Origin of the sequence: Halopseudomonas aestusnigri, assembly GCF_002197985.1 — a bacterium.
Taxonomy (GTDB): Bacteria; Pseudomonadota; Gammaproteobacteria; order Pseudomonadales; family Pseudomonadaceae; genus Halopseudomonas; species Halopseudomonas aestusnigri.
This window is the reverse complement of sequence record NZ_NBYK01000009.1, coordinates 13,694-126,205: the sequence shown is the minus strand read 5'-3', so window position 1 is coordinate 126,205 and position 112,512 is coordinate 13,694. Positions and strand designations below refer to the sequence as shown.

109 protein-coding genes, 2 tRNA genes, 1 other RNA gene and 6 pseudogenes (1 of these 118 running past the window's edge) are annotated in these 112,512 nt (G+C 59.2%); 46 read left to right on the top strand and 72 right to left on the bottom strand.

The genetic code is table 11. The annotated features are described in order from the left end of the window. Together B7O88_RS13085 and B7O88_RS13080 are read right to left on the bottom strand one after the other, a co-directional pair. Positions 1 to 3,125: the 5' portion of an efflux RND transporter permease subunit gene (locus tag B7O88_RS13085; protein WP_088276434.1), read on the bottom strand. The gene continues 10 nt to the left of window position 1, outside the view; only the first 3,125 of its 3,135 coding nucleotides appear in the window; it begins with the start codon at positions 3,123 to 3,125; its stop codon lies beyond the left edge, outside the window. A gap of 11 nt (positions 3,126 to 3,136) precedes the next feature. Further along, a complete protein-coding gene (locus B7O88_RS13080; RefSeq protein WP_088276433.1) occupies positions 3,137 to 4,288 on the bottom strand; it encodes an efflux RND transporter periplasmic adaptor subunit in 1,152 nt (383 codons plus the stop codon). 192 nt (positions 4,289 to 4,480) lie between these two features. On the opposite strand from B7O88_RS13080, the gene B7O88_RS13075 reads away from it, so the two are divergent. Further along, complete coding sequence (locus B7O88_RS13075; protein ID WP_088276432.1) at positions 4,481 to 5,122, top strand: TetR family transcriptional regulator; 642 nt, start codon at positions 4,481 to 4,483, stop codon at positions 5,120 to 5,122. Here B7O88_RS13075 and B7O88_RS13070 read toward each other — a convergent pair. The 3 genes from B7O88_RS13070 to B7O88_RS13060 are packed head-to-tail and all read right to left on the bottom strand — an operon-like array spanning position 5,119 to position 7,782. After that, positions 5,119 to 5,997 carry a ChaN family lipoprotein gene (locus tag B7O88_RS13070; protein WP_088276430.1) on the bottom strand — a complete coding sequence of 293 codons (879 nt, stop codon included), beginning with the start codon at positions 5,995 to 5,997 and terminating at the stop codon, positions 5,119 to 5,121. The two genes, B7O88_RS13075 and B7O88_RS13070, sit on opposite strands and share 4 nt — an antisense overlap. Before the next feature lie 7 nt (positions 5,998 to 6,004). Next, positions 6,005 to 6,769, bottom strand: a complete 765-nt coding sequence (locus B7O88_RS13065) for a heme ABC transporter ATP-binding protein (RefSeq protein ID WP_088276429.1) — start codon at positions 6,767 to 6,769, stop codon at positions 6,005 to 6,007. Next, complete coding sequence (locus tag B7O88_RS13060; RefSeq protein ID WP_412779075.1) at positions 6,769 to 7,782, bottom strand: FecCD family ABC transporter permease; 1,014 nt, start codon at positions 7,780 to 7,782, stop codon at positions 6,769 to 6,771. Before B7O88_RS13060 ends, B7O88_RS13065 begins: the two co-directional genes overlap by 1 nt. A gap of 161 nt (positions 7,783 to 7,943) precedes the next feature. On the opposite strand from B7O88_RS13060, the gene B7O88_RS13055 reads away from it, so the two are divergent. Further along, positions 7,944 to 8,294 carry a Rieske (2Fe-2S) protein gene (locus B7O88_RS13055; RefSeq protein ID WP_088276427.1) on the top strand — a complete coding sequence of 117 codons (351 nt, stop codon included), beginning with the start codon at positions 7,944 to 7,946 and terminating at the stop codon, positions 8,292 to 8,294. Here the strand turns inward: B7O88_RS13055 and sfsA are convergent. Together sfsA and B7O88_RS13045 are read right to left on the bottom strand one after the other, a co-directional pair. Beyond that, positions 8,289 to 8,996, bottom strand: a complete 708-nt coding sequence (gene sfsA, locus B7O88_RS13050) for a DNA/RNA nuclease SfsA (protein ID WP_088276454.1) — start codon at positions 8,994 to 8,996, stop codon at positions 8,289 to 8,291. The genes B7O88_RS13055 and sfsA overlap by 6 nt on opposite strands. Next, positions 8,996 to 10,177: a pyridoxal phosphate-dependent aminotransferase gene (locus tag B7O88_RS13045; RefSeq protein WP_088276425.1), complete on the bottom strand. Its 1,182-nt coding sequence runs from the start codon at positions 10,175 to 10,177 to the stop codon at positions 8,996 to 8,998. Before B7O88_RS13045 ends, sfsA begins: the two co-directional genes overlap by 1 nt. 218 nt (positions 10,178 to 10,395) lie before the next feature. Between B7O88_RS13045 and dksA the strand changes: the two genes are divergently transcribed. The 13 genes from dksA to B7O88_RS12980 all read left to right on the top strand — a co-directional run bounded on the left by dksA (position 10,396) and on the right by B7O88_RS12980 (position 27,793). Next, positions 10,396 to 10,839, top strand: a complete 444-nt coding sequence (dksA, locus tag B7O88_RS13040; RefSeq protein WP_088276424.1) for an RNA polymerase-binding protein DksA — start codon at positions 10,396 to 10,398, stop codon at positions 10,837 to 10,839. A gap of 53 nt (positions 10,840 to 10,892) precedes the next feature. After that, a complete protein-coding gene (gene gluQRS / locus B7O88_RS13035) occupies positions 10,893 to 11,783 on the top strand; it encodes a tRNA glutamyl-Q(34) synthetase GluQRS (protein WP_088276453.1) in 891 nt (296 codons plus the stop codon). Between the two features lie 90 nt (positions 11,784 to 11,873). Beyond that, positions 11,874 to 12,050 carry a hypothetical protein gene (locus tag B7O88_RS13030; protein WP_088276423.1) on the top strand — a complete coding sequence of 59 codons (177 nt, stop codon included), beginning with the start codon at positions 11,874 to 11,876 and terminating at the stop codon, positions 12,048 to 12,050. Next, positions 12,034 to 14,985: a sensor histidine kinase gene (locus tag B7O88_RS13025; RefSeq protein WP_088276422.1), complete on the top strand. Its 2,952-nt coding sequence runs from the start codon at positions 12,034 to 12,036 to the stop codon at positions 14,983 to 14,985. Before B7O88_RS13030 ends, B7O88_RS13025 begins: the two co-directional genes overlap by 17 nt. A 34-nt stretch (positions 14,986 to 15,019) precedes the next feature. Further along, positions 15,020 to 16,447 carry a sigma-54-dependent transcriptional regulator gene (locus B7O88_RS13020; protein ID WP_088276421.1) on the top strand — a complete coding sequence of 476 codons (1,428 nt, stop codon included), beginning with the start codon at positions 15,020 to 15,022 and terminating at the stop codon, positions 16,445 to 16,447. Positions 16,448 to 17,283: 836 nt separating this feature from the next. Further along, positions 17,284 to 18,654 (top strand): polynucleotide adenylyltransferase PcnB, encoded by a 1,371-nt coding sequence (locus B7O88_RS13015; RefSeq protein ID WP_088276420.1) that lies wholly within the window; start codon positions 17,284 to 17,286, stop codon positions 18,652 to 18,654. Beyond that, positions 18,654 to 19,184: a 2-amino-4-hydroxy-6-hydroxymethyldihydropteridine diphosphokinase gene (gene folK, locus B7O88_RS13010; RefSeq protein ID WP_088276418.1), complete on the top strand. Its 531-nt coding sequence runs from the start codon at positions 18,654 to 18,656 to the stop codon at positions 19,182 to 19,184. Before B7O88_RS13015 ends, folK begins: the two co-directional genes overlap by 1 nt. Before the next feature lie 144 nt (positions 19,185 to 19,328). Further along, entirely contained in the window at positions 19,329 to 20,123 is a 795-nt protein-coding gene (panB, locus tag B7O88_RS13005; RefSeq protein ID WP_088276417.1) for a 3-methyl-2-oxobutanoate hydroxymethyltransferase, read from the top strand. A 4-nt stretch (positions 20,124 to 20,127) separates the two neighbouring features. Beyond that, positions 20,128 to 20,979 carry a pantoate--beta-alanine ligase gene (gene panC, locus B7O88_RS13000; RefSeq protein ID WP_088276416.1) on the top strand — a complete coding sequence of 284 codons (852 nt, stop codon included), beginning with the start codon at positions 20,128 to 20,130 and terminating at the stop codon, positions 20,977 to 20,979. Between the two features lie 233 nt (positions 20,980 to 21,212). Then, positions 21,213 to 23,153, top strand: a complete 1,941-nt coding sequence (gene acs, locus B7O88_RS12995) for an acetate--CoA ligase (RefSeq protein WP_088276415.1) — start codon at positions 21,213 to 21,215, stop codon at positions 23,151 to 23,153. A 122-nt stretch (positions 23,154 to 23,275) separates the two neighbouring features. Further along, positions 23,276 to 24,457, top strand: coding sequence for an acetyl-CoA C-acetyltransferase (locus B7O88_RS12990; RefSeq protein WP_088276414.1), 1,182 nt, complete (start codon positions 23,276 to 23,278; stop codon positions 24,455 to 24,457). A 172-nt stretch (positions 24,458 to 24,629) separates the two neighbouring features. Then, positions 24,630 to 25,691 carry a beta-ketoacyl synthase N-terminal-like domain-containing protein gene (locus B7O88_RS12985; protein WP_088276413.1) on the top strand — a complete coding sequence of 354 codons (1,062 nt, stop codon included), beginning with the start codon at positions 24,630 to 24,632 and terminating at the stop codon, positions 25,689 to 25,691. Next, positions 25,688 to 27,793, top strand: a complete 2,106-nt coding sequence (locus B7O88_RS12980; protein ID WP_088276412.1) for an enoyl-CoA hydratase-related protein — start codon at positions 25,688 to 25,690, stop codon at positions 27,791 to 27,793. The genes B7O88_RS12985 and B7O88_RS12980 overlap by 4 nt, the downstream gene beginning before the upstream one ends. On the opposite strand, the gene B7O88_RS12975 is transcribed toward B7O88_RS12980, so the two are convergent. The 7 genes from B7O88_RS12975 to B7O88_RS12945 form a co-directional block, all read right to left on the bottom strand. Continuing rightward, entirely contained in the window at positions 27,779 to 28,456 is a 678-nt protein-coding gene (locus B7O88_RS12975; RefSeq protein WP_088276410.1) for an MOSC domain-containing protein, read from the bottom strand. The genes B7O88_RS12980 and B7O88_RS12975 overlap by 15 nt on opposite strands. 58 nt (positions 28,457 to 28,514) lie before the next feature. Next, complete coding sequence (locus tag B7O88_RS12970) at positions 28,515 to 28,937, bottom strand: hypothetical protein (RefSeq protein ID WP_088276409.1); 423 nt, start codon at positions 28,935 to 28,937, stop codon at positions 28,515 to 28,517. Beyond that, positions 28,934 to 29,353: an MAPEG family protein gene (locus B7O88_RS12965; protein ID WP_088276408.1), complete on the bottom strand. Its 420-nt coding sequence runs from the start codon at positions 29,351 to 29,353 to the stop codon at positions 28,934 to 28,936. Before B7O88_RS12965 ends, B7O88_RS12970 begins: the two co-directional genes overlap by 4 nt. A 26-nt stretch (positions 29,354 to 29,379) precedes the next feature. Further along, positions 29,380 to 29,940, bottom strand: a complete 561-nt coding sequence (locus B7O88_RS12960) for a CPCC family cysteine-rich protein (protein ID WP_235005789.1) — start codon at positions 29,938 to 29,940, stop codon at positions 29,380 to 29,382. Next, entirely contained in the window at positions 29,867 to 30,421 is a 555-nt protein-coding gene (locus B7O88_RS12955) for a GNAT family N-acetyltransferase (protein WP_088276406.1), read from the bottom strand. Before B7O88_RS12955 ends, B7O88_RS12960 begins: the two co-directional genes overlap by 74 nt. After that, the gene (locus B7O88_RS12950) at positions 30,418 to 30,798 is read right to left on the bottom strand and encodes an MmcQ/YjbR family DNA-binding protein (RefSeq protein ID WP_200818461.1); all 381 of its coding nucleotides are present in this window, start codon (positions 30,796 to 30,798) and stop codon (positions 30,418 to 30,420) included. Before B7O88_RS12950 ends, B7O88_RS12955 begins: the two co-directional genes overlap by 4 nt. A 106-nt stretch (positions 30,799 to 30,904) precedes the next feature. Next, a complete protein-coding gene (locus B7O88_RS12945) occupies positions 30,905 to 31,957 on the bottom strand; it encodes a helix-turn-helix domain-containing protein (RefSeq protein WP_088276403.1) in 1,053 nt (350 codons plus the stop codon). A 103-nt stretch (positions 31,958 to 32,060) separates the two neighbouring features. Between B7O88_RS12945 and B7O88_RS12940 the strand changes: the two genes are divergently transcribed. Beyond that, positions 32,061 to 32,993, top strand: a complete 933-nt coding sequence (locus B7O88_RS12940; protein ID WP_088276402.1) for a sterol desaturase family protein — start codon at positions 32,061 to 32,063, stop codon at positions 32,991 to 32,993. A 25-nt stretch (positions 32,994 to 33,018) separates the two neighbouring features. Then, positions 33,019 to 33,738, top strand: coding sequence for a pseudouridine synthase (locus tag B7O88_RS12935; RefSeq protein ID WP_088276401.1), 720 nt, complete (start codon positions 33,019 to 33,021; stop codon positions 33,736 to 33,738). Here the strand turns inward: B7O88_RS12935 and B7O88_RS12930 are convergent. Together B7O88_RS12930 and thpR are read right to left on the bottom strand one after the other, a co-directional pair. Continuing rightward, entirely contained in the window at positions 33,708 to 34,085 is a 378-nt protein-coding gene (locus tag B7O88_RS12930) for a cupin domain-containing protein (protein ID WP_088276400.1), read from the bottom strand. The two genes, B7O88_RS12935 and B7O88_RS12930, sit on opposite strands and share 31 nt — an antisense overlap. Further along, on the bottom strand, positions 34,085 to 34,618 hold the full coding sequence (gene thpR / locus B7O88_RS12925) for an RNA 2',3'-cyclic phosphodiesterase (RefSeq protein ID WP_088276399.1): 534 nt from the start codon (positions 34,616 to 34,618) through the stop codon (positions 34,085 to 34,087). Before thpR ends, B7O88_RS12930 begins: the two co-directional genes overlap by 1 nt. A gap of 183 nt (positions 34,619 to 34,801) precedes the next feature. Between thpR and B7O88_RS12920 the strand changes: the two genes are divergently transcribed. Together B7O88_RS12920 and B7O88_RS12915 are read left to right on the top strand one after the other, a co-directional pair. Then, on the top strand, positions 34,802 to 35,185 hold the full coding sequence (locus B7O88_RS12920; protein ID WP_160003184.1) for a MarR family winged helix-turn-helix transcriptional regulator: 384 nt from the start codon (positions 34,802 to 34,804) through the stop codon (positions 35,183 to 35,185). Positions 35,186 to 35,199: 14 nt separating this feature from the next. Continuing rightward, positions 35,200 to 35,955: a siderophore-interacting protein gene (locus B7O88_RS12915; RefSeq protein ID WP_088276397.1), complete on the top strand. Its 756-nt coding sequence runs from the start codon at positions 35,200 to 35,202 to the stop codon at positions 35,953 to 35,955. Positions 35,956 to 36,018: 63 nt separating this feature from the next. Here the strand turns inward: B7O88_RS12915 and B7O88_RS12910 are convergent, their stop codons facing one another. Beyond that, a complete protein-coding gene (locus B7O88_RS12910; protein ID WP_088276395.1) occupies positions 36,019 to 36,936 on the bottom strand; it encodes a LysR family transcriptional regulator in 918 nt (305 codons plus the stop codon). Between the two features lie 272 nt (positions 36,937 to 37,208). Between B7O88_RS12910 and B7O88_RS12905 the strand changes: the two genes are divergently transcribed. After that, a complete protein-coding gene (locus B7O88_RS12905) occupies positions 37,209 to 37,403 on the top strand; it encodes a hypothetical protein (RefSeq protein ID WP_088276394.1) in 195 nt (64 codons plus the stop codon). A 53-nt stretch (positions 37,404 to 37,456) separates the two neighbouring features. Here B7O88_RS12905 and B7O88_RS12900 read toward each other — a convergent pair whose 3' ends face one another. The 16 genes from B7O88_RS12900 to rlmE all read right to left on the bottom strand — a co-directional run bounded on the left by B7O88_RS12900 (position 37,457) and on the right by rlmE (position 54,592). Beyond that, positions 37,457 to 39,148 carry an NHL repeat-containing protein gene (locus B7O88_RS12900; protein WP_088276393.1) on the bottom strand — a complete coding sequence of 564 codons (1,692 nt, stop codon included), beginning with the start codon at positions 39,146 to 39,148 and terminating at the stop codon, positions 37,457 to 37,459. A 150-nt stretch (positions 39,149 to 39,298) separates the two neighbouring features. Beyond that, the gene (pnp, locus tag B7O88_RS12895; protein ID WP_088276392.1) at positions 39,299 to 41,407 is read right to left on the bottom strand and encodes a polyribonucleotide nucleotidyltransferase; all 2,109 of its coding nucleotides are present in this window, start codon (positions 41,405 to 41,407) and stop codon (positions 39,299 to 39,301) included. Between the two features lie 87 nt (positions 41,408 to 41,494). After that, positions 41,495 to 41,764: a 30S ribosomal protein S15 gene (gene rpsO / locus B7O88_RS12890; RefSeq protein WP_088276391.1), complete on the bottom strand. Its 270-nt coding sequence runs from the start codon at positions 41,762 to 41,764 to the stop codon at positions 41,495 to 41,497. A 190-nt stretch (positions 41,765 to 41,954) separates the two neighbouring features. Continuing rightward, complete coding sequence (truB, locus tag B7O88_RS12885; RefSeq protein ID WP_088276390.1) at positions 41,955 to 42,875, bottom strand: tRNA pseudouridine(55) synthase TruB; 921 nt, start codon at positions 42,873 to 42,875, stop codon at positions 41,955 to 41,957. Between the two features lie 3 nt (positions 42,876 to 42,878). Continuing rightward, positions 42,879 to 43,265 (bottom strand): 30S ribosome-binding factor RbfA, encoded by a 387-nt coding sequence (gene rbfA, locus B7O88_RS12880; protein WP_088276389.1) that lies wholly within the window; start codon positions 43,263 to 43,265, stop codon positions 42,879 to 42,881. A gap of 94 nt (positions 43,266 to 43,359) precedes the next feature. Next, entirely contained in the window at positions 43,360 to 45,870 is a 2,511-nt protein-coding gene (gene infB / locus B7O88_RS12875; RefSeq protein WP_088276387.1) for a translation initiation factor IF-2, read from the bottom strand. 62 nt (positions 45,871 to 45,932) lie between these two features. Further along, positions 45,933 to 47,414, bottom strand: a complete 1,482-nt coding sequence (nusA, locus tag B7O88_RS12870; protein WP_088276386.1) for a transcription termination factor NusA — start codon at positions 47,412 to 47,414, stop codon at positions 45,933 to 45,935. A 51-nt stretch (positions 47,415 to 47,465) separates the two neighbouring features. Continuing rightward, positions 47,466 to 47,921, bottom strand: a complete 456-nt coding sequence (gene rimP / locus B7O88_RS12865) for a ribosome maturation factor RimP (protein ID WP_088276385.1) — start codon at positions 47,919 to 47,921, stop codon at positions 47,466 to 47,468. A gap of 167 nt (positions 47,922 to 48,088) precedes the next feature. After that, positions 48,089 to 48,165: transfer RNA gene (locus tag B7O88_RS12860), tRNA-Met, on the bottom strand. A gap of 107 nt (positions 48,166 to 48,272) precedes the next feature. Beyond that, positions 48,273 to 48,357, bottom strand: a tRNA-Leu gene (locus tag B7O88_RS12855). A 26-nt stretch (positions 48,358 to 48,383) separates the two neighbouring features. Continuing rightward, positions 48,384 to 48,779 carry a preprotein translocase subunit SecG gene (gene secG / locus B7O88_RS12850; RefSeq protein ID WP_088276384.1) on the bottom strand — a complete coding sequence of 132 codons (396 nt, stop codon included), beginning with the start codon at positions 48,777 to 48,779 and terminating at the stop codon, positions 48,384 to 48,386. After that, on the bottom strand, positions 48,779 to 49,537 hold the full coding sequence (gene tpiA, locus B7O88_RS12845) for a triose-phosphate isomerase (protein ID WP_088276383.1): 759 nt from the start codon (positions 49,535 to 49,537) through the stop codon (positions 48,779 to 48,781). Before tpiA ends, secG begins: the two co-directional genes overlap by 1 nt. Positions 49,538 to 49,604: 67 nt before the next feature. Continuing rightward, positions 49,605 to 50,948 (bottom strand): phosphoglucosamine mutase, encoded by a 1,344-nt coding sequence (glmM, locus tag B7O88_RS12840; protein WP_088276382.1) that lies wholly within the window; start codon positions 50,946 to 50,948, stop codon positions 49,605 to 49,607. 25 nt (positions 50,949 to 50,973) lie between these two features. Further along, positions 50,974 to 51,831 (bottom strand): dihydropteroate synthase, encoded by an 858-nt coding sequence (gene folP, locus B7O88_RS12835; protein WP_088276381.1) that lies wholly within the window; start codon positions 51,829 to 51,831, stop codon positions 50,974 to 50,976. Between the two features lie 7 nt (positions 51,832 to 51,838). Continuing rightward, positions 51,839 to 53,776 (bottom strand): ATP-dependent zinc metalloprotease FtsH, encoded by a 1,938-nt coding sequence (gene ftsH / locus B7O88_RS12830; protein WP_088276379.1) that lies wholly within the window; start codon positions 53,774 to 53,776, stop codon positions 51,839 to 51,841. A gap of 186 nt (positions 53,777 to 53,962) precedes the next feature. Then, a complete protein-coding gene (gene rlmE / locus B7O88_RS12825; RefSeq protein ID WP_088276378.1) occupies positions 53,963 to 54,592 on the bottom strand; it encodes a 23S rRNA (uridine(2552)-2'-O)-methyltransferase RlmE in 630 nt (209 codons plus the stop codon). A gap of 78 nt (positions 54,593 to 54,670) precedes the next feature. Between rlmE and yhbY the strand changes: the two genes are divergently transcribed. Further along, positions 54,671 to 54,985, top strand: coding sequence for a ribosome assembly RNA-binding protein YhbY (yhbY, locus tag B7O88_RS12820; RefSeq protein ID WP_088276377.1), 315 nt, complete (start codon positions 54,671 to 54,673; stop codon positions 54,983 to 54,985). Between the two features lie 32 nt (positions 54,986 to 55,017). Here yhbY and B7O88_RS12815 read toward each other — a convergent pair whose 3' ends face one another. From B7O88_RS12815 to carA, 4 genes are read right to left on the bottom strand one after another with little or no spacing between them, the layout of a single operon-like run. Beyond that, complete coding sequence (locus tag B7O88_RS12815; RefSeq protein WP_088276376.1) at positions 55,018 to 55,401, bottom strand: hypothetical protein; 384 nt, start codon at positions 55,399 to 55,401, stop codon at positions 55,018 to 55,020. Positions 55,402 to 55,442: 41 nt separating this feature from the next. Next, positions 55,443 to 55,916: a transcription elongation factor GreA gene (greA, locus tag B7O88_RS12810; RefSeq protein WP_088276375.1), complete on the bottom strand. Its 474-nt coding sequence runs from the start codon at positions 55,914 to 55,916 to the stop codon at positions 55,443 to 55,445. 3 nt (positions 55,917 to 55,919) lie between these two features. Next, positions 55,920 to 59,135, bottom strand: a complete 3,216-nt coding sequence (gene carB / locus B7O88_RS12805; RefSeq protein ID WP_088276374.1) for a carbamoyl-phosphate synthase large subunit — start codon at positions 59,133 to 59,135, stop codon at positions 55,920 to 55,922. 31 nt (positions 59,136 to 59,166) lie between these two features. Then, on the bottom strand, positions 59,167 to 60,303 hold the full coding sequence (carA, locus tag B7O88_RS12800; RefSeq protein ID WP_088276372.1) for a glutamine-hydrolyzing carbamoyl-phosphate synthase small subunit: 1,137 nt from the start codon (positions 60,301 to 60,303) through the stop codon (positions 59,167 to 59,169). Between the two features lie 360 nt (positions 60,304 to 60,663). Here carA and B7O88_RS12795 point away from each other — a divergent pair, with 360 nt between their 5' ends. Further along, positions 60,664 to 61,440, top strand: a complete 777-nt coding sequence (locus tag B7O88_RS12795; protein WP_088276371.1) for a hypothetical protein — start codon at positions 60,664 to 60,666, stop codon at positions 61,438 to 61,440. 61 nt (positions 61,441 to 61,501) lie between these two features. On the opposite strand, the gene dapB is transcribed toward B7O88_RS12795, so the two are convergent. The 4 genes from dapB to grpE form a co-directional block, all read right to left on the bottom strand. Continuing rightward, on the bottom strand, positions 61,502 to 62,308 hold the full coding sequence (dapB, locus tag B7O88_RS12790) for a 4-hydroxy-tetrahydrodipicolinate reductase (RefSeq protein WP_088276370.1): 807 nt from the start codon (positions 62,306 to 62,308) through the stop codon (positions 61,502 to 61,504). A gap of 14 nt (positions 62,309 to 62,322) precedes the next feature. Next, the gene (gene dnaJ / locus B7O88_RS12785) at positions 62,323 to 63,462 is read right to left on the bottom strand and encodes a molecular chaperone DnaJ (protein ID WP_088276369.1); all 1,140 of its coding nucleotides are present in this window, start codon (positions 63,460 to 63,462) and stop codon (positions 62,323 to 62,325) included. Positions 63,463 to 63,596: 134 nt separating this feature from the next. Beyond that, complete coding sequence (gene dnaK, locus B7O88_RS12780; protein ID WP_088276368.1) at positions 63,597 to 65,519, bottom strand: molecular chaperone DnaK; 1,923 nt, start codon at positions 65,517 to 65,519, stop codon at positions 63,597 to 63,599. 89 nt (positions 65,520 to 65,608) lie between these two features. After that, entirely contained in the window at positions 65,609 to 66,184 is a 576-nt protein-coding gene (gene grpE, locus B7O88_RS12775; protein WP_088276367.1) for a nucleotide exchange factor GrpE, read from the bottom strand. Positions 66,185 to 66,410: 226 nt separating this feature from the next. Between grpE and recN the strand changes: the two genes are divergently transcribed. Further along, positions 66,411 to 68,084, top strand: a complete 1,674-nt coding sequence (gene recN, locus B7O88_RS12770) for a DNA repair protein RecN (protein WP_088276366.1) — start codon at positions 66,411 to 66,413, stop codon at positions 68,082 to 68,084. 69 nt (positions 68,085 to 68,153) lie between these two features. Here recN and fur read toward each other — a convergent pair whose 3' ends face one another. After that, a complete protein-coding gene (fur, locus tag B7O88_RS12765; RefSeq protein WP_088276365.1) occupies positions 68,154 to 68,564 on the bottom strand; it encodes a ferric iron uptake transcriptional regulator in 411 nt (136 codons plus the stop codon). Between the two features lie 124 nt (positions 68,565 to 68,688). Between fur and B7O88_RS12760 the strand changes: the two are divergent. Then, positions 68,689 to 69,048, top strand: a pseudogene (locus tag B7O88_RS12760) (outer membrane protein assembly factor BamE); the annotation flags it as partial. 87 nt (positions 69,049 to 69,135) lie between these two features. Here the strand turns inward: B7O88_RS12760 and B7O88_RS12755 are convergent. Genes B7O88_RS12755 through B7O88_RS12745 form a run of 3 tightly spaced genes read right to left on the bottom strand, consistent with a single transcriptional unit; the run spans position 69,136 to position 71,285 of the window. After that, positions 69,136 to 69,447 (bottom strand): RnfH family protein, encoded by a 312-nt coding sequence (locus tag B7O88_RS12755; protein WP_088276362.1) that lies wholly within the window; start codon positions 69,445 to 69,447, stop codon positions 69,136 to 69,138. After that, on the bottom strand, positions 69,440 to 69,874 hold the full coding sequence (locus tag B7O88_RS12750; RefSeq protein ID WP_088276361.1) for a type II toxin-antitoxin system RatA family toxin: 435 nt from the start codon (positions 69,872 to 69,874) through the stop codon (positions 69,440 to 69,442). The genes B7O88_RS12755 and B7O88_RS12750 overlap by 8 nt, the downstream gene beginning before the upstream one ends. A 7-nt stretch (positions 69,875 to 69,881) precedes the next feature. After that, entirely contained in the window at positions 69,882 to 71,285 is a 1,404-nt protein-coding gene (locus tag B7O88_RS12745; RefSeq protein WP_088276360.1) for a sodium-dependent transporter, read from the bottom strand. 147 nt (positions 71,286 to 71,432) lie between these two features. On the opposite strand from B7O88_RS12745, the gene smpB reads away from it, so the two are divergent. The 5 genes from smpB to B7O88_RS12720 all read left to right on the top strand — a co-directional run bounded on the left by smpB (position 71,433) and on the right by B7O88_RS12720 (position 77,811). Further along, positions 71,433 to 71,915, top strand: coding sequence for an SsrA-binding protein SmpB (gene smpB / locus B7O88_RS12740; protein WP_088276359.1), 483 nt, complete (start codon positions 71,433 to 71,435; stop codon positions 71,913 to 71,915). A gap of 296 nt (positions 71,916 to 72,211) precedes the next feature. Next, positions 72,212 to 72,567, top strand: a transfer-messenger RNA (tmRNA) gene (gene ssrA / locus B7O88_RS12735). Between the two features lie 97 nt (positions 72,568 to 72,664). Further along, positions 72,665 to 74,998, top strand: a complete 2,334-nt coding sequence (locus B7O88_RS12730; protein WP_088276358.1) for a site-specific integrase — start codon at positions 72,665 to 72,667, stop codon at positions 74,996 to 74,998. Between the two features lie 323 nt (positions 74,999 to 75,321). Continuing rightward, complete coding sequence (locus B7O88_RS12725; protein WP_235005787.1) at positions 75,322 to 76,581, top strand: tyrosine-type recombinase/integrase; 1,260 nt, start codon at positions 75,322 to 75,324, stop codon at positions 76,579 to 76,581. 255 nt (positions 76,582 to 76,836) lie between these two features. Beyond that, complete coding sequence (locus B7O88_RS12720; protein WP_140418582.1) at positions 76,837 to 77,811, top strand: site-specific integrase; 975 nt, start codon at positions 76,837 to 76,839, stop codon at positions 77,809 to 77,811. A gap of 567 nt (positions 77,812 to 78,378) precedes the next feature. On the opposite strand, the gene B7O88_RS12715 is transcribed toward B7O88_RS12720, so the two are convergent. The 4 genes from B7O88_RS12715 to B7O88_RS12700 form a co-directional block, all read right to left on the bottom strand. Next, positions 78,379 to 78,936: a 3'-5' exonuclease gene (locus B7O88_RS12715; protein WP_088276355.1), complete on the bottom strand. Its 558-nt coding sequence runs from the start codon at positions 78,934 to 78,936 to the stop codon at positions 78,379 to 78,381. A 151-nt stretch (positions 78,937 to 79,087) separates the two neighbouring features. Then, positions 79,088 to 79,984, bottom strand: coding sequence for an AAA family ATPase (locus B7O88_RS12710; RefSeq protein WP_088276354.1), 897 nt, complete (start codon positions 79,982 to 79,984; stop codon positions 79,088 to 79,090). Then, on the bottom strand, positions 79,981 to 80,472 hold the full coding sequence (locus B7O88_RS12705) for an HORMA-1 domain-containing protein (RefSeq protein WP_088276353.1): 492 nt from the start codon (positions 80,470 to 80,472) through the stop codon (positions 79,981 to 79,983). The genes B7O88_RS12710 and B7O88_RS12705 overlap by 4 nt, the downstream gene beginning before the upstream one ends. Further along, positions 80,469 to 81,413 (bottom strand): CBASS oligonucleotide cyclase, encoded by a 945-nt coding sequence (locus B7O88_RS12700; protein WP_088276352.1) that lies wholly within the window; start codon positions 81,411 to 81,413, stop codon positions 80,469 to 80,471. Before B7O88_RS12700 ends, B7O88_RS12705 begins: the two co-directional genes overlap by 4 nt. Before the next feature lie 259 nt (positions 81,414 to 81,672). Between B7O88_RS12700 and B7O88_RS12695 the strand changes: the two genes are divergently transcribed. After that, complete coding sequence (locus tag B7O88_RS12695) at positions 81,673 to 82,572, top strand: WYL domain-containing protein (protein ID WP_088276351.1); 900 nt, start codon at positions 81,673 to 81,675, stop codon at positions 82,570 to 82,572. 52 nt (positions 82,573 to 82,624) lie between these two features. Then, positions 82,625 to 84,148 (top strand): phosphorylase family protein, encoded by a 1,524-nt coding sequence (locus B7O88_RS12690; protein WP_088276350.1) that lies wholly within the window; start codon positions 82,625 to 82,627, stop codon positions 84,146 to 84,148. A gap of 214 nt (positions 84,149 to 84,362) precedes the next feature. On the opposite strand, the gene B7O88_RS12685 is transcribed toward B7O88_RS12690, so the two are convergent. The 6 genes from B7O88_RS12685 to B7O88_RS12650 form a co-directional block, all read right to left on the bottom strand. Continuing rightward, positions 84,363 to 85,115: an RNA 2'-phosphotransferase gene (locus tag B7O88_RS12685; protein ID WP_328587511.1), complete on the bottom strand. Its 753-nt coding sequence runs from the start codon at positions 85,113 to 85,115 to the stop codon at positions 84,363 to 84,365. After that, a complete protein-coding gene (locus B7O88_RS12680; RefSeq protein WP_088276347.1) occupies positions 85,108 to 85,572 on the bottom strand; it encodes an excisionase family DNA-binding protein in 465 nt (154 codons plus the stop codon). Before B7O88_RS12680 ends, B7O88_RS12685 begins: the two co-directional genes overlap by 8 nt. Before the next feature lie 521 nt (positions 85,573 to 86,093). Next, positions 86,094 to 86,306, bottom strand: a complete 213-nt coding sequence (locus B7O88_RS12670) for a type II toxin-antitoxin system Phd/YefM family antitoxin (RefSeq protein ID WP_088276346.1) — start codon at positions 86,304 to 86,306, stop codon at positions 86,094 to 86,096. A gap of 78 nt (positions 86,307 to 86,384) precedes the next feature. Beyond that, complete coding sequence (locus B7O88_RS12665) at positions 86,385 to 86,873, bottom strand: HAD domain-containing protein (RefSeq protein ID WP_088276345.1); 489 nt, start codon at positions 86,871 to 86,873, stop codon at positions 86,385 to 86,387. 486 nt (positions 86,874 to 87,359) lie between these two features. Further along, positions 87,360 to 87,695 carry a DUF6957 family protein gene (locus B7O88_RS12655; RefSeq protein ID WP_235005786.1) on the bottom strand — a complete coding sequence of 112 codons (336 nt, stop codon included), beginning with the start codon at positions 87,693 to 87,695 and terminating at the stop codon, positions 87,360 to 87,362. 170 nt (positions 87,696 to 87,865) lie between these two features. Further along, complete coding sequence (locus B7O88_RS12650; RefSeq protein WP_088276343.1) at positions 87,866 to 88,330, bottom strand: hypothetical protein; 465 nt, start codon at positions 88,328 to 88,330, stop codon at positions 87,866 to 87,868. Between the two features lie 109 nt (positions 88,331 to 88,439). Here B7O88_RS12650 and B7O88_RS12645 point away from each other — a divergent pair, with 109 nt between their 5' ends. From B7O88_RS12645 to B7O88_RS12635, 3 genes are all read left to right on the top strand, one after another. Beyond that, positions 88,440 to 88,694 carry a helix-turn-helix domain-containing protein gene (locus B7O88_RS12645; RefSeq protein WP_088276342.1) on the top strand — a complete coding sequence of 85 codons (255 nt, stop codon included), beginning with the start codon at positions 88,440 to 88,442 and terminating at the stop codon, positions 88,692 to 88,694. A gap of 102 nt (positions 88,695 to 88,796) precedes the next feature. Continuing rightward, positions 88,797 to 89,201 carry a metallophosphoesterase gene (locus tag B7O88_RS12640; RefSeq protein WP_088276340.1) on the top strand — a complete coding sequence of 135 codons (405 nt, stop codon included), beginning with the start codon at positions 88,797 to 88,799 and terminating at the stop codon, positions 89,199 to 89,201. A 33-nt stretch (positions 89,202 to 89,234) separates the two neighbouring features. Then, positions 89,235 to 90,322, top strand: a protein-coding gene (locus B7O88_RS12635; RefSeq protein ID WP_088276339.1) for an IS3 family transposase whose coding sequence is annotated in 2 segments (ribosomal slippage) — positions 89,235 to 89,487 and positions 89,487 to 90,322 — 1,089 coding nt in all. Because the reading frame shifts where the segments join, the coding sequence is not laid out codon by codon here. A 199-nt stretch (positions 90,323 to 90,521) separates the two neighbouring features. Here B7O88_RS12635 and B7O88_RS12630 read toward each other — a convergent pair. From B7O88_RS12630 to B7O88_RS12610, 5 genes are all read right to left on the bottom strand, one after another. Then, a complete protein-coding gene (locus tag B7O88_RS12630) occupies positions 90,522 to 91,481 on the bottom strand; it encodes a YeiH family protein (protein WP_235005785.1) in 960 nt (319 codons plus the stop codon). A 143-nt stretch (positions 91,482 to 91,624) separates the two neighbouring features. Further along, positions 91,625 to 92,038 (bottom strand): GFA family protein, encoded by a 414-nt coding sequence (locus B7O88_RS12625; protein ID WP_088276338.1) that lies wholly within the window; start codon positions 92,036 to 92,038, stop codon positions 91,625 to 91,627. A 7-nt stretch (positions 92,039 to 92,045) separates the two neighbouring features. After that, positions 92,046 to 93,452 (bottom strand): MFS transporter, encoded by a 1,407-nt coding sequence (locus B7O88_RS12620; protein ID WP_088276337.1) that lies wholly within the window; start codon positions 93,450 to 93,452, stop codon positions 92,046 to 92,048. A gap of 87 nt (positions 93,453 to 93,539) precedes the next feature. Next, positions 93,540 to 94,517, bottom strand: coding sequence for a flavin reductase family protein (locus tag B7O88_RS18195; RefSeq protein WP_235005784.1), 978 nt, complete (start codon positions 94,515 to 94,517; stop codon positions 93,540 to 93,542). Positions 94,518 to 94,583: 66 nt separating this feature from the next. Then, positions 94,584 to 95,657 (bottom strand): LLM class flavin-dependent oxidoreductase, encoded by a 1,074-nt coding sequence (locus B7O88_RS12610; protein ID WP_235005783.1) that lies wholly within the window; start codon positions 95,655 to 95,657, stop codon positions 94,584 to 94,586. A gap of 80 nt (positions 95,658 to 95,737) precedes the next feature. Here B7O88_RS12610 and B7O88_RS12605 point away from each other — a divergent pair, with 80 nt between their 5' ends. Both B7O88_RS12605 and B7O88_RS12600 read left to right on the top strand, forming a co-directional pair. Continuing rightward, a complete protein-coding gene (locus B7O88_RS12605) occupies positions 95,738 to 96,655 on the top strand; it encodes a LysR family transcriptional regulator (protein ID WP_088276336.1) in 918 nt (305 codons plus the stop codon). 359 nt (positions 96,656 to 97,014) lie between these two features. Next, a pseudogene (locus tag B7O88_RS12600) lies at positions 97,015 to 97,950 on the top strand (IS256 family transposase); the annotation flags it as partial. Between the two features lie 26 nt (positions 97,951 to 97,976). On the opposite strand, the pseudogene B7O88_RS12595 reads toward B7O88_RS12600, so the two are convergent. Beyond that, a pseudogene (locus tag B7O88_RS12595) lies at positions 97,977 to 98,168 on the bottom strand (IS3 family transposase); the annotation flags it as partial. Between B7O88_RS12595 and B7O88_RS12590 the strand changes: the two are divergent. Then, positions 98,159 to 98,695 (top strand): annotated as a pseudogene (locus tag B7O88_RS12590) (DDE-type integrase/transposase/recombinase); the annotation flags it as partial. The pseudogenes B7O88_RS12595 and B7O88_RS12590 overlap by 10 nt on opposite strands. A gap of 405 nt (positions 98,696 to 99,100) precedes the next feature. Here B7O88_RS12590 and B7O88_RS12585 read toward each other — a convergent pair. Continuing rightward, positions 99,101 to 99,403 carry a putative quinol monooxygenase gene (locus B7O88_RS12585; protein ID WP_007182542.1) on the bottom strand — a complete coding sequence of 101 codons (303 nt, stop codon included), beginning with the start codon at positions 99,401 to 99,403 and terminating at the stop codon, positions 99,101 to 99,103. A gap of 63 nt (positions 99,404 to 99,466) precedes the next feature. On the opposite strand from B7O88_RS12585, the pseudogene B7O88_RS18320 reads away from it, so the two are divergent. Beyond that, a pseudogene (locus tag B7O88_RS18320) lies at positions 99,467 to 100,051 on the top strand (GlxA family transcriptional regulator); the annotation flags it as partial. A 39-nt stretch (positions 100,052 to 100,090) separates the two neighbouring features. Continuing rightward, the gene (locus tag B7O88_RS18315) at positions 100,091 to 100,480 is read left to right on the top strand and encodes a helix-turn-helix domain-containing protein (RefSeq protein WP_412779074.1); all 390 of its coding nucleotides are present in this window, start codon (positions 100,091 to 100,093) and stop codon (positions 100,478 to 100,480) included. Between the two features lie 121 nt (positions 100,481 to 100,601). Here the strand turns inward: B7O88_RS18315 and arsJ are convergent, their stop codons facing one another. The 8 genes from arsJ to B7O88_RS12540 all read right to left on the bottom strand — a co-directional run bounded on the left by arsJ (position 100,602) and on the right by B7O88_RS12540 (position 105,808). Next, positions 100,602 to 101,819, bottom strand: coding sequence for an organoarsenical effux MFS transporter ArsJ (gene arsJ / locus B7O88_RS12575; protein ID WP_036991819.1), 1,218 nt, complete (start codon positions 101,817 to 101,819; stop codon positions 100,602 to 100,604). 117 nt (positions 101,820 to 101,936) lie between these two features. Then, on the bottom strand, positions 101,937 to 102,941 hold the full coding sequence (locus B7O88_RS12570) for an ArsJ-associated glyceraldehyde-3-phosphate dehydrogenase (RefSeq protein ID WP_088276333.1): 1,005 nt from the start codon (positions 102,939 to 102,941) through the stop codon (positions 101,937 to 101,939). A 24-nt stretch (positions 102,942 to 102,965) separates the two neighbouring features. Beyond that, positions 102,966 to 103,295, bottom strand: coding sequence for a YnfA family protein (locus B7O88_RS12565; RefSeq protein ID WP_088276332.1), 330 nt, complete (start codon positions 103,293 to 103,295; stop codon positions 102,966 to 102,968). Position 103,296: 1 nt separating this feature from the next. Further along, on the bottom strand, positions 103,297 to 103,791 hold the full coding sequence (locus B7O88_RS12560) for a phosphatase domain-containing putative toxin (protein ID WP_088276331.1): 495 nt from the start codon (positions 103,789 to 103,791) through the stop codon (positions 103,297 to 103,299). Positions 103,792 to 103,809: 18 nt separating this feature from the next. Next, positions 103,810 to 104,520: an arsenical resistance protein ArsH gene (gene arsH / locus B7O88_RS12555; RefSeq protein ID WP_088276330.1), complete on the bottom strand. Its 711-nt coding sequence runs from the start codon at positions 104,518 to 104,520 to the stop codon at positions 103,810 to 103,812. Positions 104,521 to 104,534: 14 nt separating this feature from the next. Next, on the bottom strand, positions 104,535 to 105,005 hold the full coding sequence (locus tag B7O88_RS12550) for an arsenate reductase ArsC (RefSeq protein ID WP_036991824.1): 471 nt from the start codon (positions 105,003 to 105,005) through the stop codon (positions 104,535 to 104,537). Positions 105,006 to 105,030: 25 nt separating this feature from the next. Next, a complete protein-coding gene (locus B7O88_RS12545) occupies positions 105,031 to 105,387 on the bottom strand; it encodes a metalloregulator ArsR/SmtB family transcription factor (RefSeq protein ID WP_088276329.1) in 357 nt (118 codons plus the stop codon). A gap of 7 nt (positions 105,388 to 105,394) precedes the next feature. Continuing rightward, positions 105,395 to 105,808, bottom strand: a complete 414-nt coding sequence (locus B7O88_RS12540) for an arsenate reductase ArsC (protein WP_088276328.1) — start codon at positions 105,806 to 105,808, stop codon at positions 105,395 to 105,397. 116 nt (positions 105,809 to 105,924) lie between these two features. Here B7O88_RS12540 and B7O88_RS12535 point away from each other — a divergent pair, with 116 nt between their 5' ends. Genes B7O88_RS12535 through B7O88_RS12520 form a run of 4 tightly spaced genes read left to right on the top strand, consistent with a single transcriptional unit; the run spans position 105,925 to position 109,395 of the window. Continuing rightward, positions 105,925 to 106,998 (top strand): ArsO family NAD(P)H-dependent flavin-containing monooxygenase, encoded by a 1,074-nt coding sequence (locus B7O88_RS12535; RefSeq protein ID WP_088276327.1) that lies wholly within the window; start codon positions 105,925 to 105,927, stop codon positions 106,996 to 106,998. 51 nt (positions 106,999 to 107,049) lie between these two features. Next, positions 107,050 to 108,129 carry an ACR3 family arsenite efflux transporter gene (gene arsB, locus B7O88_RS12530; protein WP_088276325.1) on the top strand — a complete coding sequence of 360 codons (1,080 nt, stop codon included), beginning with the start codon at positions 107,050 to 107,052 and terminating at the stop codon, positions 108,127 to 108,129. A 9-nt stretch (positions 108,130 to 108,138) separates the two neighbouring features. Further along, the gene (locus B7O88_RS12525) at positions 108,139 to 109,143 is read left to right on the top strand and encodes a permease (protein WP_088276324.1); all 1,005 of its coding nucleotides are present in this window, start codon (positions 108,139 to 108,141) and stop codon (positions 109,141 to 109,143) included. Between the two features lie 15 nt (positions 109,144 to 109,158). Further along, on the top strand, positions 109,159 to 109,395 hold the full coding sequence (locus B7O88_RS12520; protein ID WP_088276323.1) for a thioredoxin family protein: 237 nt from the start codon (positions 109,159 to 109,161) through the stop codon (positions 109,393 to 109,395). A gap of 50 nt (positions 109,396 to 109,445) precedes the next feature. On the opposite strand, the gene B7O88_RS12515 is transcribed toward B7O88_RS12520, so the two are convergent. After that, complete coding sequence (locus B7O88_RS12515; RefSeq protein ID WP_088276322.1) at positions 109,446 to 109,802, bottom strand: metalloregulator ArsR/SmtB family transcription factor; 357 nt, start codon at positions 109,800 to 109,802, stop codon at positions 109,446 to 109,448. A gap of 533 nt (positions 109,803 to 110,335) precedes the next feature. Between B7O88_RS12515 and B7O88_RS12510 the strand changes: the two genes are divergently transcribed. Then, positions 110,336 to 110,608 (top strand): hypothetical protein, encoded by a 273-nt coding sequence (locus tag B7O88_RS12510; RefSeq protein ID WP_088276321.1) that lies wholly within the window; start codon positions 110,336 to 110,338, stop codon positions 110,606 to 110,608. A 339-nt stretch (positions 110,609 to 110,947) separates the two neighbouring features. Here B7O88_RS12510 and cadR read toward each other — a convergent pair whose 3' ends face one another. After that, positions 110,948 to 111,355, bottom strand: a complete 408-nt coding sequence (gene cadR, locus B7O88_RS12505) for a Cd(II)/Pb(II)-responsive transcriptional regulator (protein WP_004364961.1) — start codon at positions 111,353 to 111,355, stop codon at positions 110,948 to 110,950. Between the two features lie 95 nt (positions 111,356 to 111,450). Here cadR and B7O88_RS12500 point away from each other — a divergent pair, with 95 nt between their 5' ends. Both B7O88_RS12500 and B7O88_RS12495 read left to right on the top strand, forming a co-directional pair. Then, positions 111,451 to 112,347, top strand: a complete 897-nt coding sequence (locus tag B7O88_RS12500; RefSeq protein WP_004574643.1) for a cation transporter — start codon at positions 111,451 to 111,453, stop codon at positions 112,345 to 112,347. 3 nt (positions 112,348 to 112,350) lie between these two features. After that, positions 112,351 to 112,512: pseudogene (locus tag B7O88_RS12495) on the top strand (signal peptidase II); the annotation flags it as partial.

The following is a 112,512-nucleotide window of genomic DNA, read 5'->3' as shown; positions in this document are numbered from 1 at the left end:
TCCTCCGCTGTGTCAGTCTTGCCCTTGCGTTCGGTGAACCACTGAGTCACCAGGACATAAAACAGTGGCACCCAGAAAATCGCCAGCACAGTAGCGGTGATCATGCCGCCAATCACACCGGTACCGATCGCATGCGAACTACCGGCACCGGCACCGGAGGCCAGCGCCAGCGGCACAACCCCCAAGGTAAAGGCCAGCGAGGTCATGATGATCGGGCGCAGGCGCAGGCGGCAGGCTTCAACCGCTGCTTCGCCGATACTCATGCCCTGCTCATGCAGATCCTTGGCAAATTCGACAATCAGAATCGCGTTCTTGGCCGTCAAACCGATGGTCGTCAACAGGCCGACCTGAAAGAACACGTCGTTCGAAAGGCCGCGGCCAAGTGTTGCCAACAAGGCACCGATAACACCAAGCGGAACGACCAGCATGACTGCCAGCGGGATTGACCAGCTCTCGTAGAGCGCGGCCAGACAGAGGAACACGACAATCAGCGACAGCGCATACAGCGCCGGCGCCTGATCACCGGACAACCGCTCCTCGAACGACAGGCCGGTCCAGGACAGACCGATCCCCTTGGGCAACTGCTGCCCGAGGCGCTCAATTTCAGCCATCGCATCACCGGTACTGTAGCCAGGACCAGGTTCACCCTGTATTTCCATCGCCGGCACGCCGTTGTAGCGCGACAGCTTCGGTGAGCCATAGACCCACTCGCCGGTGGCAAAGGCACTGAACGGCACCATCTCGCCCTTGCTGTTGCGCACAAACCATTTCTGCAGGTCTTGCGGATTCATCCTTGAATCTGCCTGACCTTGCAGAAACACCTTTTTGACTCGGCCACGATCGATAAAGTCGTTCACGTAGCTGGAGCCCCAGGCGATCGACAGCGTCTGGTTAATATCGGCCAGCGACAATCCCAAAGCACTGGCCTTCTCATCGTCGATAATCAACTGGAACTGCGGCTGATCGTCCTGGCCATTGGGCCTTACATTGGCAAGTACCGGGTTCTGCGAGGCCATGCCGAGCAGTTGGTTGCGCGCCTGCATCAACACATCATGCCCCACACCCGCGTTATCCTGCAGGTAGACGTTGAAGCCTGACGCAGTCCCCAGTTCCATCACTGCCGGAGGCGCGAATGCAAAGACCATGGCATCACGGAACCCAGCAAAATACTGCTGTGCTCGCTGCTGCACAGCGAAGACGCTCAGGTCAGGATCATTGCGCTCTTCCCAAGGCTTGAGACCGATGAATGCCAGACCGGCATTCTGTCCGCGGCCGGCAAAATTGAAGCCGGTAACAGTGAACACGGAGCTGACCGAGTCCGATTCCTGCTCAAGCAAATACGTCCGCATCGCGTCGACGGTTTGCTGCGTGCGTTCGGCACTCGCGCCAACAGGAGCCTGAACCTGGGCAAACAGCACCCCCTGATCCTCACCAGGCAGGAAAGAGCTCGGCAAACGGGTAAACAGGAACGCCATCAGTGCAACAATTACCACATAGAGCAGCAAATAGGGCGTCTTGCGCTGCAGAATTGAGGCTACGCTACCCTCGTAACGCTTCACGCCGCGATCAAAGGTCCGATTGAACCAGCCGAAAAAGCCACGCTCTGCCTGGGTATGCCCCTTCTGCAGCGGTTTGAGAATCGTGGCGCACAGTGCCGGAGTAAAAATCAGCGCGACCAGCACCGACAGAATCATCGCCGATGCAATGGTGATCGAGAACTGGCGGTAGATCACACCGGTAGAGCCACCGAAGAATGCCATTGGCAGAAACACCGCAGACAGCACCAGACCAATGCCCACCAGCGCGCCCTGAATCTGCCCCATCGAACGACGCGTTGCCTCCAGCGGCGACAGCCCCTCTTCGGCCATGACTCGCTCGACGTTTTCAACCACCACGATGGCATCATCCACCAGCAGACCAATCGCCAGCACCATGGCAAACATGGTCAGGATGTTGATGGTGAAACCAAATGCCGCCAGCAGACCAAAGGTCCCGAGCAGCACCACCGGCACAGCCAGGGTTGGAATCAGCGTCGCCCGGAAGTTCTGCAGGAACAGATACATCACCAGGAACACGAGCACTACCGCTTCGAACAGGGTTTTGACAACCCCCAGAATCGACTCGGACACTACCGGCGACGTGTCGTAAGGAAACTCGACTTTCATCCCCTCGGGGAAAAAGGGCTCCAGATCGGACAGTGTCTTGCGAATGGCCTTGGCAGTCTCCAGCGCGTTGGCGCCGGTCGCCAGCTTGATCGCCAGGCCGGATGCCGGCATACCGTTGTAGAGCGCCGTAATATCGGCATTCTGTGCACCCAGTTCGACGGAGGCAACATCACCTAGCCGCACCTGTGAGCCGTCACTGTTGACCTTGAGCAGAATGTCGCGGAACTGCTCCGGAGTCTGCAGGCGCGTCTTGCTCAGGATAGTTGCATTCAACTGCTGACCGGGGACCGCAGGCAGGCCACCAAATTGACCCGCCGACACCTGCACGTTCTGGGCCTTGATTGCCGTGCTGACATCACCCGGCATCAGGTTGAAGCTGTTCAGCTTTGCGGGATCAAGCCAGATGCGCATGGCGTAGGGCGCGCCAAACACCTGAAAATCGCCGACGCCCTCGGTGCGCGAGATCGGGTCCTGAATGTTGGAGACGATATAGTCCGCCAAGTCGACACGGTCCATGCTGCCGTCTTCAGATACCACGGCGACGACCATCAGGAAGTTGCGCACCGCCTTGGTCACGCGAATACCCTGCTGCTGAACTTCCTGCGGCAACAGAGGCGTGGCCAGCTGCAGCTTGTTCTGCACTTGCACCTGAGCGATGTCCGGATCAATGCCCTGGTTGAAGGTCACGGTAATCGACATGCTGCCGTCGGAGTTACTCTCCGACGAGATATAACGCAAACCGTCGATGCCGTTAAGCTGCTGTTCGATGACCTGTACGACAGTATCCTGCACGGTCTGCGCAGAGGCCCCCGGGTAGGACACGGAAATACCGACCGCCGGAGGTGCGATGCTCGGATACTGGTTGATCGGCAGCTTGAGGATGGCAAGCCCACCAACCAGCATGATGACCAGTGCGACTACCCAGGCAAAGATCGGGCGGTCGATAAAAAATCTCGACATGATTCGCTTCCTTACTGATCAGCGTCAGGCTGAGCAGCGCTATCCTGTTGCTCGGCGACATTGCCGGCCGGCTTGACTGTTACCGGAGCTCCCGGGCGGATGTATTGCAGGCCTTCGGTAATCAGTTGATCGCCCTCGCCCAGGCCCGATGCGATCAGCCAGCGATTGCCCACTGTGCGATCGGTCACCACCTCGCGCTGCTCGACCTTGCCCTCGGCATTGACCACCATCGCAACGGCAGTGCCGCGCGGTGTGCGCGTAATACCCTGCTGCGGCGCCAGAATCGCATCACTCTTGGCGCCAGCAACCAGGTTCGCGTGCACAAACATGCCAGGCAGCAGCAGCCGATCGGGGTTGGGGAATACCGCGCGCAGGATGACCGAACCGGTACCTTCGTCAACACTGACCTCGGAAAACTCCAGCTTGCCCTCCTGGGCGTAGCGACTGCCGTCTTCAAGTGTCAGCGTCACGGTGGCAGCATTATCGCCTGCGCGCTGCAGACGGCCGGCCTCCAGATCACGACGCAGATCCAGCATCTCGCGCGAAGACTGGGTAATGTCCACATAAATGGGATCAAGCTGCTGGATGGTTGCCAGCGGCTGGGCCTGGCCACTGGTGACCAGCGCCCCCTCGCTGACCGCTGAGCGGCCGATCCGACCGTCAATGGGTGCCAGCACGCGGGTGTACCGCACATTGATACGCGCCTCATCAAGCGCAGCCTGGGCCTGCAGGCTGGCAGCCCGGGCTTCATCGAACGCCTGCTGACTGACCGCATTCTCCTTCACCAGAATGCCGTAGCGCTCGGCCAGAGAACGGGTCGAGATACTGCTTGCCTCGGCACTCTTCAGCGCGGCCTGATAAACATCGTCGTCGATCTGATAAAGCTGCTGGCCGGCCTTGACTTCAGCGCCTTCATCAAACAGACGTTTCTCCAGGATGCCGTTCACCTGAGGACGCACTTCGGCAACTCGGTATGCAGTGGTTCGACCGGGAAGAGTATTGGTCAGCAGGAAGCGTTCGGCCTTGAGCGTGACCACGCCAACCTCTGGCACCTGCTGTTGTTGCTGCTGCCCGCCCTGTTGTTCGGCGTCCTGGCAGGCGCTGATCAGCAACAGGGATGCAAGAAGCGGGAAGAGAGCAGCGCGCGCTGGCTTCATCGGCATGGTGAATCCTCGTGAAAAACCGTTATGTCTGATTAGGCGCATGCCCCTTGGGTCCCGTTAGGGGCATCACTGATTGGCGCACAATATACTTACATTCACACCTGTCTGTAAATTGTTTTGGTCTTACGATAACATTCGCTCACAACTTGGCCACCATGGCCCCCCGCTCCCTGTTTTCCGCTCGAGACTTGCATGGCCAGACGCACAAAAGAAGAAGCCTTTGAAACCCGCGAAAGCATCCTCGACGCCGCCGAGCAGTGCTTCCACAAAAAAGGTGTTTCACGCACCTCCCTGAGTGATATCGCCCAGGCTGCCGGCGTGACCCGGGGAGCGATCTATTGGCATTTCCAGGATAAGGCAGACCTGCTGGAGGCCCTGTTCCAGCGCATTCAGCTGCCACTGGCATCGCTCAACCAGGCAGCCCGCGATGCCAGCGCCCCGAATCCGCTGGAGCGCTTTCGCGAGCTCCTGGTGACCGTGCTCAAGCGCCTGGAGTCAGACCCGTCATCGCGCCGGGTGAACGAGATTCTGTTGCTCAAATGCGACTACATCGACGAGCCCTGCACGCAGAAAAAACACCTGCAGACCATGAACCGGCACCATGATGACAACCTGCGCACATCCTTGATGCTGGCCATTGCCAGCGGCGAGCTACCCGCTGATCTGGATATCGATATGGCCCTGTTCTGTGCTCACTCGTTCATTTACGGCGTACTGCATCAATGGCTGATGCAGCCGCAGCAGCTCAGCCTGGTAGAGCGGGCAGATGACATCGCGGCCACGCTGCTGGACATGCTGCGCAGCAGCCCGCATCTGCGCAGCCGCAGCGTCTAGCTCTCAGCCGCCGCTCGCATCCCCGCACAGTGGTCCTGCTCAGGCAATCCCGGAGCCAGCCAGACGAAGTCCGCCTGCTCCGGGCCGGGCAACGGGCTACCCGCTTCCGATAGCAACACGACCACCGGCGCAGCCCCCCATTGGGCATCCCAATGCAGCGGGATGCCGAGGTCACGGCGCCCGTGATACGCCCCGGCAATCAGCAGCGCCGGCACCGGGGCTGTCGCCAATGCCTGCCCCATGCGCAGATCGCGCGCCTGCTGAATGCGCAGCATGGGAGCAACCTGCGACGCATCAATAAGGTCACAGTGACTGGCAATAATGATGCGCTCCAGCTCGGCGCGGGCGGAGGCAGGGTAGCCAGATACATCGGAGGACGGATCGCGATAGAACACCATCAACTCGTCACGATCCAGATTCGCCGTCAGCAGCCGTTCCGGCACAACCAGCCCCCAACGCACCAGCGGGCCATACAACGCCCAATCCCAACCCGGCTGCCACTGCAGCTGTTCAGCCAGCATCGGGTCAGCCGGCAGCGGCTTACCCTGCAAGGCGTCGACCTGCGGCTGCTGGCTGGATTGCAGCATTTCCATCACCAGTGCACCCTGTGGTCGCTGCGCCTGCAGCTGTTCCAGCAACCAGAGCTGGAGCCGGTGATGATCAGGATGATCATGTCGCTCGCCGAGAATGACCCGCGGCTCATCCAGCAACGCGTCGACCAACTGCTGCGGATCAAGCCAGCGCTGGGCATGGGTGTCCCACACCTGTCCCAGATGCGGATCATCAAGACCATCGGTTGCCTGCCAGGCAGGCAGCGGCGCAGCCAGCGCCAAGGCCGCCCCGAAAAGACCGGCGATCAGAATCAGTACGTTCATTGCCACCTCACAGAATAACCAGCGGGCAGTCGTGCTGCGGATGCCGCTGAACCTGCACCGCAACGCCGAACACCCTTTCAATATGGTCGGCCTGCAACACCTGCCAGGGCGTACCCAATGCATCCAGCCTGCCCTCGTGCAGCAGCAGAACACGATCGGCAAACGCCGCAGCCAGATTCAGATCGTGCAGCACGACCAGCACACTCAAGCCCCGGGAAGCCATCGCACGGGCCTGTTGCATGATCAGTCGCTGATGCGCCAGGTCGAGCGAGGCGGTTGGCTCATCCAGCAGCAGACAGCCACCCTCGCCAACCTCCCAGACCTGCGCCAGCACGCGGGCCAGATGAACCCGCTGACGCTCACCGCCAGATAGCGTCAGATAGCTGCGCTGCGACAGGTGCGTCACATCGGCTGCCGCCATCGCATCGGCACAAATAGCCCGGTCCTGCTGCAACCCAGTGGCGTGCGGCATACGGCCCAGCGCCACGACCTCCTCCACGCGAAACGGAAAGACCAGCTCCGATTGCTGGGGCAATACGGCCAGCCGGCGAGCCCGCTCACCTGCCGTCCACTCATCAAGGTTCCTGCCTGCCAACTGCACTCGCCCGGCATCTACCGCAAGCGCGCCACACAGCGCCGCGAGCAAGGTACTTTTGCCGGCGCCGTTGGTGCCCAGCACCGCGATGACCTCCCCTGCGCACAGATCGAATGTCAGGTGGCGCAGTACCTGTCGCCCACCGCGACTGCAACCCAGCTGTTCGACACTGAGCATCAGAAACCACCCTGGCGACGCACGCGCATCAGCAGTGACAAAAAGAACGGCGCCCCCAGCAGCGCGGTAATGATCCCCAGGGGCAGTTCCGCTGGAGCGAGGAGCAATCGGGCAGTCACATCCGACAGCAGCAGCAATGCCGACCCCAGCAGCATCGAGGCCGGCAGCAGCCAGCGATGATCCGGCCCCAGCACCAGCCTGACCAGATGCGGCACCACCAGCCCGACAAAGCCAATCAGTCCGCAGGCGGCCACACAGGCGCCCACACCCAACGCCGTCAACAGCACCAGTTCACGCTTGACCCGCTCGACTTCAACGCCGAGATGGCGGGCCTCCGACTCACCCAGCAGCAGGGCGTTCAATGCTGGCGCCAGCCGGGGCAGGCGCCACCAGATGGGCAGGCAGCACAGCAACAGCAGCCCGACTCTCGGATAGTCGGCAGCGGCCAAACTGCCCATATTCCAGAACGTCAGCGTACGCAGCATGCCATCATCAGCCAGGTAGCTGAGCAAGCCAACCAGTGCACCACTGATGGCTGTGATGGCGATACCCGCCAGCAACATGCTGGCTACCGAGGTGCCCTGCACCGACTGGCCGAGACGGTACACCAGTGCCGTGCAGGCCAGTCCGCCAACAAACGCCCCGGGCACCGTCAGATAGGGCTGCCAGTCGGCGCCGAGCGGGCCAACCAGCAACGAACCCAGCACGATTACCAGTGCCGCGCCGAGCGCCGCACCACTGGAGATACCAATCAGGCCGGGATCGGCCAGCGGATTGCGAAACAGCCCCTGCATGGCCGCACCGGTGAGCGCCAGGGTGGCGCCGGCAACCACGCCCATCAGCATGCGCGGCAGACGAATCTGTTCGATGATCAGTTGCTGATCGGCCGGCACTGCGGTGCCGGCAAAGCGCCAGAACAGCGCACGCAGCGTGTCGGACGGCGCAATACTGACCGGGCCGAGCGCCAGCGACAGCAGACAGGCAACCAGCAGAAACGCCAGCAACCCCATCATTACCAGTCTTTTGTAGCGCGGCTGCAGCACCATGTCGTATTCCTGTTACCGATCGGTGGCGCGGACGCCAACCTTGAAAGGACTGCCAGCATACCGGGGGACGCTGTCAGCGTCATGACCACGACTGGCTTTGTAACGAGCATCGCAGGATAATCCGCCCCATGTCAGACCACGACTTTCTGCCCAAGCCTCTGTGCCACCTTGATGAACTGCCCCTGCGCGGCAGCAAGGGCGTTCTCTATCAGGGGCAATCACTGTTCCTGGTACGCCAGGGTGAGCACGTCTATCTCTACGAAAACCGCTGCCCGCATCGCGGTATCAGCCTGGAATGGGTACCCGACCAGTTCCTAGACAGCTCAGGAAGACTGATCCAGTGCGCCACTCATGGCGCCCTGTTCCTGCCGGAAAACGGTGAATGCGTTGCCGGCCCCTGCGCTGGACAGTCACTGCGCCAGTTGCGCTGCCACGTCAGCAACGGGCACGTCTGGCTGGACGACGAACAGCCGTCATAACACGACCGGCAACGCGCCACGTACCTGCATTCCATTCGGCTGCGGCCAGACCGACCAGGCCAGCACCTCTACCCCGGCTGCCGCCGCCTCGCGCAACAACCGCCCATACTCCGCATCGATCTCGTCCGCCGGCCGAACCTGTTCGATGCCCGAATGCATCACGCAGAACAGCAGACAGGCACGGCGTCCGCCCTGCACCACCTCGATCAGTTCGCGCAGATGCTTCTGACCCCGGGCACTGACCGCATCCGGAAACGCCCCCACAACCTTCCCCAGAGCCAGGGTTACGCTTTTCACCTCAACCACACACTCCGCCCTGCCGCCGCCGGAGAGCAGAAAGTCAAAGCGGCTGGAGCCCTCGGGCAGCCGCACCTCAGCGCGCACCTCCGGATAGCCGGCCAGGGGCGTGATCAGCCCCTGCTGCAACGCCTGAGCAACCACTCGGTTGGCCCGCGCACTGTGGATGCACGCCACCTGGCCAGAGCCGATCTCGACCAGCTCCCAGGTACCCGGCAGCTTGCGCCCGGGCTTGTAATCCAGACTCACCCAGACCCGGTCGCCGGGCTGACCGCAGTTGCGCATCGAACCGGTATTGGGGCAATGCACCGTGATTTCCTGGCCGTCCGGCAGCCGAATATCGGCCAGAAAGCGCTTGTAACGGCGCAGTAGCGTCGCCTCGCGCAGCGGCGTTTCAAACGGAATCAGCACTCGGGCGACCAACTGTTCAGCGCCCGCGAAAGTCGCTCAACTGCCTGCTCCAGGCGCTCCAGCGAGGTGGTGTAGGCCAGCCTGAGATGCTGCGCGGCACGGTGATGACCGAAATCCAGCCCTGGCGTCAGGGCGACGAACTCGCGCTCGATTACATGCTGGCAGAATCCGGCACTGTCACCCCCCAGCCCCTGCATGTCGGCATATAAATAGAAGGCACCCTGCGGGGTAACCGGTACCTTGAAGCCGAGGTCGCGAATGGCCGGAAGCAGAAAGTCACGGCGCACCTGAAAGGCACGACGGCGAATCTCGCAGATTTCCCGACTTTCCTCGCCAAAGGCCGCAAGGGCCGCCTGCTGCGCCATATGCGGCGCGCAGATGTAGAGATTCTGCGCCAGCTTTTCCAGCTCAGGCACCGCCGCCTCGGGCGCGACCAGCCAGCCAAGGCGCCAGCCGGTCATGCCGAAATACTTGGAGAAGCTGTTGAGCACAAATGCATCATCAGCCACCTCCAGCACCGACGGCGCATCCAGCCCGTAGGTCAGTCCGTGATAAATCTCGTCGACAATAAGCTCTGCCCCAAGGCGCCGACAGGTCGCCGACAGCGCAGCCAGCTCCTGGCGCGACAACAGGGTGCCGGTTGGATTGGCCGGCGACGCCGCCAGCACGGCGACGCAATCGGCATCCCAGTGCTGCTCGACCAGCTCGGGCGTCAGTTGATAGTTGGTTTCCGGCCCGGTCGGCACCAGCACCGCGCGCCCCTCAACCAGGCGCAGAAAATGCCGGTTGCAGGGGTAGGCCGGATCGGCCATCAGCACCTTGCGGCCGGGTTCGACCAGCAATGCGCTGACCAGCAGTAGCGCTGCCGACCCACCGGGGGTAACCACGATCCGAGCGGGGTCCACGTCCAACCCGTGACGCTGAAGGTAGAGGCCCGCAATGGCCTCGCGCAGCGCCGGCAGCCCGAGTGCCGGCGTATATCCGGTACAACCGTCAGCCAGCGCCTGCTGACCGGCACGAACAATGGGTTCAGGGGTAGTGAAATCGGGCTCGCCAATTTCCATATGAATGACATCACGCCCATGGGCCTCAAGCGCACGGGCGCGTGCCAAAACGGCCATGACGTGAAACGGTTGAATTTCCTGAACCCGTCCGGCCCAGCGCTGCTGCGACATAGAAACATCCCGAGATGGCGACAAAAACGCCGATGATACCCTGTCAGAGCCCGACTGGCAGCGGCTTGCAGGCCTGCGTCTGCCTTCTGGCGGCAAACAGTAGCGCAGGCCATCAGCTTCTGGTAGCTTTGCCCGCTTGCAGGCTTTAGGCCGAAGCACGTCAGGTTGAGTGGGTGAGACCTGAAACAGGAAGATAGAGCAACAAGTGAGGGGTCCTCATGCCCAGCAATGCCAAACAGAAAACATCAATGTTGATCCGTGGCTTCGTCCCCTATCAGGAAAAGAAGGGTGAGGAGTACATGAACGAGCAACAGCTCGCGCATTTCGCCAACATTCTCAACACCTGGAAACAGGAACTGATGGAAGAAGTCGATCGTACCGTGCATCACATGCAGGACGAGGCGGCCAACTTCCCCGATCCCGCCGACAGGGCCAGTCAGGAAGAGGAATTCAGCCTGGAACTGCGGACCCGTGATCGCGAGCGCAAGCTGATCAAGAAGATCGACCAGACGCTGCAGCGCATCGAAGAAGATGACTACGGTTTCTGTGACTCCTGTGGTGTCGAAATCGGCATTCGTCGTCTTGAGGCACGCCCCACAGCGACGCTTTGCATCGACTGCAAGACCCTGGCCGAAATCAAGGAAAAGCAGGTCGGCAGCTGAGTCGACCCGCCGCATTGCAGGCTGCCCGGCAGCCTGCAATTGCCTTACCCAGCATGACCTCTCCCTACATCGGGCGCTTCGCCCCCACCCCCAGCGGCCTCTTGCACTTCGGCTCTCTGGTCGCGGCACTGGCCAGCTACCTCGATGCCCGTCACGCAGGCGGTCAATGGCTGATTCGCATCGAAGATCTCGATCAGGCGCGCAGCCAGCCCGACGCCGAAACCCAGATACTGCAGGCACTTGACGACTTTGGCCTGGAGCACGACGGGCAGATAGTGCGTCAGAGCGAGCGGCTGGACCTGTATCGCGCACAGATCAAGCGCTGGCTGGATAAAGGGCTGGCGTACTACTGCGACTGCCCGCGCAAAACATTACTGCAGCACGGCCCAGTCTATCCCGGCACCTGCGCTGGGCGCCGGCTGCAGGCAGCCGCCGATCACGCAGTACGGGTACGGGTCAACGATACCCCGATAACCTGTGTCGATCGCCTTCAGCCACCGCTGACACAGAATCTGGCCAGAGAGCTAGGCGATTTCATTATCCGCCGGCGCGACGGAGTGTACGCCTACCAACTGGCCGTCGTGCTGGACGACATTGATCAGGGTGTAACAGATGTCGTGCGTGGCGCCGACCTGCTGGATTCAACACCGAGACAGATCTGGCTGTATCAGCTGCTCGGTCAGACGCCACCACGCTATCTGCACGTACCACTGATCATGCGCCCCGACGGCGAGAAGCTGAGCAAGCGACTGGGCTCGGCCCCGCTGCAGCGCACGCAAGCGCCAGCATCGCTCTGGCGGGCCCTGCGCGCCCTGGCCCAGCCGGTACCCGAGACACTGCGCGGCGCCCCCGTCGCCGAGCTGCTGCAGTGGGGCATCGCCCACTGGCAACCCGGCCGTCTGCCCGCCACAAAACACATCCTTGAGGCCGGCCTGCCGAGTTGATTGCTTGGCAAGCCGTGGCGCGCTGATTACCATCACCGACTGAACCGCGACGCCCCTCCTTCGGGGAGTTGCCCCAACCGACGGATACCCATGTATATCTACCGACTGGTACTGCTGCTGGTCATCGGCATCTACCTGTTCTCGCCGGCCATCATGGACTGGTGGATAGAACCGCAGGGTGCCTGGTACCGACCCTATGTGCTGTGGCTGATCCTGATCGTCGCCGGCATGCTGCTACAGAGTCCCCGAGATGCCGATGAGCTTTGATCTCAGCCAGTTGCTGTTGATCAGCATTGTCTACCTGATCCTCCTGTTTGGCGTGGCCTGGGCCACCGAAAATGGTCGCGTGCCGCGCGCCGTGCTGCGCCATCCCGCGGTCTACACCCTGTCACTGGGAGTCTACGCCAGCGCCTGGGCGTTCTACGGAACAGTAGGACTGGCCTATCAGTACGGTTACGGCTTTCTAACCTACTACCTCGGTGTCTGCGGCGCCTTTCTGCTGGCACCGGTGCTGCTCAACCCGATCCTGAGGATTACCCGCACCTACCAGCTGTCTTCACTGGCCGACCTGTTTGCCTTCCGCTTTCGCAGCACCTGGGCTGGGACCCTGACCACCATATTCATGCTGGTCGGCGTACTGCCGTTGCTGGCACTGCAAATACAGGCGGTGGCCGACTCGGTGCAGATCCTGACTCAGGAATCTGGCCAGGGGTCGGTTGCACTCGGGTTCTGCGTGCTGATCATCCTGTTCGCCATCCTGTTCGGAGCCCGCCATATCTCGGCACGCGAGAAACACGAAGGGCTGGTCATGGCGATTGCCTTCGAGTCACTGGTCAAACTGGTCGCTATCGGCGCCATCGGTTTGTATGCGCTCTATGTTGTATTCGACGGTCCGCAGGGACTGCAGCTCTGGCTGGATACCAATCAGGAGGCCCTCAGCACGCTGCATACACCGCTGCAGGAAGGTCCCTGGCGTACCCTGCTGCTGGTGTTCTTCTCGGCTGCATTCGTCATGCCGCACATGTATCACATGGCCTTTACCGAAAACCTCAATCCGCGCGCCCTCAGCACAGCCAGCTGGGGTCTGCCGCTGTTCCTGCTGCTGATGAGCCTGGCAGTCCCGCCGATCCTCTGGGCAGGCCTGCATCTGGGTGTACGCACCAATCCGGAATACTACTCACTGGGCCTGGGCGTGGCCGGTGGATCCGAGTGGCTCTCGCTGCTGGCCTTTGTCGGCGGTCTGTCGGCGGCCAGCGGCCTGATCATCGTCATCACCCTGGCACTGTCGGGCATGGTGCTCAATCATCTGGTGCTGCCGCTCTACCAGCCCAGCGCCGACAACAACATCTACCGCTGGCTGCTGTGGACCCGCCGCACGCTGATTGCCGCCATCATCATGGCCGGCTACGGCTTCTACCGCCTGCTCGGCGCCGAACAGGACCTGGCCAACCTCGGTATTGCCTCGTTTGTCGCCACCGTACAGTTTCTGCCGGGGACCCTGTCAGTGCTGTACTGGCCACAAGCCAACCGCCGCGGCTTCATCGGCGGCGTCATTGCCGGCATGCTGGTGTGGGCCGTCACCCTGCTGCTGCCACTGGTTACCGAGCTGCACGGCATCACCCTGTTCGGGCTGACCCTGTCATTCAATGCCGACACCTGGCACCTGGCCGCGATCTCCTCGCTGGCTGTCAACGTCGTGGTGCTGGCGCTCGTCTCGCTATTTACCCAACGCTCGGTTGAGGAGCAGAGTGCTGCCGAGGCCTGCTCGGTCGACAACGTCAGTCGCCCCCAACGGATGCAGCTGATGGCGTCCTCGCCGCAGGAGTTTGCCCAGCAACTGGCCAAGCCGCTCGGCAACAAGACCGCCCAGCACGAGGTCGAGCAGGCGTTGCGAGACCTAAAGCTGCCATTTGACGAGCGCCGCCCCTATGCCCTGCGCCGCCTGCGCGACCGGCTGGAAGCCAACCTGTCGGGCCTGATGGGTCCCTCGGTGGCCCAGGACATCATCGAGACCTTCCTGCCGTTCAAGATGGGCCGCGACGGCTATATGACCGAGGACATCCATTTCATCGAAAACCGGCTGGAGGACTACCACAGCCGCCTGACCGGACTGGCCGCCGAACTCGACGCCCTGCGACGCTATCACCGCCAGACGCTGCAGCACCTGCCGATGGGCGTCTGCTCGCTGGCCCAGGACAATGAAATCCTGATGTGGAACCACGCCATGCAGGCGCTGACCGGCATCGACGCCGACAGCGTCATCGGCTCGCGCCTGAGCAGCCTGCCCGGCCCCTGGCGAGACCTATTCGAGCGATTCGTCGAAGACCAGGCCTCGCACCTGTACAAGCAGAAACTGGCAGTCAATGGCCATACCCAGTGGCTCAGCCTGCACAAGGCTGCGATCGACGAGCCCGGCTATGTTGGCGGTAGCGGCCTGGTACTGCTGGTCGAGGACCAGACCGAAACCCAGATGCTGGAAGAGGAGCTGATGCATTCCGAGCGTCTGGCCTCAATCGGTCGTCTGGCTGCTGGCGTTGCCCACGAAATCGGTAACCCGATCACCGGCATCGCCTGTCTGGCGCAAAACCTGCGCGACGAATCGGAACAATCGGAATCACGCGAAGCCGCCGAACAGATCCTCGACCAGACTCGCCGGGTCTCCCGGATCGTGCAGTCACTGGTCAACTTCGCCCACGTTGGCAGCCGCCACCAGAACCCCAACGAGCCGGTCGATCTGGCGGCCTGCACCAACGAGGCGATTCACCTGCTGTCGCTCAACCGCAGGGGGCCGGAGGTCAAGTATGTTAACCTGTGCCGACCCGAACACATGGTAGCCGGTGACGCCCAGCGCCTGGTTCAGGTCCTTATCAACCTGCTGGGTAACGCACGGGACGCCAGCACTGATGGCGACAGCATCACCATCGCCACCCAGGAAAACGAACACCAGGTACTGCTGCAAGTAGAGGATCAGGGCAGCGGCATCGACAAGGACATCATGGATCGGCTGTTCGAGCCGTTCTTCACCACCAAGGACCCAGGGACAGGTACCGGGCTCGGATTGGCACTGGTCTACTCCATTGTCGAAGAGCATTATGGTCAGATAACCATCGACAGCCCGGTCGACCAGACAACCCGGCGCGGCACTCGCTTCACCATTACCCTGCCGCGCTATAGCATGAGCGGTAACGGCGTCCCTGCCTGATGCTGCAACAGGCGCCGTCACCTGTGAGGTAACTATGTCAGACATTCTGGTTGTTGAAGACGAAGCCATCATCCGTACGGCATTGAAACGGTTGCTGGAGCGCCACCACTACCAGGTAGAGGAGGCCGGCTCGGTCAGCGAGGCCGTCGAGCGACACGATCTCGACCGTTTCAAGCTGATCATCAGCGACCTGCGCCTGCCGGGCGAGCCCGGCACCGAACTCATCCGCCGTGCGCCGAACACGCCCGTGCTGATCATGACCAGCTACGCCAGCCTGCGCTCGGCGGTCGACTCGATGAAGCTCGGCGCTGTCGACTACATCGCCAAGCCGTTCGATCATGACGAAATGGTTGAAACCGTGCAGCGCATTATTGCCGCCGGCGACCAGCGCAAGCAGCAGAGCGGCGCGACTCCGACGCCAGAGCCGGCGCCCAAGGCCACCACGGCCAGCACCGATGGTGGTGGCCAGGATATGGGTATCATCGGCGCCTGTGACGCCATGCAGACTCTTTTCAAGCGCATTCGCAAGGTCGCGCCAACCGACTCGACCGTACTGATTCAGGGTGAGTCCGGTACCGGCAAGGAGCTGGTTGCCCGGGCCATGCATGAACAATCCCAGCGCGCCAAGGCACCGCTGATTTCGGTCAACTGCGCTGCCATTCCGGAAACCCTGATCGAGTCTGAACTGTTCGGCCATGAGAAGGGCTCCTTTACCGGCGCCACCAGCAACCGTACCGGCCTGGTCGAGGCGGCCGACGGCGGCACCCTGTTCCTTGACGAGATCGGCGAGTTGCCACTGGAGGCTCAGGCGCGATTACTGCGGGTGCTGCAGGAAGGAGAGATTCGCAGGGTCGGCTCGGTGCAATCGCACAAGGTTGATGTGCGTCTGGTGGCCGCCACCCACCGCGACCTCAAGACCATGGCGCGACAAGGTCTGTTCCGTGAGGACCTGTATTACCGCCTGAACGTGATCGAGTTGCGCCTGCCGCCACTGCGCGAGCGCGGCCGGGACGTGATGCTGATCGCCGAGGCGCTACTGCAGCGCGCGGCACGCAACATGAATATGGAAGGTCTGCACTTCAGCAGGGACGCAGAGCGCGCAATCCTCGCCTACAGCTGGCCGGGCAACGTGCGCGAGCTGGAGAACGCAATCGAACGTTCGGCCATTCTCTGTGATCACGAGGAAATTACTGCCGACCTGCTGGGCATTGAGCTGGATGCCGAGATCGAGCGTGCTTCCGAGGCCGCCAACGCCCTGCAAACCATGCAGAACGAAGTAACCCCCGGGCAGGAGCCGGCCGAGGACCTGTCGCTGGAGGACTACTTCCAGCACTTTGTACTGGAGCACCAGGACCACATGACCGAAACCCAGCTGGCCCACAAGCTCGGCATCAGCCGCAAGTGTCTGTGGGAGCGCCGGCAGCGCCTGGGTATTCCGCGCAAGAAAACCGCCAGTACCTGATTTGCCCTCCCTGCAAGGCTGCCGGCAACGTGCAGCCTTCCCCTCTGGCTCTATCCATCCCTGCTCAGTACCGTCCTTAGCCCGCCAATGTGTTACCTGTTACCGGGAAAGTTCCCGCAAAACTGTTACCGCACCCCCACACAGAGGTAACACTTTAGTCCAATTGGAGGTAACACCTAGGGGTAACACAGAGTAGGAAAAGACAGAAAAATCGCAAGTCATTGATTTCAAACAACTTTAAAAAGTTGGCACGCGGAATGCTTTATATCTGGCACAACAACAATAAAAACCAAAACACATAACAAAAATAACATTCGACTCCACACACAATAAAAACAAGACGTGAGAGACGCAGCAAACTGATTTTTTTGGAGAATAGCAGTCGATTTGCGAACAGGATGTTCGGTTGGACAGAGAAGAACAAAAGTTGCTCAAGCAACCCACCGTCCAAAGCCAGCAGCAGGCCACTTCGAACCTAAGCTTCCAAAGCAATCCGTTTGTTTTGGACAACCCGAGATGGGTCAGTCGCAAAGCGGTGACTACCGCTTCAAACAAACAAGAAGAACAGCTCTGATAAAAACAATAATAAAAAACCATTAGGGGGAGTTAACCACTCCCCTTGAGCTTTCCCCCCCTCCTGATTCTCCATTGCCCATCCCCCTGATTTCTTACCTTTCCCGACAATTCAGGCTAGAATGCACGTCAATCGCGGCCAACAGGCTGCATGCGCGTCCGGCCCAACCGCCTGTTGCGCGCCCCATTCACCAGCGCTACCGTGCAGGTCAACAGGCAGAGCAACCGCTCACGCTGATCGGCAGCCGGAACAACCAGCCCCTATGATTCGAAAGCTGTTGCAGAAAATACCCTCTCCCTTCGGCCACCCTCAGCGCCGCCGAACTACGCCGAGCATTATCCCCGCCAGCCAGCATTCGCTACGCCGTGAGCGCTTGAGCAGGCACGCGGTCAGCGTGGTTGAACGGCTGCAGCAGGCAGGCTATCAGGCCTTTCTGGTGGGTGGCTGTGTGCGTGACCTGCTGCTCGATATCACCCCGAAGGACTTTGACGTCGCCACCAGCGCCACCCCCGAACAGGTCCGCGCAACGTTCCGCAACGCGCGTCTGATTGGCCGCCGCTTCAAGCTGGTCCACGTGCATTTCGGGCGGGAGATCATTGAAGTCGCGACCTTCCGCGCCAATCACGAAGCAGAGGCCTCGGAGGAGCAGTCCCGCCAGAGCGAATCGGGCCGACTGTTGCGCGACAACGTGTACGGTACCTTTGAACAGGACGCCCAACGCCGCGACTTCACGATCAACGCGCTCTACTTCGACGTAACCAGTGGCCAGATCCACGACTTTGCCAACGGCGTGCATGATATTCGCAACCGCCTGATCCGTCTTATCGGTCAACCGGAACAGCGCTACCAGGAAGACCCGGTGCGCATGCTGCGCGCCGTGCGCTTTGCGGCCAAGCTGAACTTCGACATCGAGCAACATACCGCAGCGCCCATCGAGTCGATGGCACCACTGCTGCACGACATTCCCGCAGCGCGCCTGTTCGATGAAAGTCTAAAGCTGCTGATGAGCGGCCAGGGCCTGGCAACCTTTGACCTGTTGTATCAATACGATCTGGTAGCGCCGCTGTTTCCGGATACCGACGACGCTATCCTTGAACGCCCTGACTACACCCTGCAGCTGGTTCGCCAGGCCCTGCGCAACACCGACGAGCGCATCGCCCAGGACAAACCGGTTACCCCGGCGTTCCTGTTTGCAGCCCTGCTCTGGCCTGCCCTGCCCGGGCGGGTGAAGTATCTGGAGGAGCAGGGTATCCCGGCGATACCCGCCTACCAGCAGGCAGCCCACGAGCTGCTCGCCGAGCAATGCCGCCATACCGCGATTCCGAAGCGCTTCAGCATTCCCATGCGGGAAATCTGGGACATGCAGCCACGACTGGAGCGCCGCAGCGGACGCCGGGCAGACCAGATGCTGGAGCATCCGCGCTTCCGGGCGGCCTACGACTTCCTGCTGCTGCGCGAAGCTGCCGGCGAGGAAACCGACGGCCTTGGTCAATGGTGGACGCAATACCAGGACGCCAACCCCGAACAGCGCCGGCAGATGATTCGCGAGCTGGGTGACGGCAGCAAAAGCAGCGGTAAACGCGCTCGCTCGCGTCCGCGCAGAAACAAGCCGCGCAAGCCGCAGAGCAACTGATGCCGCGCAGCTATATTGCCCTGGGCAGCAACCAGGGCGACCCGGTTCAGCAGGTCCAGACCGCCTGCGACGCGCTGCGCGAGCTGCCCCGCAGCCAGCTTGTAGCCTGCTCATCGCTGTACCGCAGCGCGCCCATGGGGCCACAGGACCAGCCAAGCTACATCAACGCGGTGCTGGCGCTGGATACCGAGCTTGAGCCAGAGGCACTACTCGATAACCTGCAACGCATCGAGCTGGAGCACGGCCGGGTACGCAAGGCCGAGCGCTGGGGGCCGCGTACCCTGGACCTGGATATACTGCTGTTCGGTGACCAGCTCATCCGCACCGAGCGCCTGCAGATTCCGCACTATCACATGCATGCCCGCGCCTTCGTCCTCTACCCCCTGGCCGAGATAGCGCCCGCGCTGAGAATGCCTGACGGCACAGCGCTGGAAACGCTGCTGCAGAACTGCCCCCGCGGTGATCTGCAGGCATTGCCGTTTTTTATACAACAGCCTGGTGCGCAAACGGACTTGACACCCCCGGGCTGACACGTAGGATGCGATTCCGGTGACCAGCCAAGTGTTACCGAAATCCTGCCCGGCCAAGGCTATACTCTCGCCAGGACACCCGGCGCGAGAGCCAACCTCAACGGTGCCGAAGCGCCAAGTAACAGCCACACACTGGAATCAGTCATGCCTGACGTTACTCTGACCACGCTGAACAAACTCAAGCAAAGCGGCGAAAAGATCGTTTGTCTGACAGCCTACGACGCGACCTTCGCCCATGTCGAAAGTGAAGCCGGCGTCGAAGTTATCCTGATCGGCGACTCGCTGGGCATGGTCCTGCAGGGACACGACAGTACCCTGCCGGTCAGCGTCGCCGACATGGCGTACCACACCGCAGCCGTCAAGCGCGGCAACAAGGGCGCGCTGATCATGGCCGACCTGCCCTTCATGGCGTACGCCACCCTCGACCAGGCCCTGGCCAACAGCGCAGCGCTCATGCGCGCAGGCGCACACATGGTCAAGCTGGAGGGAGGTCGCTGGCTGGCAGACAGCATTACAGTACTGAGCCGCAACGGTATTCCGGTCTGCGCACACATGGGCCTGACACCACAGACAGTCAACGTGCTGGGCGGCTTCAAGGTGCAGGGTCGCGACGAAGCGCAGGCCCGCGCCATGGTCGAAGACGCCAAGGCACTGGAAGCGGCCGGTGCAGCCATGCTGCTGCTTGAGTGCGTGCCGCCGGCGCTGGCCAACGCGATTACTGCTGCGGTCAGTGTTCCGGTTATTGGCATCGGTGCCGGCAGTGGCACCGATGGCCAGGTACTGGTGGTCCACGACATGCTCGGACTGTCGCTCAGCGGACGCATGCCGCGCTTCGTGAAAAACTTCATGGCTGGCCAGCCCGACATCCCGTCGGCCATCCGCGCCTACGTCGAAGCGGTCAAAAAGGTCGAATTCCCAGCAGCCGAACACGAGTTCTGAGCCCATGAACACCCTGCATACCATTGCGCAAGTGCGCGCTGCGGTTAGTCGTGCCCGCCAGGAAGGCAAGCGAATCGGAATGGTTCCCACCATGGGTAACCTGCACGCTGGCCACATTGCTCTGGTCGAGAAGGCGCTGCAGCGCACCGACTACGTGGTCGTCAGCATTTTCGTCAACCCGATGCAGTTCGGGCCCGGTGAAGACCTGGACAGCTATCCGCGCACCCTGGCCGAAGATCAGAAAAGACTGCTGGAAGTAGGAGCACATCTGGTATTCGCCCCCAGCGCGAGCGAGATGTACCCCGAGGGCATGGACGGTCACACCCGGGTGAGCGTGCCGGTGGTTTCGGAAGGATTGTGCGGAGCCAGCCGCCCAGGCCACTTCGAGGGTGTGGCGACCGTTGTCAGCAAGCTGCTGAACATCGTCGGCCCCGATGTCGCCGTGTTTGGCCAGAAGGACTACCAGCAGCTCGCGGTCATTCGCAAGATGGCGCAGGACCTCTGTCTGCCGGTGAAGATCATGGGGCATCCGACCATCCGTGCCGAAGACGGCCTGGCGCTGTCCTCGCGCAATGGCTACCTGAACGCAGAGCAGCGCGCCGTTGCGCCGCTGCTGCAGCGGACCCTGCAGCAGATTGCAGCGCAGGTAACCTCGGGTCGTACCGACTATGCGCAGATCATCAACGAGGCCAGTCAGCAGCTGAGTGCCGCCGGCATGCGCCCGGACTATCTGGACCTGCGAGATGCCAGCAACCTGTCACAGGTAAACGATCAGACCCGCGATCTGGTGGTGCTGGCCGCCGCCTACCTCGGCACCACACGCCTGATCGACAACCTCGAATTCAGCCGCTCCTGAGCGGCTTTCCCCTCTCTTTTGCGGGCCGATGGCCCGCCGATTTGACGCCCGCCTCTCATACCAAAGAAGGGTTGTCTTGCCCCCCTCTGATGGCCGACGCTAAATGGCCTAGACTGATCGCACAGCCCCAACGGCTTTGTCGGTCCGGAATCTCTGCTGCAGCACCGGAATGACCCTCTTCAGGGCCGGCTGACAAGAGACTGCCTGAATTCAATAACAAGAGGGGAATACCCATGTACGCAATCGAAAACCACAAGGTGTCCGAGTCCGCTCGCGCGCATACCCACCTGGATGACGCGACCTATCAGCGTATGTACAGGCAGTCGCTTGAGCAGCCCGACCAGTTCTGGGCCGAGCAGGCCGAACGCTTTCTGACCTGGGACAAGCGCTGGAGCAAGGTACACGAAAGCGATCTGAGCAAAGGTCAGGCTGCCTGGTTTATCGACGGCAAGCTCAACGTCAGCGTCAACTGCATTGACCGCCACCTGGCCGAGCATGGCGACGAGATCGCCATCATCTGGGAAGGTGACGACCCGAGCCAGGATGCCCGCATCAGCTACCGCGAACTGCACGACAAGGTCTGCCGCCTGGCCAACGTGCTTAAGGCGCGCGGTGTCAGCAAGGGTGACCGTGTCTGCCTGTACATGCCGATGATCCCCGAAGCGGCTTACGCCATGCTGGCCTGCGCGCGTATCGGTGCGGTTCACTCGGTGGTCTTTGGTGGTTTCTCGCCGGACGCACTGCGTGACCGTATTCTCGATGCCGACTGCCGAGCAGTCATCACCGCCGACGAGGGCGTGCGCGGAGGCAAGACCGTCCCGCTCAAGGTCAACGTCGAAAAAGCGCTGAAAGACTGCCCCGACGTCCACACTGTGATAACCGTCAAGCGCACTGGTGCTGACGTTGCCTGGGATGAAAAGCGTGACGTCTGTTACACCGAAGCGACCAGCGCTGCGAGCAACCAGTGTGCGCCAGAACCGATGGACAGCGAAGACCCGCTGTTTATCCTGTACACCTCCGGCTCCACCGGCAAACCCAAGGGCGTGCTGCACACCACCGGCGGCTATCTGCTGATGGCGGCAATGACCCACTACTACGTGTTCGACTATGTGCCGGGCGAGGTCTACTGGTGTACGGCTGACGTGGGCTGGATCACCGGCCATTCCTATATCGTCTACGGCCCGCTTTGCAACCGCGCGACCACCGTGCTGTTTGAAGGCGTACCGACCTACCCGGATGCATCCCGCTGCTGGCAGGTGATCGACAAGCACCAGATCAACATCTTCTACACCGCGCCAACCGCCCTGCGCGCACTGATGGCCAAGGGCGATGCGCCGGTCAAGTCGTCCTCGCGCGCCAGCCTGCGCCTGCTCGGCAGCGTCGGCGAGCCGATCAACCCGGAAGCCTGGGAATGGTATTACCACGTGGTCGGCGAGCAGCGTTGCCCGATTGTCGATACCTGGTGGCAAACCGAAACCGGCGCTGCCATGATCACTCCGCTGCCGGGCTGTACCCTGCTCAAGCCGGGTTCCGCCACCCGCCCGTTCTTCGGCGTCGAGCCGGCCCTGTACGACCCGGAAGGCAACGAGCTGGAGGGACCAACCAGCGGCAACCTGGTAATCAAGCGTTCCTGGCCGAGCCAGATCCGCACCGTTTACGGTGACCACCAGCGCCTGATCGATACCTACTTCAACACCTACAAGAACGTCTACTTCACCGGTGACGGCGCCCGCCGCGATGAAGACGGCTACTACTGGATCACCGGCCGGGTCGATGACGTGCTCAACGTCTCCGGTCACCGTATCGGCACCGCCGAGGTGGAAAGCGCACTGGTGCTGCACGACGCGGTCGCCGAAGCGGCAGTGGTTGGCTGCCCCCACGACATCAAGGGCCAGTGCATCTACGTCTATGTCACCCCGATGAACGGCGTTACCCCAAGCGAGGAGCTGGTCAAGGAACTGAAGGCCTTCGTGGCCGATCAGGTTGGCGCCTTTGCCCGCCCCGAGTTCATGCAGTGGGCACCAGGTCTGCCGAAGACCCGTTCGGGCAAGATCATGCGCCGCATTCTGCGCAAGATTGCCTGCAACGAACTCGACAGCCTTGGCGACACCTCGACCCTGGCCGATCCGGCGGTTGTACAGGATCTCATCGCCAACCGCATCGAGCACGCCTGACGCGATTCGACGCCCTGGCACAGCACTACTGCTGTACCAGGGCCGAGACAACTTGTCTGGAGTAGGGCGCCCCTCTATGCTTGTGCACTCGAAAAACAGTGCCTGCATAGAGGAGCCCGTTCATGCAAGAGGTCGTGATTGTTGCCGCCACCCGTACCGCCATCGGCAGTTTCGGGGGCCAGTTTGCCAAGGTACCCGCCCATGAGCTGGGTGCTACCGTTATCCGCCGCTTGCTCGACGAAACCGAAATCGATCCGGCTTCGGTTGACGAGGTCATCTTCGGCCAGGTTCTGACCGCAGGTTGCGGCCAGAATCCCGCTCGCCAGGCTGCTATCCACGCCGGTCTGCCGCACAGCGTTCCCGCCCTGACCCTGAACAAGGTCTGTGGCTCCGGCCTCAAGGCACTGCATCTGGCCGCTCAGGCCATCCGCTGCGGCGATGCCGAGATCATGATCGCAGGTGGCCAGGAGTCCATGAGCCTGTCGCCGCACATCATCCCGACCTCCCGCACCGGTCAGCGGATGGGTCACGGCCAGATGATCGACACCATGATTCAGGACGGCCTGTGGGATGCGTTCAACAACTACCACATGGGCATTACCGCCGAAAACCTGGTCGAAAAGTACGGCATCACCCGCGAGGAGCAGGACGCCTTCGCCGCCGCCTCCCAGCAGAAAGCGGTTACCGCACGCGAGACTGGCGTATTTGATCAGGAAATCACTCCGGTGAGCATTCCCCAGCGCAAGGGCGACGCACTGCTGATCACCCAGGATGAACAACCCCGCGCCGGTACCACTGCCGAGAGCCTCGCTGCGCTCAAGCCTGCATTCAAGAAAGACGGCAGCGTTACCGCCGGCAACGCCTCCAGCCTGAACGATGGCGCCGCTGCCGTGCTGATGATGAGCGCCAGCAAGGCCGCCGAGCTGGGCCTGCCGGTGCTGGCCCGCATCGCCTCCTACGCCAACGCCGGCGTTGATCCGGCGATCATGGGCATTGGCCCGGTTTCAGCCACCCAGCGCTGCCTGGCCAAGGCCGGCTGGCAGGTTGCCGATCTGGATCTGATCGAAGCCAACGAGGCATTCGCGGCTCAAGCCCTGGCTGTCGGCAAGGAACTGCAGTGGGACACAAGCAAGGTCAACGTCAATGGCGGTGCCATCGCTCTGGGTCACCCGATCGGCGCCTCCGGCTGCCGTGTACTGGTGACCCTGCTGCACGAAATGCTGCGCCGCGACGCCAAGAAAGGCCTGGCGACGCTGTGCATCGGCGGCGGTCAGGGCGTTGCTCTGGCGCTCGCCCGCGACTGATCCCCCTTCCGGCGGCGCCTTTCAGGGCGCCGCACGTTTGCTCATCGCTTATCTACACTGAACTGATCCGGGTCGGTCCGGTCATAGCCTGCGCGGCCTTCCTGTCACGGAAAGTCGCACGGGCCTGCGCCGCGCATCCGCCTGATTTGACGTTCAACCACACGAGCCCTGCATGGACAGCCAGACCAATCACTCTGCCTCCGCGCCAGCCGATGTTTTTCTCATTGATGGCCTGCGCACGCCCTGGGTCAACGCCGCAACGCTGCAGACCAGCGGCTTTGGTCTGCTCGACCTGGCGCTGCAGTGCGGCGCACCGCTGCTGCTGCGCTGTGCGGTTCCTGCGCACCGGCTGGACAGCCTGATTCTCGCGGCGGACGGCGAATCTCAGGTACATCCCCTGCGCAAACGCCTGCGGCTGGACAGCACGACCGAACTTTATCAATGCAGCCATGGCCTCTCTGCGGTTGCGCTGGCTTGCCAGCAAATTCGCAGTGGCGACGCCGATCTGGTGCTGGTCATCAGTGCCGATCTGCAAGCCACACCCCAAGAGCCACTGCTGACCTCCGCCAGACGCACAGCGCGCATGTTCGATATACAGGATGAAGACGCCAGTGCCTTCGCCGAAGCCAGTCGCCTGCGCGCTGGCGATGCCGAACAGGGCGGACTCACTGCCCGTCACCGTATAACCCTGTTCGATAGCCAGGGGCGCACGCACAACGAAGACCAAGCGGACGCAGTGGCGGGTGCCTGCGCCCTGCTGCTGGCCTCAACAGCGGGGCTGCAACAGCTGAAACGCACACCGCTCGCCCAGCTCGGAGCCGGCACGCATGCCCAGGCACCGCCTGAATACCCGACGCTGGCCCCCTTGCTGGCGTCCACACGCCTGCTGCGCCAGCGGCGGTTGTCGCTCGACGATATAGATCAGTGGGAGCTGCCGGAGTCGCCTGCACTGGCACTGCTGAGCCATCTGGCTGCCTGGCAGGATGCCGATTTCTGCCACCGCCAGCTTGAGCTGGAGCAGCCCGTCGGCCGTCTGGACCCGTGCAGCCTCAACATTCACGGCGGCAGTCTCGCCCTCGGCACACTGAGCGCGGGTGACGGCTGCCGCCAGTTGCTGCAGCTGGCAGACAGCCTGCAACGTCATGCGCTTTCCCGCGGCATCGTTTGCGATCAGCACGCCGACGGCCACGCGCGGGCACTGCTGATAAGCCACCCACAGGAGACCAGCGCATGACCGAGGCGAGCAACCCGCTCACGCTGCGCGAACGCGAGCTGGGGCCGTTCACTTATCTGGAACTGCAGCACCCTGCCCAGTCCACCTGGCGCCACTGGCGCCTGCGCCGGGACGAACGCAACGTGGCCTGGTTGCTGTTCGACCATGCCGACAGCAACGCCAACCTGCTCTGCGTGGCGGCGATGACCGAGCTGGGCGACGTGCTGGCCAGCCTGCGCCGCGACATGCCGGCGGCGCTGGTCATACGTTCGGCCAAGCCGTCCGGGTTCTGCATGGGCGCTGATCTGAAAGACTTCCGCCAGCTCGACAACGAAGCCGATGCGGTACGGCAACTGGTCGACGCCCACCTGCTGGCCCAGCAACTGATCGACCTGCCCTGCCCGACCCTGGCTGTGCTGCATGGTGAGACCCTGGGCGGCGGACTGGAACTGGCGCTGTGCTGCGACATGCGTCTGGCGACGCCGGACACCCGCACCGGCCTGCCGGAAATTCGGGTTGGACTGCATCCCGGGCTGGGCGCTACCGCACGCTTGCCCGACCTGATCGACCCGATGCTGGCGATGCGCATGATGCTGACCGGCACGGCGCTTGGCGCCGAGCAAGCCCACAAGGCAGGGCTGCTTGACCAGGTCGCTGCCGAGCACAAGCTCAGGCCGCTGATCGAAGATGCCCTCAACGGCCGGCTGGCCCTGCGTCGCCGTAACCTGAAAGCGCGCCCGTTCCGGCTTGACTGGGTGCGCCGACTGGCCGCACTGGCCATGCGCCGTCAGGCCGGCGCCAAGGCCGACCCGCGCCACTACCCGGCGGCTGAGGCCCTGATCGAGCTCTGGCAGCGCCACGGCGGCCAGCCCGACCTGCTGCTGCACCGGGAGATCTATTCGTTCGCGCGCTTGATCAATAGCCCGACCAGCCGCCACCTGATTCAGTTGTTCTTCCAGCGCCAGCGCCTCAAGGAGCTGGCCGCCGGCAAGGAAAGCCGTCGCCTGTCCCAGCTGCATCTGATCGGCGACAGCGGCGACGGTATTCAACTTGCGGCACTGGCGGCGCTGGCCGGCCTGCGCGTCAGCGTTGGCGGCTCGGCAGCCAGCATGAGCGCCTGCATCGGGCAGATCCGCCGGCTGGCCCGCGACGAGGCACAGCGCCAGCAGGCGCTGGACGCGCTGGTTTTTGATCCGCAGCACCACGGAGTGGCGCTGGCCGATGCTCTGATCGACGGCCAGCAGGCGGATATGGAGCAGCGCCGCGCGCAACTGCAAACACTGGAAACCAGCCTGCGCCCGCAGGCCCTGGTGCTCAGCTTCGCCGATCCGGTAGAGCCGCTGCGCGCCGCACTCGGCGATGCCGGCCGCCTGCTGGGCCTGCGCTTCGCTTCGCCAGAGCGCGGCGCCCTGGTCGAGATTGCCGCGCATAGCACCAGCCGAACTATCAGTCAGCAACACGCCCGTCAGCTGGTCGGCCAGCTAGGCTGTCTGCCGCTGCCGGTCAGCAGCCAGCCGGGTCTGTTGTTGCGCCGGGTGCTGGCACCCTGGCTGCTTGAAGCCATGTTGCTGCTGGAGGAAGGAGCCAGCGCCGACGCCATCGAACAGGCCGCCCTAGCGTTCGGCTGCCCCCAAGGCCCGCTGGCAATTGCTGAGGGATGGGGCCTGAGCCACTGCCTGGCCCTGTTCGAGCGCCTGCACGGCGAACGCGACACCCCCTTGGCGGAGCCCCCTGCCATCCTGCGCAACAGCGTCGAGCAGGGGCGCACATCGTTGCTTGACCCCAAACGGCGCCGTTGGAAAACCGGCAAAGCCCGGTCAGCCAAACTGAGCGCTGACCAGAGCGACCGGTTGCTGCTCAGCCTGCTCAATAGTGCGGTACGCGCCTGCCGTCAGGGAATTGTCAGCGACGCGGACATGCTGGATGCGGCTCTGGTGCTGGCAGGCTATTTCCCGCCGTTTCGCGGCGGGCCGCTTTGCCACGCACGCGAAACCGGGCATGCGGCAATCGTGCAGCGCCTGCGTGAGCTGAGTAACGATCTCGGCCCCCGCTTTGCGCCGGACCCGGGCTGGCAACCGGTGGTCGAAGACGCGGCCCCTGGGGAGCCTTTACAGGCCGGGTAGCGGCTGGGTCTGCTGCTCGGCCCTCAGGAGCTTCTGCTGCATCTCGGCGCGCATCTTCTCGGCCAGCGGTGCGTCCAGCAAGCGGCGCAGAAAGGTCGGATTCAGGCCCTTGCTGTGGCAGTAACGGAACACCTCGTTGATGCTGGGGAAGGCCGTATCACCCGGGGTTACGGCTACCGGCTGTCCGACGCAGACGACACCTTCGTTGAGCACCCGTGCGTAGGCCCCGCAGCGTTCGGCTTGCACGAACGCCTTGGCAAAACGGCTGTCGCCCACCCGTGCCGCCAGCGTTGAACAGGGAATCCGCGGTGCGGTGATTTCCAGCAACAGCTCGCCGATGCGCACACGGTCGCCGATTCGCAGCTCCGGCCACCAGTGCGAGAGGGTCAGGTTCTCGCCAAAAAAGCCGGGCTCAAGCGGACGCTGCAGCTGTTCGCTCCACCAGTCGATGTCTACCTGACTGTAGAGGTAGACCGCCTGATCGGGGCCACCGTGGTGCTTCAGATCAGCAATAAAATCCCCGGCAATGCCGCCGGCACCGATCAACACTTCGCCGCTGCGGGCCTGTTTGAAATGCCCGGTACGGGTTAAACGCGCACCAATGCGCAGTGCCTGCGGCTCGGCGGCATTGATCGACAGCAGGGTAACGGCGGTTTCAGTCATGATGGGCGCTCATCCGGCGTGGGAAAGCCCCCAGTCGAGCGGATTTGCCTCGGTGCTGTCAACCACGACGCGCCAGATAGCCCCGCGCCAGAAACAGAAAATGCGCGCTGCCGATCAACGGCAGGACTACCAGCATCAGATTGGCAGCCGGCGATAACGTCCAGTGGCTGTAGAAGGTCAGCAGGCTGGCCACCCCCAGTAACAGCATGATCACGATGGCCCGTGGCGAGGCCACCTCGCGCATCGGCATGACCACCTTGGACACCAGCTGGATCAGCGCCCAGAGGCCGCACAGTCCACCAAGCAGTAGCAGCGTAAGCAGCCAGGCGAAGGGTTTGTCCGCCTCGTTGGCAAAGGCCATCGGCAGCATCAGCACGCCCAGCCCAATCAGCACCACCAGACTGCCGAAGCACACCACCGCTTCGAGCAGGTAACCCCTGCCACTGGAACGCAGCAGCCGACGAACAGCCCCCTCTCTCATGCGCCAAATACCCCCGCCAGCGCGAGCAACATCATTGCCATCAGCGCCAGCACGCCGATGGTGAAGGCGCGGCGGCGGGCGGGCACATAGTTGCTGCCGGTATGAACCCAGGCGTGAACCAGCCGGCTGAAGACAAATAGCCAGGCCAGTCCCTGCGCCAGCAGACCCGCGGCACCAAGACTCCAGAGCACCATTACCAGCGCGTAGAACAGCACCGGCAGCTCGAACTGGTTACGAATACAGTTATTGATCTGCTGCACCGGCTCGGGCCAGGCATCGTCGTGCAGCGCCCGCCGCGCCTCATCGAGCTGTCCGGCCGCCTGCGCACGCGCCTTGGCCCGGGTCAGGGCGATGTAGAGCCAGAACACCAGCGCCATGTGCATCAGTACAGGGAGGAAAATCAGTTTCTCGGTCATGGTCGGTGCTCTGCTTGTTGTTGTAGTCAGCTTTGCGGAGCACGGTAGCGCTGTCGCGCCTGCCTGTCGACCCGTTCAACCGTCGCCAGGTCGCAGGCCCCCAGCGTCAGCACATTCTGTCGCCCGGCGGCGAGGGTCTGATGATTTGGGCCGCTGACCTGTTCAGGGTCACGCTCGCCATCATCCTCCCAGAAACACACCGCGCAGATCTCATAGCCGCCTTCACTGCCGAGACTGTAGTAACCGCAGCAAGGGCATGCGTACGTGGGCTCGGGGGCACCGTCGATCTGCTCGACAATCAGCCCACGCTCAGTCAGCGCCTGTTGCAAAAAGGCGTTGGTCACACCGTAGAGGTCCTCGATCAGGCTGGAGTGCACCAGCGGATCAAGCAGACTGTCGCCGGGGTCAGCCGGCTCGACTCCGCGGCACACCAGGGTGCGCAGTGCATCCGGCAGCACAGCGACCTGCGGGTCTGCCTCGGAAAAACCGCAGAAAAACCAGAACGCGACAATTTCAGCGCGCTCGGACGCCTCCATCTCCGCCATCATCAATCTGGCCAGCTGCGCTTTCGCCTCGTCCCGCCGCATCCGCTGTCTCCCTGCGAATCTGCTTGTGCATCTCACAGCGTAGCAGCCGTATGGCGCCACGCTGTACCCATTGCTGCGCCGTTACCCGGTAACCGTGGCGCAGAAAGAACGGCCGGGCAACCAGACTCGCCTCGGTCCGAAATTGCTCCGCACCTGCAGCCCGCATGCGGCTTTCGGCGTGCGCCAGCAATTGCGAGGCAACCCCATCGCGTGCTGCCTCCGGCGCACAGTAGAGCAGGTCGATGTGACCATCCGTGCTGAAGCCGATAAAACCCAGCAATACGCCCGCCTCTTCGAGCAACCACAACTGCACGCTATCCAGCCGTTGCCGCCAAGCCGGCAGGTCCGGCTCCAGCGGCGCCCAGGCCAGGCGCTGGGCAGTATCGTAATCACTGGCCGCCAGCGTATGCACCGAGCGGGTGAACAGGCTGACACAGCGCTCGTAATCAGCGGGCTGGGCGCAGCGCAGCACGCGGCTCACAACGCCCCACGGTAGATCTGGTCGCGGCCGTGCCGCGCCTCCAGCCCGAGTCTTTTGGCTCGTGGCAGGCCCCGCACTACCAATGCATAGGAGTGATCAATCATCCGTTGCAGCTCACCCGGCGGGATACTGTCGTCGTTGCGTACGGTGTTCCAGTGCCGCTTATTCATGTGATACCCGGGACTGACCGCAGCAAACAGGTCACGCAGGCCCGGAGCCTGGTGCGGGTCACACTTTAGGTTAACGCACTCGCAGCCCGACCGCTGGAACACCAGCGCGAACAGCTTGCCTTGAACCTTGAAGACCTGGGCATCCGGGCCGAACGGATAGCCGTCCTCAGCCTCGGGTTTGCTTCTCAGGTAACCTTGCAAGTCCATCTGCATCTCCTGTCGGTCAATACAAGTCTACCGCCAACGCGGGTAGCGCCGGATGATGCGAGTGTCGCTGGACGAAGTCACCCATGCAACACAAGCACGTTGGCAGTTACCGGAATGCCTCCGCTACCGCCCCATCGCCGCCAGCCGACGGAGGCACGGCAGTAGCCCGCAGACCTCGCCGCCAGCGTGCGGGAGTCGTCTCTGTCCAGCGACGAAAAGCCCTGTTCAGGGCACTCTGCTCGGAAAACCCAAGCAAAAGCGCAACCTCACCGAGTTGCAGCGTCGAGTCTGCCAGATAGGCTTCAGCAAGCCGCTGCCGGGTGCGATCGAGCAAACTCCGCCAAGTCAGGCCGCGCTGCTGCAGACGACGTTGCAGGGTTCGCGCAGACAGGCACAGCTCCTCGGCAACGAGCTCTAACCCAACCTCACCCTCCGGTAACCGACGCACCAGCGCCCGCTGCAGTGCGCAATCAAAGGCATCCGCTCCAGGCAGCGCCAGCAACAGAGCCCTGGCCTGCTGATCCAGCTGCTCGCGCACGTCCGGATCACTGTGCGGCAGTCGGCAGGCCAGCCAACTGACTGGCAATGCGACCTCGGTAGCAGCAGCGTCAAATACGACCTCACAGCCAAAAAAGGCGTCATAGGCCGCGCGCGAACGATCATCAGGCGTGGGAAAAACAAATCCGACCCGCGCCACAGCCGAAACCTCCGGCAGCAGCCGTCGCAGAAAACTGACCAGCGCTGCGATGGCAACGGTATCGGCCGATGCCCCAGTACTGGCATCAGCGTCCCAGCAGAGCACAACCAGGTCATGCTGCACGCGTACACGAACCAGTTGCTGACCGTAGAACAGCTGCTCATAGCGCCGGTAGACCTGCAATGCCTCGCCCAGCGTATGGCTTGCAAGGCTCAGGTAGCCAAGTACGCCGACATGCCGCGGCCGAACTTGCGCGCCTATCTCCAGCGCCGGCACAACCGCCGTTGCAGGCAGCATACTGGCGCGCTCCAGCAGTTGCTGCCAGATTGCCAGTGGCACCGCCTCGTCCTGACGCCGACTATCAAGCAGCAGGCGCAAATCCGGGGCGGGGAACTGGTAAAGATCAAGCCAGTCAGTCAGCAGCTGTATCCAGCCGCCGGTGACCCGCATGGGCATGGCCATGGTGATTCCTGTTGGCGTATTGGGTCAAAAATGCAGCATATCCGGTCAATATTCAAGCGGCGCCATGGCGCATCATCACATTCGATACCACCTGGAGGGGATGATGGAACGCCTTTATGACAGCTTTGCCCAGGTGCTCGCAGACAGCGGCCTGACGACCCTGCTGAACGCTCTGCCCGCCTGGCTGGCATTCGATGAGCGCCAGCTGATATTCGTCCTGGCTACACCGGTGTTCATCGGCGTATTCGTCTGGGAGTACCTTAAAATCCGCCACGACCACAGGCTGGTCGACACCCGGGAGTCCGTGCGCAACTTCATGCTCGGAGCCGGATACCAGACGACAGAGTTACTGTTCGCCGGCCTGATTGCCTTCCCGGTTCACGCACTGGCCTACCAGCATCGCCTGTTCGATATTCCGCTGACCTTCACTACGGCAGTTCTGCTCTGGGTGCTGACCGACCTGTGCTTCTACTGGATGCATCGCAGCTCCCACCGAGTACGCTGGTTCTGGGCCGCACACGTGACCCACCATTCCAGCGAGCGGATGAACTTCTCCACCGCCATGCGCCAGAACGCGACCAATATCTTCAACGGCGGCTGGCTGTTCTATGTGCCGCTATCACTGCTGGGCTTCAACCCCGTATGGATCGGCATCTGCTATGCCCTGTCACTGGTGTATCAGTTTTTCATCCATACCACCCTGATCGGCAAGCTGCACCCGGCTATCGAGTATGTGTTCAACACGCCGAACCACCATCGGGTTCATCACGCCCGCAACCCCGGGTACATCGATAAAAACTACGGTGGTGTCTTCATTCTCTTTGACCGGCTGTTTGGTACATTTGCCAGCGAGCGCGACGATCAGCCGATCGAGTACGGCATTACCCGACCTGTCTGCAGCAACAGCCTGTTGGTCAACTGGCTGCACGAATACCGCGACATCGCCCGCGACATGCGCAAACCGGGCACGCTTTGGCAGCGCCTGCAACATCTCTGGCGCCCGCCGGAGTGGGAGCGCACCCATCGCGAGGAGTAATGGCAGACGCGTATACTCCGCGACCATGAAACTCGACCGATTTATCAGCAATAACACGCCCCATAGTCGGCAGACCGCGCGTCTGCTGATTGCCAGCGGCCGGGTAACCGTTGCCGGCAAGCAGGTCTTTGACCCGCGTTTTGAGGTCGACCAGTTCGTGGCTATCTGCCTGGAAGAACAGCTGCTGCAATACCGTCCTGCATTGTTCTTCATGTTGCATAAACCGGTCGGCTACCTGAGCGCCACCCGCGACCCGCAGCACCCAACCGTGCTGGAGCTGTTTCCTGCAGAGCTGCGCGCGGAGCTGCATATCGGTGGCCGCCTGGATCGCGGCTCCAGCGGGCTGCTGATTCTGACCAACGACGGCAGCTGGTCGAGGCGGCTGACAGAGCCCAGGGTAAAGCTGCCCAAGACCTATCGCGTCACGACACTGCGGCCCATCACCAGCGACACCGCCGAGCGTTTTGCTTCGGGGATCTACATGACCACCGAGCAGCTGACCACCTCACCGGCGCAACTGGAGCAGGTCGGTGCACGAGAATGCCGGCTAACCATCTACGAAGGCCGCTATCACCAGATCAAGCGAATGTTTCATGCCGTTGGCAATCAGGTGGCTACCCTGCACCGCGAAAGCATGGGCGCGATCCAACTCGACCCTGCGCTGCGGGCAGGGCAGTACAGGGCCCTCACCGCTGCGGAAGTCGCCTCGGTCGATCAACCGGCCACTGGCTCCAGATCCTCGTAGCAGCCCGGCACAAAGCGCGGCGTGCATAGTGCCAAAAACACCAGCACCTGCTCGCCGACGCAGCGGATACGCTGCGGGCAGCCCGCCGGGATGACCACCACATCACCGGCGCCCACCAGCCGGGCCGGCTGATCTGCCAGTTCGACCAGCCCCTCACCTGCCTCGATCAGATAACGTTCGGTCACCCCGTGCAACCGATGCCAGCGAGTCTGACCGCCAAGCGGCAGGCGCGCGCGAGCCACCGACAACAGCGGATCATCCGCCGCATTGGACAGTTCATGGATATAACAGCCTTCGTCAAAGTAATACTCGGCTGTAGGGTCGTAACGACGAATCAATGGCTGCATCAGCCCTCCAATGGATAACGCGCCAGTACCGAGTAGCGCGAGCCACCGGAGCCAGGATCACTGTTGAACAGGCAAAGCTCTTTCACCTGCCAGGGCACCGACAGCAATCCCCGCCGACGCTGCAGGAAACCTTGCAGAGGCGCGCTGCCCGGGCCGCAGCGCGCCAGCGTGACATGCGGTACAAAGCGCTGTGGCTCGGCGGCGCACCAAGGGGCGATCAGCTCGTCGACCTGCTCACGCAGCGCCTGCAGCGGCGCTGGCGCAACCACGCCAGCCCAGAGAATACTTGGCCGTTGCGGCGAGCCGAAATAGCCGACTCCGCCGAGCTGGAGTGAAAACGCCGGCGCATCAAGCGCAGCCAGTGCCGATGTCAACTCGTCCACCTGCAGCTCTTGCACAGCACCGATGAAACGCACAGTCAAATGCAGCTGCGCAGCCGTCTGCCAGCGCAAGGAAACAATCGGCTCCTGCAGAGCCAGTAACTGCTGGCACTGATGTTCAGGCAACTCCAGACCAAGAAACAGGCGCGGCATCAATTTCCTCCACTAGCCCTTTCCTTCTCAATGTAGCCGCTCGTCGGCACAGCCGGCAATTGATTGACACAGTCAACCAAAATGAACATGGTTGACAAAGTCAACCTAATCACAGCCAAATCGATGCAACGCCCATCACTCAGCCACGCTCTGCAGCAAGTCGCTCACGCCTATCGAGGCCATATGGTGCAAACCATCCGTGACGCCAATCTGCCGTTGCCCGGCACCCATGTCCGCATTCTCAAGGCAGTGTGCTATGTGCAGGCTTGTACCGCCCGGCGCATCGCCCAGCGCATGCGCCGTGACAAGGCACAGATCACCCGCGTACTCAACGATCTGCTTGAAGCCGGACTGATCAGCAAGGCCTGCAACCCGGCAGACAAACGCAGCCATTTGCTGCACCCAACCCCGGCAGGCGAGGCAATGATGCAGCGTATTCAGGAACTTGAGCAGCAAACGCTTACACGCATGACCTGTGACCTGACCCAAGCAGAGGTCGAGCACTTTATCCGTATCGCCTGGCATATGACCCAAAACCTGGAAGGCGACCTGCCACCAGACAGCTGATTGGAGAATTATCCATGGCCAAACCCGCACCACGGACCCTGCAGGTCCTCCGCAAGCAGCCAGTGACTCGAAACATGCTACGAGTCACCCTCGGTGGAGAAGGCATGCAAGCCTTCCCGGATGCCCAGGCCGGCGCTTATATCAAACTGATTTTCCCGGCTACCACCACCCAGCCCCAACGGATGCGTACCTATACCGTGCGCACACAGCGCTCGGGCGAGATTGATGTCGACTTTGTTCGTCATGCCGACGGCGGTCCGGCCTCAAGCTGGGCCGAGCAATGCAGCCCTGGCGATACCATCCTGATTGGCGGGCCTGGGCCACGCAAGCCGCTGCTGCAGGACGCCGACGGATTTGTTGTAGTCGGTGACATGACTGCCCTGCCGGCTATCAGTGTCAATCTGGAGTCCCTGCCGGTCAGCGCCTGCGGAGTCGCAGTACTGGAAGTGATCGATCCGGCGGATATTCAGCCATTGAACGCGCCAACCGGTATCGCGCTGAACTGGCTGGTCAATCCCGAGCCCGGCAGCAACCCTGCGGCACTGGTGGAGCGTCTGCGCCAGATAGACTGGCCGGCAGGTCGCGTGAATGTATGGGCCGCGTGCGAATTCGCCAGCATGCGTGCATTGCGCCAATTCCTGCGAGAGGAACGCCAAATCGCCCGCAGCGACCTGTACATCTCCAGCTACTGGAAGCATGGCGCCAGCGAAGACCAGCACAAGCAGGAAAAGCGGGGCGATGCCGAACAGGACACCCGATACTCCGCGTGAAGCTGCAGCCGGTGCAGCAGCGCCAGCTCGATTTCCGGCGCGACCGGTTGCAGGCGGCGCCCATCAACGCGCTGCCCGGTCGCCACGCTGCGCCAGGGTTTCCACACAGTGATCGATAAAAGCACGCACCGGCGGCAGCATGCCGCGGGGCGTGGTGAAGACCATGTGAATCTGGCCTTCCAGTGCATGCCATTGGGGCAGGATGTGAACCAGCCGGCCTGAACGAACCTCCGGCTCGCAAATATGCTCAGGCAACAACACCACGCCCTGACCGGCAACTGCCGCCTCGCATATCAGTTGCAAGTCACCGCAACTGAAATGCGGGGCATGGTGAAAGTCGCAGGTCTCGCCTGCATCATTGGCAAACTCCCAGCGATCCCGTTCAAGCATCTCGCCAACCGACAGGGTTGGAAAACGGCTGAGATCCTCCAGCTGCGCCGGCGCGCCCCCCATGCGCTGCAATAGCGCTGGGCTGGCAACCAGAATACGTGCGCCAACCCCAAGCGAACGCATAGCCAATGACTGATCGGTATCGAAACGGGTTGCCACTCGGAAGGCAACATCAATGCGCTCATTAATCAGATCAATCCGCTGACTGGACAGCCGGATCTGCACGCGTACTTGCGGATAGCGGGTCATGAAGTCGACCAGGGTATCGCGCCCCAAATACTCCAGCATGCCAGAAGACATGCTGACTCGAACCGTACCGGACACCTCATCACGCGCTGTCATCGCCAGCGCCTCGGCCGACTCCAGACGCTGCAGGATCACTTCGCATTCACGGTAAAGCTCGCGCCCCAGATCCGTCACTCGGAAGTGGCGAGTGGAGCGCTCGATGAGCCGGGCGCCGAAGTGTGCCTCCAGCCGCGCAACCCGCTTGCTGAGTTTCGACTTGCGCTCACCCGTTGCTCGTTCGGCGGCCGCAAACCCGCCAAAACGCACGACGCGAGCAAAGCACAACAGATCGTTCATATCCTGCATCGGAAGCGCCACCAGGGTTGTTCAGAGGGACCCGAATGCACAGTGAGACGGGCGTAAACGGGCCTATTGTTTCCAAAAAGGAAATTCTGAATCGCCAAATAGCACGCTACTGCGACACTTTGTCGCTGCCATATAGTGACCGAACCGCCCTTGCGACAGGTTCTCGACAGAAAGTCGAGAACCAGAAATCCTGCAAAAACAGAAACAGTTTCAGAATATTTCAGAAGTATACGCTGGAACCGGGGCGGGACTCATCAACAGGAGAACCCTGCATGAAAAATCTGTCTGCATTGATTGTGGCATCCTTCCTCGCCTCCAGCCCTGCTATCCAGGCCGATGACAACCGCCAGCGCCTCCAGCAAAACAGTGACCGCACAGCCAGTCAAAGTACCGCTGACTATCTTCAGGAGCTCATCGAGGCGCAGGCGCGGGCCAATACCGACACAGACGACCAAGGCAAGGCCTGATACCCCAAGAGCAATAGCGAGCGCCTCGGTGCAACCCGGGGGCACCGGCTTACTCACGACAGCTGTGGCAAGAAAAGCAGCAGCGCCAGAGTCACCGGAATCAGAATGGCCCCCATCACCGCCTGCGGGTGGTGACTGCGCCACAGTGCCATCCAGACAGCCCACGGCGGACACAAGCGCGAGGCTTTGAGCCGCGGAAAGACCAGCGTCTCCAGCGCCTGACGGTCAAACACCGGCTGCATTGGGTTGCCTAGAAACAGCACAATGTCATCCGCCATCAGATGGGTCGCGCTATAGCGTACCTCAGCCAGCGGGACGGTGCGCTGCCTGCCCTGTCCATCCAGGATCAACGCCCGATCGGACACCCCAAGCCGCTGCCGCGCCGAGGCCCGCAGATCATGGATCATGAGCCCCAGACAGAGAGCTCCGTAGCACGCCAGCGACACCAGCGGCCAGGCGGCGCTACCCAGCATCACCATCTGAAACAACACATACCCGAGTGCTGCAACGACCAGCACCAGCATCGGCATGATCCAGCGCAGGCGCCGTTGCAGCCGATTGGGTAGCCAGTAGACGTCGCCTCCGGGGATCGGCGCAGGTTCTGCCGCGACCGCCGCAATGAACCCGCGACCGGCCAAACCACGGAATTGCGCCAGGGTTTCCTTGCGCTCCAGCAACCACGCCGCAGCAAAGCCAGCAACCAGGCTAAGCCCCATCACCCCAAGTCCCAGCCACCCCAGCCAGCGGTAGTGCTCACGCAGCTGCGTCGCCTGCTGCTCCAGCGAGGTCAGCGTCGGACTCGCTATCGCGGTCGGGTGTCCGCCCTGACTATCCAGCAGGAAAAGCCGTTGCGCGGCACCGTCTACAACCCACAGACGGTCACCCCAAAGCTCGAATGCCAACGGATCACCGATCAGCTCGGCAGCAGGCGTGGCAATGACCTTCAGATCGCCATCAAACTGAACCAGACGGCCATTACGCATGGCGTTATTGGCCAGGTTGACCAGCCAGCCATCCGCGCGTTCGGCAAACTGATGTGGCCAGCGCAGCGCGCCCTGGGCCGGCAGCTCAACATCGCGCCTTGGCAAGCCAAAGTCATCGACGCCGTCATCCAGCATCACCAACCGATGGTTATTGGTATCGGCGACCCAAAGACCATCAGCGGTCAGGCGAAGCTGATTGGGGAAACGCAGCAGTCCTTCAGGTGAGCGTTTCAGCTCAAGCTGATCGGCAGACAGGCGGTAAACATGGAAGCCGGGCGTATCCGCAACAAAGAGAACATCGTCTGCCGCCAGTGCAAGACGAAAGGCACTGTCCATTGCCGGCAGCAGTCGACCGTAGGGTTCACAGGCCAGTTGAGGCAGGGCGCAACGATAAAACCCCTCAGGACCAACGAGAGCCCTGCCGGGGGTCTTCTGCAGCCGCAGGTAGCGCGCCAGCCAGTAGCCGAACCCGGCTTCTTCGGGGCGATGATAGACCAGCAGATCACCATTACTTAAAAACGCATGGTCACCCGCCGGAGCGATACCGGCCTGACCAAGATCCAGATGCTGTTGCTCCCGGCCCTCGTGATCAAGCCAGACAAGGTGAGAGCCGAGGCGTACAGAAAGCCCGGCTGCCTGAGGCCGAATAAAGCCATAACCCGGAACATCCAGTCGCAACTGGTTGGCCCAGAGGTACCCCAGCAATCCAAGGGTCGTAAACAGCACCACACCCGCAGCCACCAGCCGGGAAGTCCCTTTCATTTCGCCGCTCCATCATTGCAATACAGGCAGAAGCATCACCCAGACGACCAGCGAACGCAAACAGGGTGTGCCAACCGGATCATGCAGGGTGAATGCCCACAAAAAAACCCGGCCGAAGCCGGGTTTCCAAGTGCCTGAGGCAGCGGGTCGTCAGACGCCGCTGGTCTCCGCAGCTTCAACGTCCTTCATGGACAGCTTGATACGGCCGCGGTTGTCCACGTCCAGTACCAGAACCTTCACTTCCTGACCTTCCTGCAGTACGTCGGTCACTTTCTCGATGCGCTCATTGGCGATCTGGGAAATGTGAACCAGGCCGTCCTTACCCGGCAGGATGTTGACGAAGGCACCGAAGTCGACAATGCGCTCAACCTTACCGGTGTAGACCTTGCCGATTTCGGCCTCGGCAGTGATGGCGTCAACACGTGCCTTGGCAGCGTTGGCGGCGTCCTTGCTGGCGGCGAAGATCTTGACCATGCCGTCGTCGGTGATGTCGATGGAGGCGCCAGTCTCGTCGCAGATACCACGGATGGTTGCACCACCCTTGCCGATCACGTCGCGGATCTTTTCCGGGTCGATCTTCATGCTCAGCATGGTCGGCGCATTGGAAGAGATTTCCTTGCGCGACTCGGGCAGCACTTCGTTCATCTGCTTGAGGATGTGCAGACGCGCTTCGTGCGCCTGCTGCAGCGCGATTTCCATGATCTCTTCGGTGATACCGTTGATCTTGATGTCCATCTGCAGCGCAGTAACACCCTTCTCGGTACCGGCAACCTTGAAGTCCATGTCGCCCAGGTGATCTTCGTCACCCAGGATGTCGGTCAGAACAGCGAACTTCTCGCCTTCCTTGACCAGACCCATGGCAATACCGGCAACCGGCGCCTTCAGCGGCACGCCCGCGTCCATCAGCGCCAGAGAGGCACCGCAAACGGAAGCCATGGAGCTGGAACCGTTGGACTCGGTGATCTCGGAAACCACACGGATGGAGTACGGGAACTGATCCATATCGGGCATGACAGCCTGAACGCCGCGACGCGCCAGACGGCCGTGACCGATTTCGCGGCGGCCAGTACCGCCCATACGACCACACTCACCTACCGAGTAGGGAGGGAAGTTGTAGTGGAACATGAAGGGCTCTTTGCGCTCGCCTTCCAGCATGTCCAGCAGTTGGGAGTCACGCGCGGTACCCAGGGTGGTCACAACCAGCGCCTGCGTTTCGCCACGGGTAAACAGTGCAGAACCGTGGGTACGATCCAGAACGCCAACCTCGATGTTCAGCGGACGGACAGTCTTGGTGTCACGACCGTCGATACGCGGGTTGCCGTTAACGATACTTTCGCGAACGGTGCGGTATTCGATCTCGCCGAACACGTCCTTGACTTCACCAGCCGGGAACTTGCCTTCGTCTTCGCCGGACAGTGCAGCAACAGCCTGGTCGCGCAGTTGGCCCAGACGGGTGTAGCGCTCCTGCTTGTTGACGATGGTGTAGGCGTCGGCGATACCGGCACCGAACTCACCCTTGATGGCGTTGATCAGCGCGGTGTTCTCTGCCGGCGCCTGCCAGTCCCAAGCCGGCTTGCCAGCTTCGGCAGCGAATTCCTTGATGGCAGCGATAGCGCCCTGGAATTCCATGTGGGCGAACAGTACCGCACCCAGCATCTGGTCTTCGGTCAGCTCTTGCGCTTCGGACTCAACCATCAGTACGGCTTCTTCGGTACCGGCGACGACCATGTCCAGACGCGAGGTTGCCAGCTCTTCGTAGGTCGGGTTCAGCACGTAACCGCGCTGATCGTCGAAGGCAACGCGGGCAGCGCCAATCGGGCCACTGAACGGAACGCCGGAAATAGCCAGAGCAGCGGAGGTACCGATCAGGGCAGCGATGTCCGGATCGGTGGTCTTGTCGGTGGAAACAACGGTGCAGACAACCTGCACTTCGTTCATGAAGCCTTCGGCGAACAGCGGACGGATCGGACGGTCGATCAGGCGGGACGTCAGGGTTTCCTTTTCGGAAGGACGGCCTTCACGCTTGAAGAAACCACCGGGGATACGGCCGGCGGCGTAAGTCTTTTCGATGTAATGAACAGACAGAGGGAAGAAATCGCGGCCAGCTTCGGGCTGCTTGGCGGCCACAACGGTGACCAGAACGCTGACAGCATTATCGATACTGACCAGAACGGCACCGGAAGCCTGGCGAGCAATGCGGCCTGTTTCCATGGTGACTGTGCTATTGCCTAACTTGAATTGCTTGATTACCGGTTTCACGGTGTCTTCTCTCTCTTCTTTTGCCTTTGGGGGAAACTCTGGGCATGGCCGGGGATCGGACCCGGCCATGTCCAAACGGAGCTGGTCTTAGCGACGCAGACCCAGACTGCTGATCAGAGCGCTGTAACGAGACAGGTCCTTCGACTTCAGGTAGTCCAGCAGCTTGCGACGCTGGTTAACCATGCGAATCAGACCACGGCGGGAGTGGTGATCCTTCTTGTTCTCTTTGAAGTGGCCCTGCAGCTTGTTGATGTTTGCAGTCAACAGAGCCACCTGGACTTCCGGAGAACCGGTATCACCTTCAGCACGCTTGTACTCGGCAACGATTGCAGCTTTTTCTTCAACACTCAGTGACATCTCGTATTTCCTCTGAGGTAACAGGCCGGGACCAGTGTCCCGTGTTTTAAATCGAGGAATGACCATGCCTGTTGACAGCCACCCTCGTGGCGACCCGCTATCGGGTCAACTCCATGCCGAATCATACTCCCGAATGATCGGGGATTCAGCCAATTCTGTATGACGTCCCTGCGGCACAGACCGCGGAGCATCACGCCTCGAAGCGCAACAGCCGCTTGGGCGCAACACGGGCATCGTCAGTCATTTCGCCGATACCGAGAAAGCGGCCGCTGGCGTCGCGCAGGCGGACCTTGCCAAACGCCGGACTGCCCGGCACGCGCACCGCCTGTCCGTGATTCAGGTAGTAGGCGGTCTGCTCGGTCAACTCCAGCACCGGCCAGTCTTCCAGCCCGCTATCCATCGGCAGCAGCAGATGATCAAGCGCCTCGGCGCCACCCTCGGCGTGCAGCGCCTCAAGGGCCTCCAGGGTAACCGATTGGGACAAGTCAAACGGCCCGGCCTTGATCCGGCGCAGCGCAGACACATGCGCGCCACAGCCCAGCGCGGCGCCCATATCCTCGACGAGGCTACGGATGTACGTCCCCTTGCTGCAGTGCACTTCCAGCTGCAGACGATCCCCTTCCAGGCCCAGCACCTTCAGTTGGCTGATGGTGATGGTACGCGCCTTGCGCTCGATGGTTTCACCGGCACGGGCCAGCTTGTAAAGCGGCTGCCCCTCATGCTTGAGCGCCGAGTACATCGGCGGCACCTGATCAATCTCACCGGTAAAGCGCGGCAGCAGTGCCTCGACCTCAGCCAGCGTCACATTGACCGGTTTGATCTCCAGCACATCGCCCTCGGCGTCGCCGGTGGCAGTGGTCATACCCAGACGCGCCTCGGTGACATACGCCTTGTCAGCGTCCAGCAGGTACTGGGAAAACTTGGTTGCCTCACCCAGGCACAGCGGCAGCACGCCGGTCGCCAGCGGATCAAGGCTGCCGGTGTGACCACCCTTGTTGGCGTTGAACAGCCAGCGCACCTTCTGCAGGGCCGCGTTGGAGCTCATGCCCAGCGGCTTGTCGAAAATCAGGATGCCGTCAATGGAACGGCGCTTGCTCTTCGCTCCTGCCACGGTTTACTCCTCGTCGCCATCGCCGTGCTGGCGATCCTCGGCCACTGCCCGCTCGATCAGCGAAGACAGATGCACGCCACGACGAATGCTCTCGTCGTACTGGAAATGCAGTTGCGGAATGGTTCGCAGCTTCATCGAACGCCCAAGCAGCATCCGCAGATAGCCGGAGGCATCCTTGAGGATCTCAAGGTTGAGCGCGATGTCTTCGGCGCTGTCCCGGTTCATCAGAGTGATAAACACCTTGGCGTGGGACATATCGCGACTGACTTCGACCGCGGTCACGGTCACCATACCCAGACGCGGGTCACGTACCTCGCGCTGAATCAGTTGGGCCAGCTCACGCTGCATCTGATCCGCCACACGCTGGGTACGACTGTATTCTCTTGCCATATTAACCGTCTCAAGCAACAAACTCCGGGCTGCCTGGCAGCCCGGAGTTTGTCGCGAATGTCAGGCGGCGCCCCGCAGGAACGCCGCTGTAGTGTTACAGACTGCGCTGAACCTGAACACGCTCGAAGACCTCGATACGGTCACCGGGACGAACGTCGTTGTAGTTCTTGACGCCGATACCGCACTCCATGCCGTTACGCACTTCGCCCACGTCATCCTTGAAGCGACGCAGGGATTCCAGTTCGCCTTCGTAGATAACGACGTCTTCGCGCAGAACGCGGATCGGACGGTTACGGTACACAGTTCCCTCGATGACCATACAACCGGCTACCGCGCCGAACTTCGGCGAACGGAACACGTCACGTACTTCGGCAACCCCTAGGATCTGCTCGCGGACATCGCTGCCGAGCATACCGGACAGTGCTTTCTTGACGTCATCGATGATCTCGTAGATCACGCTGTAGTAGCGCAGATCCAGACCTTCGCTCTCAACGATCTTGCGTGCAGTTGCATCGGCACGAACGTTGAAACCGAAGATCACCGCGTTGGACGCCAGCGCCAGGTTGGCGTCGGTCTCGGTGATACCACCTACACCGCCGGAGACAATCTTGACCTGTACTTCGTCGTTGCCCAGGTCGACCAGCGAGCCCTGCAGCGCTTCCAGCGAACCGCGCACGTCGGCCTTGAGCACGATATTGAGGGTCTTCTTCTCGTCCTGGCCCATGCTTTCGAACATGTTTTCCAGCTTGGCCGAGTGCTGACGAGCCAGCTTGATCTCGCGGAACTTGCCCTGACGGAACAGAGCGACTTCGCGGGCCTTCTTCTCGTCGACAACGACGTTGAGTTCGTCACCGGCGTCCGGCGTGCCATCAAGACCGAGAATCTCGACCGGAATGGACGGGCCGGCTTCCTTGATCGGCTGACCGTTCTCGTCGAGCATTGCCCGAACGCGGCCGTAGTTTACACCGGCGAGTACAACGTCACCCTGACGCAGGGTGCCATTCTGAACCAGCACGGTAGCAACCGGGCCACGGCCCTTGTCGAGACGGGATTCAACGACGACACCCCGACCGGGTGCAGAAGGCTGAGCCTTGAGCTCAAGGACTTCGGCCTGCAGCAGAACAGCTTCGAGCAACTCTTCGATGCCGGTACCGGCCTTGGCGGAAACCGGAACAAACATGGTGTCGCCACCCCATTCTTCCGGAATAACGTCACGGGCAGCCAGATCGTTCTTGATACGATCCGGATCGGCATCTTCCTTGTCCATCTTGTTGATGGCGACAACCACCGGAACACCAGCCGCCTTGGCGTGCTGAATCGCTTCCTCGGTCTGCGGCATCACGCCGTCGTCGGCGGCAACCACCAGAATCACGATATCGGTTGCCTTGGCACCACGGGCACGCATCGCGGTAAACGCAGCGTGGCCGGGGGTATCCAGGAAGGTAACCATGCCACGGTCGGTTTCAACGTGATATGCACCGATGTGCTGGGTGATACCACCGGCTTCACCGGAAGCCACCTTGGCACGGCGGATGTAATCCAGCAGCGAAGTCTTACCGTGGTCAACGTGACCCATTACTGTGACGACCGGCGCACGGCTGACTTCTTCACCTTCGTGGGCCAGCGACTCGACCAGTTTGTCTTCCAGGTCGCTCTCGCGGACCTGCTTGACCTTGTGGCCCATGTCTTCGGCAACGATGGATGCAGTGTCCTGATCCAGCACCTGGTTGATGGTGACCATGGTGCCGTTCTTGAACATGTACTTGATGACTTCAGCCGCCTTGACCGACATCTTCTGCGCCAGCTCGGCCACAGTGATGGTCTCGCCGATCACGACTTCACGCACAACCGGACCGGTCGGCTTCTCGAAGCCGTGCTGATTGCGCTTCTTGCCCGCCTTCAGCTTGCCACCGCCGCCACGGCGACGGGTTTCAGCTTCGTCATCAACAGAAATACGCGGAGCATGACGCGCCTTGTCCTTCCCGCCATGACCGCCAGCACGCTTGCGACCACGCTCTTCTTCCTCTTCGCGGGCCTTGCGGCGGCTTTCTTCTTTCTTCTTGTGGTGCTCGGCGGCAGCCTGCGCCGCTTCGGTCGGCTGAGGAGCCGGCGCAGCTTCTACAGCCGCAGCTGCAGGTTGTGCAACGGCAGCGACAGCCGCCGCTTCAGCCTGACGCTTGGCCTCGGCCTCTGCTTCAATACGGGCAGCTTCCTCAGCCTGACGCTTGGCCTCGGCCTCGGCAGCCTGCTGACGCGCGTCTTCGGCGGCACGCAGCTGCTCCAGCTCGCGCTGGCGTTCGGCCTCCAGGTCGGCCGGTTCGCGCTTGACGTAAGTGCGTTTCTTGCGCACTTCGACGTTGACCGTCTTGCTGCCGGCAACCTTCAGGGTGCTGACCGTCTTGCGCTTGAGGGTAATCTTGCGCGGCTCCGAGCCGGAGTCGCCATGGGCGCTTTTCAGAAACGCCAGCAGGGCCTGCTTTTCGTCATCACTGACCGCTTGGGCAGGACCTGTTTGCGGCAAACCCGCTTCCTGCATCTGTTGCAGCAGGCGCTCTACCGGAGTACCTACTTCGTCAGCCAATTGTTTGACCGTCACTTCCGCCATTCACTTCTCTCCTCAGTCGGGTCCGTGCGTCTCCGCAGGGGGATCTCGTCGATTCCGACCGGTTATTCAAACCAGGGGGCGCGGGCTGCCATGATCAAAGCCGCAGCACGCTCTTCATCGATACCGTCGATGTCGAGCAGGTCGTCCACGGACTGCTCGGCCAGATCTTCCATTGTCAGGATGCCGTTGGCCGCCAGCTGGAAGGCCAGCGCCCGATCCATACCATCCATATTCAGCAGGTCGTCAGCCGGCTGTGCTTCTTCGAGCTTCTCCTCGTTGGCAATCGCCTTGGTCAGCAGACGGTCCTTGGCGCGGGCGCGCAGCTCGTTGACGATGTCTTCATCAAAGCCATCGATCTCGAGCAGTTCCTCCATCGGCACGTAGGCAACTTCTTCCAGCGTGGTGAAACCTTCTTCGACCAACATCTGTGCCACTTCCTCATCGACATCCAGCTCGTCGACGAAGTTGCGCAGCACGTCGCCGGTCTCGGCTTCCTGCTTGGCACGGATATCGTCTTCAGTCATGACGTTCAGGGTCCAGCCGGTCAGCTGACTGGCCAAACGAACGTTCTGGCCATTACGGCCAATGGCTTGCGCCAGGTTGTCTTCGGCAACCGCCAGATCAATGGTCTGGGTATCCTCGTCAAGAATGATGGACGCGACTTCCGCCGGGGCCATGGCATTGATGACAAATTGAGCCAGGTTATCGTCCCAGAGGACAATATCGACGCGCTCGCCGCCCAGTTCGCCGGATACGGCCTGAACGCGCGAACCGCGCATACCGATACAGGCCCCTTGCGGATCGATGCGCTTGTCCTTGGAACGCACAGCGATCTTGGCACGCGACCCCGGGTCACGGGCAGCGCCCATCACCTCGATCAGTTCCTCGGCGATTTCCGGCACTTCAATGCGGAACAGCTCGATGATCATCTCCGGGCAGGCACGTGACAGCACCAGCTGCGGGCCGCGGTTCTCGGTGCGGATATCCTTGAGCAGGGCACGGATACGGGTGCCGGTGCGGAACGTCTCACGCGGGATCATTTCTTCACGCGGCAGAACGGCTTCGGCATTGTTGCCCAGGTCGACGATGACGCTGTCACGTGTCACCTTCTTTACAGTACCGCTGATGATTTCGCCCAGTCGATCACGATAAGCGTCAACCACCTGAGCGCGCTCGGCTTCGCGAACCTTCTGCACGATAACCTGCTTGGCAATCTGCGCAGCGATACGACCGAACTCGACCGACTCGATCTTTTCTTCGTACTGGTCACCAATGTTGAGCGCAGAATCGCGCTCCTGAGCCTGATCCAGAGTCAGCTGGATGGCCGGGTCGTCAAAATCCTCATCCGCCACCACCGCCCAACGACGGAATGTTTCATAGTCACCGGTGTGCCGATTGATCGACACGCGCACATCCACTTCATCTTCGTAACGCTTTTTGGTCGCCGTTGCCAATGCCAGCTCAAGCGCTTCAAAGATTACACCGGGTGGTACACCCTTTTCGTTGGAAACGGATTCCACAACCAGCAACACTTCTTTGCTCATCGTATGCCTCGCCTAACGCCGTCCATTGGGCTCGTTCAGCCCGAAATTTGTTCAAAAACGCGGAATGATATTGCCCTTGTCGATCGAATCGATGGGCAGCAGGTACTCGTGCTCGCCTACCTGCAGAATGACCTCGTCACCCTCCACTCCGCGAATCACACCCTGAAAATTACGGCGCCCCTCATAAGGGGTACGCAGCCTGATCTTTGCCTGCTCGCCGGTGCAGTCCAGATACTGCTGCAGCGTGAACAGGGGACGGTCCATGCCCGGGGAGGAAACCTCCAGGGTATAGTCGCCGGAAATCGGATCTTCGACATCCAGCACAGCGCTGGCCTGACGACTGACGGCGGCGCAGGCTTCGACACTGACGCCATCCGGATGATCAATATATACGCGCAGCAGGGTGTGTTTCCCCTGGGACAGATACTCAATACCCCAGCAGGTGTACCCCAATGCCTCGACGACCGGGACCAGCAGGGTCTCCAACTCAGTCACTTTGCCGGACACGCTCACCGCCTATATTTGTCGCATGAATAAAAAATGGGCCTTAAGCCCATCGTGAGTCTGGCCGCTTCGCAAAAACGAAGCCCAGAGACCGTTAGCTCCGCAGCCAAAAGGAAATGAACCGCGGCAAAAACCTAACAAAAAGCCCCTTAAAAGGGGCCCTTTGATACTGGTTGCGGGGGCAGGATTTGAACCTACGACCTTCGGGTTATGAGCCCGACGAGCTACCAGACTGCTCCACCCCGCGTCGAATCTAGGGCGTGAATTATACGTCTACCGGCGCAACATGACAACCGGCACACCTATTCACCCCTGAAAAAGAAACAGGGGCCTGATACATCAGACCCCTGTAGATGGTGCGGAAGATGGGACTCGAACCCATACACCCTAAGGCACTACCCCCTCAAGATAGCGTGTCTACCAATTCCACCACTTCCGCAAAACCTGTACTACCAGTGCCGAGACTTATTCAGCCGCCGACGGAACCTCTTCCCCAATCGACTCCGGCACATCCGATGGAGCAACATCCTGCTCCAGCACCGGCACATCCTCATCAATCAGCGCCGGAGCCTGCTGCTCAACCTGCAGGGCCGGAGCCGGCAGACCAGCCTCGACAGCCGCGTCCGCCTTGTGGCTGGCATAGTAAGCCAGCCCCAGAGAAGTCACAAAGAACACCGCAGCCAGAATCGCAGTCAGGCGACTCAGAAAGGTGCCCGAACCCTGACTGCCGAATACGGTTGCGGAGGCACCGGAACCAAAGGAGGCACCCGCTTCCGCACCCTTGCCCTGCTGCATCAGAACCAGGCCGACTACGGCAATGGCAACCAGCAGGTGCAGCACTACAATCACGGTCTCAATCATTACACTCGTCCAGCGGCGCGAGCGATCGCACCGAATTCTTCTGCGTTCAGAGAAGCTCCACCAATGAGCCCCCCGTCGATATCCGGCATGGAGAACAACGCCTCTGCATTGTCCGCCTTTACACTACCGCCATAAACAATCCGCACATCTTGCGCCTGCGCGTCATCCAGCATCGCCAGCCTGGCTCGAATCATGGCGTGCACATCCTGAGCCTGCTCAGGACTCGCAGTCAAGCCAGTTCCGATAGCCCACACAGGCTCATACGCAACTACGCCCTCTGCCAGACCACCAACACCAAAGGCATCGAGAATAACCTGCAACTGACGTGCAACCACATCAGCCGTCTGGCCGGCATCCCGTTCAGCCTGGCTCTCGCCAACACACAATACGGGGCGCAATCCACAGGCAAGCGCAGCAGCAAACTTTTTACAGACAACCGCGTCAGACTCACCGAACAGGGTCCTGCGCTCGGAATGACCAACGAGGACATAGCCACATCCTGCATCCCGAAGTTGCGCCGGTGAAATCTCACCAGTCAGTGCGCCCGGCTCAGCCTGTGTGGCACAGGTCTGACCTCCAACCGACAGCGGCGAGCCCTGCAGACGACCGACACAACGATCAATATACAGTGCCGGGGGAGCAATCATCAGCTCAACCCCTTCAGGCCACTCCTGCTCGACCAGACCATTCAGCAAGGCATCTACAGACTGCCGAGAACCGTGCATTTTCCAGTTGCCGGCAACTAGCGGACGTCGCATGCCAAACCTCTCTCCCCAAGCGGGCGCCAATCTTAACCAAGTTGTATCAGTGACACAACTGCCTTTTTCATCCGTTTAGTATCCGCGTTACAACATCGGCCAGCGCCGCAGCTTCGTGCTCAACATGAGCCGCGTCCTGGCCTTCGACCATAACCCGCACCAGCGGCTCGGTACCGGACAGACGCAACAGCACTCGACCGGCGTCGCCGAGACGGGCCTCGGCCTGCGCCACCGCATCCTTGACCGCCTGCTGCTCCAGCGGCGACCCGGCACCCGGCGCGTAACGTACATTGATCAGCTTCTGCGGACACTTCTGCATGCCTGCGCAGGCTTGCTCCAGGGAGAGCCCCGACCGCTGCAGCGCCTTCAGCACCTGAAGCGCAGCAATAATGCCGTCGCCAGTCGAGGTGTGATGCAGGCAGACGATGTGGCCGGAAGATTCGCCGCCAAGGATCCACTCGCGCTGACGCAGCTCGGCCATAACATACCGATCCCCGACATTGGCCCGCACAAACTCGACGCCACGAGCCTTCATCGCCAGCTCAAGCCCGAGATTGGTCATCAGGGTGCCGACCACTCCGCCCCGCAACAAGCCGCGCTCGTGCAGGTCGAGCGCAATGATATACAGCAGCTGATCACCGTCCACCTCATTGCCAGACTGATCAACCATCAACACCCGATCACCATCGCCATCAAAGGCGATACCCAGATCCGCCCCTTCGGCGACCACGGCGGCACTCAACGCGGCCAGGTGGGTTGATCCGACATCGGCATTGATATTCAGGCCGTCAGGGCTCGCGCCGATCACCCTGACGTCGGCACCCAACTCGCGAAACACGCTCGGCGCCACCTTGTAAGTTGCACCGTGAGCGCAGTCGAGCACCACTTTCAGCCCCTTGAAACTGGTGCTGGTAGGTACACTGCTCTTGCAGAACTCGATATAGCGGCCGGAGGCATCTTCCACGCGAGACACCTTGCCGAGCTGGGCAGAGTCAACCACGGTCATGGGCTCATCTACCAGCCGCTCTATTTCGAGCTCCAGACTGTCCGGCAACTTGCTGCCAACCGACGAGAAAAACTTGATGCCATTATCGTAAAACGGATTGTGAGAGGCACTGATCACAATACCGACGTCAGCCATGAAGGTACGCGTCAGGTAGGCAATCGCGGGTGTAGGCATTGGCCCCAACAACTGAACATGGGCACCCGCCGCAGACAGCCCCGCCTCCAGCGCCGACTCGAACATGTAACCGGAGATACGCGTATCCTTGCCGATAATCACGCGACAGGCACCGTGATGCCGAAAGGCCGTGCCAACGGCCCAGCCCAGCTTCAACATGAATTCGGGGGTAATCGGCGCACTGCCTACCCGGCCGCGAATGCCATCGGTGCCAAAATAACGTTTTTCCATTAACTGACTCTGCCGCTTGAAATTGTTAGGACTGACGGGCGCTTTTAACCGCCTCAACCATGCGCACCACATCGACCGTTTCAGCGACATCATGCACGCGCAAAATCGCCGCACCGGCATCCACCGCCAGGGCCGCCAGGGCAAGACCACCATACAGACGCTGATCAACTGGCCGATCCAGTGCCTGGCCAATCATGCTTTTTCTGGACACGCCCACCAGCAGCGGTACCCCGGCCGGACGCAGATCGCGCAAACGCGCAAATAATCCCAGATTGTGCTCCAGCGTTTTGCCAAAACCAAACCCGGGATCAAGGATCAATCTCTGACGGGTAATGCCGGCCGCCTCGCAGGCCTCGACCCGCGCCTGCAGATACGCATTCACCTCATCCAGCACACTGGCGTAGCGCGGCGCGAGCTGCATGGTATCCGGCTCGCCCTGGCGATGCATGAGGCAAATTGGCAAACCGGTATCGCGCGCGGCCTCGAGCGCACCGGGGCGCTCCAGCGCACGGACGTCATTGATCAGACCCGCACCGGCTGCGGCCGACGCCACCATCACCTCGGGCGTACTGGTATCAACCGAAATCACCACGTCAAAGCGAGCAGCGATAGCCTCAACTACCGGCACCACGCGCTGCAGTTCCTCCTCAACGGAGACCACAGCTGCGCCGGGGCGAGTGGACTCCCCCCCAACATCGATCAGGGACGCTCCTGCGCCAATCATCTGCTCGACATGCAGCAACGCAGCATCCAGACGATTGTAACGGCCACCATCGGAAAAGGAGTCAGGCGTAACATTGAGAATGCCCATGACATGGGCACGAGAAAGATCAAGCTCCCGAATGCCGCAAGGCAAACGGGAGCTGTTGCTGTCAGAACGCATCAGGCCCTCAATGCTCCCCGGCAGGTCCGCCGATCGGACCGGAGCCCTTGGGGGTATCAACGACATCCGACTTGGCATCGTCGGGCGTTACTACAGCACCGGGCCCGGACTTGTCATCGCCTTGCCAGTCCTTCGGTTCACGGGGCACGCGCCCTGCCATGATGTCGTCAATCTGCTGGGTATCGATGGTTTCGTACTTCATCAAGGCTTCAGCCATCATGTCCAGCTTGTCACGATTTTCTTCCAGCAGACGGCGGGCAGTGGCATAGCTCTCGTCAATGATGCGACGCACCTCTTCGTCGATCTGCTTGGCGGTTTCGCCGGAGACACCGGCCAGGCCACCACCGCTGGAGCGCCCAAGGAAGCCCTGATCCTCGTCCTCGGCATAAAGCAGAGGGCCCAGCTTTTCGGACAAGCCCCACTTGGTCACCATGTTCTTGGCCAACTGGGTTGCCCGCATGATGTCGTTTGATGCACCGGTGGTCACACCATCAAAGCCCAGCGTCATCTCCTCGGCGATACGACCACCGAACAGCGAGCAGATCTGACTGGTCAACGCCCGCTTGGACAGACTGTAACGATCCTCTTCCGGCAGGAACATGGTCACACCCAGCGCACGACCGCGCGGAATGATGGTGACCTTGTAGACCGGGTCATGCTCGGGCACCAGACGTCCGACAATGGCGTGACCGGACTCGTGGTAGGCCGTATTCAGCTTTTCCTTGTCGGACATGACCATCGACTTGCGCTCGGCGCCCATCATGATCTTGTCTTTGGCCATCTCGAACTCGCTCATCTCCACCAAGCGCTTGTTGGAGCGCGCGGCGAACAGCGAAGCCTCGTTGACCAGGTTGGCAAGATCAGCACCGGAGAAGCCCGGCGTACCGCGCGCGATCAGCGACGGATTCACATCCTCGCCCAGCGGCACCTTGCGCATGTGCACCTTGAGAATCTGCTCGCGGCCGCGGATATCCGGCAGACCCACCACCACCTGGCGGTCGAAACGGCCGGGGCGCAACAACGCAGGGTCAAGCACATCAGGACGGTTGGTCGCAGCAATCACGATAATGCCGTCGTTCGGCTCAAAGCCATCCATCTCGACCAGCAACTGGTTCAGAGTCTGCTCGCGCTCGTCATGACCGCCGCCCATTCCGGAACCACGGTGACGACCGACCGCATCGATCTCATCAATGAAGATGATGCAGGGCGCATGCTTCTTGGCCTGCTCGAACATGTCGCGCACCCGGGACGCACCCACACCGACGAACATCTCGACGAAATCAGAACCGGAAATGGTAAAGAAAGGCACCTTGGCTTCGCCGGCAACCGCCTTCGCCAGCAGGGTCTTACCGGTACCAGGCTGACCAACCATCAGCACACCGCGCGGAATATGCCCACCCAGACGCTGAAACTTGCCCGGGTCACGCAGGAACTCAACCAGCTCCTGCACGTCTTCCTTCGCCTCGTCGCAGCCTGCCACGTCAGCGAATGTCGTCTTCACCTGGTCTTCAGACAGCATGCGCGCCTTGCTTTTGCCAAAGCTCATCGGGCCACCGCGACCACCGGCACCGCCCTGCATCTGCCGCATGAAGAACATGAAAATGGCGATAATGATGAGAATGGGGAAGCTGGCGATCAGCAGCTGCGTCCAGATGCTTTGCTGCTCCGGCTGCTTGCCCTCGATGATGACATCGTTGTCCAGCAGATCACCGATCAGGCCGTTATCCTGGATGGCCGGACGCACGGTCTTGAAGGTGTCCCCGCTGCGCTCACGACCGGTGATGATGTACCCATCCACAGTCACTCGCTCGATCTGGCGATTCTCCACCAGTTCCAGAAACTGTGAATAATTCAGCGTATCCGGTTCGCTGGTCTTGCTGAAGTTGTTCATCACCGTGACCAGTACCGCGGCAATGATCAACCACAGGATGAGGTTCTTCGCCATATCGTTCAATTTGCTACCCTCTTGCCCCGCTGCACGACCGCGGGCGCCTTGCTGAGTCTTTTAACCACCTGCCAACATTACACCAGTTTAGGTCACCTCGGCATTGGCTTCAGTGTAACCCGCTATGTAACAGCCGCCTCACAGACCACCCGGGACAACCTCCGGTTCCGATTCGCTGCACACGGATCAGCGTTCACCACCCTTGAAACCACGGGCCAGCAGGTAGGTCTCACGCGAACGGCCACGCGAGGCATCGGGTTTGCGCGTTAGCAGCTTGTCGAATTGACCCCGCATCTCACGGAAATACTCATCGAAACCCTCTCCGTGAAACACCTTGATCAAAAAGTCGCCGCCGGGCCGGAGCACGCGCGAGGCCATGTCGAGTGCCAACTCGCACAGATACATGGCGCGCGGCTGATCAACTGCTGGCGTCCCACTCATATTGGGGGCCATATCGGAAATAACAAGGTCGACCGGAGCATCACCAATGGCAGCCAGAATCTGCTCAAATACCGCATCCTCGGTAAAATCACCCTTGATGAAGGTGACGTCGGGGATGCTATCCATGGCCAGAATGTCGGATGCAATGATGCGCCCCTTTTCACCTATCAGACGTGACGCGACCTGCGACCAGCCACCTGGGGCCGCCCCGAGATCGAGCACGGTCATGCCTGGCTTCAGAATGCGGTCGCGCTCCTGAACCTCCAGCAACTTGTAACTTGCGCGCGAGCGGTAGCCGTCTTTCTGGGCCTGTTTTACGAACGGGTCATCGAAATGCTCTTTGAGCCAACGCTTGCTTGTCTTGGACTGTGCCACGGAATACCTCGTGCAGCGGACCACGCCGCCGGTTAAACTAGTGCATCAACACTCATTTGAATCTTCATACGGAACATTATGGCGCTCAGCTCCGCACAGAAAAAAGACCTCAAACGCATCGGCCATCACCTGAAGCCGATCGTCATCATCAGCGAACAGGGTGTCAGCGAAGGCGTCCTGGCCGAACTGGACCGCGCTCTGAACGACCACGAACTGATCAAGATCAGGGTTACCGTCAGTGATCGCGAGGCCAAACAGGCGCTGATTGCCGAGGCTTGCAGTCAGGCCGGTGCCGAACTGGTTCAGGTGATCGGCAAGATGGCGATCCTGCTGCGCCGGGCCAAGAAGCCCAACGCCAACCTGTCCAACCTGAAGCGCTTTCAGGGCCTCTGAAAAAGCAACGGGGCCTTTCGGCCCCGTTCGCCTTAGATGTCAGCCACCGACTCGTCCGGGCGGGGCTGCACAGCCAGCACAAGACCAGCGAACGCTACCACCAGATAACTCATCAGCATCAGCAGCTGATTGCCAGCACCGCGGAACAGGAAAAACGCCCCCACCGCCGCCAGCGCCAGAACGAGAACCTGGGTCCGCACATCACGCCAGATGGCTCCGCGCACACGCACTACCAGCACAACAAATTGCAGCAGCATTGCCACCGCACTGATGCCCAGTACCGCCGGGCGCAGGGTCAAGGCGGCATCGTCAACCAGCAACGGCGCCAGGCCGGAGTGCTCCAGCGCCGGCAAAAAGACAAAGTGCAGACTCCATACCGAACCGACCCAGAGGGTCAGCAGCAGCTGCCAGACCACGCGACCGCCCTCCCGGCGGCCACTACCGACAGCCGCCGGCGTCACAGGTGCTGGACCTCGACAATCTCGTATTCGACCACACCGCTCGGTGTTTTCACCGCGACAATCTCACCCTCTTCCTTGCCGATGAGAGCACGCGCGATGGGTGAATTGACCGACAGCTTGCGCTGCTTGATGTCAGCCTCGTCGTCACCAACGATCTGGTAAACCACCTCTTCGTCGGTTTCGACATTGGCAATGGTCACCGTGGTGCCAAAAATCACCTTGCCGGTATGCGGGATAGTGGTCACGTCGATCACCTGCGCATTCGACAGGCGACCTTCTATGTCCCGGATACGCGCCTCGACCATGCCTTGCTGCTCGCGCGCGGCATGGTATTCGGCATTTTCCTTGAGATCGCCGAGCTCGCGAGCTTCCGCAATCGCCTGAGTGATCTGCGGCCGCAGCTCACTCTTGAGGTGCTTGAGTTCGACTTCGAGAGCTTCGGCGCCCTGTTTGGTCATCGGGTACTTCATAACTCAGATACCTTTGTGCAAATCCTGGAGACGACGCACTGCGCGCTCCGGGCCAAATTTCAGTGCAGTGCAGACCGCCTCGCCACCTGCCAGGGTGGTAGTCGAGTAGACCTTGTGCTGCAGTGCGTTGCGACGAATCGAATAGGAATCGGCAATCGACTGGCGACCTTCGGTGGTGTTGATCACCAGATCAATCTCGTCGTTCTTGATCATGTCGACAATATGCGGACGCCCTTCGGTCACCTTGTTCACGCGACGTACCGGCAGGTTGGCCGCTTCCAGCACCTTGGCAGTGCCGGCGGTCGCAACCACTTCAAAACCCAGATCGATCAGATCGCGGGCAACATCGACCACCAGCGGTTTGTCGTCTTCACGCACACTGATGAACACGGTGCCGCTGGTCGGCAGCACTTCACCAGAACCCAGCTGGGACTTGGCAAACGCCTCACCGAAGCTGTCACCCACACCCATTACCTCACCCGTGGACTTCATTTCAGGGCCGAGGATCGGGTCTACGCCGGGGAACTTGGCGAACGGGAACACCGCTTCCTTAACGCTGAAGTACGGCGGCACCACCTCTTCAGTGAAGCCCAGTTCCTGCAGCGTCTTGCCTGCCATGACACGGGCAGCAATCTTGGCCAGCGACTGACCGATGCACTTGGATACGAACGGCACGGTACGGGAGGCGCGCGGGTTGACCTCGATCACGTAGATGTCCTCGCCCTGCACCGCCATCTGCACGTTCATCAGGCCGACCACGCCCAGCTCCAGTGCCATCTTGCGCACCTGCTCGCGAATGTCGTCCTGGATATTCGCCGGCAGCGAATACGGCGGCAGCGAGCACGCCGAGTCGCCAGAGTGCACGCCAGCCTGTTCGATGTGCTGCATGATCGCCCCGATCACCACATCCTTGCCGTCAGAGACCGCGTCAATGTCCACTTCGATAGCGCAGTTCAGGAAGTGATCCAGCAGCACCGGGCTGTCATTGGAGACCTTGACCGCCTCGCGCATGTAGCGCTTGAGCTCTTCTTCCTGGTAGACGATTTCCATCGCCCGGCCGCCCAGAACGTAGGACGGACGCACCACCAGCGGATAACCGATACGCTTGGACAGTGCCAACGCTTCGTCTTCGCTGCGCGCAGTGCCGTTCGGCGGCTGACGCAGAGCCAGACGCTCAACCATCTGCTGGAAGCGCTCACGGTCTTCGGCGCGATCGATTGCCTCGGGGCTGGTACCGATGATCGGCACGCCGGCCTCTTCCAGCGCGCGCGCCAGTTTCAGCGGCGTCTGACCACCGTACTGCACGATCACACCCTTGGGCTGTTCGACGCGAACGATTTCCAGCACGTCTTCCAGGGTCACCGGCTCGAAATACAGGCGATCGGAGGTGTCGTAATCGGTGGAAACGGTTTCCGGGTTGCAGTTGACCATGATGGTTTCGTAACCATCTTCACGCATCGCCAGCGCAGCGTGTACGCAGCAGTAGTCAAACTCGATACCCTGACCAATACGGTTCGGACCGCCACCCAGCACCATGATCTTGTCACGGCTGGACGGATTGGACTCGCACTCTTCTTCATAGGTCGAGTACATGTAAGCAGTGTCGGTGGCAAACTCGGCCGCACAGGTATCAACGCGCTTGTACACCGGCAGTACGTTCAGCTTGTGACGGTGACGACGCAGGCTCTTTTCGCTCACCGCCAGCAGCTGCGACAGACGCTGGTCGGAGAAGCCCTTGCGCTTGAGGCGGAACATCAGGTTGTAGTCGATATCAGCCAGACCCAGCGTCTTGACCCGCTCTTCTTCCTTGACCAGATCCTCGATCTGAACCAGGAACCAGGTATCGATCTTGGTCAGATCAAACACCTGCTGCAGGGTCATGCCGGCGCGGAACGCGTCAGCCACGTACCAGATGCGATCCGCACCCGGGACGGTCAGCTCACGGGTCAGCTCGGTCATTACGTCGTCGGCAGCCGGATCGACCTTGGGGTCGAAACCGCAGACGCCCACTTCCAGGCCGCGCAGTGCTTTCTGCACGGACTCCTGGAAGGTGCGACCAATAGCCATCACTTCACCCACCGACTTCATCTGGGTAGTCAGGCGCGCATCGGCGTTGGGGAATTTCTCGAACGCGAAACGCGGAATCTTGGTAACCACGTAATCGATGGACGGCTCGAAGGACGCCGGCGTACGACCACCGGTGATGTCGTTCTGCAGCTCGTCCAGGGTGTAGCCGACAGCCAGCTTGGCCGCGATCTTGGCGATCGGGAAACCGGTGGCCTTGGAAGCCAGGGCCGAGGAACGCGATACCCGCGGGTTCATCTCGATCACGACCATGCGACCGGTGTCCGGGCAGATACCGAACTGCACGTTCGAGCCGCCAGTCTCAACACCAATCTCACGCAGCACCGCCAGCGAGGCGTTACGCATGATCTGGTATTCCTTGTCGGTCAGCGTCTGGGCCGGCGCGACAGTGATGGAGTCACCGGTGTGAACACCCATCGGGTCGAAGTTTTCGATCGAGCAGACGATGATGCAGTTGTCCTTCTTATCGCGGACCACTTCCATCTCGTACTCTTTCCAGCCGATCAGCGACTCGTCGATCAGCAGCTCGTTGGTCGGCGACAGGTCCAGACCACGGTTGCAGATCTCCTCGAACTCTTCACGGTTGTAGGCGATACCACCACCGGTACCACCCATGGTGAACGACGGACGGATGATGCACGGAAAGCCGACCTGCTCCAAAACACCGTAGGCCTCAGCCATGGTATGTGCGATACCGGAGCGAGGGCACTCCAGACCAATGGCCTTCATCGCCTTGTCAAAGCGCGAACGGTCTTCAGCCTTGTCGATGGTGTCAGCGTTGGCACCAATCATTTCCACGCCGTACTGCTCCAGCACGCCGTGCTTCTCCAGATCCAGTGCGCAGTTCAGCGCGGTCTGGCCGCCCATGGTCGGCAGCAGCGCGTCCGGGCGTTCTTTCTCGATGATCTTGGCAACCGTCTGCCACTTGATCGGCTCGATGTAGGTGGCGTCAGCCATGGCCGGGTCGGTCATGATGGTCGCCGGGTTGGAGTTGACCAGAATGACGCGGAAACCTTCTTCCTTCAGAGCCTTGCAGGCCTGAGCACCGGAGTAGTCGAACTCGCAGGCCTGACCGATGACGATAGGGCCGGCGCCGAGGATCAGAATGCTTTTAATGTCTGTACGTTTTGGCATAGTCGTTTACAAATCCTAGGTGTACCGGGGTTCAGGCGCGCTTTTTCATGGCGTCGATGAAACGGTCGAACAGCGGTGCCACATCGTGCGGACCCGGGCTCGCCTCGGGGTGGCCCTGGAAGCTGAAGGCCGCCTTGTCGGTGCGCTCGATACCTTGCAGGGTGCCGTCAAACAGCGACTTGTGGGTCGGCCGCAGGTTGGCCGGCAGGCTGGTCTCGTCAACCGCAAAGCCGTGGTTCTGACTGGTGATCATCACCACACCGGTATCCAGATCCTGAACAGGATGGTTGGCGCCATGGTGACCATGACCCATCTTGACGGTTTTGGCACCGGAGGCCAGTGCCAGCAGTTGGTGACCGAGACAGATACCAAATACCGGGATGTCCGTTTCCAGAATTTCCTTGATCGCAGCAATGGCGTAGTCACATGGCTCCGGGTCGCCCGGGCCGTTGGACAGGAACACGCCATCCGGGTTCAGGGCCAGCACGTCGGCGGCCGGCGTTTGCGCGGGCACCACAGTCAGACGGCAACCGCGCGCAACCAGCATGCGCAGAATGTTGAATTTCACGCCGTAATCGAAGGCAACAACGTGGTAGGGCAACTCGGCATCGGACAGCTCGGGATGACTATCGCTCTCCAGATTCCAGACACTGGAGCGCCACTGATAGCTTTCCTTGACCGACACTTCCTTGGCCAGATCCATGCCCTTGAGGCCAGGGAAGCTGCGCGCCAGTTCAAGCGCCTTTTCCTCGGAGATATCGTCTCCGGCCAGCAGGCAGCCATTCTGCGAGCCCTTCTCGCGCAGAATCCGGGTCAGACGACGGGTGTCGATACCGGCGATGGCAACAATGTTGTTTTCACGCAGATACTCGTCAAGAGACTGCTTGCAGCGCCAGTTGCTGGCCAGCAGCGGCAGGTCACGAATCACCAGACCGGCAGCCTGAACTGCGTCGGACTCGACATCCTCAGGAGTCACGCCGGTGTTGCCGATGTGCGGGTAGGTCAGGGTCACGATTTGACGCGCATAGGAGGGATCGGTAAGGATCTCCTGATAACCGGTCATGGCCGTATTGAACACGACCTCACCAACACTGGAACCGTCGGCGCCGATGGACTCACCGCGGAAAATACTGCCGTCGGCGAGTGCGAGAATGGCTGGCTTGGACAAGAAAACCTCCGAAAGAACTGACACATTTCACCAAACGCGGGCTGCACAAAAGCGGGAATGTGGTGCTGAACACAACATCCCGCTTGCAAAGGCATTGTCAGATACGCGCTGAATAGACAGATTAGCGCAATAGTTTAAACACATGAGGCCAAAATATCCACACCGCAACGCCCAGCTCTTCCCGCAGGCAGTCGCGATCACGGCCCAGCAATCGCTTCAATCTCGCACAACTCTGTGTTACAACAGCCGGTGTATGAAAATGGGCAGGAGCCCACGCCAGACGGCGCAGACCGTCAAAACCGGACGCCTCCCTGGCGCCGGATAACACAAGAAAAACCAAAGGACTCGGGGACCCTCACCATGCCAACGCTCTTGAAACGCCTGCTGGTGCTGCCACTGCTGCTTATCGCCTCACTCGCCTACGCCGACCCGCAACGCCTGCAACAGCTGCATGAGTTCCGCAGCGAAGCCTTCAAGGCCGGCACCTACCTGCTGATCGACAACAACCTCTACGAGCGCGTTCGTGAGCCAGGCAACCGCGAAATCTACAACTCCGCGCTGCAGCAAATGGACTCGCTGCTGCGCCAAATGAATAACCCCGGCAACCTTCGCCCGCTCTACAGCGAGCTGTTGACCCTGATCCGGGAACTGGAAGCGTTGCCCGAGGACCAGGCGCACTACAGCCTGGCCACCGTCAACCGCATCATGATGGCACACGGCAACCTCGAAAATGCCGCCGCAGAGCTTTATGAAGCGGAAGTCGCAGGCAGCCCGGACAATCTGGTTGCCTTGCAACGCCAGAGCATCGAGACCAGCCGCATTCTGCTGCTGTATGAAAACAACATGTTCAGTTCGGTTGGCGTGTACTTCCTGCCCAGCCGCGAGGGCCTGTTTGTCGAGCTGGACAACCGCATCAACGAGGGCTCAAGTCAGCTCAAGCAACTGATGCCCGAGCACAAGGACACCTTTGACCGCCTGGATAAGCAGTACAGCTTCATCCAGCCGCGTCTGATCAACCATCACGCCGACTGGGTACCCACCATCGCCGCATTCTACCTGACCAAGAACACCCAGACACTCGATGAACTGGCTCGTGAACAGGCCAACCTGGCCGAGGCCAGCGTGAGCACCAACTAAGGTGGCAGGAACAAAAAAGGGGTGGCCAGCAGGCCACCCCTTTTTTTCGTCAACCAAAGGCCTAGCCCTTTAAGCCGAGCACGTCCTGCATATCAAACAGACCCGCACCTCGCCCCTCAAGCCACATCGCTGAACGTACCGCACCCTTTGCGAAGGTCATCCGACTGGAGGCCTTGTGGGTGATTTCCACTCGCTCACCCTCGGTCGCAAACAGCACGGTGTGATCTCCGACCACGTCACCGGCGCGAACCGTCGCAAAACCGATGGTCTTGGGGTCACGCGCACCGGTCTGCCCTTCACGCCCATAAACAGCCACGTCAGCCAGATTGCGACCAAGCGCATCGGCAACGACCTCCCCCATGCGCAGGGCCGTTCCGGATGGAGCGTCGACCTTGTGACGGTGGTGCGCCTCGATAACCTCGATATCAGCCTCATCCCCCATAACCCGCGCAGCCATGTCCAGCAGCTTGAGACAGAGGTTCACGCCAACACTGAAGTTGGGCGCAAAGACGATAGGGATCTGCTTGCCGGCCTCAGCGAGCAACGCCTTTTCAGCTTCGGAGAAACCCGTAGTACCGATCACCATCGCCTTGCCGGCATCACGGCAAATCTGCAGATTCACCAGCGTCGTGGTCGGATGAGTGAAGTCGATCAGCACGTCAAAGTCGTCGACCACTTGCTTGAGGTCACCACTGATCGCAACGCCCAGGCGACCGAAACCGGCCAACTCACCCGCATCAGCGCCCACCAGCGAACTGTCAGGGCGCTCAATCGCCGCCGTCAGCGCAGCACCTTCCGTCTGACCGATTGCCTCGATCAGCGTCTTCCCCATGCGCCCGGCAGCGCCAATTACCGCAATCCGTCTCATCTTGCGCACCTGCCTCAGAATTTCATGTCTTCGAAGAAGTTCTTCACACCATCAAACCAGCTCTTGGCACGAGGCGACTGACTCGAGCCTTCGGCCTCAAGTGTTTGACGCAGCTCTTCGAGCAATTCGCGCTGACGCTTGGTCAGGTTGACCGGCGTTTCGACAACCACCCGGCAGAGCAGATCACCGGCCGAACCACCACGCACTGGCGTCACACCCTTGCCGCGCAGGCGGAACAGCTTACCGGTTTGCGCGCCCTCGGGAATCTTCAGCTTGACCCGACCGTCCAGGGTCGGCACCTCAAGCTCTCCGCCCAGCGCCGCATCGACGAAGCTGATCGGCACCTCACAGTACAGATTCTTGCCGTCACGCTGGAAGATCTTGTGCTCGCGCACCGAAACAACCACATACAGATCACCGGCAGGGCCGCCATTAACACCGGCCTCACCTTCACCTGCCAGGCGGATACGGTCACCGGTATCAACACCGGCCGGAACCTTGACCGACAAGTTCTTCTGCTTCTCTACACGACCATTGCCGTGGCAGTCCTTGCACGGATCGGTAATCATCTTGCCGGTACCATGACAGCGCGGGCAGGTCTGCTGCACCGAGAAGAAGCCCTGCTGCATGCGTACCTGACCATGACCACCGCAGGTGGTACAGGTTGTCGGCGTGGTGCCCTTCTTCGCACCGCTGCCATCACAGGTTTCGCAGGCAACCAGGGTCGGCACACGAATGGTGACCGTGGTACCGCGCACCGCCTCTTCCAGATCCAGCTCCAGGGTGTAACGCAGGTCACTGCCGCGCTGCACGCTGGAACGTCCACGACCGCCGCCGCCACCGAAAATGTCACCAAATACATCGCCGAAGATATCGGAGAAGTTGGCGCCGCCGCCGCCAAAACCACCGGCACCGCCACCCATGCTCGGATCCACGCCGGCGTGACCATACTGATCGTAGGCGGCGCGCTTGTTGGCGTCGGTCAGCACTTCGTAGGCTTCGGTCGCTTCCTTGAACTTCTCTTCGGCATTCTCGTCATCCGGGTTACGGTCCGGATGGTATTTCATCGCCAGACGGCGATAGGCCTTTTTCAGCTCGGCCTCGCTGGCGCCCTTTTCGACCCCCAGCACTTCGTAATAATCACGCTTGGACATGTGTTCGACTTCCCTTACAGAGACACCCGGCACAAACGGCAACGCGGGAGAAGCTCCCGCGTTGCCAGGCAGAGTTGGAGGGCAACACACCGGACATGCCGTCGGTGCACCACCCTACCCGGTTCATCAAGGACCTACTTGTTGTCCTTGACCTCTTCGAACTCGGCGTCGACCACGTCGTCCGCATCGTTACCGGACTCCGCGCCCGCTGCCGGGCCTTCACCCTTGCCAGCCTGAGCCTGTTCGGCATACATCTTCTGGACCAGCGGGCCAGATGCCTCGGACAGGGCGTTGATCTTGGCCTCGATCTCTTCCTTGTCGCCGGTCTTGATCGCCGCTTCCAGATCGCTCAGCGCCGTTTCGATGGCAGCCTTCTCTTCATCAGTCGCCTTGTCGCCCGCCTCGGTCAGGGTCTTGCGAGTCGCGTGAACCAGCTGATCGGCCTGGTTGCGCACGGTTACCAGCTCTTCGAACTTGCGGTCTTCCTCAGCGTTGGCCTCGGCATCACGCACCATCTTCTCGATTTCGTCATCCGACAGACCAGAGGACGCCTTGATCACGATGGACTGCTCTTTGCCGGTTGCCTTGTCTTTGGCAGACACGTTGAGGATACCGTTGGCATCGATGTCGAAGCTGACCTCAATCTGCGGCACGCCACGCTGCGCCGGCGGGATGTCGGCCAGATCGAAACGGCCCAGCGACTTGTTCTGGCTCGCCTGCTTGCGCTCACCCTGCAGCACGTGAATGGTCACCGCAGTCTGGTTGTCGTCCGCAGTCGAGAACACCTGCGACTTTTTGGTCGGGATGGTGGTGTTCTTCTCGATCAGCGTAGTCATCACGCCACCCATGGTTTCGATACCCAGCGACAGCGGAGTAACATCCAGCAGCAGCACGTCTTTCACGTCGCCGGCCAGTACCGCACCCTGAATCGAGGCACCGATGGCAACCGCTTCGTCCGGGTTAACGTCCTTGCGCGGCTCCTTATTGAAGAACTCGGCAACGGTCTTCTGCACCAGCGGCATGCGAGTCTGACCACCAACCAGAATAACGTCGTTGATGTCAGACACATCCAGACCGGCATCCTGCATCGCGATGCGGCAGGGCTCGATGCTGCGCTTGATCAGATCTTCAACCAGCGACTCCAGCTTGGCACGCGTCACCTTGACGTTCAGGTGCTTCGGACCGGACGCATCTGCAGTGATGTACGGCAGGTTGACGTCGGTCTGCTGGCTGGAAGACAGCTCGATCTTGGCCTTTTCAGCCGCTTCTTTCAGACGCTGCAGCGCCAGCGGATCATTGTGCAGATCAACGCCGTTCTCTTTCTTGAACTCGTCTGCCAGGTAGTCGATCAGACGCATGTCGAAATCTTCACCACCCAGGAAGGTGTCACCATTGGTGGCCAGCACTTCGAACTGATGCTCACCGTCCACTTCGGCAATTTCGATCACGGAGACGTCGAAGGTACCACCACCCAGATCGTATACAACGATGGTGGAGTCGCCACGCGCCTTGTCCATGCCATACGCCAGTGCGGCTGCGGTCGGCTCGTTGATGATGCGCTTGACTTCCAGACCGGCGATACGACCAGCGTCCTTGGTAGCCTGACGCTGGCTGTCGTTGAAGTAGGCCGGAACGGTGATAACCGCTTCGGTAACCGGCTCACCAAGGTAATCCTCGGCGGTCTTCTTCATTTTCTTCAGTACTTCAGCAGACACCTGCGGCGGAGCCATTTTCTCGTCATTTACCTGAACCCAGGCGTCGCCATTGTCCGCCTTGACGATCTTGTACGGCACCAGCTTGATGTCTTTCTGAACGACGTCTTCTTCAAAACGACGACCGATCAGACGCTTAACTGCATACAGGGTGTTCTGCGGGTTGGTAACCGCCTGACGCTTGGCCGACTGGCCAACCAGGGTTTCACCATCGTTGGTGTAGGCGACGATCGACGGAGTGGTACGACCACCCTCAGCGTTCTCGATCACCTTGGCAGAACCGTTTTCCAGAATAGAGACACAGGAGTTGGTGGTCCCCAGGTCGATACCGATAATCTTGCCCATAAGTTTCTCTCCGAATCTGACTGCCGCGTCTTGGTCAGCGGCGCTGTTCAACTATGCTTGAGCCCTTGATGGGGGCTGCCAAATCAATTTCAAGCCTGCTCGTCAATCGAGGGCGCGGCACCCGCAGCCGGAGCCTTGCTGACGACGACCATGGCCGGGCGCAGCAGACGACCGCTGAGGGTGTAGCCCTTCTGGAACACCTTGAGTACGGTGTTCGGCTCAACCGCGGTGCTTTCTTCCATCGCCATGGCCTGATGCAGTTCAGGGTTGAAGGGCTCGCCCTCAGGCTGAACCGGGACTACCTGGAACCGCGCCAGGGTGTCGGCAAACATCTTCAGGGTCAGCTCAATACCCTCGCGCATCGGCTTGATCGCCAGATCATCAGCATTGGACAACTCCAGGCCGCGCTCAAGACTATCGATGATCGGCAGCAGATCATTGGCAAAACGCTCCAGCGCGAACTTGTGCGCCTTCTCCACATCCTGCTCGGCACGGCGACGCGCATTCTGCACATCAGCCGCCGCCCGCAGAGCCTGATCCTGAGCGGTAGCCAGCTGTTCTTCCAGACTCGCTACGCGCGCGGCAAGATCGCCTTCGGGCGTCGCAACGGTCTGATCGACCACGTCGTCCTGATCCTGCAGATCCGGTCTCTGTTCCTCTGCCATGTCTTTCTCCTGTCATAGGGTGGGCGTGTCTTTGCGCGCAATCGCCGCACACGCAGTCAATGATGAACGACCGGCCTCGCCGATCGCGTCTGGCAACCTATATGGGGACAGTCCACACAGCTTCAAGGGTCAATATCAATCAGTGTGCTCATGCTATTGCGGGGACTTGTCGCCACAAAGCAAACTACTGTATAAACAACCAGAACAATTTTCTCGGGAGCGCGTCATGCTGATCCACCTCGCGGTCAACAACTACGCCATCGTCGACACCCTGGAACTCGAGCTGGGCGGCGGCATGAGCGTGATTACCGGCGAAACCGGTGCAGGCAAATCCATCATGCTCGATGCACTGGCCCTCACCCTGGGCGATCGCGCCGACAGCGGCGCAGTGCGCCCCGGCGCCGACAAGGCCGACATCCTCGCCACCTTCGACATTCGCGACATTCCCGAAGCCCGCCAGTGGCTCGAAGAGCGTGACCTGACGCAGGACGACGACCAGGTTATCCTCCGGCGCGTGATCACCGCCGAAGGCCGCTCACGAGGCTACATCAATGGCGCACCCTGCCCCCAGCAGGACCTGCGTGCGCTCGGCGAAATGCTGATCGACATTCACAGCCAGCATGAGCACCAGTCGCTGCTGAAAACCGACACCCACCGCCGCCTGCTGGACGAGTACGCCGGCGCCGGCGAACTCGCGAGACAGGTTCAACTGGCGGCTCAGCGCTGCCGCCAGACCGAAAAGGCGCTACGCCAGGCCAGCCAGCAAAGCGAAGAACAGGCCGCTCGCCAGCAGCTGCTGACCTACCAACTGGACGAACTGGACAATCTGAGCCTGCAGGACGGCGAACTGGACGAACTGGAGAATGAGCAGCGTCAGCTCGCCAGCGCAGACCAGATCCTGCATTCCTGCCAGCAAGTTATCAACATCTGCAGCGAAAATGACGCAGGCAGCGTGCTGGAAGCCCTGACCGCCAGCCTGAGTCGGCTGGACGCCTTTAAAAGCCACAGCCCGCAACTGGGTGAAGCCAGCGACATGCTCGCCAGCGCACAGATTCAGATCGAGGAAGCAGTCGGCGAACTGACGCGTTACCTCGACCACTTCGAGGCCGACCCGCAACGCCAGCAATATGTCGAAGAACGCCTCAGCGCCATTTATGACCTGGCACGCAAGCACCGTATTCAGCCGCAGGAGCTGCCCGCGCTGCAGCAGCAGCTGATCGACGAACTGGAAGGCCAGCAGCAACAAGCTGCCGACGCAGAGCGCCTGCAGGAAGAACTGGTTGCCTATCAGGCCCACTATCGCCAACTTAGCGAAAAACTGTCAGCACAGCGCAGCAAGGGAGCAGCCAAACTCGCCAAGGCAGTCACCCATGAAATTCAGCGCCTGGGCATGCCCGGCGGCCGAATCGAGCTGCAACTGACACCGCTGGACGCCGACAGCTACCCGGTAACCGGGCTGGAAGCCGTCGAGTTCCTGGTCAGTGCCAACCCCGGCCAGCCCGCCAAACCGCTGGCCAAGGTCGCATCCGGCGGCGAACTGTCACGCATCAGCCTCGGCATTCAGGTCATCACCGCACAGACGTCACGCGTCCCCACGCTGGTGTTTGACGAAGTCGATGTGGGTATCGGTGGCCCGACCGCCGAGATCGTTGGCCAGCTGCTTCGCCAACTTGGCGCGCGCGGCCAGGTACTGACAGTCACCCACCTGCCGCAAGTCGCCGCTCAGGGGCATCAGCACCTGTTTGTACGCAAACAGCAGACCCGCAACAGCACACGCACCTGCATTGACCAGCTGGACGATAACGCCCGCGTACAGGAAGTCGCCCGCATGCTTGGCGGCGTCGACCTGACCGACGAATCACTGGCCCACGCCCGCAAGCTGCTCAGCGTTGCGCACTGAGCAGACATAAAAAAACCGGGCCAGGCCCGGTTTTTTGCACCAAAAAATCAGTGCTTGTCCAATCTGTCGTTACTTGCCGCCAGCCTTGCGCACATACAGCACCAGATTGTGGTCAACCAGCTCGAAGCCATGCTCCTTGACGATTTCGCGCTGACGGCGCTCGATTTCAGGATCGAAGAACTCGACCACTTCACCAGAGTCAACACAGACCATGTGGTCGTGGTGCTCGCCGTCGGCCAGCTCAAACACGGCGTGACCGCCGTCGAAGTTGTGGCGCACGACCAGTCCGGCCGCTTCAAATTGCGTCAACACGCGATAGACGGTGGCCAGGCCAACGTCCTCGCCCGCCTCCATCAAAGCCTTGTAGACGTCCTCGGCACTCATGTGGCGCTCGTTCGAACCATCGAGCATTTGCAGGATCTTAACCCGAGGTAACGTGACCTTCAGGCCGGCTTTGCGGAGTTCTTGATTTTCAACCATGTCACTATTCTCGTTCAGCGCTTCGCAGGGCGGGATGAGTCGGGTATGATCAGGGCAATACAGCCATTCCAAAGATAGCGGATGTTAGCACGTGACGCGAAAAAGCTTTAATCGAATCCTTTTCATGCTGTTATGCAGTGTCTCTATCGGCCTTCTGAGTGGCTGCGGCGTGGTCCCCGGCATTTACAAGATCGATATCCAGCAAGGCAACGTTGTCACCCAGGAAATGGTTGACCAACTCCGCCCCGGCATGACCACCCGCCAGGTGCGCTTCATTATGGGCACTCCACTGATCCAGGACACCTTCCACCCCACCCGCTGGGATTACCTGTACAGCATGGAATCGGGGCACAGCACGCGCGTGCAGGAACGCATCAGCCTGAACTTTGAAGACAATCGCCTGGTCGGCCTCTCCGGCGACTTCATGCCGGGTCAGAGCCAGGATGAGGAAATCATGAGCTCCGACACCGTCGAAACCTATCCCGTCGACCTGGGCGCCCCACTCGGCACGGGCGAATAGCCAACGCACTCAAGGGGAAGCGGCCGACGCCTCCCCTTCCTGCCCCCGCAACTAGTCTTCCGTCTTGGCCGCCTTGGCCTTGGCAGCGCGCTGCTTGCGCACTTCCTTCGGGTCCGCAATCAGCGGACGATAGATTTCCACCCGCTCGCCTGACTGCAGCACCCGCTCTGCAGGCTTGGGAACGGCCTTGCCGAAAATACCCAGCGGGGCACTTTCCAGATCCAGCTCGGGGAAGTGCTGATCCATGCAGGACAGACGCACGGCGTCCAGCATGCTGGTGCCCTCGGGCACATTAAGCGTCACAATCTTCTGCTTGTGGGGCAGCGCATAGGCCACCTCCACCACCATGGTCTTCTCAGCCACCCCAGGTCTCCTTGGCCCGCTGACAGAAGGCGTCCACCATTGCATTGGCTGCCTGATTGAACAACGGCCCCAGCGTCGCCTTGACCAGAGCACCGGCGTACTCGAAATGCAGATCCAGGGTGATCTTGCACGCCGACTCACCAAGCGCCTTGAACTCCCAGGCACCACGAAAATCGCTGAACGGGCCATCAACAAGGCGCAGCGTGATGCGCTCGCCCGGCACCAAAGCATTGCGGGTAGTAAAAGCCTGGCTCATGCCAGCCTTGGCAATGTCCAGACGGGCACACATCTCGGTGTCAGTCTCACTGAGAACGGTCGCACTGGAACACCAGGGCAGAAACTCCGGATAACGTTCAACCCGGTTAACCAGGTTGTACAGATGGCTGGCCGGATACGGCAGCAAAGCCGAGCGCTGAATGTGGGTCATGCAATCTTCACTTGGTCAGTTCGGTGACGAGGATAATCAGAATCCCCGCAGGGGCTACATAGCGTAACAGCGAATAGATGAGCGGGAACAGGCGGCGATACTTCAACGCCAGCTCATCGCGGAATACATCGCGGTCCAGCACCCAGCCTGCGAACAGCACAAACAGAAGACCACCCAGAGGCAGCATGATGCGGCTGGTCAGATAATCAATCGATTCAAAGAACGTCATGCCGCCCTCACTGGTCCAGCGGAACAGGTGCCAACCATCAGCATCGGACACAAAGAACCGCGCATCCGCCAGCACGTTGAACGACAGCACCGTACCCAGGCCAACCACCCAGCAGAGCAGCGCAATCACCGAGGTCACCCATACACGACTGCGACCACTGCGCTCAATCCAGAACGCCACTGCCGGCTCCAGCATGGAAATCGCCGAACTCCAGGCCGCCACAGTTACCAGTACAAAGAACACCACACCAAACAGGTTACCGCCGGCAATATTGCCAAAGGCGATTGGCAGCGTGACAAACATCAGGCCCGGCCCTTCATTGGGCTGCAGCCCGGCGGCAAACACCACCGGAAACAGGGCCATTCCCGCGGTTAGCGCTACGACCGTATCCAGCAGACCAACCGTCAGTACTGTCGACCCAATGGACGCCTTGCGCGGCATATAGGCGCCAAACACCATGATCGAGCCGACACCTACGCTCAGGGTAAAAAATGCGTGCCCCATGGCGGCCAGAATACCGTCAGGCACCTTGGCCAGATCAAACTCGAACAGAAAGCGAACACCCTCCATGAAATGACCGGTGGTAAGGCTGTACCCCAAAAGCGCCACCAGCAGCACAAACAGCATCGGCATCAGAATCCGCAGCGTGCGCTCAAGACCCGCCACCACACCCCGGGCAATCACCCAACCGGTAAGCAGCATAAATAGCGTATGCCACACCGTCAGCCGAACCGGGTCGCTGACAAGGCTGCCGAAACGCTGCCCCGCACCGTCACCATCAATACCGGCAAACTCACCGCGCACCATGCCAACGATATAGTCGAGCGCCCAGCCCGCCACCACGCTGTAAAAGGACAAGATCAGCAGCGCACCGGTCATCCCCATCACCGCAGCCCAGGACCAGGCGGACGAAGCGTTCGAGTATCGGGAAAGCGTCTTCAGCGTATTGACCGGGCTCTGTCTGCCGCGCCGTCCCAGCAGGGTCTCAGCCAGCATCACCGGCAAACCGATCAGACAGATGCAGATCAGATAGACCAGAACAAAGGCGCCACCGCCATATACACCAGTCATGTAAGGGAACTTCCAGATGTTGCCGAGGCCTACGGCAGATCCGGTTGCCGCAAGAATGAAGACCCAGCGGCTTGCCCAGATCCCGTGAATGGAGACAGCGTCTTTGCTCATAAAGAGTCCCGGAGTACCCGAAAAAAGGAACGCATTGTCCAGATTTTAACCAATCACCACAAGGTCAAATCGCCGCAGGCATGAAAGCCCTCCACCCGCAAAATCCGCCGATACAGCATAGGAAACTACAGGTATACTGACGCGCCTATGAGCAAGCAAAAGAAATCCCCGGCCAACAGCGGCACCATTGCGCTGAACAAAAAGGCCAAACACGACTATTTCATCGAGCAGCGCTTCGAAGCCGGCATCGCCCTGACCGGCTGGGAAGTAAAGAGCCTGCGCGAGGGTAAGGTGCAGTTGGTCGACAGCTACATCCTGCTCAAGAACAACGAAGCCTTTCTGCTGGGTGCCCACATCACGCCGCTGAAGACTGCCAGCACGCACGTCATCGCCGACCCGACCCGCACCCGCAAACTGCTGCTGCACGCACGCGAACTCGACAAGCTGGTCAATGGCGTACAGGCCAAGGGCTTCGCCTGCGTCCCGCTCGCGCTGTACTGGAAGGGTCACCTGGTCAAATGCGAAATTGCCCTGGTACGCGGCAAAAAGGACTTCGACAAACGGCAGACCGAGAAAGAGCGCGACTGGGATCGCGAGAAGCAACGCGTCGTACGCGAGAACCATCGCTAATTTTTTTTGCTACCCGCTGAACTTTCCCGCAACCAGCCCGTCATATCCTTTGACAGGCTGGTCCGCTCCACCAGCCGGTTTATGGTTTAAAGCATGTAACGCCTATACCCTGACTCGTCAGGGTATTTTTTTGTCTGCCGTGGCGGCTCGGGGAAAACGGAAAGCATCAGGCCGCTTGACGATCGCGCCCGCACACCGCGCAAACCGGGCAGAACCACCCTGGCCTGCAAACGATAGCTATTACTCAGGGAACCTTTCGCGTACAATCGCGTCTTAGTAACAGACCTGAAAGATTTGGGGCCGATTTGGATTCGACGACGGTTACAAAACTTGAGGGGCATGCCGAGCTGGTAGCAGAACTCGTAAATTCGCTGCTGCAAACTTATAGTTGCCAACGACGACAACTACGCACTAGCCGCTTAAGCCGGCTAGCAGCCTCTAGGGGATGCCTGTAAACCCGAAGATTTGGCTGTCAGATAGAACAGGATCGCCGCCAAGTTTGCTGTAGACGTAACGGCTAAAACTTATACAGCTCGCTCCAAGCACCCTGCCACTCGGGCGGCGCGGAGTTAACTAAGTAGAGATGGCTAAGCATGTAGAACCGATAGCGGCGGACTGGCGGACGGGGGTTCAAATCCCCCCGGCTCCACCAATTTGAAAAGGAACCCGTCTAGAACGCGGGTTTCAGCGAAGGAAGGGTTTGGTAGATCGCACAAAGTCCATCTAGGACTTAAAAAAGGCGCTCCACCATGCCCAACTCAAGCAAGCAGCAACACCTTATCACCTCTTCTAACGGGGTGTTTCAGTACTACCTCACTCTACCGGCACACCTGAGCAGCGACCCTCGCTTGCCCGCTCAGGTTCGCTGGTCTCTCGGTCGCGACGCATCCGTCGCCCGCACCCTCGCACAGCTGCTAGACGCCGAACTCTCGCTCGTCATCAAACCCGGTGCCACACTGGTGACACCCGAACTGGTAAGCGAGCGACTCAAGCAAGCCAAAGCCTGGCTCAAGCGCACCCTCGATAACGCCGCCAATCCTTGGGGCGCTCTACCTAGTCCGGCTGAGCTCGGCAAGCAGGACTTATCTGCCGCCAAACAGCGACTGACCGAAGAAAGCGCAAAATACACTACCCTCTACAGCACCATGCCGGGCGACGAACTGATTCTGTCGATAGCACCCAGCGACGCTCTTCAGTCCGCACTGGATCTGCGCTTCCAACGCCTCGACTGGCCTCTGGGCACATCAGAACACGACAAAGCCCAAGACGCCGCCATCTATGCATTCGCCGCCATCACCCAGCTTGAGCAGCACATTCCAGACAAAACGCTACGACACCCCGCCACCTTCAATGCACTCGCACTGCATGAGTACCTTTGCCACGCCCGACCTGACTGTGGCGCCCACCTTGCCGACATCCCGCCCGACCTACCCGGCTCGCTCGCCGCGTATCGCCTCCACAGCACACTCACTTCACTTAGCTGGCCCAAGCCCCGATATTCAGCATTTACCACCCAACAGCTTGCATCCGGGCTCTACACCCTTGAGCTTGCGTCATGCACCCTGAAGGACAAACACCCGATCTTGGCTAGCAGAGGTTTTTCGCTGACCCTGCCGACCACCTCTGCGATCATGGCCACCCTGCTGAAAGAGCGCCTGACCTCTGCCGTCGAAAGCACACTTCAAGCTCACCTTCGCCGCACATCAACGGAGGCTGCACTAGAGCAAGCAAGGCTGGAAATTGAAGCCCTGACCCGTGGCTTCATGGGCAGCATGCTTGAGCAATCCTCGTTACCCAGCTTACCCAGTGCTCGACCTCTCACCAACACCGAGTCCGCACCTGTGGATCCAGCGAAGCAAGCACTCGCAACCGCACTCGCAGCACTACTTCCAGAAGAAAAGCGCGGCCAGCTCGAAGCATTGGTCAGCAACACTCAAGGCACTGCTATCGACAGCAACGCAGAGCAACTCGACGGCATCACCTTCGGTGAACTGGCAGAGCGTTACCAGCAGGCGCAAGTGGACGAAGGGAGCTGGACACACCTAAAAACAACACCTCAGCGAAAGGCCCGCCTAAAGGTGGTCACCGAGCTCATTGGTGCGCACAGACGCCTGAGAACACTGCGCCGCGCAGACTTTCTGACACTGCGCGATCAACTGCGTTTTCTGCCTGTCAACGCTCATCAGCTTGTCGCCCGGCACCGAATATCAGTCAGGCAACTCGTTACTGAAAAGACAGCGCCAGCCATCCACCCACGAACAGCCAAAGTGTACTTTGAGCTCGCCAAATCACTCATCCGCTACGCGCAAGATCAGGAGTGGATTGAACATGACATCACCGCCAACCTCACCTTCAAAACGCGCAATGCAGCCCCACCAGCGAGGCGCACCTACAGTCACGAGATGCTTCTCAAACTGATCAACGGGCCGGTGTATACAGCGACACGCCAGACCTCTTGGCGAATGGATGAATACAAGTTCTGGCTACCGCTGCTCGGTCTCTACACCGGAGCACGCCTGGGAGAGCTTTGCCAACTGCAGCTGAGCGATGTGCGGTGTAGCAACGGCATCTGGCTTATCAATATCGACAACAGCAACGGCAAGCAAATCAAGAACACCCAATCGATACGTCAGGTTCCACTGCACCACCAGCTCATCAAATTGGGATTTCTGGACTTCATTGACGACCAGAAACACGGCAACACCCGCCCTGACGCACCGCTCTTCAGCTCACACCGGCAGTACACCCAAGTACCGGTAAGCCATGTCGCCAGCAAATGGTTCAGATCCTATGTCAAGCAATGCGACCTCACCCAAGAGAAAGCCACCTTTCACGGCCTCCGACACACCTTCATCCAGCAGTTCCGCATGCAGCGATTAGACATTCTGATCGCCAAGGCGCTGGTAGGCCATGTCGACACCAGCACCACCGGCGGTTACGGCGACATCCATCCTCTGCGCGTACTGAAGGAAGAGATCGATCGGCTCGACTTTGAGCTCAACCTCGATCACATCTCTCATGCTCGCTACCAATCACTGCGAGCCAAGCAAGCCGGACGACAAATCGGCAGACCAGCCAAGTAACCCCAGAACAGCACCCTGCCCACCCAAAATCGGCATCTGGGCAGGGTGCAAATGCAAAATTTTCTCCGCAGAAATTTATTTACACAACAAAACAATAAAGCAGAAATAACAAGAACAAAAATCCTCCACCGCAAAGACAAAAACCCTCGCAAACATTAATAAAAAGCGACCAAATAAAGAATTGACAAGGCGTCAAGAACACACAGCCGAGGAAAGTAAATATGCGAAAAATTGAATCTTGACAAGATATCAATTAATTTTTTCTATTTACTTATAAAACAATATTGCTAACATTTGCGCATACAAAACACATAAGGACGCAGATGACAGCACTAACTCCGACAATAAAACTGATTCCGATTCTTGAGGGATTTCACCTTCAGTACGACAGCAAGTACGAGAAATTTCGCCCGATCTTGCTGAAGCAACTTTTACCAATCACGGAGTTGCTCCTGCAGCTGGATAACTCGCCAAGTATTCACGACTACTTCGACGAGGTATGCCAACGCTTCATCGACGCCAACGGCTATTCAGTAAAAGGCCGAAATATGCTGACCTCGCGCATGGCCAAGCTGAAGAATGTCGTCAGCGACAGCAATCCAAAGCGTGTTATGGCTGACTTGTCCCCACATGACATTCCGCGGATTAAGCGTGAGCTTCCGAAAGCACTGGCGCGGCAGAAGCGTTCAAAAAGTCAGGGTGAAAACATCCAGACCTACTACCAGCTGTTTAACCGCGTCATGGTCGAAGCTCTGAATGACAGCTTCATCAGCACACCGCTAAAGCTGAGCAATCCAGCGACCAAAAAGGCTGACAACACCAGGCCATTCAGCACCGATGAGATCAGCTCTCTACTCCAAGGCTGGCCTTATTCACTTAACGACGAGGAGCAGGCGCGCAAACTCGTCCGAGACGCCCATGCCTATCGATTCTGGCTACTGCCACTTGGCCTGTTTACCGGCGCCCGCCTGAACGAACTGTGCCAACTTCGGGTTCATGACATTCGGCGCGATGGACATGGCATCAACGTCATGAGCGTGAATGACAACGGGTACAACAAGAGCCTGAAGAATGAACAGTCTCGCCGGGAGATTCCTATCTGCTCAGCACTTGTCGATATGGGGTTTATGGCGTTTGTTGAGGAACGCAGAGCTGCGTCAGGCAACGATGCTCAGCTATTTGCGGAGTTAACGTTCACCAGAGAACACCTGTATTCCAGAATGGCAAGTCGCTTCTTCTGCGGCCACGCAACAGGAAAAGGCTACATCGGCTCTCGCTGTGCACGCGCCAGCGACGGTGCACTCAATTTTAAAAGCTGTCGCCGGAGCTTTGCACAGCGACTCCAAGCCTCAGGCGTCTCCGAGAGCACCATCGCGCATTTGCTGGGGCATCGACGCAACACCTGCGAGGTTACACAGAAACACTACCTCGACAAGCCCTACAGCCAGGTGTTGCAGGAGGCCATCGAGCAAGGTCTCAAATATGGCGCCCAGCTGTCACATGTGAAATGGGAAAACTACAAGCTGCTCATGCAAGCCCAGAAAGGGCGACGCCCGCGCGGGCGACGTCCAAAGGCGACCTGACATGCTCACCACATCTCGCTCTACTTCGTCCGCAGGACGGCTATCGATTTTGATGTCAAACCAATCGGGCAGCTCGCTGCCGGAGCACGTACCCGCGGGACGTGCTCATGCGCATGGGTACGTGCGCACACACCATACCCGCGCTTCGGGTATGGGGGCGCAGTGGCGGCATGGGATTGGCGAGGGCATCACGAACAACGGTGAGGTGAGGCCCAGCCAACACCATGCCGACATGGTTTTTCGCTCCGACCAGGAGTGAAAAAACAAGCGCCCCTTCGCGAAGCGGCTGCTTTTGACATCAAAAACAACAACAATAACTATAAGGATGCCAACATGCTGAAAAGCACTGAAGAGCGCTACCGAAAGCTTGCAAGACACTTCTACAAAACGAGACTGCCAGACACACCACTCTCAACAAGCGCGATATGCAAAGCACTGACTGCGTGTGCAGCAGACTACAGACCCGACTACTTCCGAGTATTGAAAAATGCACTGGCGTTCGACGTTCGTGAACGTGGCTACCCAAAAGCAGCCAAGCGAATCCTACTAACAGCCAATCCAACCACCATAGCCGACAGCACCATCCCCCCAAAAGCGAAGCGCCACGCAGTCAAAGCTGTTAGTGAGGATGATGTTATCGCACTTCTGCGTCACCTCGAAAACACGCGGCACTACGACGTTTTTGCTGCCGTCACTCTAGCTTGGCTACTCGGCGTCCGGCCCAGCGAGATGCACTCAATTCGGGTAGTGGGCAAAGAGTTCCATATTACCGGCGCAAAAAAGGACGACCGAGGCATCAGGGGCGCCGACCGAGTCATAAAGTTCCCAAACCAAACGGACTTTGAGGTTGCAGCTGCCGCGGTAGACCTATATCAGAAATCGCATCGCAGCCTTGCAGCCATCAGAGAAACCCTGCGAGAGCAATGCAGGCAGCTATGGCCCAGGCGCAAAGTCCAGCCCACGCTGAAAAGCCTGCGCCACCAGATGGGCTCAAACCTCAAAGCCTCTGGCATCTCCCCCAAGCTCATGGCGTACATCATGGGCCATCAATCTACGCGGTCGATTGAGCGATATGGAGACAGGCGCACCGCTACCAAGCGCAGCTTCTCCTTACCGGAGGCAGCACCCAATGCAGACCTTTCGAAAGTTAGAGTCAGCAGGAAAAGTAAACCAGCGTGGTATTCGGCAGAACCTGCGGCTAAGGGCGCAAGCCCCAAAAAAACGCACTGACAGACTAAGCGTCGCACTGTTTAACAACAATCTGCACGGCGCCAGGGACTCGGCGCCAGCGCACGTTAAGCACTCAAGCAACGTGCCACATGCCTCGCATACAGGCTCCAAAAAGCGGAAAAAAGCAGCGCAAAGCGACGCACAGGCCGGTAAAAATAAAAAAGGCCGCCCCTTTCGAGACAGCCTTTTAGAACTACTTCATTGCCCTTGGATTCGCGGTGGTGCTTTTTAACCTGCCGAAAATATGTGCCCAAGCGCCTACCCGGCCATCATATCCGTCCTGAACTCCAAGGTCTACACCTGAGACCCGCGAAGCCGCAGAGCCTTCGCCCCTCAAAAAGAACCTTCTCTTGACCGCTGTCGGCCAATTGCGGACACTGAAATTTGGGCGGCAGACGAACTCTCGCCAAGCCGGCGACGTGAAATCTGCTTTTGAACGCTATCGCAGCGGCTTAATGCGCTCTTAGAGAGGCCGGCCGGCTGGGCGATCACTGCTTCGGGGCGGTTCACCATGCAATGACGCCCCTCGGCTTTTCTAGCCCCACGTGCTCCTCGCCAAAGGATCCATCAGGGCCTACCAAACACCAGTTTTTCACGAATCAAGTTGAACAACTCCGCCTGGTAAACGGCGTCATCTAGGGCATCATGGTTGCCCGAGCTTTCAGGATTCACTACCTTCTCAATTTCGCTTGAGCGGGTCGATGTCCAAGTGCATTCGGAGGCACCGAAGTACATCGACTTAATGTCGAGCGCTGCGATTCCGAAGGGGTTTTCACCCAAGAACAGATGGAAGTAATAGTTCACGAAGCTCCAGTCGAACGAAGCGTTAAACCCTACGAACACTACCCTTTGATCGGCATCAGCTAGTGACTCTACCCAGGACCTGAATTGCGCCATAGCCTCACCAGGTTCCAAACCCTCTTCGCGAAGTCTCTGAAGTGACAACCCTGTGACCTCAAGGGCAGCCGGCACAAACTCCTGAGATATAGGCTTCAGAAAGCAGGAGAACTGCTCAGCTGGGTTCGACGCCATACACGCGCCGATAGAAAGCATGCTGTACTTGCCTGGGATCGGGCCAGATGCCTCGATGTCGACTGATACGAAAATTTCTTTGTCGGCTTTCATAAATACTCCGTTTTAGCTGATTTCCGCATGGCAACAGCAGTCTTCAGAACCAGTCACCACAACAGCGGGAAAGATCATCATGTACTAGGTAAAGAGGACTGCAGGTCAACTCGAGGCGTCGCCAGAAAGCCCAACCACACGACCAGAATATTTACTTATCTTCCATAACCGGTGATGGCTTCATCTCCAGTATTGAATCGGTCAGATCTTTGAAGCTCAGCGGACGATTCGGAAAGGCTTTGGCCATCGCCGTTGGGTACAGGCGAGTCCGAATATCGGAGTAAGTCCATGCTGGCTGCCCATTACTCTCACCAGTGACGGTTGCCAAGTCAGTTAGTTGCTTCTCCGTGAGCTCCATACCTGCCAGATCCATGCTGAACAGCTCTTTGCGCTCAGCAGCATCTGGACGGGTGAACTCTTCAACGATGGCAGCACGACGGCGCAGAGCTGCGTCAAGTACGGAAAGACGGTTGGTGCATAAGATCACAACGATCCGTCCGCCATATTTGCGCAACTCATCCACGCCTTGGATCAGCGTGTTCACAGCCACTTTATCCTCGTGGTGGCTCTGGCTCTGCGAACGGGAGGCTGCGATAGAGTCACCCTCGTCGATGATGAGAATCGCCCGGCGCTTTTTGCCGGCAGCTTCGGCAACCTCCGCAAATGCCTGGGTCAAAAGCGTGCCCATTTCGCCGACCTTGCCGGAGCCGCGAACTCGGTTACTCAGCTTGAACAACACCGAATCTTCAGCGCGAGAATCACGTACGATGCGGTTAGCGATGCACTCCGCTGTCGCAGTTTTTCCGGTGCCGACGTCCCCGTGGAAAATCACAAGAGGATACTGGTCGGCAACTAGATTGCAGATCGGTAGCACGCTTCTATGGTGCACCTTGCTCCACTCGGACAACTGGCCCTGGTTCAGCAGCAACTGAAGCTGGTTTTTCACGCGCTCGTAGCGGCCGCTGAAGCCAAGCAACACCTTCTCGCGCTCAGTCAGCTGGGCTTCCGGCAATTCAATTGCAGAGTCAAATACGCTGTTGTTGCTCATCGGGTGTAGTCCTTTCGTTCCATGCCATAGCCGTTGCTGGAGTATTCGCGACCACCTCTCTGAGTGAGCTGGGAGTGGCTGATGTCGTCGTAAGAGGTCGTCCAGTTGATTTTCAACTTGCCAGCCATTTTGTCCCGAGCTTGCTGGGTATAGCTGTCGTTGTAGGACAGAACGATCCGCAGGTGCGGGTTCGACACTTTGGGCCAGCGAGCATCACCAGGACGCTGGTTGGCCAGGGCGCCGGACTCGTTCACGTAGTACCGTGTCGCCTTCTGTTCGACCCCATTGCTCAGCAGGGTAAGATCTGCGAACTTCAGATACCCGTTTTTGGCCAGCAGCTCGATGTCGTAGGCCCATTCCTTGGCCTTGGCTTCAGTCACTGCTTCGCTACTAGAGGCGATCATCAAGAGGTCGGCAGTAATCCGGCGAACGACTGACTCAATGTCAGTGGTGGTGTACGTTGTCGTTTGCGTAGCGCTGTAGGTCATGCTGCATCCTCGACTTTGAAGCCCTTGCCGAACAGTTCTTTCCAGAGATTGAAGTCATCTTCCACCGATGCGAAATGAGCGGTTTCCCAGGACTCTTCTGCGAGCTGGACGATCTCTTTGCACTCGTCCGCGGTGATGCGACTGGCGACGTTGTTGGTGTCACAGACCGGATCAATGATCACGACCGTATCGGAGAATTCGGGCACATTGCCGTTCTCTGGGAACTTGATGACTTCCTTGAGCCCCGACTCAGCGATGTAGAGGAGGAAGTCACGGAAACGCTTCTCTAGCGATCCTTCCTTTCCGTTCACTTCAAGCACATGAGCCATGATGAGTTCGATGTGGAAGGACTTGAGAGGTACCTCTTTCCAGGTACGCCACCGCTTGGCCATCCGCACCAAGGTACGGAAGTCCGGATCTTCATCTTTGCGATCCTTCATGAACTTCACTTGGCACGGAGCGCAGGTTTCAGTCTTCGAGCCATCAATACGGTCAAACTGCCAGCCGTAGCCTTCCTTGTTCGGGTTCTCGATGACCGGAACAATGTCGACCTCCAGCCCGGTACCTACGAAGGTGACCTTAGCTGCCTTGCGCTGGATTTCGAAGTCTTCGACAGACTTGTTCGGGTACAGCTTGACCAGCGCGTCGTAGATTTTCTGGCTAAGGGTCGCAAAGGTCTCTTCATCCACCTTCTGGCCGCTGATGTAGAAAACCACGTCTATGTCAGCAGGGTTTTGAGCGTTGGGGCGCAGGATGGTGTGCTTGGCAAAAGAGCCGGCCTTTACCACCTTCTTGATGGTGATTTTGTCCTGCTTCTTCAGGCTGTCCTTCAGCGCTGCAATCAGCCGGTCGACTTGGGCGTTGTAGGTCTCCCGTTTGTCCTTCGGAAGGCGCAGCACATTACTGTCGTAATACTTGATCTGAGTGTTGGTGAGTGGCATTGGCCATCCCCTCCTAAAAATATTGTGTTAGTAGCAAAGCATCCCTACCAGCAGCTACATCACATGCCGAGCGATGAGATGGCGCGGCGGCTCGATCACTAGGCCCGAATCACCTTTACGTTTCGCTGCACTTCAACCCTCTCCGAACCATCTAAAGAATCCGTCCGGGAAATTGCGATCGGCTGTTTGCTAGCGTATCATTACTATACGCATATTTTTTAGATGCAGTCTAGTTTTTATACGCTATCGAGGTTCGATCATGACAAACGAGTCCAAACCCACAGACGACCAACCCACCAGCAAGGGACGGCAAGGTGCGCGTTGGGGCCAGGAACGTCGGTTGGAATTCATCGACTATCGACTGCGGTGGGATGGTCAGATCAACCGAAGCAGCCTCACTGAATTCTTCGGAATCTCTGTACCCCAGGCGTCATTGGATATCACCGAGTACACAAAACTCGCCGAAAGCAACCTTGAATACGACACCCGGGCCAGGGTCTACCGAGCGACCGATTCGTTTAAGGCTGTCTTCCCCTCTAGCGCAGTTGAGCGGTACCTAGAAGATCTGCTTCGCGTCGCCGTGCAGTCAGAGGTTCCTTATGGCAGTTTCCTGAACTGGCAATCCCCTGTCGCTGCTGTACCCAAGCTGGGCCGTCGCCTGAACGCGGACATCGTTGGGGAAATCCTCCGCGCGATTCGCGAGAAGGAATATGTCGAGGTCTTCTACCAATCCATGAACGACCCTGAAGGTGGGGAGCGGCGGCTGTCTCCCCACGCGTTGGTGCATGACGGGAACCGCTGGCACGTCCGGGCCTACTGCCACAAACGTAAGGACTTCCGGGACTTTTCTCTAACCCGTATCAAGCACTGCAAATATGGTGGTCAAGATCGCGACCGAGCTGATGAGGACTACGCCTGGCACACGATTGTGGACGTTGTTCTCATTCCTCATCCGGGCCTCACACCCTCCCAGCGCAATTTGATCGAGGCCGACTTTCTGATGGAGAACGGTGAGATGCACGTCAAATGCCGGCAAGCCCTCCTCGTGTATCTCCTGTTCCAGCTCAACCTGAATGACGATCAGGCTGACCAGAGGCCCGAAGTCATCCAGCTCGCACTCAAGAACAAGAATGAGATCAAGGCGCTGTTCCAGTATTAACCCCTAGAGAAATCAGCCAATACTCAACACCTCAGCTACCGGAATTGTCACGATGGCAAAGCTTGAAAATGAATTCATTCTGATTGCGGGCAGCATCTCCAAGAAGACAGAGAAGGCCTCGATCGATCTCGCGCACGACTTCACTCGTGCGTTAACCAAGAGCGTCTTGGCGGCTCAGGGCGGACTCGTTGTCTACCTAGCAGGTCAGCCAGTCAATGAAAGCGGCGATGCATTGACCTTCGACTGGACGGTGGCCTACGAGGCTGAGAAGCTGTTGGCTGAGTACGCCCCAGCTCATCAGTTAAAGATCGTCACCTCGCAGCTGGCCATGCGGGAAAAAATGACCCTTGAACAACGGACATTGATCCGCCGTCTTGCCGCCGAGAACTATGCACAAATCGTCTACATCGAAGACGACCTGGTCACTGGCGGGAACATTGGTGATGAGCAAGTTGAGGTGGCCACGGCAATGATTGCCCTAGGCGGTGGCAAGGGCGTATCCGACCGAGCTCGCAAACTTCGCAAGCGTCAGCTTCCGGTTCTGCCGTTTGACCTGCAGCTTGGGGGCTTCAGCGAAGATGGCGAGGGGGCGCTAGGCCTTCGCGCCAATTTCTTCAAGGATCCTTCCGCGATGTTCTTCTTCACCGGCGAGCAGGTTAAGGGACGCCTGGACAGCATGTCCCTACAGGAGCCTCTGTACAGCCCAGACAAGCTGGCAGACCTTTCAGTTGGACTTTTCCAGGCAGAAATCGAGGCCAAGGAGCAGGCACGCTCTCCAGATCTCCTAGTCATCACGGCTATCCCCATTGAGCTCGCCGCCGCGAAGAAAGTATTCGGTATTGGCGAGGATGTACCTGCACGCTACTCCAAGAATGGCATTCATTTCTGGCCCGTAACCATCCAGCGAGCGGACGGCCCTCTATCATGTGTCGTTGCCTCTCTTGGCAACGCTGGCAACGTCAACGCAAGCACCGTCACTACCCTTCTGTTGTCAGAGCTGAACCCCCAGAAGGTGCTGATGATGGGGATCGCGGGCGGACGTCGTAAAAAGCTCAGCCTCGGCGAAGTCATTCTGTCCGAACGCGTCGTGTACTACGAAGGTGGGGCAGCACACGCCGGGGGCCAGATTGCGCTTCGGCCAGAGATGCAACGTCCAAGACTTTCCACCCAGCAAGATCTCAATGCTTATTTTGCAACCGCATCGTTACCTGACCGCCTGCAAGAGCGCGCCGAGAAGCTGGGCTTCGCGATCCCGGTAGAGTCCCAGGCTGGGGAAGTTGCAGCGAAGCTCATGGTGTCGCCGGCAACAGTCGCCTCAGGCGAATTGCTCATTCGTGATCCAGAAGTTTTCGAAAGCTTCCAAAGTATTCATGAAAAAGCACTGGTAGCTGAGATGGAGGCCTATGGAGTATTCGATGCATGCGAAAAGCAGAACGTGCCCGTCTTGGTCGTCCGAGGAATCAGCGATTACGGAGACACGACTAAGGACAATACCTTCCACAGGGTAGCGTCCGAGGCTGCAGCCATTGTGACCCTTGATTACGCCACACACGGGTGGAGCCGAATATCTACTTGATAACTGGCTCTTGTGTAAGCAGCCAACATTCATTGGATCGCTAGGGATTTTTGAAGGCGCAAGATGACCGCTTTTGGCCGGATCCTGCCAGTTGCGACAGGCGCCTACCGGCCATAAGCGGTCATCTGGTGTCTACAAAACCAACGGCGATTCAGATATCGCGCGAGGTCCTACGCCCCAGTTGGACGGCGATGCAATTTCTTGCCCGGTTTGATTAGCTCTGAACGAGCAGAGCAAGGAACTTTGCCTGCACAGACTCTGTGAGCCAAACACCATTATCAGACAGAAAGAAGCTCGCTCCCTCCCTGTGCATTCTTCCGGACAGTACCTCTAAGACCACAGGTTTTCCGTGACGTTGGCCCACTCTTACGGCGGTTTCGGAATCTCGCGATAAGTGGACATGGTTTCTGTTTCCTGACTTCAGCCCCTCAGCCAGTATTGATTCCAGAAAGCGGGTGGCCGTGCCGTGATACAAAACCTCCGGCGGCACGGCGGCGACCAGACCTAGCTCTACTTTGACCGAATGCCCCTGATTGGCTCTGATTTTTGTGCCATCTTCACTGATCTTGAATCGTTGCTTCTCGCTGGTGCGAGTGAGTTCTTCGATAAGTGACCGGGTGAGCGGAATTTTGCCTGACGAGGTGCGCTCGACTATTTGATCAATCTCCGCCCAGCCGTCTGGATCTAGCACGAGGCCGACCTCCTCCGGTTTGTGACGGAGCAGTAGGCTGAGAAACTTGCTTGCGGAAACCTTGTTTACCATCACTTCACCTTCCGAGCCGTTCAACGCCAAGCTCTGCTGAAAACATAAGCTGAGGCGAAGCCGGAGTTCATGGTTTGTGCTGATACGGTATGCCCTTGACAGTTGATCACTGTCAGGGGCATACGACCTCGAACCAAATTTTGAAATAGATACCGCTACCCGCCAGCAACCTGAAGAAACACGCGTAGCGGCGAATTTATTCATACCCGATCTTAAGCGCCTGGGCCTGCTCGGCCAGCGCATCGAGCGCCTCGCGCCCCTCCGCGTCACGGCGCTCCTTATAGGCAATCACGTCCTTGTACCGGACGCGACGGTGCGTGCCGGCCGTGTGGAACGGGATATCACCGCGCTCCAGCAACTGCGCTAGGAACGGTCGCGAGATGCTGAGCAAGCCAGCTGCCTCCTGAGTCGTCAGATCTGCATGGATTGGGGTGACACAGACCGCACAGCCCTTGCCGGTTTCGGACAGGATATTGATGAGCAACCGCAGCGCCGAGACCGGGACAAGAACCGGATGGGAGGCACCGTTATCATCAAAGATATCAATCCGCTGACTTTCCGAGCGTGTCTGCAAAAAGGCGGACAGCATCCGGCTGCTCTCACGTGCGATGGCAACTTCTTCGGTCGTCGGAAAGGAGTGGACGCGGGAGAGTGTGATCATGAAAGCCTCACTGCAAAGGGCATAATCAAAACAGCCAAAATATCCGAAAGACAAGACTCTCGCCCAGCAAGTAGCCACGGAGATGCTCCACCTTCTCGCCTCGCTGTGCTCAAGCTCCCAGAGGAAACGGCTCCACCATAGACTTCCTCCTATGCCCTATCGTTGAAAAAATCATCCCGAGCAACGCGTCCAAAACCACTCAGGTCTTGATCCGCATCGCTGAACATGAAATTCACCATCATGGGTCGAACCGTAACCCCAACTGGCGCAAAGGGTGCCGAACTGTAATCCATACCCTTCAACTCGCGTGCTATCGCCGCAGACGTCGCACAGAACGTCATTAGCTGATTCATCCTGCTCCATAGCTGTGCCCCTCATTGCCCCCTCCCACTTGAGACGTGTGCAACTCCGCTTATCCAGCGCACGAGACTTTAGTGTGTTGCACGATGCGGCACGCGCGACCCCGAATACGGCATACGCCGCGGTAGGACCTGCAGCGGATTCTCTTGCCTAACGACCATTCACATCCCCATCGAATCAAAATCGTCCGGAACCTCAATCTGACCGCGCAAGAACCCAATACGTTTGGAGCCGCTCCCATTTTCCGGACCTAGCGGCACTACTTTGACCTTTGGCGTGCCTTCGACCGCGATCACAAACGACTTGCCTTCAGCCGCCTGCGCAATCAACTGCGGTAGCTCAGCCATCACCTGTTGAATGTCTATAACTCGCATGACTGAACGCTCCTGTCTCAACTTGCTAGATCCAATCAACCCGGAAACGCCACCGTCCAGGCGCAGAGCCAGCGGGACTCAATACCTCAGGTTCAAGCGCTCGCGGAGCTGCTCTCTTGCATCAGCACAGGACAGCCCCAAGTTGGAGTCGGTATGAATCAGGCGGCTTCGTTTCTCCTCAGGCCACCCAACGTCATCGTCATCGACCGCCAGCCACTCGACCGGCCCTCTCAACCTGCCGAGATAACTTTGAATCTGCTCATACCGTGTTTGCAGATCCCAGAGGGTACGGTGGTCAGAGCCCGCCTTCCTCATTGCCGAATGCCAAGTAGCCCCCACAACCAACCGCGACACGGGTTCAGGTAACGCCTTACGAGCACGCTGGTATCCCAAGTGTCTGGCCCAACTGGTGGACAGTACGATCTGTACATCAGCCTCCTCGACGACCGCCTGCAGGTAATGAGCCCACATAAACAGCTGCCCCTCTGCACGCAGCTCAGCTCGTCCTCGGCGCAGATACACCGCGTCAGGGTGCAGAACACCGTCAAAATCCAGAAACAGCAGCATGCCTAAACCTCACAACGGATCCCGGCACAAGGTCCGGATGCTAATGCAACCGAGCAGGCGTGAACTGCAGCACCGCTGGGTCAAGAGAAAAGAACGCATCGAGAGAGCGCCTGCCACCAGCCGCGTCAAACGTCACCACGACGTAAAGGCTGCCGCTCTTGGTTCGAAGCACCCAGAAATCATTTAGCTTCTCCGCTCTCAAGATGTCTGAGGTTATGATTCGGTGCCCATTGGCAAAACGCCCGAACCTGTCTGCTTTTTCATGAGCGAACACCCTTCCAAAAGCAGATCGAGCAGCGATACGGGCCCCAAGAAGGTAGCCTGTAACCGGGCGCCCAAACCAAAGCCCTGTTGCCTGATAGAGCCGCTTTCGGGAGTAGCTGGATATTTTCAAAAGACCACCCTCAAGCACCGCGCTGCGCAGGTCTAACCACCGTTCCACCAGCTAAGCCCTGCTTTCTGCTGAGCGACATGGCTGGCCTTGATTCAGTGATTCAGAGCAAGTGTTTTGGGATGTGCCTGCTTACACAATCCATCTCCCAGCAACACGTAGTGGGTATTCTTCGTACGAAAAACGAAGCCATCCGTGAACTCATGCAGCAGCGTGGTCCGTACAAAGTCACCTACATCCCAGCGACGCGAGGAGTCATACACAATCGAGTGGGCATACAGAACAACCGGATGTAGCTGCATAGCCGCCAGATCATCTCGCCGCCCTTCCGACACCTCCAGCTCCACCCAAATCCAATTACGAACCAGACAGAAGGGAGCACCGTTGAAGGTCGCACGGCTATATTCCAGCGCCTCATCGTTTGTCATCATGCTCCCAGCCATAGGCTCACCTGGGCCGTGTAACAGTGTCTCGATTGCTTTTGTTAGATCCATAGCAGCATCTCCACATCAAACTCATTGTGCACAGCGCTGACGAACCTAGAAAGAAGGCAAGCCAGCACCGCTTACTCTGAGCCCAGCCGACTCAAGAGCTGTCAGCACTACTTCACGACTGGGCTTATTTTTATGACTGGGCTTTTTCTTCTTCGCAGTTCGCTACGCAGCAGACGCTTCATCTCCAAAACGCCATCGCTTCCCAGCTCCCGATGTGGCAAATCAGCCTCGGCAACAAGCCTGTCACACCAGGCTCCAAATCCCTCGTATCCCGGATCTGTGCAGCGTTCACGGTGATCTTTCAACGCGCTGAGCAAATGGTTCAGATACAGCGCCTCGTCCAAATCCGGGTCTTCAAGCACATCCGTCACTTGGTCCAACAACTCACTCGCCGAGTACAGTCGCTTCACAGTCTTGTCACGGGGATCAATAGGGTTCAGCTCGAATACCTCGGCGATTACCGATATCGCGCACGCCTCCCTGGCACTGCGTTCCGGCTGAATAAGCCTCACCTGCCACTCGACGATCTCTTCAACCAGCTCTCTGAAACCCACCTCTTCATGCTCAGGCATTGACGCCTCCTATTCGTTATATTTTAATCTGAATATCTGAATACCAGTTATTCATAAAACTGAAAGATAGATATAGAGTGACCGCCTGTCAAGGATCCAGGTGCAACTCATGGGTAGCTCGATTTACAGGAACGAAAATCTGGTACTGCTGCGCCTGCTCAGGCAATACCGGACGGAGTCAGGAATGACTCAGGGTGAATTCGCTAGGGCTCTAAACCGCCCACAATCCTTCGTGAGCGATATGGAGCGTGGCTCGCGCCGACTTGACCTGATCCAACTGAGGGATATTTGCGACGTACTGAACATCAGCCTGCTGGACTTTGTCAGCCGCTTCGAAGCAGAGCTGGCAGCCCTTGAGCAGTAGGCCGTTGCGCACCAAAGCAGCACGAAGGCTCGATTGAGCAACGCGCATCGGACCACCATCAATCTACGTTGATGCCTAACCTTTGCGGGGGAGCTTGGCGCGATGACAAGTACATCAGGACAATGCGCCCTCGCCTGCGTGTGTATCTCAGACACGCACGGGCTCCATCAGTCTCTTCCGCCACTGCCAGACGGTGATGTTCTTATTCACGCCGGCGACTGCCTCGGCTCCGGCAGCGTGAAATCCCTTGAAGCCTTTGCTGAATGGTTTGAAGCACAACCCCATCGCCACAAGATCTTGGTTGCTGGCAATCACGACGACGCGATCGAAAAGTACCCTGACCTGATCCCAAAGCTGCTCCCAAGCACCTACTACCTTCAGGACAGAGGGATAGAAATCGACGGGGTAAAATTCTGGGGATCACCGTGGACACCGCGCTTTCACGGCGGCGCATTCATGCTCGATCGCGGGGTAATCCCCCCTGAAATCAGCCCTCGTCAGAAGTAGAATTTTCTCCTAATCGGATCAAGGAAATTTTGCGTGAAGACATCGCGTTTTTCGGACAGTCAAATCATCGCCATCCTCAAGCAGGCTGAAGTCGGCAGCCCCGTGCCTGAACTGTGCCGCGAGCATGGCATCAGTTCGGCGACCTTCTACAAATGGCGCGCCAAGTTCGGTGGCATGGACGTCTCGTTAATGGCTCGACTGCGCGAGCTGGAGGAGGAGAATCGTCGTCTGAAGAAGATGTATGCCGAGGAGCGCCTGAAGGCCGAGATCATCCAGGAGGCGATGGCAAAAAAGTGGTGAAGCCATCTCGGCGACGAGAGATGGCGCAACACGCGGCTGCCTCAGGCAAGGTCAGCATCAAACTGGCGTGTGTGTCGTTTGGCATCAGCACGACCTGCTATCGCTACCAGCCACGGTTGTCGGAAGAAAATGCCGAGATCGCCGATCACCTAATCCGACTCACACATAACCAACGCAACTGGGGTTTCGGCCTGTGCTTCCTGTATCTGCGTAACGTGAAAGGTTATCGCTGGAATCACAAACGGGTGTATCGGATATATCGGGAGCTTGAGTTGAACCTGCGGATCAAGCCGCGCAAGCGCATCGTGCGAGAGAAGCCCGAGCCACTGCCTGTGCCGGAGGCAATCAATCACTGCTGGTCGATGGACTTCATGCACGATCAGTTGGCCGACGGTCGCAGCTTCCGCCTGTTCAACCTGATCGACGACTTCAACCGCGAGGCCCTGACCATGAATATCGACCTGTCATTGCCGGCAGAGCGGGTGGTGCGCGCACTGGATCAAGTGATCGAGTGGTGTGGCAAGCCGCAAGTTATCCGCAGCGACAATGGCCCGGAATACATCAGCAGCAAGCTCGTGCTATGGGCGGAAAAGCACGGCATTCGACTGGAGCGTATCCAGCCCGGTAATCCACAGCAGAACGCCTACGTCGAGCGCTACAACCGCACGGTGCGTTATGACTGGCTGGGGCATTACTTGTTCGAGTCCATCGCCGAGGTGCAGGAGCATGCAACGCGCTGGGTATGGATATACAATCACGAACGGCCAAACATGGCCCTGGGTGGCATCACCCCCAAACAGAAGTTGGCTCTCGTGGCCTGACCTCTACTTCTGGTGAGCACTAAAAATGGGGGGATTACCGAGCAACTGCTGCCCCATCAGTGGATTCCGAGCTGATCGACGCAAGGTGTATTCCCCGTACGCTTACGATGCAGTCACCACATACAAGGTACGCAATAGCTTTGTACAAAAAAACAATCTCATCGCGGACGAGAGAACAAAGAGCCCCGATCAGCGTTTATTAAGCAAGGCTCATGAGTCCAAGTACGAGCAGCGCAAGAAAAATGGTTTCGATAGCAAGCATGAGAACTGGGCGCCAACCAACCATAGAAAGAGTTTTCAGCGAGGTCTTCACGCCCAACGCAGCTATGGCCACTACCAGGAAACTACGTGATAAGTCCCCCAAGGTACCGGTTAACAGCTCAGGCAACACTCCAGTGCTGTTGGCCGCAACCAGAAGCAAAAAAACCACAAGAAACCCTGGTAACAAGGGCATACGACGCTGCTTGTTATCGAACTCGCCGACCAAATGATGGCGTCGAAACAGCCACGCGATAACGATAACAGCCGGCACCAGCAACGCTACGCGCAGCAACTTCACCACCGTCGCGATATCACCGGAAGCAGGCGAAATCATATACCCCGCACCAACTACTTGCGCCACATCGTGGATAGTTCCACCTAAAAATACACCCGTTTGCTCTGGGTCAAATCCAAGCAGCTTGCACAAAATGGGATAGCTGATCATCGCAACGGTCGACAAGCTCGTAACGCCAACAACGGTTAATAGCGTATCGCGCTCACTATGTTCGTGTTTAGGGAGCACCGCAGAGATTGCAAGTGCTGCCGATGCTCCGCAAATAGCAACCGCGCCCCCCGTCAAAACCCCAAGGTCCGAGCGCTGCCCAAGCAGCTTCGCGCAACACCATCCAACACAAATAGTCGCCGTGACCGCGACGACCGCCGCAAGCACTGTTTGCAGCCCTAAAGAGCCGATCTGCTCTACAGTGATCCGCACGCCGAGCAAGGCCACGCCTATACGCAGAAGCGTGCGAGACGCAAACTCGATACCTGGTAGGCAGCGGCCATCATCTAAAAGAAAGTGAAAAGTCATCCCGAATAGCAGTGCATACAATAGAGTGGGGCCGCCGTAGTGGTCAGCAATAAACGCTGACGCCATAGCAATGGCAACGCTGATCATCAGCCCAGGCATTATCTGAGTGATACGTACAAGCAACCGCTCACGTATCGTAGTATCGGGTAGACAGCCCCCGCTTTTGTTCATATTAGCCATATCCAAACCAGTCTCGGTAGAGGCACCATTGGGGACGCAACGTCATGCGTTCAGTCGCAGGCCTCAAATTCAAAACAGGGCAAACTCCGATCAATTTCAACCCATGTCATGGCTGAACCGCACCAAAGATGCATGGACGGCTGGACGGAGCAGGTGTCCATTAAGCTTCCAGCTTTGAGCAGTACTACACCCGGCATGAAAGCAATCTCTGAATACAGTGCGGAGCCACAGTTAGAACAAAAATGGCGTTTTGCTGGCAGGCCGCTGCTGCCAGTTTTGGAATAGTGGCTCAGCCCCTTTCCCGCCACAGCAAAGCCCTCCGAGGGCACCAGCACATTCACCGAGAAGGCACCGCCAGACTGCCTCTGGCAATCTCGGCAATGACAAATGGCGGTGCTCATTGATGTGCTTTCGCTTGCGTAAGTAATAGCGCCGCAGAGGCAACTTCCTTTGGTGCTCGTCATAAACTCCTCAGTCGGCAGCGAGAGTAGCGCGGGTGTTGTGAGCTGAAATGGGCGACCAGGTATTTGCCTGCTGAACGGTGCGCTGATAACCGCTAAAGCCGCTGCGGTATAACAGGGCAGCCAAAGAGCAGGCGCCCAAGGTCACGATCAGTATGGAGTAGCGGATAGCCAGCGGGTCGCCAAACAAATAGTCCGTAATGACCCCGACCATCACTGGGCCGATCCCAGCGCCGAGAAGGTTTAGCACCCCAGTGAACAAAGCAATTGCTTGGCCACGCATTGGGGCAGGAGTGATTTCCACCATCATCGCTGGGCCGACACCGAACAGACACGTCCAGATACCGGCGGTTAGCGCTAAAAAGGGCAGCGCGGCAGTGGACGATGGCGCAAGTAAGACAAAGGAGGCAAGTAGCGGCAACGCCAGGCTGGCTATGAAGGCTACGCGCAGATTGCCATCTGGCTTACCGCGTTGACGCAAGAACCCACCGTACCAGCTAGCCCCCAACACCCCCAGGGGCGCACAAATGCACATCATCAGCCCCATTACCGTCCCAGCTTCGGCATAGGTCCAGCCAAACTGACGAACCAAATAGCTAGGTACCCACGCACTACTGCCATACACAGCGGCGTAGTAACAGCCGCTAGCAAGCACAACAGAGCCTATTGTGCGCCGATTCAACTTTAAGTAAGCCGCAACCTCTGTCAGCGGCACCCCCTTGCCGGAATTCTGAAACGGAGCAGACACTTTTTTGCGGCGCTCTCGCGGCTCAGGTACACCCATCATCAGCAAGAGAAGTAACAGCCCGGGCAGTCCTATCGACATCAGAGTCGCTTGCCAGGGTGCCAAAGTTCCCAAATAAGGTAGAGTCAGGGGGTGTGCGGTAAAAAAGCCCAACACCAAACCCGTGGCAAATAAACCAATGCCAGCACCGACAGGCCCACCGGCGCCAAACACCCCTAGGGCCCGGTCGCGCTTACTAGGGGCGAATAGGTCACTGATCAGAGACACTGCTCCAGGTAGTAGCACAGCCTCTCCAGCTGCAACGCCGATTCGTGACACCATCAGGTGCCAAAAGTCTGTTGCCAACCCGCCCGCTGCAGTGGCCATGCACCAGAGCCCAATACCTATCGCCATAATCAGACGGCGATTTCCGCGGTCAATCAAACGCGCAATCGGTAACCCCACCAAGGAGTAAAAGGCAGCAAAAGTGAATCCATGCAACATGCCCATCCATGCGTCGTTGACGCCTAGTGCTTGCTGGATAGGGCCAACCAGCAAAGTAAGAATTTGCCGATCCATGATTGAAAAAACGTATGCAAGCAACAGTACCATCAGAGCGTAGTTGGCCCGTCTTGAGCTAGTTAACATCTGCTCTTCAAGGGCTGTGGACTGGAGAACTGTCGAGTTAGGCATCGACCTCGCACCTCAAAATTTTGTTTTTGTAGGCTGCACGCCGCGGTGCATGGCGCGCAGTACTGCTCTATAACTGATGTGGCTTAACTAACCTTGCTGCTTCCAGATGTTGTTTTCCTGCCAAATATTCTCTTTGCGCCAGTGTGCAGGTAGATCTGCTCCGGTACTGTGAATAACACGGCCAAGCAGAAGCTTGAGTTGCTGAGATTCGTCATAGCTGAGTGGCTCTAGAGCGCTCATCTCGGCGGCTTTCGCGAAGGACAACCACTGAATTGCAAGATGGCGACCTTCGGCAGTGAACTGCACGCGCTCGTTGTCGACAGCCAGCAGTCCTTTATCAACCCACAAGCTCAGGTGCTCGTCACTAAGTGTCTTACCAACAAACTTGAACAATGCGTTCAGCTCTGCAGGGCTTCTACCCTCACTAAAACTGAGTATTGCGAGTAGCTCAAAATCACTTTCGCGCATGCCCATGTCTATCAACTGCCGGCGAATTGGCAATTGCAATTGGTAGTACGCTCTCCCCAATAGGAAGCCAAGCCAGTTGTCACCGTAAATAGCGTCAGAAGGCCCAGAAGGAGACGGTTGCAAGCTGCGGTAACCGCCACCATGAAACACCAGAGGCGCGCTGTCATATCGGTCGAAGGCCATAACCTCACCAACTAAAATGATGTGATCGCCGCCTTCGTACTGATAGCTTGTCTTACATTGAAAACGCGCCGAACATCCCGCGAGCAGAGGAACGTCGCCGAATCCTCGTTCAAGCGCCAGAGACTCGAACTTATCTGCTCCACTCTTGGCAAACCGATTAGAGAGCGACTCTTGATCGGTTGCCAGTATATGTACCGCAAAATGATCGCTTCCCATAAATGCTGGCGCAGAGGAAGACTCCTTGTTAATACTCCAAAGCACCATGGGTGGATCCATCGATACTGAGTTGAAGCTGTTGGCCGTGAGGCCGTAGTCGTTGCCGTCAGGGCCGCAAGTGGTAACAATCGTGACGCCAGTAGTGAAGGAGCCAAGCGCTTGACGGAACTGTTTCGTATCGAGACTCGATATGCTCACAAAAACCCTCCTCGCTGCCAGTCACCTGACAGCGGCTTTCAGTTGCCCAAAGTCGTCAATTGACAATCAATTAGTGCGCAGCAGTGGCATGACGAGGCGGCCAAACCGCTCTGCCTCTTCATGGTGCGGATAACCAGACAGGCAGAAGCCACTGCAACCGGCCTCCACGAACTCCATCAACTGATCGGCTACTTGCTGAGGATTACCGACCACAGCTACGCCAGCGCCTGGTCGAACCTCAGTGATGCCGGTCCACAGGTGAGGTGTCATCTTTCGGCCTACAGTCTTTGAAAGTTCCGCAACTCGCTGGCTAGCGACTGAACTGCTCTCACCCGCCAATTTGACCGTGGCAGCCAAATCCGAGTTTTCCGCGCCAGCTATTAACGAATCAGCGGCCGCCCACGCTTCCTCTTCGGACTCACGGCAAATGATCTGCAAACGCATTGCAAACTCGATTTCATCAGCACGCCCATACTTGGCTGCACGTTCGCGCATTTCGTCGATCTGCTCCTTGATCCGTGCAGGGTAATCCCCCCAAAAAAGATGGACCTTGGAGTGCTTAGCGGAAATTTCGGCGGCTTGCTCTGAACCACCGCCGAGATAGAAATCCGGATGCGGCTTCTGCACCGTTTTGGGGATTATCTTAGGCCCATGGGTATGGAAATACCGGCCTTGGTGTTCTACGCCCTCCTCTGTCCAGAGGCGCTTCATCAGCTCAACCTCCTCAAGCAACTGGTCGTAGCGATCTTCCTTAGCCACCAGTTGCCCTTCGGCGTAAGAATCTTTCTCGCTGACCCCCGCAATCAAATTGATGCAAATGCGCCCATTGGTCAGTTGATCGAAGGTGCTGATCATCTTGGCTTGCGTGACGGGATGAACATGACCTGGCTTCAAAGCCACCAGCATTTTTATTTTTTTGCTACGGGCCGCCAAGTAGCTGGCTGTGACCCAAGCATCCCAGCAAACGGCACTTACCGGTATCAGCATGTACTCAAACCCAGCCTGCTCAGCAGCCAGGGTCACCTTCTCAAAGTGATCAAGTGATTGCGGGATACTCTGGCTTGGGTCGCCAAATGCAGTGGTGTCACCTATGGTCGGGCAGAACCAACCCATTTGCAGAGGTTTCTTGTTTTTCATCATCGTAGCTCTCGCATTGCTGTAGTGGAGCTACTACATCAAATGCCACATAATGATGGAAATGAATTCATAGAAAACCAGATATGAATAATATTAATACTAGAAATTTGGATCTAAATTTGCTGGTGGTATTCGTCACTCTGTGGGAAACCCAAAACGTGACTAGGGCAAGCGAGCGCTTGGCATTAAGCCAGTCAGCAGTGAGCCACGCATTGCGTCGGCTAAGAGACAGACTTTCGGACGAGCTGTTTGTTAACGGTCGAGGAGGTCTTCTACCTACACCTCGCGCGATTGAGCTGATCGGTCCTGTACGTGAGGCTCTGGCACAGCTGGATGGCGCGCTCAAAGGAGCGGCCCCATTTGCGCCCCAGTACGAGCAGAGAAAGTTTCGTATCGCCGCCGGAGACATCATTGAATTTTTGATCCTACCCCGCCTAGTTGCGCAGATTGCGCACGAGGCACCGAATGTCATCGTTGAGGTACTACCGTACCCACAGCGAAACGACATCTCGTCACTGCTGGAAAATGGCGAAATTGACTTGATAATAGGCGCACCAGGACCAACATCCGCATCCCTTCGTCAAACACCTATAATATCCGTGCCCTTGTTGACTCTGATCTGGCAGAAGGAAGGTCTAACTCAGGAGCGTCTCCCTTTGAACCTTTATCTTGAGCGCCCCCACGTCATGATTGAAATGCACCAACGAGGAGAAAATGTCATTGATGATGCTTTGCGTGCCCAGGGGTTGGCACGGCGTAGCGGCGTGCTAGTGCAAAACTTCATGGCCATGCCCGTGATCGCAGAACAAACCGGATACATCTGCAATCTCCCCGCACAGATCGCGCATGTATTCGCTCAAACTTTCAATCTGAGCTGCCACACGCCGCCGCTCGACTTTCCCGCTCCAGAGCTCCATGCATATTGGCACAACAGGTTTGATACAGATCAAGGACTAGCGTGGCTCTTACAGAAAATACGACAAAGTGCAAGTGGGCCTTGACCAACGTTTTTCACACCCTGATCGAACCCGCAGAACCATCGCTAAGGGTGTGAAGCTTGGGAGAGGCTTGCGATCAGATTTTTACAGAATCCGTTCAGTGAGTGGCCCCTACTGTCGTAGCCACCTCCTGACCTCGTAATACGGCCCACTAGGAGGTGCTATGAGCAATCCGCGTTATCCCGAAGAGTGCAAAATCGAAGCAATCAGGCAGGTGACCAAACGAGGTCTGGGTCACGGACATCACCTACATCCCCACCTATGAAGGCTGGTTGTATTTGGCGGTGGTGCTCGATCGGGGGTGTACGAATTTTTGTGTAACCGGCTAATGAGCGACACTGTCGCTCCGAACCGGAGACACGATGAGCAAGAAACTACATCCCATCACCGACGAGCTGCTGGATCAGCTCTTGGCCAACTATCAAAAACCTGAAGACCTGATTGGTGCCGAAGGCATCCTCAAGCAGCTGACCAAAAAGCTGGTTGAGCGTGCGCTGGATGCCGAGTTGACTCACCATCTGGGGCACGACAAGCATCAGCCGGTCGGTAACTCGTCTGGCAATACCCGCAACGGCTTTAGCCGCAAGAAGCTCAAGGGCCAGTTCGGCGAGCTGCCCATTGAGATACCGCGTGATCGGCATGGCACCTTCGAACCGCAGATCGTCGAGAAGCACCAGACCCGCTGGGTGGGGTTCGACGACAAGATTCTTTCGCTGTACGCACGGGGCATGACCGTGCGCGAGATTCAGGCACACCTACAGGAGATGTATGGCGCCGAGGTATCGCCCAGTCTGATCTCCTCGGTGACCGATGCCGTAACCGATGAGGTGAAGGCCTGGCAGTCACGGCCGCTCGACGCGGTCTATCCCATCGTCTACCTCGACTGCATCCACACCAAGGTGCGTGAGGGTGCCGTGCGGGTGAAGGCGGTTTACCTGGCGCTGGGCATCAACCTGGCCGGGGAGAAGGAAATCCTCGGGCTATGGATCGCCCAGAGCGAGGGTGCCAAGTTCTGGTTGCAGGTGGTGACCGAGTTGCGCAACCGTGGCGTGCAGGACATCTTCATCGCCTGCGTGGATGGCCTGAAGGGCTTCCCCGAGGCCATCGAGGCTGTCTTCCCGCACACCAGCGTGCAACTGTGCATCGTGCATATGGTCAGGCACAGCCTGAACTACGTCTCTTGGAAACGGCGCGCCGAGGTAGCGGCTGACCTGAAGCGGATTTACCAGTCCAGCACGGCGGACGAGGCTGAGCTGCGCCTTGGCGAGTTCGAAACCAAATGGGATGACGACTACCTGGGGTTCTACCCCGTTTCCACGGACGGTTATAAAACGGCTGTGAGCTTCCGATCCTGAGCAGCAACTCTACGTCGCATCCTGGGGTTATGGAACCGCTCGATGTATTCAAACAGATCAGCTCTTGCCTCGTCCCGCGTTCGGTAACGCCGATGGTGTACTCGCTCGCGTTTCAGCATGCCGAAGAACCCCTCACAGGCTGCGTTGTCTCCGCAATGGCCAGGTCATTACGTTGAAGCCGGACCTTCGTTGGTGCTCAGATGGCCTTGAGATCCGCTGCTGGAACAAGGAGGTTGTCCGCGTAGCCTTCAGCCTGGACTGCTGTGATTGTGAGCTGATGCGCTATGTGGCGACTACTGGTGGCATCACCGGTGAGATGGTTCAAGGCCTGCTGCTGGAAAGCTTAGAATACCGGCTCGGCCAGTCAGAGCGAGTGCCTCATCCGCTGGAATGGCTGACGGACAATGGCAGTTGCTACACTGCCAAAGAAACGCGAGCCTTCGCGTCCTCTCTGGGCTTTGTCGTGTGTACCACACCGGTGAGAAGCCCTCAGAGCAACGGCATGGCTGAGGGCTTCGTGAAGACGTTTAAGCGCGACTATGTGTACTTGAACGATCTCCCTGATGCCGCCACGGTGATGGCCAGCTTGCCGGAATGGGTCGAAGACTATAACCGCAGTCACCCGCACAAGGGGCTGAAAATGAAATCGCCCTGGGAGTACAGGGCGGAACTGGCATCAAACGAATGAGGTGGTGTCCAGTTTAGCGGGGGCAACTACACCCGCAGGAACCCTCACCAGCCCGCACAGCCTGATGCCAGGCCGTTGATTTTCAACAAATCGCTCGATCGATCCGCGCTTGCGGACTGCAGACTTCCAATGGGCCGGAAATCTGGCTCGCCCAGACGGTTCTCGGTACCGACACGTTGCAAACAGTCGGTACTTCTCGATAACTACCCGACGAATCGGAACATCTCAGCTCGCCCTGATGTTGCCCCTGCTTGCTGACGCAGCTTGGAAGTTCTGGCTGCAATAATGCCCCCCCAATCGCTGTGGAAGGTAGTTCCCAGGGCAAGTGCAATCGAGGGGGATCGCTGCGTAGGGCCGTGTGACCCCCATCCTGCAGCGTGACCTGATTGGGTCAAGGCCGGGTTGTCATGCAGGCAGTTTGGCTGCAAGCAGTTCGACCTTCTCGATATTGGGCGGAGAACTGAGCAAGGTCGCGGCGTTGGCCATCAAGGCCGCAGCGATCTGGCCGTTCAGATGTGCTTGGCGACCTGCCTCATCGGCAAAGGCATCGAACACACCGAACGTCGACGGGCCAAACTTCAATGCGAACCAGGCCGTGGTGCCGGACTCGGCGTTGGCGAGCGGCAGTGCGCTGGCCAGGAAGTCGGCAAGCGCAGCCTCCTGGCCGGGTTTGGCTTCGAGGCGAACAAACAGGGCGAGCTTGGTCATACTGTAATCCTTTGGGTAAATGGGTTAGGTGAATGGATCAACGAGCCCGCAGTCTAAGTCGTCATGCCAGCCATCTCTATAGACAATAATGACAACATTGATATCATTGTTGCCATGAAACTCCATATCCTTGTTTGTGATGGCGTGTTTGATCTGGGGCTTGCGGCGCTCACTGACACAGTGGACTTGGCCAATGCGATGGCGGGCTCGCTGCCACAGGCTCCCGCGCACATAGAGCTCACGCTGGTGGGCGTGCGGCGTCGCATCCGAACTGCGCAAGGCTTGACGGTCCCCGTGGTCACAGCGCGTGGTGTGCCGGCACCAGACGTCGTGCTCGTGCCCGCGTTTGGCGACAAGATGCCTGACACGCTCTCGGCTCGCCTCGCACGCCCCGATGTGCCCGATGCGGTCGCCATGCTACAGCAGTGGTCCACCGCTGGCGCGCACCTAGGTGCCGCCTGCTCCGGTAGCTTCTTGCTTGCAGAAAGCGGCCTGCTTGATGGGCATCGTGCGACGACGTCATGGTGGTTGGGGCCGATGTTTCGGCAGCGCTATCCGAACGTCACGCTGGACGAATCACGCATGATCGTGAACTCGACACGCTTCACTACCGCGGGTGCCGCTTTGGCCCACGTCGACCTGGCCTTGCGCATCATCCGGGAGCGCAGTCCGGCGCTGGCGGCCCTGGTGGCACGCTATCTGCTGGTCGAGACACGCAGTTCGCAAGCCGAGTTCGTTATTCCCGACCACCTTGCGCATGCCGACCCGGTGGTGGAGCGCTTCGAGTGCTGGGCCAGAAGTCAGCTCGCGAAGGGGTTCTCGCTGGCCGAGGCGGCCAGCGCCGCGGGCACAAGCGAGCGCACCTTGGCGCGGCGGCTGCAAAGCGTTTTGGGCAAGACACCGTTGTCGTATTTCCAGGACCTGCGCGTGGAGCATGCCGTCCATCTCTTGCGCACCGGAAACGCGAGCGTCGACCAAGTCGCCGCACAGGTCGGGTACTCGGATGGGGTGAGCCTGCGGGCCCTGTTGCGCCGCAAGCTGGGCCGGGGTGTCAGGGAGTTGCGACGCGGTGGATGACCAGAGGCGTTTGGTGTATATACGGCTGGAGACGGCCAATAGCGGTCATCGAGCGCCTACAAGACCAGTGGCGATTCATATCAAATGAGGTCGCTGTGCTGGCCAAATGGAATAAGGCAGATCAGTTACTGGTATGCCGAGGCAGCCCAATGGAGATCAACGCCGCCAACAAGACAAAAGTCGAGGACACCCACAGGCAAGCTTCCAAGCCATAGGCCTGATACACCCAGCCCGACAGCAGCGTGCCGATCAGCCGGCCGAGGGCGTTGGACATGTAATAGAAGCCGACATCCAGCGACACGCCGTCTTCCTTGGCGTAACTGACAATCAGGTAGCTGTGCAGCGAGGAGTTCACCGCAAACAGCGCGCCAAACACCATCAACCCGCCGAGCAAGACCCACTGCGCCGGCAAATCACTGTTCAGACCCAGGGCAATTGCGGCGGGCAACCCAGCCAGCACGGCCGCCCAAGCGAATGCCGCACGACCATCCGGCAACTGGCCGCTGGCCTTGCCGGTGATGGCCGGGGCGAAGGACTGCACAATGCCGTAGCCGATCACCCAGGCAGCGAGAAAGCCGCCGACCATCCAGAAATCCCAGCCAAACACGCTGGACAGATACACCGGCAGCGCGACGACAAACCACACATCGCGGGCGCCGAATAAGAACAAGCGGGCGGCAGAGAGAATATTGATTGCCCGGCTTTTGGACAGAATGTCGCGAAACTTTGGCTTGGCCTTGGCCTTGCCCAGATCCTTTTTCAGCAGCACCAGGCTGGCCAGCCAGATCAGCGCCAACACCGCCGCCATGGCCAGCACCGCCCCAGCGAAACCGAGCAGCGCCAGCAACGCGCCACCCATAAAGAAACCCACGCCCTTGAGCGCATTCTTCGAGCCGGTAAGGATCGCCACCCACTTGTATAGCGTGCCCTGCTGGCTGTCAGGCACCAGCAATTTGATCGAGCTTTTCGCACTCATCTTGTTCAGGTCTTTGGCGATACCGGACAGCGCCTGAGCTCCCATCACCCAGGGAATCGTCAGCCAGGCCGCCGGCACGGTGAGCATCAGCAAGGCCGCCACCTGCAGACCCAGGCCGATATTCATGGTGCGATTAAGCCCCAGCCGCGCGCCCAGATAACCGCCGACCAGATTGGTTATGACGCCGAAAATCTCATAGAACAGAAACAGCGCGGCAATCTGCAGCGGCGTGTAACCGAGGCTATGAAAATGCAGCACCACCAACATGCGCAACGCGCCGTCGGTGAGGGTAAAGGCCCAGTAGTTGCCGGTTACCAATAGGTATTGGCGCACTTCGGGGGCTAGGCGGGATAAGGCGTGCATAACGATCCTGCTCGGAAGCTTGGCTGGAGGGTGTGCAACTAGGTGAGAGGGGCTTTAGCCGCGACAAATTGGAGGCAAGTCGCGGCTAAAGCCCCTCCCACATACGCAGGGCGATTCTCAGTCGGCGGCGCCGACCATCCGCGCCAGCTCAACCGCGCGATTCGCGTAGCCCCACTCGTTGTCGTACCAGGCGTAGAGCTTCACCTGGGTGCCGTTGACCACCATGGTCGACAGCGCGTCGATAATCGAAGAGCGCGGATCGGTGCGGTAGTCGATGGATACCAGCGGACGTTCCTCGTAACCGAGGATGCCCTTGAGCGGGCCAGCGGCAGCAGCTTTCAGCAGTTGATTGACCTCCTCCACCGTGGTCGCACGCTCGACTTCGAATACGCAATCGGTCAGCGAGGCGTTGGCCAGGGGCACGCGCACGGCGTGGCCGTTGAGCTTGCCGCGCAGCTCGGGGAAGATCTCGGCAATTGCCGTGGCGGAACCGGTGCTGGTGGGGATCAGACTCATGCCGCTGGCGCGGGCGCGGCGCAGGTCCTTGTGCGGGGTGTCGAGAATGCTCTGGGTGTTGGTCAGGTCGTGGATGGTGGTGATCGAGCCGTGGCGGATACCGAGGTTCTCGTGAATCACCTTGACCACTGGGGCCAGACAGTTGGTGGTGCAGGACGCCGCCGTAACAATGCGGTGCTGCGCCGGGTCGAATAGCTGCTGGTTAACGCCCATCACGATATTCAGCGCGCCCTGCTCTTTTACCGGTGCGCAGACCACCACGCGTTTCACGCCTTGATCCAGGTACGCCTGCAGCACCGCAACGGTTTTCATCTTGCCGCTGGCCTCAATCACCAGATCGCAGCCGCTCCAGTCAGTATCGGCAATGGTCTTGTTGGCCTTGACCTGAATGCGTTTGCCGTCGATCAGGATGCACTCGCCCTCACTGCTCGCCTCGCTATTCCAGCGGCCATGCACCGAATCGAAATTGATCAGATGGGCGTGGGTTGCGGCGTCACCGGCCGGGTCGTTGATCTGCACAAACTCAAATTCAGGCCAGCCCCAGGCGGCGCGCAGCGCCAGACGACCGATACGACCAAAACCGTTGATACCTACCTTGATAGCCATAAACGAATTCCTTCTACAAAGTGATTAGGCGCTACGCGGCGCAAACATGATGATCGCCATACCGAGCAGGGCCACGCCGGCGCCCAGCAGGTCCCAATGGGTCGGGCGAATCCCGTCCACCAGCCACAGCCAGATAATTGCCATCGCCACATACACCCCGCCGTAAGCGGCATACACCCGGCCGGCGGCGGTCGGGTGCAAGGTCAGTAGCCAGGCGAACAGCGCCAGCGCGGCGGCGGCAGGCACCAGCAACCAGATGCTCTTGCCCTGAAGCCACAGGTACGGCAGGTAGCAGCCGATGATCTCGGCCAGCGCCGTCAGGGCAAACAGGCCCAGGGTATTGAGCATGCTCATCTCAGTTGCCGAACTGGGCGATCCAGCCCGCATGGGCCGGATGCTGAATGGCTTTCGGCCGCAGCGCCTGCACCAGGCTAATGGCTTCGCTGCGGGCGATATCCAGCTCGATCAGGATGCGCGCAGCAATCAGCCCGGTACGCCCGGAACCGCCTTTGCAGTGGATGGCGATGGCCTTGTCAGCCGCCAGCAGCTCAGCAATTTGCGCCATGGCCGCCGGCCAGGCTGCGTCGAAATCCGCCTGTGGCACCTGCTCATCGGCCACGGGTAGATGCAGCCAGAGCAACCCTTGCGCGGCGCACAGCGCGGGCAAATCGCTAGCGGCGTTATGCGCCAGTTCGGCGTAGGGCATCAGGGTCAGTACCGCATCGGCGCCAGCCTGTTGCAGAGTGTTCAAAGCGCTGTCGATGCTGCTGTCCTTGGTGCCAGGGCAAGGCGTGAAGATCAACCGGCCGGGACGATTAGGAATGCTGAGAACATCAAAGGGATGGGACATGCTGATTGATCCTGAAAATTAAATGGAAGCCTGATTGACCCGTTTGGACAGCTGCTCGGCGGATTCCTTGCGCTCGGAGTAGCGGTCCACCAGGTAGTCCGTTTGGCCGCGCAGCAACAGGGTGAACTTGACCAGTTCCTCCATCACGTCGACCACGCGGTCGTAATAAGCCGAAGGTTTCATCCGCCCGGCGTCGTCAAATTCGAGAAAGGCTTTGGCCACCGAGGACTGGTTGGGGATGGTGAACATGCGCATCCAACGGCCCAGCACGCGCATCTGATTCAGCGCATTGAAAGACTGCGAGCCGCCGCTGACCTGCATCAGCGCCAGGGTCTTGCCCTGGGTAGGGCGCACGGCGCCCATGCTCAGGGGAATCCAGTCGATCTGCGACTTGAACACCCCGGTCATAGCACCATGGCGCTCCGGTGAGCACCAGACCATGCCTTCGCTCCACAGCACCAGCTCGCGCAGTTCCTGCACCTTGGGGTGATCCTCGGGCGCATCGTCCGGCAACGGCAGGCCACTGGGGTTAAAGATGCGCGTTTCGGCACCGAACTGCTGCAGCAGGCGCGCGGCCTCCTCGGTCAACAGGCGGCTGTAGGAGCGCGCGCGGTTGGAACCGTACAGCAGCAGAATGCGCGGTTTGTGTTGCGGGGCCGGCTTGGCCAGTTGCTCCTGGCTGGGCGGATCGAGCAGTTCAGGGTCGATATTCGGCAGTTCAGGGTACATAGCAATTCCTGGCATCAGAGGCTGGCGATACGGCGCAACTCGGCCCGCAGAGCCTCGCGGTTAAGAGTGGTCGGCAGGGCCGCAAAAAAAGCATTAAGCCGCGCCTGAATAATCGCCACGGTTGCATCGAAAGCCGCGTCGATCTGCGCGGGCGTACCGACCAATTCGGATGGATCAGCCAAACCCCAATGTGCCTTGAGCGCGGGACCGAAGAACACCGGACAGGCATCACCAGCGGCCTTGTCGCACACGGTAATAACCAACTCCGGCGCCAGTTCGGCGTGTACCTCGGTGCCCTTGCTGTTCAGCCCCTCAGTGGAAATACCTGCGCGGCGCAAGGCCTCCAAAGCCTGAGGATGAACCTCGCCCTTGGGCTGGCTGCCGGCGCTGTAAGCGCGCATGCCGGCTGGAGCCAAGTGATTGAATAGCGCCTCGGAAAGGATGCTACGACAGCTATTTGCGGTGCAGAGAAACAAGACTTTCATGGCATTCCTTGATGTGAGGCTTAGGCTAACCGCAGAGGCTTAGCCGCTCGGGTCGATTGCGCATGCTCAGCAGCTTTTCGCTATTAACCGCCAGCCAAGACTGGTTGGCCTGCACAACCACCTTCAGCATCTGCTGCACCCACTCGGGCAGCTGTGGGTGTAGGCGGTAGTACACCCACTGACCGCGACGCTGATCCTCCAACAGGCCGCAACTGCGCAGTTGTGCCAGGTGACGAGAAATCTTCGGCTGGCTGTCTTCCAGCGCAGTGGTCAGCTCGCATACGCACAACTCGCCCTCGGCAGCTATAAGTAGGGTCATGCGTACGCGGGTTTCATCGGCCAGGCATTTAAAGACCCTGGTGGGGCTTATGGGTTCTAGCATCGGGGCCTCAGCGCTTGCTCTTCACCAATACAAACATCTTGATGCGTTCGTGAATCTCGTGAAGCGTGTGTTTATAGGCGTTGGCCTGTTGGCTGATCGCTGGGTCTGCAAAATTCCAGGCAAGGTACTCTCCGGCGCCCGGCAAGGTGCTGCACTCGAAAGCAGCCTTGTCACACAAAGTGATGACGTAGTCGAAGTGCTGACCAGCAAACTCATCTAATGACTTGCTACGCAGACTATCGGTTGCAACCCCCAGCTGATCCAGCGCCATGCGTGCTCGCCGGTCAACCTCATCAGGCAAAGTACCGGCGCTGAACGCCTCGTAGCCATCCGGGTCGGTATGGCGCAGCAAAGCTTCGGCCATTTGCGAACGGGCCGAGTTGGCCACGCAGAGAAATAACACTCGGGTTTTCGATGTCATTGCAGCAGCGCCATTAAAATTCGGTTTGGCGAATATATTAAAAACCATATATCTTGTAAACCGAATATCTTGATGACCCTACTCTCGCCACAAGCGAGCAACCAAGGAGCGATTGCATGACCCTGCAAGAGCCAGTGGATGTTCTGATTATCGGCGGCGGCCAGGCCGCGCTGGCCACAGCCTACTTTCTACGGCGCACCCAGCTGTCGTTTCTGCTGCTGGATGATCAGGCGCAACCCGGCGGCGCTTGGCAGCATGGCTGGGACTCGTTGCGGCTGTTCTCCCCCGCCACCTGGAGTTCGATTGCCGGCTGGCAGATGCCCAACCCTGAGCCTGGCTACCCGCACCGCGATGCCGTAATCGACTACCTTGCGCAGTACGAGGCGCGCTATCAGCTGCCGATTGTGCGACCGGTACATGTCGATTCGGTGACGCATGACGGCGAGTTGTTTGTGGTGCAGGCCGGCAGCCAGCAATGGCGTTGCCGCGCCCTGGTCAGCGCCACCGGCACCTGGAGCAAGCCGTTTATCCCGTCCTATCCCGGCAGCGCAGAGTTCGCCGGCGAGCAGCTGCACTCGGCGCATTACCGCAACCCGCAGGCCTTTACCGGCAAGCGCGTGTTGGTGGTAGGCGGCGGCAACTCCGGGGCGCAGATTCTCGCCGAGGTATCAAAAGTCGCCGAGACCCTGTGGATCACCCCAGAGCCGCCGGCCTTTCTGCCCGATGAAGTCGATGGCCGGGTGCTGTTCGAGCGCGCCACCGAACGCTGGAAGGCCCAACAGGAAGGTCGCGTGATCGACCAGCCGGTGGGCGGCCTGGGCGATATCGTGATGGTCGAGCCGGTGCGGGAAGCCCGCGAGCGCGGCGTACTGGTGGCCGAACGGCCGTTCCAGCGTTTCACGGAAGAAGGTGTTGAGTGGATCGATGGCCGCCGCGAGGCGGTTGATGCGGTGATCTGGTGCACCGGCTTTCGCCCAGCATTGGATCATCTGCAAGGCCTGGACGTGCTGGAAGCCGATGGCAAGGTCAGGGTCGACGACACTCGCGCCAGCAAGCAACCCAAGCTGTGGCTGGTCGGTTATGGCGAGTGGACCGGGGCGGCTTCGGCGACCCTGATCGGCGTCACCCGCACCGCGCGCAGTACGGTCAATGAAATCGCAGAAGCCCTGCAGGGCGATACAGATCAATAGCAGACCACCCGAGTGCCATTAAACTCGGCACTCAGCAACAAGGAACCAGCAATGTCCAGTCAGTGTGAAGTCATCGGTAAGCAAGCCGCAGGTGCCCCTCTGGGTTTTTTCGAGCGCTATCTGACGCTCTGGGTTTTTCTCTGCATCATTGGCGGCACTCTGCTCGGCCTCTATGCGCCGACGGCAGCGCAGGCGGTGGGCGCGCTGGAAATCGCTCAGGTCAATATCCCGGTGGGATTGCTGATCTGGGTGATGATCATCCCCATGCTGATGAAGATCGATTTTCGCGCCATCGGCGAGGTCTACCAGCAGCGCGCCGGCTTGGGCGTAACCCTGAGCATCAACTGGCTGATCAAGCCGTTTACCATGGCCTTTCTGGCGTGGCTGTTTCTGCGCCATGTGTTCGAAGGCTGGCTGCCGGCCGAACAGATCGACAGCTACGTGGCCGGGCTGATTCTGCTCGGTGCCGCGCCGTGTACCGCGATGGTGTTTGTCTGGAGCAACCTGTGTAAGGGCAACGCCAACTTCACCCTGACCCAGGTGGCGATCAACGATTTGGTGATGGTGTTCGCCTTCGCCCCCATCGTCGCCCTGCTGCTGGGCGTGTCGTCGATCCCAGTGCCGTGGGACACCCTGCTGCTGTCGGTGGTGATGTATATCGTCATCCCCCTGGCCATCGCCCAATTTATCCGCGCGCGTCTGCTGCGCCGGGGTGACGCGGCGTTGCAAGCGGTGCTCGCGCGCATCGGCCCGTTCTCCATCCTCGCCCTGCTGGCCACCCTAGTGCTGCTGTTCTCCTTCCAGGGCCAGACCATAGTCGCGCAGCCGCTAATCATCGCCATGCTGGCGGTACCGATTCTGCTGCAGACGCTGTTTATCGCCGCCCTCGGTTACTGGATGTGCCGGCAACTCAAGGTACGCCACGATATTGCCGGCCCGGCGGCGATGATCGGTGCGTCGAACTTCTTCGAACTGGCCGTAGCCGTGGCTATCGCGCTGTACGGCTTCAACTCCGGCGCGGCGCTGGCCACGGTGGTCGGTGTGCTGATCGAGGTGCCGGTCATGCTCTGGCTGGTACGCATGGTCAATAACAGCAAGGGCTGGTATGAGCGCGCCCCGGCGCAAGGATAAGGAAGCCCTATGGAACTGTTCAGATGGCTCAATGACCAACTGCTGCGCATGGACTGGCTGGCCTGGCTGGTGCGCGTGCTGCTGGAGGACGGTTTTGGCCTGGACATGACCAGCCGAAGCGGTGCCAGCCTGCACTTCTTTATCTATGACGTAATCAAGATCTTTATCCTGCTGGCGGTGCTGATCTTCAGCATTTCCTGGGTGCAGAGCTATTTCCCACCCGAACGCACGCGGCGGATTCTCGGCGGCATGAGTGGCTTCAAGGCCAAACTGACCGGTGCATTACTGGGCACTATCACACCGTTTTGTTCCTGCTCGTCGATTCCGCTGTTTATCGGGTTTACCAGCTCGGGTCTGCCGCTGGGAGTGACATTTGCCTTTCTGATCTCCTCACCGCTGGTGGACCTGGCCTCGGTGATTCTGCTGGCGAGCATCTTCAACTGGTCGATTGCCATCGCCTACGTGCTGATCGGCTTGGTGCTGGCGGTGCTGGGCGGCACCCTGATCGGCCGAGCGAAGATGGAGCGATACGTCGAAGCCTTTGTCATGCACAACCCGGTGCTAGACATACCCCAGGCAGAACTGACGTGGCGTGACCGGGCGCAATTTGCCTGGGCACAGGTCAGCGATATTTTCCGCAGGGTTTGGCTCTATGTGTTGATTGGCGTTGGCATCGGGGCGGCAATCCATAACTGGATTCCCGCTGATTGGATCGAAGCGCTGCTGGGGCAGGACAACTGGTGGTCGGTGCCGCTGGCCACCCTGGTCGGCGTGCCGATGTATGCCGATATCTTTGGCACCCTGCCGATAGCCGAAGCGCTGGTCGGCAAGGGCATCGGCCTGGGTACGGCGCTGGCCTTTATGATGGCCGTTACCGCGCTGTCGCTGCCCTCACTGATCATGCTCAAGAAAGTGGTCAAGGCACCGCTACTGGCCTTGTTCATCGGCATCGTTACGGTCGGCATTGTACTGATCGGTTACCTTTTTAACGCCTTTGCCTATCTGTTTATCTAACTTTTGGAGCACAGCATGATCATCAAAATTCTTGGTTCCGGCTGTAAGAAGTGCATCACATTGACCGAAAACACTCAGGCCGCCCTGGCCAATCTCGGCCGTGAGGCGCAGATCATCAAGGTCACAGACTTCGCTGAGATCGCCGCCCACGGTGTTATGTCGACACCGGCCCTAGTGATTGATAACAAGGTGGTCTCGGTTGGCAAAGTACTGAGCACCGAAGAGGTTGAGAAACAGCTCGGGGGCAATTAACGCAATGCGCTGAACTCAGGGTTATCGGCATACTCAGCTTGAAGCCAAGCTCAGCAGCAAACGGCAAGACGCTGCGGGCGGTCACCCATTAGATCGAGGCGTTTAGCATCTGGGCTGAGCCAGTGTTGATTAGCGGCCAAAGTGTTCTTCAAAAGCAGAATCACCCAATCCGGAAGACGCGGATGCAGGCGGTAGTAAACCCACTGACCTTGCCTGCGATCTTCAAGCAAGCCGCAATTACGCAGTTGCGCGAGGTGACGGGATACCTTTGGCTGGCTTTCATTCAGTGCACAGGTCAGCTCACAAACACACAGCTCTTCCTCTCGGGTGATAAGCAACATCAGCCGGATACGAGTTTCATCAGCCAAGCATTTGAAAACGGTGGTTGGAGTAAGGTAGTCGGCCATAGGGTCTCAGCGCTTAGTTTTTTCAGTACGAATATCTTGGTACGTTCAGGTAGTCGTGGGCCTGATAGAGCTCATCCGGCGAGATGCTGCTTAGGTAAGATCAGTCAGCTTTAGCGATGAAAGGCTAATGCCCGGCAAAGAGTCTGGTACTCCAGCATGACTTATCGCACAGCGTGATGACATTTTCGAAGTCTCCACATGCAGACCGGCCGACGGGCTAGCCAGCCACGCCCTTGCCTATCAAACCAAAATCATCAAGGCAGCAAAAGCACCGCTGCCCCATCTCGCGAATGCCTTGATCTCTAAATATCAATCATGACTCTGCTGCGATTACGGATAGTAAGGGGATGAACCATGCATCACCCCTACTGATTTACAGCCAAACTTCCTTTGGCGTAACCGCAACAAGGTCAGAATCCGATTCAGATAAATCGCGAAACATCTGGTTACTCGCATATCCATATCTTGTAACTTTTCCGTAATCAAACGGGCTTTAGGATTGCTTTCACCTAAACCCAAGCAGGAACCTTGTGATGAAAAAACTGACCCTGACGGCAATGCTGCTCACCAGCCTGTTTGCCAGCGCCACTTTCGCTAGCCAATACGACAAACCCGGCTTTGTCACCGAGGTTGAAGATGGTCGCCTGTGGGTATTCCGTGAAGGCTCCAAGGAGCTAGAAGAGTTCAAGAAATCCGGCGAGCCGGCTAAGCAGTTCGCCGACATCGGTTCTGGCCCTGAAGGTATGACCGTCAAGTCTGCCGACGAGGCGACCCTGAAAGATTACCTACAAGCACTTAAGAAGTAATTTTCACAGGCACTGCTCCCCAATCAGAGAGAGCAGTGCCTGGCCTTCTTCTGCGCTTTACATGTGCATACGCACATACCGCAAACTGATGGAATTACCTGTTCGCCAAATGCCGCCCCCAGATGTTGCAGCCTGACCAACCTTAGAAGGGATTTGGCTCACATTACGGGCTGCGATGCGCACTAGTCGTAGCATGCGCAATCACCAGCTTACCTTTCCATCCATATGAACGATTCCTGTCCTAGAATTTTGGGGTAAGCGGATTAAATGGTTGATCTTACCTTTGCATGAGAGTGAGACAGACCGGCATCTCATCGGATTATCTGGTTGATGCTTCACCTACTGCTGGTGCATGTTTCCTTCGCTAATTCCAGCAAGAACCCCACACGCCTCAACTTCCCGGTCATCGTTGCAACTCGCTCTCAGTGAAACGAGTTGTTTCTCAAGCGCTTGCAGAGCGGTTATCTGCGACCGCACATGAGAGATGTGATCATCGAGCAAGGCGTTGACGGCGGTACAAGGCTGATGAGGGTCGTCCTGATAGCTCTGTAGTTCGTGAATCTCAGCCAGTGACAGGCCCAGGATTCTGCAGCGACGGATGAAGGCCAGCCCCTCACCATGCTTCTCGGTATAGACACGGTAACCGTTGTCCTGCCGATCAGGCGGCGGCAACAAGCCCTGCTGTTCATAGAAGCGGATCGTCTGTGTTTCGACCCCTACCAACTGCGCCAACTGACCAATGCGCATCAGCCTCCTCCCCAACGGATTCTTTACTCTATTGACCTTATAGTAGCTTTATAGTTTTAAATGGTACCACAACATTGTTCAAGTGGAGTCGTATCATGAGCAAATCCTGTGGTGGCGCCTGTGGCGGTGATGCAACGTCCGCAGCGGATACCGATATACAGGCCTCCTCCGAGGCGCCAGGGAGATGGGTCAGTGTTTATGCCGTGCCGAAGATGGACTGTCCATCAGAAGAACGAATGATTCGCCTAGCCCTGAACGGCTTTGAGGAGATTCGGGCGCTGTCCTTCGACTTGTCGAACCGCCGGCTGAAGGTCGTGCATGACGGCGAGGTCGAGCCCGTCACCTCGAAACTGAAGACCTTGGGGCTAGGCGCCTCGCTTCAGGAAACCGTCGCTGCAAATCCGGAGACCATCAAGGCCGCCGAGTTTTCGGCAGCTTCTGCTAAGCAAGAATCCGGGACCCTGCGCTGGTTGCTCGGCATCAATGCACTTCTGTTCGTGGTGGAAATGACTGCCGGTCTGATCGCCCAGTCCACCGGCCTGATTGGAGAATCCCTGGACAATTTTGCCGATGCGGCGGTGTACGGGCTTGCCCTTTATGCGGTTGGACATAGCGTGAAAATGCAGGTACGTGCCGCGCATCTTGCTGGTGTACTGCAACTGATCTTGGCTGTGGGCGTGCTCGTAGAGGTGGTGAGACGCTTTGTATTCGGTAGTGAGCCTGAATCGCTGGTGATGATGGCTATCGCATTCGTCGCATTGATTGCCAATACCAGTTGTCTGCTGCTCATATCCAAACATCGGGAAGGTGGGGCGCACATGAAGGCAAGCTGGATATTCTCGGCCAACGACGTGGTGATCAACCTGGGGGTCATCACCGCCGGCGCCCTGGTCGCGTGGACCGGTTCCAATTATCCGGATCTGATTATCGGCACCATCGCGGGGGGCATTGTACTTAACGGTGCCAGACGCATTTTGGCGTTGAAGGGTTAAATAATGCTCATTATTGGCAAAAAGCTCTCGCCGTATGCCCTATTGTCCATATCGGGCCTGCTGGCAGCGTCTGATCAGGCTGTAAAGTGGCTGGTGCAGCAATCAATGGCCTATGGCGAGTATGTTTCGGTGACCCCGTTCTTTAACTGGGTGAATCGCCCCGGA

What these genes read in the sequence shown, in the direction of transcription:
- B7O88_RS13080 (WP_088276433.1), bottom strand. Translation starts at nt 4,288, where the DNA reads ATGCCGATGAAGCCAGCGCGCGCTGCTCTCTTCCCGCTTCTTGCATCC.
- B7O88_RS13075 (WP_088276432.1), top strand. Translation starts at nt 4,481, where the DNA reads ATGGCCAGACGCACAAAAGAAGAAGCCTTTGAAACCCGCGAAAGCATC.
- B7O88_RS13070 (WP_088276430.1), bottom strand. Translation starts at nt 5,997, where the DNA reads ATGAACGTACTGATTCTGATCGCCGGTCTTTTCGGGGCGGCCTTGGCG.
- B7O88_RS13065 (WP_088276429.1), bottom strand. Translation starts at nt 6,769, where the DNA reads ATGCTCAGTGTCGAACAGCTGGGTTGCAGTCGCGGTGGGCGACAGGTA.
- B7O88_RS13060 (WP_412779075.1), bottom strand. Translation starts at nt 7,782, where the DNA reads ATGATGGGGTTGCTGGCGTTTCTGCTGGTTGCCTGTCTGCTGTCGCTG.
- B7O88_RS13055 (WP_088276427.1), top strand. Translation starts at nt 7,944, where the DNA reads ATGTCAGACCACGACTTTCTGCCCAAGCCTCTGTGCCACCTTGATGAA.
- B7O88_RS13045 (WP_088276425.1), bottom strand. Translation starts at nt 10,177, where the DNA reads ATGTCGCAGCAGCGCTGGGCCGGACGGGTTCAGGAAATTCAACCGTTT.
- dksA (WP_088276424.1), top strand. Translation starts at nt 10,396, where the DNA reads ATGCCCAGCAATGCCAAACAGAAAACATCAATGTTGATCCGTGGCTTC.
- gluQRS (WP_088276453.1), top strand. Translation starts at nt 10,893, where the DNA reads ATGACCTCTCCCTACATCGGGCGCTTCGCCCCCACCCCCAGCGGCCTC.
- B7O88_RS13030 (WP_088276423.1), top strand. Translation starts at nt 11,874, where the DNA reads ATGTATATCTACCGACTGGTACTGCTGCTGGTCATCGGCATCTACCTG.
- B7O88_RS13025 (WP_088276422.1), top strand. Translation starts at nt 12,034, where the DNA reads ATGCCGATGAGCTTTGATCTCAGCCAGTTGCTGTTGATCAGCATTGTC.
- B7O88_RS13020 (WP_088276421.1), top strand. Translation starts at nt 15,020, where the DNA reads ATGTCAGACATTCTGGTTGTTGAAGACGAAGCCATCATCCGTACGGCA.
- B7O88_RS13015 (WP_088276420.1), top strand. Translation starts at nt 17,284, where the DNA reads ATGATTCGAAAGCTGTTGCAGAAAATACCCTCTCCCTTCGGCCACCCT.
- folK (WP_088276418.1), top strand. Translation starts at nt 18,654, where the DNA reads ATGCCGCGCAGCTATATTGCCCTGGGCAGCAACCAGGGCGACCCGGTT.
- panB (WP_088276417.1), top strand. Translation starts at nt 19,329, where the DNA reads ATGCCTGACGTTACTCTGACCACGCTGAACAAACTCAAGCAAAGCGGC.
- panC (WP_088276416.1), top strand. Translation starts at nt 20,128, where the DNA reads ATGAACACCCTGCATACCATTGCGCAAGTGCGCGCTGCGGTTAGTCGT.
- acs (WP_088276415.1), top strand. Translation starts at nt 21,213, where the DNA reads ATGTACGCAATCGAAAACCACAAGGTGTCCGAGTCCGCTCGCGCGCAT.
- B7O88_RS12990 (WP_088276414.1), top strand. Translation starts at nt 23,276, where the DNA reads ATGCAAGAGGTCGTGATTGTTGCCGCCACCCGTACCGCCATCGGCAGT.
- B7O88_RS12985 (WP_088276413.1), top strand. Translation starts at nt 24,630, where the DNA reads ATGGACAGCCAGACCAATCACTCTGCCTCCGCGCCAGCCGATGTTTTT.
- B7O88_RS12980 (WP_088276412.1), top strand. Translation starts at nt 25,688, where the DNA reads ATGACCGAGGCGAGCAACCCGCTCACGCTGCGCGAACGCGAGCTGGGG.
- B7O88_RS12975 (WP_088276410.1), bottom strand. Translation starts at nt 28,456, where the DNA reads ATGACTGAAACCGCCGTTACCCTGCTGTCGATCAATGCCGCCGAGCCG.
- B7O88_RS12970 (WP_088276409.1), bottom strand. Translation starts at nt 28,937, where the DNA reads ATGAGAGAGGGGGCTGTTCGTCGGCTGCTGCGTTCCAGTGGCAGGGGT.
- B7O88_RS12965 (WP_088276408.1), bottom strand. Translation starts at nt 29,353, where the DNA reads ATGACCGAGAAACTGATTTTCCTCCCTGTACTGATGCACATGGCGCTG.
- B7O88_RS12960 (WP_235005789.1), bottom strand. Translation starts at nt 29,940, where the DNA reads ATGCGGCGGGACGAGGCGAAAGCGCAGCTGGCCAGATTGATGATGGCG.
- B7O88_RS12950 (WP_200818461.1), bottom strand. Translation starts at nt 30,798, where the DNA reads ATGGACTTGCAAGGTTACCTGAGAAGCAAACCCGAGGCTGAGGACGGC.
- B7O88_RS12945 (WP_088276403.1), bottom strand. Translation starts at nt 31,957, where the DNA reads ATGGCCATGCCCATGCGGGTCACCGGCGGCTGGATACAGCTGCTGACT.
- B7O88_RS12940 (WP_088276402.1), top strand. Translation starts at nt 32,061, where the DNA reads ATGGAACGCCTTTATGACAGCTTTGCCCAGGTGCTCGCAGACAGCGGC.
- B7O88_RS12935 (WP_088276401.1), top strand. Translation starts at nt 33,019, where the DNA reads ATGAAACTCGACCGATTTATCAGCAATAACACGCCCCATAGTCGGCAG.
- B7O88_RS12930 (WP_088276400.1), bottom strand. Translation starts at nt 34,085, where the DNA reads ATGCAGCCATTGATTCGTCGTTACGACCCTACAGCCGAGTATTACTTT.
- thpR (WP_088276399.1), bottom strand. Translation starts at nt 34,618, where the DNA reads ATGCCGCGCCTGTTTCTTGGTCTGGAGTTGCCTGAACATCAGTGCCAG.
- B7O88_RS12920 (WP_160003184.1), top strand. Translation starts at nt 34,802, where the DNA reads ATGGTGCAAACCATCCGTGACGCCAATCTGCCGTTGCCCGGCACCCAT.
- B7O88_RS12915 (WP_088276397.1), top strand. Translation starts at nt 35,200, where the DNA reads ATGGCCAAACCCGCACCACGGACCCTGCAGGTCCTCCGCAAGCAGCCA.
- B7O88_RS12910 (WP_088276395.1), bottom strand. Translation starts at nt 36,936, where the DNA reads ATGCAGGATATGAACGATCTGTTGTGCTTTGCTCGCGTCGTGCGTTTT.
- B7O88_RS12905 (WP_088276394.1), top strand. Translation starts at nt 37,209, where the DNA reads ATGAAAAATCTGTCTGCATTGATTGTGGCATCCTTCCTCGCCTCCAGC.
- B7O88_RS12900 (WP_088276393.1), bottom strand. Translation starts at nt 39,148, where the DNA reads ATGAAAGGGACTTCCCGGCTGGTGGCTGCGGGTGTGGTGCTGTTTACG.
- rpsO (WP_088276391.1), bottom strand. Translation starts at nt 41,764, where the DNA reads ATGTCACTGAGTGTTGAAGAAAAAGCTGCAATCGTTGCCGAGTACAAG.
- rbfA (WP_088276389.1), bottom strand. Translation starts at nt 43,265, where the DNA reads ATGGCAAGAGAATACAGTCGTACCCAGCGTGTGGCGGATCAGATGCAG.
- infB (WP_088276387.1), bottom strand. Translation starts at nt 45,870, where the DNA reads ATGGCGGAAGTGACGGTCAAACAATTGGCTGACGAAGTAGGTACTCCG.
- nusA (WP_088276386.1), bottom strand. Translation starts at nt 47,414, where the DNA reads ATGAGCAAAGAAGTGTTGCTGGTTGTGGAATCCGTTTCCAACGAAAAG.
- secG (WP_088276384.1), bottom strand. Translation starts at nt 48,779, where the DNA reads ATGATTGAGACCGTGATTGTAGTGCTGCACCTGCTGGTTGCCATTGCC.
- tpiA (WP_088276383.1), bottom strand. Translation starts at nt 49,537, where the DNA reads ATGCGACGTCCGCTAGTTGCCGGCAACTGGAAAATGCACGGTTCTCGG.
- glmM (WP_088276382.1), bottom strand. Translation starts at nt 50,948, where the DNA reads ATGGAAAAACGTTATTTTGGCACCGATGGCATTCGCGGCCGGGTAGGC.
- folP (WP_088276381.1), bottom strand. Translation starts at nt 51,831, where the DNA reads ATGCGTTCTGACAGCAACAGCTCCCGTTTGCCTTGCGGCATTCGGGAG.
- ftsH (WP_088276379.1), bottom strand. Translation starts at nt 53,776, where the DNA reads ATGGCGAAGAACCTCATCCTGTGGTTGATCATTGCCGCGGTACTGGTC.
- yhbY (WP_088276377.1), top strand. Translation starts at nt 54,671, where the DNA reads ATGGCGCTCAGCTCCGCACAGAAAAAAGACCTCAAACGCATCGGCCAT.
- greA (WP_088276375.1), bottom strand. Translation starts at nt 55,916, where the DNA reads ATGAAGTACCCGATGACCAAACAGGGCGCCGAAGCTCTCGAAGTCGAA.
- carB (WP_088276374.1), bottom strand. Translation starts at nt 59,135, where the DNA reads ATGCCAAAACGTACAGACATTAAAAGCATTCTGATCCTCGGCGCCGGC.
- B7O88_RS12795 (WP_088276371.1), top strand. Translation starts at nt 60,664, where the DNA reads ATGCCAACGCTCTTGAAACGCCTGCTGGTGCTGCCACTGCTGCTTATC.
- dapB (WP_088276370.1), bottom strand. Translation starts at nt 62,308, where the DNA reads ATGAGACGGATTGCGGTAATTGGCGCTGCCGGGCGCATGGGGAAGACG.
- dnaJ (WP_088276369.1), bottom strand. Translation starts at nt 63,462, where the DNA reads ATGTCCAAGCGTGATTATTACGAAGTGCTGGGGGTCGAAAAGGGCGCC.
- dnaK (WP_088276368.1), bottom strand. Translation starts at nt 65,519, where the DNA reads ATGGGCAAGATTATCGGTATCGACCTGGGGACCACCAACTCCTGTGTC.
- grpE (WP_088276367.1), bottom strand. Translation starts at nt 66,184, where the DNA reads ATGGCAGAGGAACAGAGACCGGATCTGCAGGATCAGGACGACGTGGTC.
- recN (WP_088276366.1), top strand. Translation starts at nt 66,411, where the DNA reads ATGCTGATCCACCTCGCGGTCAACAACTACGCCATCGTCGACACCCTG.
- fur (WP_088276365.1), bottom strand. Translation starts at nt 68,564, where the DNA reads ATGGTTGAAAATCAAGAACTCCGCAAAGCCGGCCTGAAGGTCACGTTA.
- B7O88_RS12750 (WP_088276361.1), bottom strand. Translation starts at nt 69,874, where the DNA reads ATGACCCACATTCAGCGCTCGGCTTTGCTGCCGTATCCGGCCAGCCAT.
- B7O88_RS12745 (WP_088276360.1), bottom strand. Translation starts at nt 71,285, where the DNA reads ATGAGCAAAGACGCTGTCTCCATTCACGGGATCTGGGCAAGCCGCTGG.
- smpB (WP_088276359.1), top strand. Translation starts at nt 71,433, where the DNA reads ATGAGCAAGCAAAAGAAATCCCCGGCCAACAGCGGCACCATTGCGCTG.
- B7O88_RS12730 (WP_088276358.1), top strand. Translation starts at nt 72,665, where the DNA reads ATGCCCAACTCAAGCAAGCAGCAACACCTTATCACCTCTTCTAACGGG.
- B7O88_RS12725 (WP_235005787.1), top strand. Translation starts at nt 75,322, where the DNA reads ATGACAGCACTAACTCCGACAATAAAACTGATTCCGATTCTTGAGGGA.
- B7O88_RS12715 (WP_088276355.1), bottom strand. Translation starts at nt 78,936, where the DNA reads ATGAAAGCCGACAAAGAAATTTTCGTATCAGTCGACATCGAGGCATCT.
- B7O88_RS12710 (WP_088276354.1), bottom strand. Translation starts at nt 79,984, where the DNA reads ATGAGCAACAACAGCGTATTTGACTCTGCAATTGAATTGCCGGAAGCC.
- B7O88_RS12705 (WP_088276353.1), bottom strand. Translation starts at nt 80,472, where the DNA reads ATGACCTACAGCGCTACGCAAACGACAACGTACACCACCACTGACATT.
- B7O88_RS12700 (WP_088276352.1), bottom strand. Translation starts at nt 81,413, where the DNA reads ATGCCACTCACCAACACTCAGATCAAGTATTACGACAGTAATGTGCTG.
- B7O88_RS12695 (WP_088276351.1), top strand. Translation starts at nt 81,673, where the DNA reads ATGACAAACGAGTCCAAACCCACAGACGACCAACCCACCAGCAAGGGA.
- B7O88_RS12690 (WP_088276350.1), top strand. Translation starts at nt 82,625, where the DNA reads ATGGCAAAGCTTGAAAATGAATTCATTCTGATTGCGGGCAGCATCTCC.
- B7O88_RS12685 (WP_328587511.1), bottom strand. Translation starts at nt 85,115, where the DNA reads ATGAATAAATTCGCCGCTACGCGTGTTTCTTCAGGTTGCTGGCGGGTA.
- B7O88_RS12680 (WP_088276347.1), bottom strand. Translation starts at nt 85,572, where the DNA reads ATGATCACACTCTCCCGCGTCCACTCCTTTCCGACGACCGAAGAAGTT.
- B7O88_RS12670 (WP_088276346.1), bottom strand. Translation starts at nt 86,306, where the DNA reads ATGCGAGTTATAGACATTCAACAGGTGATGGCTGAGCTACCGCAGTTG.
- B7O88_RS12665 (WP_088276345.1), bottom strand. Translation starts at nt 86,873, where the DNA reads ATGCTGCTGTTTCTGGATTTTGACGGTGTTCTGCACCCTGACGCGGTG.
- B7O88_RS12655 (WP_235005786.1), bottom strand. Translation starts at nt 87,695, where the DNA reads ATGATGACAAACGATGAGGCGCTGGAATATAGCCGTGCGACCTTCAAC.
- B7O88_RS12650 (WP_088276343.1), bottom strand. Translation starts at nt 88,330, where the DNA reads ATGCCTGAGCATGAAGAGGTGGGTTTCAGAGAGCTGGTTGAAGAGATC.
- B7O88_RS12645 (WP_088276342.1), top strand. Translation starts at nt 88,440, where the DNA reads ATGGGTAGCTCGATTTACAGGAACGAAAATCTGGTACTGCTGCGCCTG.
- B7O88_RS12640 (WP_088276340.1), top strand. Translation starts at nt 88,797, where the DNA reads ATGACAAGTACATCAGGACAATGCGCCCTCGCCTGCGTGTGTATCTCA.
- B7O88_RS12630 (WP_235005785.1), bottom strand. Translation starts at nt 91,481, where the DNA reads ATGATCAGCGTTGCCATTGCTATGGCGTCAGCGTTTATTGCTGACCAC.
- B7O88_RS12625 (WP_088276338.1), bottom strand. Translation starts at nt 92,038, where the DNA reads ATGACGAGCACCAAAGGAAGTTGCCTCTGCGGCGCTATTACTTACGCA.
- B7O88_RS12620 (WP_088276337.1), bottom strand. Translation starts at nt 93,452, where the DNA reads ATGCCTAACTCGACAGTTCTCCAGTCCACAGCCCTTGAAGAGCAGATG.
- B7O88_RS12610 (WP_235005783.1), bottom strand. Translation starts at nt 95,657, where the DNA reads ATGATGAAAAACAAGAAACCTCTGCAAATGGGTTGGTTCTGCCCGACC.
- B7O88_RS12605 (WP_088276336.1), top strand. Translation starts at nt 95,738, where the DNA reads ATGAATAATATTAATACTAGAAATTTGGATCTAAATTTGCTGGTGGTA.
- B7O88_RS12585 (WP_007182542.1), bottom strand. Translation starts at nt 99,403, where the DNA reads ATGACCAAGCTCGCCCTGTTTGTTCGCCTCGAAGCCAAACCCGGCCAG.
- arsJ (WP_036991819.1), bottom strand. Translation starts at nt 101,819, where the DNA reads ATGCACGCCTTATCCCGCCTAGCCCCCGAAGTGCGCCAATACCTATTG.
- B7O88_RS12570 (WP_088276333.1), bottom strand. Translation starts at nt 102,941, where the DNA reads ATGGCTATCAAGGTAGGTATCAACGGTTTTGGTCGTATCGGTCGTCTG.
- B7O88_RS12565 (WP_088276332.1), bottom strand. Translation starts at nt 103,295, where the DNA reads ATGAGCATGCTCAATACCCTGGGCCTGTTTGCCCTGACGGCGCTGGCC.
- B7O88_RS12560 (WP_088276331.1), bottom strand. Translation starts at nt 103,791, where the DNA reads ATGTCCCATCCCTTTGATGTTCTCAGCATTCCTAATCGTCCCGGCCGG.
- arsH (WP_088276330.1), bottom strand. Translation starts at nt 104,520, where the DNA reads ATGTACCCTGAACTGCCGAATATCGACCCTGAACTGCTCGATCCGCCC.
- B7O88_RS12550 (WP_036991824.1), bottom strand. Translation starts at nt 105,005, where the DNA reads ATGAAAGTCTTGTTTCTCTGCACCGCAAATAGCTGTCGTAGCATCCTT.
- B7O88_RS12545 (WP_088276329.1), bottom strand. Translation starts at nt 105,387, where the DNA reads ATGCTAGAACCCATAAGCCCCACCAGGGTCTTTAAATGCCTGGCCGAT.
- B7O88_RS12540 (WP_088276328.1), bottom strand. Translation starts at nt 105,808, where the DNA reads ATGACATCGAAAACCCGAGTGTTATTTCTCTGCGTGGCCAACTCGGCC.
- B7O88_RS12535 (WP_088276327.1), top strand. Translation starts at nt 105,925, where the DNA reads ATGACCCTGCAAGAGCCAGTGGATGTTCTGATTATCGGCGGCGGCCAG.
- arsB (WP_088276325.1), top strand. Translation starts at nt 107,050, where the DNA reads ATGTCCAGTCAGTGTGAAGTCATCGGTAAGCAAGCCGCAGGTGCCCCT.
- B7O88_RS12525 (WP_088276324.1), top strand. Translation starts at nt 108,139, where the DNA reads ATGGAACTGTTCAGATGGCTCAATGACCAACTGCTGCGCATGGACTGG.
- B7O88_RS12520 (WP_088276323.1), top strand. Translation starts at nt 109,159, where the DNA reads ATGATCATCAAAATTCTTGGTTCCGGCTGTAAGAAGTGCATCACATTG.
- B7O88_RS12515 (WP_088276322.1), bottom strand. Translation starts at nt 109,802, where the DNA reads ATGGCCGACTACCTTACTCCAACCACCGTTTTCAAATGCTTGGCTGAT.
- B7O88_RS12510 (WP_088276321.1), top strand. Translation starts at nt 110,336, where the DNA reads ATGAAAAAACTGACCCTGACGGCAATGCTGCTCACCAGCCTGTTTGCC.
- cadR (WP_004364961.1), bottom strand. Translation starts at nt 111,355, where the DNA reads ATGCGCATTGGTCAGTTGGCGCAGTTGGTAGGGGTCGAAACACAGACG.
- B7O88_RS12500 (WP_004574643.1), top strand. Translation starts at nt 111,451, where the DNA reads ATGAGCAAATCCTGTGGTGGCGCCTGTGGCGGTGATGCAACGTCCGCA.